161 protein-coding genes, 7 tRNA genes and 1 pseudogene (2 of these 169 running past the window's edge) are annotated in these 105,515 nt (G+C 62.9%); 120 read left to right on the forward strand and 49 right to left on the reverse strand.

Annotation, left to right across the window (positions count from 1 at the left end):
• A protein-coding gene (locus IEJ02_RS11315) for a hypothetical protein (RefSeq protein ID WP_191064665.1) crosses the window boundary here: on the forward strand, positions 1-230 show its 3' portion. 106 nt of this gene lie to the left of the window's left edge; the window shows 230 of its 336 coding nt (coding positions 107-336); its start codon lies beyond the left edge, outside the window; its stop codon occupies positions 228-230.
• Here IEJ02_RS11315 and IEJ02_RS48445 read toward each other — a convergent pair.
• The 3 genes from IEJ02_RS48445 to IEJ02_RS11330 form a co-directional block, all read right to left on the reverse strand.
• Positions 200-475 (reverse strand): hypothetical protein, encoded by a 276-nt coding sequence (locus IEJ02_RS48445; protein WP_223863692.1) that lies wholly within the window; start codon positions 473-475, stop codon positions 200-202. The genes IEJ02_RS11315 and IEJ02_RS48445 overlap by 31 nt on opposite strands.
• Before the next feature lie 279 nt (positions 476-754).
• Complete coding sequence (locus IEJ02_RS11325; RefSeq protein WP_191064667.1) at positions 755-976, reverse strand: hypothetical protein; 222 nt, start codon at positions 974-976, stop codon at positions 755-757.
• A gap of 48 nt (positions 977-1,024) precedes the next feature.
• Positions 1,025-1,360, reverse strand: coding sequence for a hypothetical protein (locus IEJ02_RS11330; RefSeq protein ID WP_191064668.1), 336 nt, complete (start codon positions 1,358-1,360; stop codon positions 1,025-1,027).
• 341 nt (positions 1,361-1,701) lie between these two features.
• Between IEJ02_RS11330 and IEJ02_RS11335 the strand changes: the two genes are divergently transcribed.
• Positions 1,702-1,911, forward strand: coding sequence for a hypothetical protein (locus IEJ02_RS11335; RefSeq protein ID WP_191064669.1), 210 nt, complete (start codon positions 1,702-1,704; stop codon positions 1,909-1,911).
• 132 nt (positions 1,912-2,043) lie between these two features.
• On the opposite strand, the gene IEJ02_RS11340 is transcribed toward IEJ02_RS11335, so the two are convergent.
• On the reverse strand, positions 2,044-2,433 hold the full coding sequence (locus IEJ02_RS11340) for a hypothetical protein (RefSeq protein ID WP_191064670.1): 390 nt from the start codon (positions 2,431-2,433) through the stop codon (positions 2,044-2,046).
• Positions 2,434-2,606: 173 nt separating this feature from the next.
• Between IEJ02_RS11340 and IEJ02_RS11345 the strand changes: the two genes are divergently transcribed.
• The gene (locus IEJ02_RS11345) at positions 2,607-3,674 is read left to right on the forward strand and encodes an AcrVA2 family anti-CRISPR protein (RefSeq protein WP_191064671.1); all 1,068 of its coding nucleotides are present in this window, start codon (positions 2,607-2,609) and stop codon (positions 3,672-3,674) included.
• A gap of 238 nt (positions 3,675-3,912) precedes the next feature.
• On the opposite strand, the gene IEJ02_RS11350 is transcribed toward IEJ02_RS11345, so the two are convergent.
• From IEJ02_RS11350 to IEJ02_RS11375, 6 genes are all read right to left on the reverse strand, one after another.
• A complete protein-coding gene (locus tag IEJ02_RS11350; protein WP_191064672.1) occupies positions 3,913-4,221 on the reverse strand; it encodes a hypothetical protein in 309 nt (102 codons plus the stop codon).
• Positions 4,222-4,645: 424 nt separating this feature from the next.
• A complete protein-coding gene (locus IEJ02_RS11355) occupies positions 4,646-5,593 on the reverse strand; it encodes a hypothetical protein (RefSeq protein ID WP_191064673.1) in 948 nt (315 codons plus the stop codon).
• A 98-nt stretch (positions 5,594-5,691) separates the two neighbouring features.
• A complete protein-coding gene (locus tag IEJ02_RS11360) occupies positions 5,692-6,906 on the reverse strand; it encodes a hypothetical protein (protein WP_191064674.1) in 1,215 nt (404 codons plus the stop codon).
• Complete coding sequence (locus IEJ02_RS11365) at positions 6,903-7,586, reverse strand: HNH endonuclease (RefSeq protein WP_191064675.1); 684 nt, start codon at positions 7,584-7,586, stop codon at positions 6,903-6,905. The genes IEJ02_RS11360 and IEJ02_RS11365 overlap by 4 nt, the downstream gene beginning before the upstream one ends.
• Before the next feature lie 145 nt (positions 7,587-7,731).
• Positions 7,732-8,286 (reverse strand): hypothetical protein, encoded by a 555-nt coding sequence (locus tag IEJ02_RS11370; protein WP_191064676.1) that lies wholly within the window; start codon positions 8,284-8,286, stop codon positions 7,732-7,734.
• A 52-nt stretch (positions 8,287-8,338) separates the two neighbouring features.
• Positions 8,339-8,701 carry a GntR family transcriptional regulator gene (locus IEJ02_RS11375; protein WP_191064677.1) on the reverse strand — a complete coding sequence of 121 codons (363 nt, stop codon included), beginning with the start codon at positions 8,699-8,701 and terminating at the stop codon, positions 8,339-8,341.
• Positions 8,702-8,813: 112 nt separating this feature from the next.
• Between IEJ02_RS11375 and IEJ02_RS11380 the strand changes: the two genes are divergently transcribed.
• The 24 genes from IEJ02_RS11380 (at position 8,814) to IEJ02_RS11495 (ending at position 25,166) form a co-directional block, all read left to right on the forward strand.
• The gene (locus tag IEJ02_RS11380; RefSeq protein ID WP_191064678.1) at positions 8,814-9,068 is read left to right on the forward strand and encodes a hypothetical protein; all 255 of its coding nucleotides are present in this window, start codon (positions 8,814-8,816) and stop codon (positions 9,066-9,068) included.
• A gap of 32 nt (positions 9,069-9,100) precedes the next feature.
• Entirely contained in the window at positions 9,101-9,538 is a 438-nt protein-coding gene (locus IEJ02_RS11385) for a hypothetical protein (protein ID WP_191064679.1), read from the forward strand.
• Positions 9,535-9,783 (forward strand): hypothetical protein, encoded by a 249-nt coding sequence (locus IEJ02_RS11390; protein WP_191064680.1) that lies wholly within the window; start codon positions 9,535-9,537, stop codon positions 9,781-9,783. The genes IEJ02_RS11385 and IEJ02_RS11390 overlap by 4 nt, the downstream gene beginning before the upstream one ends.
• Before the next feature lie 2 nt (positions 9,784-9,785).
• Positions 9,786-10,094, forward strand: a complete 309-nt coding sequence (locus tag IEJ02_RS11395) for a hypothetical protein (protein ID WP_191064681.1) — start codon at positions 9,786-9,788, stop codon at positions 10,092-10,094.
• Between the two features lie 66 nt (positions 10,095-10,160).
• The gene (locus tag IEJ02_RS48450; RefSeq protein ID WP_223863693.1) at positions 10,161-10,472 is read left to right on the forward strand and encodes a hypothetical protein; all 312 of its coding nucleotides are present in this window, start codon (positions 10,161-10,163) and stop codon (positions 10,470-10,472) included.
• A 45-nt stretch (positions 10,473-10,517) separates the two neighbouring features.
• A complete protein-coding gene (locus IEJ02_RS11405; protein WP_191064682.1) occupies positions 10,518-11,171 on the forward strand; it encodes a P-loop NTPase family protein in 654 nt (217 codons plus the stop codon).
• A gap of 105 nt (positions 11,172-11,276) precedes the next feature.
• On the forward strand, positions 11,277-11,588 hold the full coding sequence (locus IEJ02_RS11410) for a hypothetical protein (protein WP_191064683.1): 312 nt from the start codon (positions 11,277-11,279) through the stop codon (positions 11,586-11,588).
• 851 nt (positions 11,589-12,439) lie between these two features.
• Positions 12,440-13,003 carry a GNAT family N-acetyltransferase gene (locus IEJ02_RS11415; RefSeq protein WP_191064684.1) on the forward strand — a complete coding sequence of 188 codons (564 nt, stop codon included), beginning with the start codon at positions 12,440-12,442 and terminating at the stop codon, positions 13,001-13,003.
• A 58-nt stretch (positions 13,004-13,061) separates the two neighbouring features.
• A complete protein-coding gene (locus IEJ02_RS11420; protein ID WP_191064685.1) occupies positions 13,062-13,232 on the forward strand; it encodes a hypothetical protein in 171 nt (56 codons plus the stop codon).
• A gap of 61 nt (positions 13,233-13,293) precedes the next feature.
• Positions 13,294-13,815 carry an NUMOD4 domain-containing protein gene (locus IEJ02_RS11425; RefSeq protein WP_191064686.1) on the forward strand — a complete coding sequence of 174 codons (522 nt, stop codon included), beginning with the start codon at positions 13,294-13,296 and terminating at the stop codon, positions 13,813-13,815.
• Between the two features lie 131 nt (positions 13,816-13,946).
• Positions 13,947-14,111 (forward strand): hypothetical protein, encoded by a 165-nt coding sequence (locus tag IEJ02_RS11430; RefSeq protein ID WP_191064687.1) that lies wholly within the window; start codon positions 13,947-13,949, stop codon positions 14,109-14,111.
• On the forward strand, positions 14,108-14,527 hold the full coding sequence (locus IEJ02_RS11435; protein ID WP_191064688.1) for a hypothetical protein: 420 nt from the start codon (positions 14,108-14,110) through the stop codon (positions 14,525-14,527). The genes IEJ02_RS11430 and IEJ02_RS11435 overlap by 4 nt, the downstream gene beginning before the upstream one ends.
• A 33-nt stretch (positions 14,528-14,560) precedes the next feature.
• Positions 14,561-14,953 carry a hypothetical protein gene (locus tag IEJ02_RS11440; protein ID WP_191064689.1) on the forward strand — a complete coding sequence of 131 codons (393 nt, stop codon included), beginning with the start codon at positions 14,561-14,563 and terminating at the stop codon, positions 14,951-14,953.
• The gene (locus IEJ02_RS11445; protein ID WP_191064690.1) at positions 14,950-15,402 is read left to right on the forward strand and encodes a hypothetical protein; all 453 of its coding nucleotides are present in this window, start codon (positions 14,950-14,952) and stop codon (positions 15,400-15,402) included. Before IEJ02_RS11440 ends, IEJ02_RS11445 begins: the two co-directional genes overlap by 4 nt.
• A 59-nt stretch (positions 15,403-15,461) precedes the next feature.
• A complete protein-coding gene (locus IEJ02_RS11450; RefSeq protein WP_191064691.1) occupies positions 15,462-15,758 on the forward strand; it encodes a hypothetical protein in 297 nt (98 codons plus the stop codon).
• Positions 15,755-16,126 (forward strand): hypothetical protein, encoded by a 372-nt coding sequence (locus IEJ02_RS11455; RefSeq protein ID WP_191064692.1) that lies wholly within the window; start codon positions 15,755-15,757, stop codon positions 16,124-16,126. Before IEJ02_RS11450 ends, IEJ02_RS11455 begins: the two co-directional genes overlap by 4 nt.
• 12 nt (positions 16,127-16,138) lie before the next feature.
• Entirely contained in the window at positions 16,139-16,375 is a 237-nt protein-coding gene (locus tag IEJ02_RS11460) for a hypothetical protein (protein ID WP_191064693.1), read from the forward strand.
• Between the two features lie 23 nt (positions 16,376-16,398).
• On the forward strand, positions 16,399-16,818 hold the full coding sequence (locus tag IEJ02_RS11465; RefSeq protein ID WP_191064694.1) for a hypothetical protein: 420 nt from the start codon (positions 16,399-16,401) through the stop codon (positions 16,816-16,818).
• A 45-nt stretch (positions 16,819-16,863) separates the two neighbouring features.
• Positions 16,864-18,240 (forward strand): RNA-guided endonuclease InsQ/TnpB family protein, encoded by a 1,377-nt coding sequence (locus tag IEJ02_RS11470; RefSeq protein ID WP_191064695.1) that lies wholly within the window; start codon positions 16,864-16,866, stop codon positions 18,238-18,240.
• A gap of 2,110 nt (positions 18,241-20,350) precedes the next feature.
• A complete protein-coding gene (locus tag IEJ02_RS11475; RefSeq protein WP_191064696.1) occupies positions 20,351-20,902 on the forward strand; it encodes a hypothetical protein in 552 nt (183 codons plus the stop codon).
• 530 nt (positions 20,903-21,432) lie between these two features.
• On the forward strand, positions 21,433-21,900 hold the full coding sequence (locus IEJ02_RS11480) for a hypothetical protein (protein WP_191064697.1): 468 nt from the start codon (positions 21,433-21,435) through the stop codon (positions 21,898-21,900).
• A 136-nt stretch (positions 21,901-22,036) separates the two neighbouring features.
• The gene (locus tag IEJ02_RS11485) at positions 22,037-22,318 is read left to right on the forward strand and encodes a hypothetical protein (RefSeq protein ID WP_191064698.1); all 282 of its coding nucleotides are present in this window, start codon (positions 22,037-22,039) and stop codon (positions 22,316-22,318) included.
• Between the two features lie 218 nt (positions 22,319-22,536).
• Entirely contained in the window at positions 22,537-22,725 is a 189-nt protein-coding gene (locus IEJ02_RS11490; RefSeq protein ID WP_191064699.1) for a hypothetical protein, read from the forward strand.
• A gap of 395 nt (positions 22,726-23,120) precedes the next feature.
• Positions 23,121-25,166, forward strand: coding sequence for a hypothetical protein (locus IEJ02_RS11495; RefSeq protein ID WP_191064700.1), 2,046 nt, complete (start codon positions 23,121-23,123; stop codon positions 25,164-25,166).
• 56 nt (positions 25,167-25,222) lie between these two features.
• On the opposite strand, the gene IEJ02_RS11500 is transcribed toward IEJ02_RS11495, so the two are convergent.
• Genes IEJ02_RS11500 through IEJ02_RS11510 form a run of 3 tightly spaced genes read right to left on the reverse strand, consistent with a single transcriptional unit; the run spans position 25,223 to position 27,195 of the window.
• Positions 25,223-25,795, reverse strand: coding sequence for a hypothetical protein (locus tag IEJ02_RS11500; protein ID WP_191064701.1), 573 nt, complete (start codon positions 25,793-25,795; stop codon positions 25,223-25,225).
• Between the two features lie 3 nt (positions 25,796-25,798).
• Positions 25,799-26,401, reverse strand: a complete 603-nt coding sequence (locus tag IEJ02_RS11505; RefSeq protein ID WP_191064702.1) for a hypothetical protein — start codon at positions 26,399-26,401, stop codon at positions 25,799-25,801.
• Between the two features lie 11 nt (positions 26,402-26,412).
• Positions 26,413-27,195 carry a hypothetical protein gene (locus IEJ02_RS11510; protein ID WP_191064703.1) on the reverse strand — a complete coding sequence of 261 codons (783 nt, stop codon included), beginning with the start codon at positions 27,193-27,195 and terminating at the stop codon, positions 26,413-26,415.
• Between the two features lie 246 nt (positions 27,196-27,441).
• On the opposite strand from IEJ02_RS11510, the gene IEJ02_RS11515 reads away from it, so the two are divergent.
• The gene (locus IEJ02_RS11515; RefSeq protein ID WP_191064704.1) at positions 27,442-27,735 is read left to right on the forward strand and encodes a hypothetical protein; all 294 of its coding nucleotides are present in this window, start codon (positions 27,442-27,444) and stop codon (positions 27,733-27,735) included.
• Between the two features lie 20 nt (positions 27,736-27,755).
• Positions 27,756-28,097 (forward strand): thioredoxin family protein, encoded by a 342-nt coding sequence (locus tag IEJ02_RS11520; RefSeq protein ID WP_191064705.1) that lies wholly within the window; start codon positions 27,756-27,758, stop codon positions 28,095-28,097.
• A gap of 54 nt (positions 28,098-28,151) precedes the next feature.
• Here the strand turns inward: IEJ02_RS11520 and IEJ02_RS11525 are convergent, their stop codons facing one another.
• On the reverse strand, positions 28,152-28,712 hold the full coding sequence (locus tag IEJ02_RS11525; protein WP_191064706.1) for a hypothetical protein: 561 nt from the start codon (positions 28,710-28,712) through the stop codon (positions 28,152-28,154).
• Between the two features lie 84 nt (positions 28,713-28,796).
• On the opposite strand from IEJ02_RS11525, the gene IEJ02_RS11530 reads away from it, so the two are divergent.
• Positions 28,797-29,138, forward strand: coding sequence for a hypothetical protein (locus IEJ02_RS11530; protein WP_191064707.1), 342 nt, complete (start codon positions 28,797-28,799; stop codon positions 29,136-29,138).
• 514 nt (positions 29,139-29,652) lie between these two features.
• Here IEJ02_RS11530 and IEJ02_RS11535 read toward each other — a convergent pair.
• From IEJ02_RS11535 to IEJ02_RS11570, 8 genes are all read right to left on the reverse strand, one after another.
• The gene (locus IEJ02_RS11535) at positions 29,653-29,907 is read right to left on the reverse strand and encodes a hypothetical protein (RefSeq protein ID WP_191064708.1); all 255 of its coding nucleotides are present in this window, start codon (positions 29,905-29,907) and stop codon (positions 29,653-29,655) included.
• A 798-nt stretch (positions 29,908-30,705) separates the two neighbouring features.
• Positions 30,706-30,885 (reverse strand): hypothetical protein, encoded by a 180-nt coding sequence (locus IEJ02_RS11540; protein ID WP_191064709.1) that lies wholly within the window; start codon positions 30,883-30,885, stop codon positions 30,706-30,708.
• Between the two features lie 253 nt (positions 30,886-31,138).
• Entirely contained in the window at positions 31,139-31,372 is a 234-nt protein-coding gene (locus IEJ02_RS11545; RefSeq protein WP_191064710.1) for a hypothetical protein, read from the reverse strand.
• A gap of 186 nt (positions 31,373-31,558) precedes the next feature.
• Positions 31,559-32,509 (reverse strand): hypothetical protein, encoded by a 951-nt coding sequence (locus IEJ02_RS11550; protein ID WP_191064711.1) that lies wholly within the window; start codon positions 32,507-32,509, stop codon positions 31,559-31,561.
• Positions 32,502-33,110 (reverse strand): hypothetical protein, encoded by a 609-nt coding sequence (locus IEJ02_RS11555; protein WP_191064712.1) that lies wholly within the window; start codon positions 33,108-33,110, stop codon positions 32,502-32,504. The genes IEJ02_RS11550 and IEJ02_RS11555 overlap by 8 nt, the downstream gene beginning before the upstream one ends.
• 62 nt (positions 33,111-33,172) lie before the next feature.
• Positions 33,173-33,994, reverse strand: coding sequence for a hypothetical protein (locus tag IEJ02_RS11560; protein ID WP_191064713.1), 822 nt, complete (start codon positions 33,992-33,994; stop codon positions 33,173-33,175).
• 299 nt (positions 33,995-34,293) lie between these two features.
• Positions 34,294-35,979, reverse strand: a complete 1,686-nt coding sequence (locus IEJ02_RS11565; RefSeq protein WP_191064714.1) for a TROVE domain-containing protein — start codon at positions 35,977-35,979, stop codon at positions 34,294-34,296.
• 352 nt (positions 35,980-36,331) lie between these two features.
• A complete protein-coding gene (locus IEJ02_RS11570; RefSeq protein ID WP_191064715.1) occupies positions 36,332-36,580 on the reverse strand; it encodes a hypothetical protein in 249 nt (82 codons plus the stop codon).
• A 786-nt stretch (positions 36,581-37,366) separates the two neighbouring features.
• Here IEJ02_RS11570 and IEJ02_RS11575 point away from each other — a divergent pair.
• Complete coding sequence (locus tag IEJ02_RS11575; RefSeq protein WP_191064716.1) at positions 37,367-37,966, forward strand: hypothetical protein; 600 nt, start codon at positions 37,367-37,369, stop codon at positions 37,964-37,966.
• A gap of 1,083 nt (positions 37,967-39,049) precedes the next feature.
• Here IEJ02_RS11575 and IEJ02_RS11580 read toward each other — a convergent pair.
• From IEJ02_RS11580 to IEJ02_RS11685, 22 genes are all read right to left on the reverse strand, one after another.
• Positions 39,050-40,114, reverse strand: coding sequence for a vWA domain-containing protein (locus IEJ02_RS11580; RefSeq protein ID WP_191064717.1), 1,065 nt, complete (start codon positions 40,112-40,114; stop codon positions 39,050-39,052).
• Between the two features lie 873 nt (positions 40,115-40,987).
• Complete coding sequence (locus tag IEJ02_RS11585; protein WP_191064718.1) at positions 40,988-41,221, reverse strand: hypothetical protein; 234 nt, start codon at positions 41,219-41,221, stop codon at positions 40,988-40,990.
• 53 nt (positions 41,222-41,274) lie between these two features.
• Complete coding sequence (locus IEJ02_RS11590) at positions 41,275-41,514, reverse strand: type II toxin-antitoxin system HicB family antitoxin (RefSeq protein WP_191064719.1); 240 nt, start codon at positions 41,512-41,514, stop codon at positions 41,275-41,277.
• On the reverse strand, positions 41,514-42,005 hold the full coding sequence (locus tag IEJ02_RS11595) for a macro domain-containing protein (RefSeq protein ID WP_191064720.1): 492 nt from the start codon (positions 42,003-42,005) through the stop codon (positions 41,514-41,516). The genes IEJ02_RS11590 and IEJ02_RS11595 overlap by 1 nt, the downstream gene beginning before the upstream one ends.
• A 166-nt stretch (positions 42,006-42,171) precedes the next feature.
• The gene (locus tag IEJ02_RS11600) at positions 42,172-42,840 is read right to left on the reverse strand and encodes a nucleotidyltransferase domain-containing protein (protein ID WP_191064721.1); all 669 of its coding nucleotides are present in this window, start codon (positions 42,838-42,840) and stop codon (positions 42,172-42,174) included.
• Positions 42,837-43,202: a hypothetical protein gene (locus IEJ02_RS11605; RefSeq protein ID WP_191064722.1), complete on the reverse strand. Its 366-nt coding sequence runs from the start codon at positions 43,200-43,202 to the stop codon at positions 42,837-42,839. Before IEJ02_RS11605 ends, IEJ02_RS11600 begins: the two co-directional genes overlap by 4 nt.
• 14 nt (positions 43,203-43,216) lie before the next feature.
• Positions 43,217-43,480, reverse strand: a complete 264-nt coding sequence (locus IEJ02_RS11610; protein WP_191064723.1) for a hypothetical protein — start codon at positions 43,478-43,480, stop codon at positions 43,217-43,219.
• Between the two features lie 42 nt (positions 43,481-43,522).
• Positions 43,523-43,840, reverse strand: a complete 318-nt coding sequence (locus IEJ02_RS11615; protein ID WP_191064724.1) for a hypothetical protein — start codon at positions 43,838-43,840, stop codon at positions 43,523-43,525.
• 32 nt (positions 43,841-43,872) lie between these two features.
• Positions 43,873-44,223 (reverse strand): hypothetical protein, encoded by a 351-nt coding sequence (locus IEJ02_RS11620; protein ID WP_191064725.1) that lies wholly within the window; start codon positions 44,221-44,223, stop codon positions 43,873-43,875.
• A 241-nt stretch (positions 44,224-44,464) separates the two neighbouring features.
• On the reverse strand, positions 44,465-45,649 hold the full coding sequence (locus IEJ02_RS11625; protein WP_191064726.1) for an AcrVA2 family anti-CRISPR protein: 1,185 nt from the start codon (positions 45,647-45,649) through the stop codon (positions 44,465-44,467).
• Positions 45,650-45,702: 53 nt separating this feature from the next.
• A complete protein-coding gene (locus IEJ02_RS11630; protein ID WP_191064727.1) occupies positions 45,703-46,119 on the reverse strand; it encodes a hypothetical protein in 417 nt (138 codons plus the stop codon).
• A 66-nt stretch (positions 46,120-46,185) separates the two neighbouring features.
• The gene (locus IEJ02_RS11635; RefSeq protein WP_191064728.1) at positions 46,186-46,446 is read right to left on the reverse strand and encodes a hypothetical protein; all 261 of its coding nucleotides are present in this window, start codon (positions 46,444-46,446) and stop codon (positions 46,186-46,188) included.
• Positions 46,447-46,562: 116 nt separating this feature from the next.
• On the reverse strand, positions 46,563-46,904 hold the full coding sequence (locus IEJ02_RS11640) for a hypothetical protein (RefSeq protein WP_191064729.1): 342 nt from the start codon (positions 46,902-46,904) through the stop codon (positions 46,563-46,565).
• A 96-nt stretch (positions 46,905-47,000) separates the two neighbouring features.
• Positions 47,001-47,318, reverse strand: a complete 318-nt coding sequence (locus tag IEJ02_RS11645) for a hypothetical protein (protein ID WP_191064730.1) — start codon at positions 47,316-47,318, stop codon at positions 47,001-47,003.
• Positions 47,318-47,674 carry an AbrB/MazE/SpoVT family DNA-binding domain-containing protein gene (locus tag IEJ02_RS11650; RefSeq protein ID WP_191064731.1) on the reverse strand — a complete coding sequence of 119 codons (357 nt, stop codon included), beginning with the start codon at positions 47,672-47,674 and terminating at the stop codon, positions 47,318-47,320. The genes IEJ02_RS11645 and IEJ02_RS11650 overlap by 1 nt, the downstream gene beginning before the upstream one ends.
• A 77-nt stretch (positions 47,675-47,751) precedes the next feature.
• Complete coding sequence (locus IEJ02_RS11655) at positions 47,752-48,123, reverse strand: hypothetical protein (RefSeq protein ID WP_191064732.1); 372 nt, start codon at positions 48,121-48,123, stop codon at positions 47,752-47,754.
• Positions 48,124-48,165: 42 nt separating this feature from the next.
• Complete coding sequence (locus tag IEJ02_RS11660) at positions 48,166-48,399, reverse strand: hypothetical protein (protein WP_191064733.1); 234 nt, start codon at positions 48,397-48,399, stop codon at positions 48,166-48,168.
• A 9-nt stretch (positions 48,400-48,408) separates the two neighbouring features.
• On the reverse strand, positions 48,409-48,606 hold the full coding sequence (locus IEJ02_RS11665) for a hypothetical protein (protein ID WP_191064734.1): 198 nt from the start codon (positions 48,604-48,606) through the stop codon (positions 48,409-48,411).
• A gap of 214 nt (positions 48,607-48,820) precedes the next feature.
• On the reverse strand, positions 48,821-49,162 hold the full coding sequence (locus IEJ02_RS11670; protein WP_191064735.1) for a hypothetical protein: 342 nt from the start codon (positions 49,160-49,162) through the stop codon (positions 48,821-48,823).
• Between the two features lie 49 nt (positions 49,163-49,211).
• Positions 49,212-49,775 (reverse strand): hypothetical protein, encoded by a 564-nt coding sequence (locus IEJ02_RS11675; protein ID WP_191064736.1) that lies wholly within the window; start codon positions 49,773-49,775, stop codon positions 49,212-49,214.
• A gap of 38 nt (positions 49,776-49,813) precedes the next feature.
• On the reverse strand, positions 49,814-50,197 hold the full coding sequence (locus IEJ02_RS11680; RefSeq protein WP_191064737.1) for a hypothetical protein: 384 nt from the start codon (positions 50,195-50,197) through the stop codon (positions 49,814-49,816).
• Positions 50,198-50,233: 36 nt separating this feature from the next.
• Positions 50,234-50,572: a hypothetical protein gene (locus tag IEJ02_RS11685; RefSeq protein WP_191064738.1), complete on the reverse strand. Its 339-nt coding sequence runs from the start codon at positions 50,570-50,572 to the stop codon at positions 50,234-50,236.
• 204 nt (positions 50,573-50,776) lie between these two features.
• On the opposite strand from IEJ02_RS11685, the gene IEJ02_RS11690 reads away from it, so the two are divergent.
• From IEJ02_RS11690 to IEJ02_RS11795, 22 genes are all read left to right on the forward strand, one after another.
• On the forward strand, positions 50,777-51,070 hold the full coding sequence (locus tag IEJ02_RS11690; protein ID WP_191064739.1) for a helix-turn-helix domain-containing protein: 294 nt from the start codon (positions 50,777-50,779) through the stop codon (positions 51,068-51,070).
• A 283-nt stretch (positions 51,071-51,353) separates the two neighbouring features.
• The gene (locus IEJ02_RS11695; protein ID WP_191064740.1) at positions 51,354-51,791 is read left to right on the forward strand and encodes an HNH endonuclease; all 438 of its coding nucleotides are present in this window, start codon (positions 51,354-51,356) and stop codon (positions 51,789-51,791) included.
• Positions 51,788-53,023: a hypothetical protein gene (locus tag IEJ02_RS11700; protein WP_191064741.1), complete on the forward strand. Its 1,236-nt coding sequence runs from the start codon at positions 51,788-51,790 to the stop codon at positions 53,021-53,023. The genes IEJ02_RS11695 and IEJ02_RS11700 overlap by 4 nt, the downstream gene beginning before the upstream one ends.
• A 572-nt stretch (positions 53,024-53,595) precedes the next feature.
• A complete protein-coding gene (locus IEJ02_RS11705; protein ID WP_191064742.1) occupies positions 53,596-55,950 on the forward strand; it encodes a DnaB-like helicase C-terminal domain-containing protein in 2,355 nt (784 codons plus the stop codon).
• Between the two features lie 149 nt (positions 55,951-56,099).
• Positions 56,100-56,363, forward strand: a complete 264-nt coding sequence (locus IEJ02_RS11710; protein WP_191064743.1) for a hypothetical protein — start codon at positions 56,100-56,102, stop codon at positions 56,361-56,363.
• Positions 56,363-56,761: a hypothetical protein gene (locus IEJ02_RS11715; protein WP_191064744.1), complete on the forward strand. Its 399-nt coding sequence runs from the start codon at positions 56,363-56,365 to the stop codon at positions 56,759-56,761. The genes IEJ02_RS11710 and IEJ02_RS11715 overlap by 1 nt, the downstream gene beginning before the upstream one ends.
• 10 nt (positions 56,762-56,771) lie before the next feature.
• Positions 56,772-57,113 (forward strand): hypothetical protein, encoded by a 342-nt coding sequence (locus IEJ02_RS11720; protein WP_191064745.1) that lies wholly within the window; start codon positions 56,772-56,774, stop codon positions 57,111-57,113.
• Positions 57,114-57,173: 60 nt separating this feature from the next.
• Entirely contained in the window at positions 57,174-57,395 is a 222-nt protein-coding gene (locus IEJ02_RS11725) for a hypothetical protein (protein ID WP_191064746.1), read from the forward strand.
• Complete coding sequence (locus tag IEJ02_RS11730; RefSeq protein WP_191064747.1) at positions 57,392-57,628, forward strand: hypothetical protein; 237 nt, start codon at positions 57,392-57,394, stop codon at positions 57,626-57,628. Before IEJ02_RS11725 ends, IEJ02_RS11730 begins: the two co-directional genes overlap by 4 nt.
• Positions 57,625-58,257 carry a hypothetical protein gene (locus IEJ02_RS11735; protein WP_191064748.1) on the forward strand — a complete coding sequence of 211 codons (633 nt, stop codon included), beginning with the start codon at positions 57,625-57,627 and terminating at the stop codon, positions 58,255-58,257. Before IEJ02_RS11730 ends, IEJ02_RS11735 begins: the two co-directional genes overlap by 4 nt.
• A gap of 76 nt (positions 58,258-58,333) precedes the next feature.
• Complete coding sequence (locus tag IEJ02_RS11740) at positions 58,334-58,618, forward strand: hypothetical protein (RefSeq protein ID WP_191064749.1); 285 nt, start codon at positions 58,334-58,336, stop codon at positions 58,616-58,618.
• Positions 58,605-59,078, forward strand: a complete 474-nt coding sequence (locus tag IEJ02_RS11745) for a hypothetical protein (protein ID WP_191064751.1) — start codon at positions 58,605-58,607, stop codon at positions 59,076-59,078. Before IEJ02_RS11740 ends, IEJ02_RS11745 begins: the two co-directional genes overlap by 14 nt.
• A 184-nt stretch (positions 59,079-59,262) precedes the next feature.
• Positions 59,263-59,586, forward strand: coding sequence for a hypothetical protein (locus IEJ02_RS11750; protein WP_191064752.1), 324 nt, complete (start codon positions 59,263-59,265; stop codon positions 59,584-59,586).
• Positions 59,587-59,693: 107 nt separating this feature from the next.
• Entirely contained in the window at positions 59,694-60,161 is a 468-nt protein-coding gene (locus IEJ02_RS11755) for a hypothetical protein (RefSeq protein WP_191064754.1), read from the forward strand.
• Positions 60,149-60,469 carry a hypothetical protein gene (locus IEJ02_RS11760; RefSeq protein WP_191064756.1) on the forward strand — a complete coding sequence of 107 codons (321 nt, stop codon included), beginning with the start codon at positions 60,149-60,151 and terminating at the stop codon, positions 60,467-60,469. The genes IEJ02_RS11755 and IEJ02_RS11760 overlap by 13 nt, the downstream gene beginning before the upstream one ends.
• Before the next feature lie 457 nt (positions 60,470-60,926).
• The gene (locus IEJ02_RS11765; RefSeq protein ID WP_317985779.1) at positions 60,927-61,286 is read left to right on the forward strand and encodes an HU family DNA-binding protein; all 360 of its coding nucleotides are present in this window, start codon (positions 60,927-60,929) and stop codon (positions 61,284-61,286) included.
• Positions 61,283-61,501: a hypothetical protein gene (locus IEJ02_RS11770; RefSeq protein WP_191064759.1), complete on the forward strand. Its 219-nt coding sequence runs from the start codon at positions 61,283-61,285 to the stop codon at positions 61,499-61,501. The genes IEJ02_RS11765 and IEJ02_RS11770 overlap by 4 nt, the downstream gene beginning before the upstream one ends.
• Positions 61,502-61,548: 47 nt before the next feature.
• Positions 61,549-61,791, forward strand: coding sequence for a hypothetical protein (locus tag IEJ02_RS11775; RefSeq protein ID WP_191064760.1), 243 nt, complete (start codon positions 61,549-61,551; stop codon positions 61,789-61,791).
• Between the two features lie 90 nt (positions 61,792-61,881).
• Positions 61,882-62,493, forward strand: coding sequence for a TerD family protein (locus IEJ02_RS11780; protein ID WP_191064762.1), 612 nt, complete (start codon positions 61,882-61,884; stop codon positions 62,491-62,493).
• Between the two features lie 87 nt (positions 62,494-62,580).
• Complete coding sequence (locus tag IEJ02_RS11785; RefSeq protein WP_191064764.1) at positions 62,581-62,889, forward strand: hypothetical protein; 309 nt, start codon at positions 62,581-62,583, stop codon at positions 62,887-62,889.
• A 146-nt stretch (positions 62,890-63,035) separates the two neighbouring features.
• Entirely contained in the window at positions 63,036-64,067 is a 1,032-nt protein-coding gene (locus tag IEJ02_RS11790) for an ATP-grasp domain-containing protein (RefSeq protein WP_191064765.1), read from the forward strand.
• A 76-nt stretch (positions 64,068-64,143) separates the two neighbouring features.
• Positions 64,144-64,584 (forward strand): hypothetical protein, encoded by a 441-nt coding sequence (locus IEJ02_RS11795; protein WP_191064766.1) that lies wholly within the window; start codon positions 64,144-64,146, stop codon positions 64,582-64,584.
• 79 nt (positions 64,585-64,663) lie between these two features.
• Here IEJ02_RS11795 and IEJ02_RS49845 read toward each other — a convergent pair whose 3' ends face one another.
• Positions 64,664-64,795: a hypothetical protein gene (locus tag IEJ02_RS49845; RefSeq protein WP_263407936.1), complete on the reverse strand. Its 132-nt coding sequence runs from the start codon at positions 64,793-64,795 to the stop codon at positions 64,664-64,666.
• 199 nt (positions 64,796-64,994) lie between these two features.
• On the opposite strand from IEJ02_RS49845, the gene IEJ02_RS11800 reads away from it, so the two are divergent.
• The 50 genes from IEJ02_RS11800 to IEJ02_RS12045 all read left to right on the forward strand — a co-directional run bounded on the left by IEJ02_RS11800 (position 64,995) and on the right by IEJ02_RS12045 (position 90,319).
• Positions 64,995-65,348, forward strand: coding sequence for an HU family DNA-binding protein (locus IEJ02_RS11800; protein ID WP_191064767.1), 354 nt, complete (start codon positions 64,995-64,997; stop codon positions 65,346-65,348).
• An 82-nt stretch (positions 65,349-65,430) separates the two neighbouring features.
• The gene (locus tag IEJ02_RS11805) at positions 65,431-65,925 is read left to right on the forward strand and encodes a hypothetical protein (RefSeq protein ID WP_191064768.1); all 495 of its coding nucleotides are present in this window, start codon (positions 65,431-65,433) and stop codon (positions 65,923-65,925) included.
• Positions 65,922-66,467 carry a hypothetical protein gene (locus IEJ02_RS11810; protein WP_191064769.1) on the forward strand — a complete coding sequence of 182 codons (546 nt, stop codon included), beginning with the start codon at positions 65,922-65,924 and terminating at the stop codon, positions 66,465-66,467. The genes IEJ02_RS11805 and IEJ02_RS11810 overlap by 4 nt, the downstream gene beginning before the upstream one ends.
• A gap of 391 nt (positions 66,468-66,858) precedes the next feature.
• On the forward strand, positions 66,859-67,119 hold the full coding sequence (locus tag IEJ02_RS11815; RefSeq protein WP_191064770.1) for a hypothetical protein: 261 nt from the start codon (positions 66,859-66,861) through the stop codon (positions 67,117-67,119).
• Positions 67,120-67,187: 68 nt separating this feature from the next.
• Positions 67,188-68,303, forward strand: coding sequence for a hypothetical protein (locus IEJ02_RS11820; protein ID WP_191064771.1), 1,116 nt, complete (start codon positions 67,188-67,190; stop codon positions 68,301-68,303).
• A gap of 257 nt (positions 68,304-68,560) precedes the next feature.
• On the forward strand, positions 68,561-68,938 hold the full coding sequence (locus tag IEJ02_RS11825) for a hypothetical protein (RefSeq protein WP_191064772.1): 378 nt from the start codon (positions 68,561-68,563) through the stop codon (positions 68,936-68,938).
• 11 nt (positions 68,939-68,949) lie between these two features.
• A tRNA-Pro gene (locus IEJ02_RS11830) sits at positions 68,950-69,023 on the forward strand.
• Positions 69,024-69,093: 70 nt separating this feature from the next.
• Positions 69,094-69,170 (forward strand) — tRNA-OTHER (locus tag IEJ02_RS11835).
• An 83-nt stretch (positions 69,171-69,253) separates the two neighbouring features.
• Positions 69,254-69,327, forward strand: a tRNA-Asp gene (locus IEJ02_RS11840).
• Positions 69,328-69,474: 147 nt separating this feature from the next.
• Positions 69,475-69,548: transfer RNA gene (locus IEJ02_RS11845), tRNA-Phe, on the forward strand.
• 238 nt (positions 69,549-69,786) lie between these two features.
• Positions 69,787-69,859, forward strand: a tRNA-Lys gene (locus tag IEJ02_RS11850).
• A 143-nt stretch (positions 69,860-70,002) separates the two neighbouring features.
• A tRNA-OTHER gene (locus tag IEJ02_RS11855) sits at positions 70,003-70,079 on the forward strand.
• A 92-nt stretch (positions 70,080-70,171) separates the two neighbouring features.
• Positions 70,172-70,244 (forward strand) — tRNA-Arg (locus tag IEJ02_RS11860).
• Between the two features lie 182 nt (positions 70,245-70,426).
• Positions 70,427-70,597 (forward strand): hypothetical protein, encoded by a 171-nt coding sequence (locus IEJ02_RS11865; RefSeq protein ID WP_191064773.1) that lies wholly within the window; start codon positions 70,427-70,429, stop codon positions 70,595-70,597.
• Positions 70,594-71,274: a hypothetical protein gene (locus tag IEJ02_RS11870; protein WP_191064774.1), complete on the forward strand. Its 681-nt coding sequence runs from the start codon at positions 70,594-70,596 to the stop codon at positions 71,272-71,274. The genes IEJ02_RS11865 and IEJ02_RS11870 overlap by 4 nt, the downstream gene beginning before the upstream one ends.
• A gap of 126 nt (positions 71,275-71,400) precedes the next feature.
• On the forward strand, positions 71,401-71,721 hold the full coding sequence (locus tag IEJ02_RS11875; protein WP_191064775.1) for a hypothetical protein: 321 nt from the start codon (positions 71,401-71,403) through the stop codon (positions 71,719-71,721).
• Positions 71,722-71,740: 19 nt separating this feature from the next.
• Positions 71,741-71,959: a hypothetical protein gene (locus tag IEJ02_RS11880; protein ID WP_191064776.1), complete on the forward strand. Its 219-nt coding sequence runs from the start codon at positions 71,741-71,743 to the stop codon at positions 71,957-71,959.
• Positions 71,956-72,138 (forward strand): hypothetical protein, encoded by a 183-nt coding sequence (locus IEJ02_RS11885; protein WP_191064777.1) that lies wholly within the window; start codon positions 71,956-71,958, stop codon positions 72,136-72,138. The genes IEJ02_RS11880 and IEJ02_RS11885 overlap by 4 nt, the downstream gene beginning before the upstream one ends.
• Before the next feature lie 9 nt (positions 72,139-72,147).
• Entirely contained in the window at positions 72,148-72,474 is a 327-nt protein-coding gene (locus IEJ02_RS11890; protein ID WP_191064778.1) for a hypothetical protein, read from the forward strand.
• Positions 72,475-72,485: 11 nt separating this feature from the next.
• A complete protein-coding gene (locus IEJ02_RS11895) occupies positions 72,486-72,839 on the forward strand; it encodes a beta barrel domain-containing protein (RefSeq protein ID WP_191064779.1) in 354 nt (117 codons plus the stop codon).
• Positions 72,840-72,842: 3 nt separating this feature from the next.
• Complete coding sequence (locus IEJ02_RS11900) at positions 72,843-74,564, forward strand: SNF2-related protein (RefSeq protein ID WP_191064780.1); 1,722 nt, start codon at positions 72,843-72,845, stop codon at positions 74,562-74,564.
• A gap of 308 nt (positions 74,565-74,872) precedes the next feature.
• Positions 74,873-75,247 (forward strand): zinc finger domain-containing protein, encoded by a 375-nt coding sequence (locus IEJ02_RS11905; RefSeq protein WP_191064781.1) that lies wholly within the window; start codon positions 74,873-74,875, stop codon positions 75,245-75,247.
• A gap of 260 nt (positions 75,248-75,507) precedes the next feature.
• Positions 75,508-76,191, forward strand: a complete 684-nt coding sequence (locus tag IEJ02_RS11910; RefSeq protein WP_191064782.1) for a hypothetical protein — start codon at positions 75,508-75,510, stop codon at positions 76,189-76,191.
• The gene (locus IEJ02_RS11915) at positions 76,191-76,844 is read left to right on the forward strand and encodes a hypothetical protein (protein ID WP_191064783.1); all 654 of its coding nucleotides are present in this window, start codon (positions 76,191-76,193) and stop codon (positions 76,842-76,844) included. Before IEJ02_RS11910 ends, IEJ02_RS11915 begins: the two co-directional genes overlap by 1 nt.
• Positions 76,799-77,200 carry a DUF6205 family protein gene (locus IEJ02_RS48455; protein WP_223863696.1) on the forward strand — a complete coding sequence of 134 codons (402 nt, stop codon included), beginning with the start codon at positions 76,799-76,801 and terminating at the stop codon, positions 77,198-77,200. The genes IEJ02_RS11915 and IEJ02_RS48455 overlap by 46 nt, the downstream gene beginning before the upstream one ends.
• Positions 77,201-77,270: 70 nt before the next feature.
• Complete coding sequence (locus IEJ02_RS11925) at positions 77,271-77,492, forward strand: hypothetical protein (RefSeq protein WP_191064785.1); 222 nt, start codon at positions 77,271-77,273, stop codon at positions 77,490-77,492.
• A gap of 80 nt (positions 77,493-77,572) precedes the next feature.
• The gene (locus tag IEJ02_RS11930) at positions 77,573-77,782 is read left to right on the forward strand and encodes a hypothetical protein (RefSeq protein ID WP_191064786.1); all 210 of its coding nucleotides are present in this window, start codon (positions 77,573-77,575) and stop codon (positions 77,780-77,782) included.
• The gene (locus IEJ02_RS11935; RefSeq protein ID WP_191064787.1) at positions 77,779-77,949 is read left to right on the forward strand and encodes a hypothetical protein; all 171 of its coding nucleotides are present in this window, start codon (positions 77,779-77,781) and stop codon (positions 77,947-77,949) included. The genes IEJ02_RS11930 and IEJ02_RS11935 overlap by 4 nt, the downstream gene beginning before the upstream one ends.
• Positions 77,950-77,958: 9 nt before the next feature.
• Entirely contained in the window at positions 77,959-78,390 is a 432-nt protein-coding gene (locus IEJ02_RS11940; RefSeq protein WP_191064788.1) for a DUF4259 domain-containing protein, read from the forward strand.
• Positions 78,391-78,650: 260 nt separating this feature from the next.
• Positions 78,651-78,974: a DUF7701 domain-containing protein gene (locus tag IEJ02_RS11945; RefSeq protein WP_191064789.1), complete on the forward strand. Its 324-nt coding sequence runs from the start codon at positions 78,651-78,653 to the stop codon at positions 78,972-78,974.
• A gap of 10 nt (positions 78,975-78,984) precedes the next feature.
• Positions 78,985-79,521 (forward strand): hypothetical protein, encoded by a 537-nt coding sequence (locus IEJ02_RS11950; protein ID WP_191064790.1) that lies wholly within the window; start codon positions 78,985-78,987, stop codon positions 79,519-79,521.
• A 511-nt stretch (positions 79,522-80,032) separates the two neighbouring features.
• The gene (locus IEJ02_RS11955; protein ID WP_191064791.1) at positions 80,033-80,608 is read left to right on the forward strand and encodes a hypothetical protein; all 576 of its coding nucleotides are present in this window, start codon (positions 80,033-80,035) and stop codon (positions 80,606-80,608) included.
• Entirely contained in the window at positions 80,605-80,889 is a 285-nt protein-coding gene (locus tag IEJ02_RS11960; protein WP_191064792.1) for a hypothetical protein, read from the forward strand. Before IEJ02_RS11955 ends, IEJ02_RS11960 begins: the two co-directional genes overlap by 4 nt.
• An 82-nt stretch (positions 80,890-80,971) precedes the next feature.
• The gene (locus IEJ02_RS11965) at positions 80,972-81,217 is read left to right on the forward strand and encodes a hypothetical protein (RefSeq protein ID WP_191064793.1); all 246 of its coding nucleotides are present in this window, start codon (positions 80,972-80,974) and stop codon (positions 81,215-81,217) included.
• Positions 81,218-81,254: 37 nt separating this feature from the next.
• Positions 81,255-81,569, forward strand: coding sequence for a DUF4031 domain-containing protein (locus tag IEJ02_RS11970; RefSeq protein ID WP_317985775.1), 315 nt, complete (start codon positions 81,255-81,257; stop codon positions 81,567-81,569).
• A 4-nt stretch (positions 81,570-81,573) separates the two neighbouring features.
• On the forward strand, positions 81,574-81,954 hold the full coding sequence (locus IEJ02_RS11975) for a hypothetical protein (RefSeq protein ID WP_191064794.1): 381 nt from the start codon (positions 81,574-81,576) through the stop codon (positions 81,952-81,954).
• A gap of 19 nt (positions 81,955-81,973) precedes the next feature.
• Positions 81,974-82,309 (forward strand): hypothetical protein, encoded by a 336-nt coding sequence (locus IEJ02_RS11980; protein WP_191064795.1) that lies wholly within the window; start codon positions 81,974-81,976, stop codon positions 82,307-82,309.
• A gap of 652 nt (positions 82,310-82,961) precedes the next feature.
• Positions 82,962-83,423: a hypothetical protein gene (locus IEJ02_RS11985; protein WP_191064796.1), complete on the forward strand. Its 462-nt coding sequence runs from the start codon at positions 82,962-82,964 to the stop codon at positions 83,421-83,423.
• Positions 83,424-83,432: 9 nt separating this feature from the next.
• Positions 83,433-83,921: a hypothetical protein gene (locus IEJ02_RS11990; RefSeq protein ID WP_191064797.1), complete on the forward strand. Its 489-nt coding sequence runs from the start codon at positions 83,433-83,435 to the stop codon at positions 83,919-83,921.
• Between the two features lie 120 nt (positions 83,922-84,041).
• A complete protein-coding gene (locus tag IEJ02_RS11995; RefSeq protein ID WP_191064798.1) occupies positions 84,042-84,704 on the forward strand; it encodes a hypothetical protein in 663 nt (220 codons plus the stop codon).
• Entirely contained in the window at positions 84,688-84,888 is a 201-nt protein-coding gene (locus IEJ02_RS12000) for a hypothetical protein (RefSeq protein ID WP_191064799.1), read from the forward strand. The genes IEJ02_RS11995 and IEJ02_RS12000 overlap by 17 nt, the downstream gene beginning before the upstream one ends.
• An 81-nt stretch (positions 84,889-84,969) precedes the next feature.
• Positions 84,970-85,329, forward strand: coding sequence for a hypothetical protein (locus IEJ02_RS12005; RefSeq protein ID WP_191064800.1), 360 nt, complete (start codon positions 84,970-84,972; stop codon positions 85,327-85,329).
• Complete coding sequence (locus IEJ02_RS12010) at positions 85,326-85,739, forward strand: hypothetical protein (protein WP_191064801.1); 414 nt, start codon at positions 85,326-85,328, stop codon at positions 85,737-85,739. Before IEJ02_RS12005 ends, IEJ02_RS12010 begins: the two co-directional genes overlap by 4 nt.
• Complete coding sequence (locus IEJ02_RS12015) at positions 85,736-86,209, forward strand: hypothetical protein (protein ID WP_191064802.1); 474 nt, start codon at positions 85,736-85,738, stop codon at positions 86,207-86,209. The genes IEJ02_RS12010 and IEJ02_RS12015 overlap by 4 nt, the downstream gene beginning before the upstream one ends.
• Positions 86,209-86,640, forward strand: a complete 432-nt coding sequence (locus tag IEJ02_RS12020; protein ID WP_191064803.1) for a hypothetical protein — start codon at positions 86,209-86,211, stop codon at positions 86,638-86,640. The genes IEJ02_RS12015 and IEJ02_RS12020 overlap by 1 nt, the downstream gene beginning before the upstream one ends.
• A gap of 121 nt (positions 86,641-86,761) precedes the next feature.
• Positions 86,762-87,112, forward strand: a complete 351-nt coding sequence (locus tag IEJ02_RS12025) for a hypothetical protein (protein WP_191064804.1) — start codon at positions 86,762-86,764, stop codon at positions 87,110-87,112.
• A 10-nt stretch (positions 87,113-87,122) separates the two neighbouring features.
• On the forward strand, positions 87,123-87,788 hold the full coding sequence (locus IEJ02_RS12030) for a hypothetical protein (RefSeq protein WP_191064805.1): 666 nt from the start codon (positions 87,123-87,125) through the stop codon (positions 87,786-87,788).
• Positions 87,789-88,245: 457 nt separating this feature from the next.
• Entirely contained in the window at positions 88,246-88,419 is a 174-nt protein-coding gene (locus IEJ02_RS12035; RefSeq protein WP_191064806.1) for a hypothetical protein, read from the forward strand.
• Positions 88,420-88,577: 158 nt separating this feature from the next.
• Positions 88,578-89,339, forward strand: a complete 762-nt coding sequence (locus IEJ02_RS12040; protein WP_191064807.1) for a hypothetical protein — start codon at positions 88,578-88,580, stop codon at positions 89,337-89,339.
• 245 nt (positions 89,340-89,584) lie between these two features.
• Positions 89,585-90,319, forward strand: a complete 735-nt coding sequence (locus IEJ02_RS12045; RefSeq protein ID WP_191064808.1) for a helix-turn-helix domain-containing protein — start codon at positions 89,585-89,587, stop codon at positions 90,317-90,319.
• A gap of 283 nt (positions 90,320-90,602) precedes the next feature.
• On the opposite strand, the gene IEJ02_RS12050 is transcribed toward IEJ02_RS12045, so the two are convergent.
• Together IEJ02_RS12050 and IEJ02_RS12055 are read right to left on the reverse strand one after the other, a co-directional pair.
• A complete protein-coding gene (locus tag IEJ02_RS12050; protein ID WP_191064809.1) occupies positions 90,603-91,880 on the reverse strand; it encodes a hypothetical protein in 1,278 nt (425 codons plus the stop codon).
• A 64-nt stretch (positions 91,881-91,944) separates the two neighbouring features.
• Positions 91,945-92,154 (reverse strand): hypothetical protein, encoded by a 210-nt coding sequence (locus IEJ02_RS12055; protein ID WP_191064810.1) that lies wholly within the window; start codon positions 92,152-92,154, stop codon positions 91,945-91,947.
• Between the two features lie 96 nt (positions 92,155-92,250).
• On the opposite strand from IEJ02_RS12055, the gene IEJ02_RS12060 reads away from it, so the two are divergent.
• The 5 genes and pseudogenes from IEJ02_RS12060 (at position 92,251) to IEJ02_RS12080 (ending at position 94,902) form a co-directional block, all read left to right on the forward strand.
• Positions 92,251-92,751: a class I SAM-dependent methyltransferase gene (locus IEJ02_RS12060; protein WP_191064811.1), complete on the forward strand. Its 501-nt coding sequence runs from the start codon at positions 92,251-92,253 to the stop codon at positions 92,749-92,751.
• 26 nt (positions 92,752-92,777) lie between these two features.
• Positions 92,778-92,993 carry a hypothetical protein gene (locus IEJ02_RS12065; protein ID WP_191064812.1) on the forward strand — a complete coding sequence of 72 codons (216 nt, stop codon included), beginning with the start codon at positions 92,778-92,780 and terminating at the stop codon, positions 92,991-92,993.
• Positions 92,994-93,231: 238 nt separating this feature from the next.
• Positions 93,232-93,546: pseudogene (locus tag IEJ02_RS12070) on the forward strand (helix-turn-helix domain-containing protein); the annotation flags it as partial.
• A 24-nt stretch (positions 93,547-93,570) separates the two neighbouring features.
• Positions 93,571-94,056, forward strand: coding sequence for a hypothetical protein (locus IEJ02_RS12075; protein WP_223863697.1), 486 nt, complete (start codon positions 93,571-93,573; stop codon positions 94,054-94,056).
• Between the two features lie 345 nt (positions 94,057-94,401).
• Positions 94,402-94,902 (forward strand): UCP032817 domain-containing protein, encoded by a 501-nt coding sequence (locus IEJ02_RS12080; protein WP_191064813.1) that lies wholly within the window; start codon positions 94,402-94,404, stop codon positions 94,900-94,902.
• Between the two features lie 402 nt (positions 94,903-95,304).
• On the opposite strand, the gene IEJ02_RS12085 is transcribed toward IEJ02_RS12080, so the two are convergent.
• A complete protein-coding gene (locus IEJ02_RS12085) occupies positions 95,305-96,102 on the reverse strand; it encodes an alpha/beta hydrolase (RefSeq protein ID WP_191064814.1) in 798 nt (265 codons plus the stop codon).
• Between the two features lie 152 nt (positions 96,103-96,254).
• Here IEJ02_RS12085 and IEJ02_RS12090 point away from each other — a divergent pair, with 152 nt between their 5' ends.
• The 12 genes from IEJ02_RS12090 (at position 96,255) to IEJ02_RS12145 (ending at position 104,834) form a co-directional block, all read left to right on the forward strand.
• Entirely contained in the window at positions 96,255-97,142 is an 888-nt protein-coding gene (locus IEJ02_RS12090) for an NYN domain-containing protein (RefSeq protein ID WP_191064815.1), read from the forward strand.
• 150 nt (positions 97,143-97,292) lie between these two features.
• Positions 97,293-97,517: a hypothetical protein gene (locus IEJ02_RS12095; protein ID WP_191064816.1), complete on the forward strand. Its 225-nt coding sequence runs from the start codon at positions 97,293-97,295 to the stop codon at positions 97,515-97,517.
• 42 nt (positions 97,518-97,559) lie between these two features.
• Positions 97,560-97,985 (forward strand): hypothetical protein, encoded by a 426-nt coding sequence (locus IEJ02_RS12100; RefSeq protein WP_191064817.1) that lies wholly within the window; start codon positions 97,560-97,562, stop codon positions 97,983-97,985.
• 61 nt (positions 97,986-98,046) lie between these two features.
• Positions 98,047-98,847 carry a hypothetical protein gene (locus tag IEJ02_RS12105; RefSeq protein ID WP_191064818.1) on the forward strand — a complete coding sequence of 267 codons (801 nt, stop codon included), beginning with the start codon at positions 98,047-98,049 and terminating at the stop codon, positions 98,845-98,847.
• Positions 98,848-98,905: 58 nt separating this feature from the next.
• Complete coding sequence (locus tag IEJ02_RS12110) at positions 98,906-99,475, forward strand: NUDIX hydrolase (RefSeq protein WP_191064819.1); 570 nt, start codon at positions 98,906-98,908, stop codon at positions 99,473-99,475.
• Positions 99,476-99,477: 2 nt separating this feature from the next.
• Entirely contained in the window at positions 99,478-99,843 is a 366-nt protein-coding gene (locus tag IEJ02_RS12115; RefSeq protein ID WP_191064820.1) for a hypothetical protein, read from the forward strand.
• Positions 99,844-99,851: 8 nt separating this feature from the next.
• Positions 99,852-100,361, forward strand: a complete 510-nt coding sequence (locus IEJ02_RS50740) for an SLOG family protein (protein WP_191064821.1) — start codon at positions 99,852-99,854, stop codon at positions 100,359-100,361.
• 524 nt (positions 100,362-100,885) lie between these two features.
• Positions 100,886-101,239 (forward strand): hypothetical protein, encoded by a 354-nt coding sequence (locus IEJ02_RS12125; RefSeq protein ID WP_191064822.1) that lies wholly within the window; start codon positions 100,886-100,888, stop codon positions 101,237-101,239.
• 667 nt (positions 101,240-101,906) lie between these two features.
• Positions 101,907-102,224 carry a hypothetical protein gene (locus tag IEJ02_RS12130; RefSeq protein ID WP_191064823.1) on the forward strand — a complete coding sequence of 106 codons (318 nt, stop codon included), beginning with the start codon at positions 101,907-101,909 and terminating at the stop codon, positions 102,222-102,224.
• A gap of 145 nt (positions 102,225-102,369) precedes the next feature.
• The gene (locus IEJ02_RS12135) at positions 102,370-102,621 is read left to right on the forward strand and encodes a hypothetical protein (RefSeq protein ID WP_191064824.1); all 252 of its coding nucleotides are present in this window, start codon (positions 102,370-102,372) and stop codon (positions 102,619-102,621) included.
• Between the two features lie 201 nt (positions 102,622-102,822).
• Positions 102,823-103,755 carry a ParA family protein gene (locus tag IEJ02_RS12140; RefSeq protein WP_191064825.1) on the forward strand — a complete coding sequence of 311 codons (933 nt, stop codon included), beginning with the start codon at positions 102,823-102,825 and terminating at the stop codon, positions 103,753-103,755.
• Positions 103,755-104,834, forward strand: a complete 1,080-nt coding sequence (locus tag IEJ02_RS12145; protein WP_191064826.1) for a hypothetical protein — start codon at positions 103,755-103,757, stop codon at positions 104,832-104,834. The genes IEJ02_RS12140 and IEJ02_RS12145 overlap by 1 nt, the downstream gene beginning before the upstream one ends.
• Positions 104,835-105,106: 272 nt before the next feature.
• On the opposite strand, the gene IEJ02_RS12150 is transcribed toward IEJ02_RS12145, so the two are convergent.
• Positions 105,107-105,515 carry the 3' portion of a hypothetical protein gene (locus tag IEJ02_RS12150; RefSeq protein ID WP_191064827.1) on the reverse strand. 107 nt of this gene lie beyond the right edge of the window, so only the last 409 of its 516 coding nucleotides appear in the window; the start codon falls outside the window, past its right edge; its stop codon occupies positions 105,107-105,109.

The following is a 105,515-nucleotide window of genomic DNA, read 5'->3' on the forward strand; positions in this document are numbered from 1 at the left end:
GAGAACTCACCCCCAATTTGACCCGGACGGCCGGATTCGAGTTGAGCACCCACATTACCGAATACACGGATCCCCGGGCCCGCGTGCAGCGGTGGGTTGTGGAAGTCCACCGCTGGGCCGACTTCTGGATGTACGACTTCTCCACCCCCAAAGGGGCCGACGCCTACAGCCGGACCTTGTTTAACCGAGCCGGACTCACCTACACCGAGGAAGTTGGTGACCAGTCTTGAGAGACCCCGTCGCCAGTAACGCGGCCCTGATGGAAGCTCATCGCGTTGTGCACGAAGATCTTGTCACCATCGCCGCATGGGAAGCTGACCGGGTTCGCGACCTGATCGACAGCGCTGTGGCTCGACGGGATGCCGAAACCGTGCGCCGGGAAGGCCATCAGTGGTCCGGACGGATTGGCTTGGTCATCCTCGAACTGGCTGACCGTATCGAAGAGGTCCAGCGGGTCGACGAGTTCGTCACTCATCTGGCCAGTCAGGATCCGGAGCACCTGGAGGCCGACCGGGCTGAGGCGTGGGGAGGTGCGGGCCGCAGCGCCGTTGCGCGACGGGCCGCCAAACCCGCAGACGGCAGCACCTGACACCGTCTTCCGGGCTCACTCCTCAACGGCTGCGGATGTCGCTTCCGGTGCACCCCTCACAGGGCGACCCGGACGCCGCGTAAAGCCCGCACCGATCAGTCGGCGCGGGCTTTACGCGGCTGGATGCGCGCACCGTCATGGCGGCGCGAGACCGGTTGCGCTTTCTCAGTCGTCGGGGTTGGAGTTGCGACTGTGGTCGATGTCCTCGGGGTCGATCCAACGGCCACTGGGGTACTGGCCCCAGCGCCCGTTGGACACGGTGACGGTGGAGCCGACAATGTCACCACCGCACTGAATCCCGACCACGCTCCCGGGGGAGGCGTAGTTCACGACCGTTGCATCGGTCGTGTCGGTCGCGTCGGTGTTTTCGTTCTGGTTCTTCGCCATGAATATCTCCCGTTTCTATGATTGTGGGTTGGCCGCCCCTGGATTGGGTCAGCGGGATGGGCGCCGGGTGGGCCATGTCCTCGTGCCACCCAACCTGCGGTAACGCTGCTGTGCTGCCTGCCTGCTCGTTCGGCCGGTGGCCCGCCCGACCTCCTCCCAGGACAGGCCCGCGTCCATCAGGGCCTCGATCATGCGAACCTCAACGTGATCGCACTCCTCACGGACGGCGCCGAGCATTCGCAGCACGAGGACGGCCGTGCCGGGACGGACCGCGCCCTCGTCTTCCATCTGAGCCGCATAGAGGCGGGCCGCTTCAAATTTGTGGGCCAGTCCGTCGTCGCCGATTTTCAGTAGCTGGTCGAGCCGTTCTTCCTCAGCGCTCACTTTGTCAACGTATCCGTTGACGTCGAGATTGTCAATGGATACGTTGACGATCCACTTCGTCTTGCGGATATCAGCCGCCGAAAGATTTACTCATTCATTGCTTATTGAAGTGCGGGCGGACTTTCCGCCCCAGGTACACCGCAAAAGCATGCCCACGGCGCCCCGGAGACCTCCCGCCGGACCCATAGTCATACCCGGCAGCGCCACCGAGGTCTCCGCGCCCTCCGCACCCACCCTGACCTGCGTCATCAGCTCATTGCCCGCCATGTTGGGCACCGGATACTGTCCGGACATCGGGTTGGCCAACCCCTCCACACGGCACACGAGTTGAGGAACCCGACATGGCAGGCAAGAAGACTCACACCTTGACCGCGACGTTCATCATTGAACACAGCGACGGGCCCAAAGTGGGCACCTACGACGCGCTCGCCGAGTACCTTGCCACCGAATGGGAAGGCATGGAGGTCTACTTCCAGGGCGCGGGGGAGGATGACGAGACCTCGGTCAACCTGTTCGTCAGGAACATCGAGACCAGTACCGAGACCGCCTGACCCTGTGAAGCAATCCGGCCGTCAGGGCGACCTCCATGGTCCCGGCGGCCGGATGCGTCGGCAGAGAGCGAAAAAGCTGCCGAGATGACGGAGGCCCGCCGCCGAGAGCAGTTAAGAGGCAGCGTGGCCCTCTCAGCGGCGCTCCTCGACGTCCGGCAGCACCCGGCCATCGGCTGACCACACGACATACCGGCGGAATGTCGGGGCGACCTCCGCCAGGGCCCGGTGATCGGTGCCGCCATGCTCCTTCAGCCGGTTACAGAGCATGCCGAAGTCGGGGCCATGGCCGGGATAGGTGGACGAACACAGGTCGTCGTCCGGCGTGGCGGAACCCGGGGAATACCGCCACCGGTCCACCTCGCACCAGTGGTCGGCGATCTCACTGTCGCCGCATCGGTCGACGCATGCGTGGCAGAACGGCGAGCTGCCGTACCGGCGCCTGGAGCCGCTGAAGCGGGTGTCCGACGCGTCGAACGGTGTGTGGCACTTGACACACTTTTTCCGACCCTGGCCGATGGCCATCCTCTTCTCCCATCCGGTCCGCAGGCCGAGCGGCCTGAGATATGTTGGATACCCCGAAGTTTCTCGCACCCGCCGCCAACCCAACAGCACTCCCTGGCGCACGGATAGAGGTGCGAGTGAATTCCGGACCCATCCGGAACATCCGGGCCGTCATCTTTTTATGCGAGCGGAAAATGAACAGCGATCTCGAATTCCCTTTCACCCGCCCCGAAAACCTCACAGCCCTGGAACTGATCGACTGGATCGAACGCAGCAACAAAGCCCACAAACAAGTCCACCTGGAAACACTCGGAATGATGTGGCTGGCCGAAGACCTCGCCGAAGGGCGCCGCAGCAAATACGGCGTACAAGTCAGCGACCAGCGCGTCTATCAATCCGCTCTGCTCACCGCCGGGGATCTCGCCATCCACCTGAACTGGAAAAAGCACCGCGTCGTGTACGACGTGGAGCCAACCCTTCAGGAAAGCCTCGCGGACATGCAGACCGACAACGTCCTGCCCGGTGAGATCCTGCGCCAACTACCGCATCCCAACCCGCTGTTCACCTGGCCAGCCGGACACACCGTGACCGCCCAGGACGGGCGGCCCGCCGTTATGCGTGCCATGTACGTCAGCGCCCGCACGGCAGACGGAACCATGTGCAGCACCCACGTTCCGGAAGCGGCCACCTACCAGCTGACTTTCCTCTCCGACCTCCTCGACGAACAAGGCCGCGTCGCCACACCTGACAGCGTCCGCATGTCGTTCGAACTCAAATCGGCCGCCACCTCCATCGACGAAATCGTCAAAAGCGTCCTCAAAGACTTCGTCTGGGAACCACTGCTCCAGATCGACGGCACCCACGCCGACAAAGTGGCGTACATGAAATCCCTCGTACGGTTCGGTGTAGCCCACCTGCTGTACACCTGCTCCGAGAAAGCCGACATCGACAGGCCAGTGCCCAGCCGTACCATCGCCAAGGGCAAGAACGCAGGACAGCCCACCAAGGAAGCGGTCCTGACGCACCCCCTGGGCTACCGGATCGGCCCCGCCATCCGCAGCGCCCGGGAACGCTTCGAGAAGGACGGACGGGCACACGCAGGCACGGGACGGACCGTGGCCCCGCACATCCGCCGGGCACACCTGCACACCTTCAAGCACGGACCCGGCAGGACCCTGTCGAAGGTGAAGTGGCTGCCGCCGATTTTCGTGAGCGCCGACGGCCAGGAGTACGGGGGCACCATCATCCCGGTCACCCTGTAGGGCGCGATCACCGCGATCAAAGCTTCCGCCTTACCTCCGGACACACGGGGGCAAGGCGGCTTCTTCGGCACCCTCGCGGGAGCCGGTACCCCGGTCCGTCGAATGACGTGTGGTGCTTGACACACTTTTTCTCACCCACGCTGCTCGCTGGCGGACCGGGCCACCGACCCGGCCAGAACATGACGCGGCCCCCGGGCACCTTCCATCCGAGGGCCGCAGACGCTGACCGGGCCTCAGGTCAGCCGTCGCCGAAGACCTCGCTCGCGGCCCGGCCGACCTCCGCATCCCGGATCTGATCGGCAAACACCTCCCGGACCCGCTCCTTGACCTCCGGATCGGACTTGGCGTTCTCGCAGATACGCTCCCCGAAGAGCCGCCACACATCCTGAGCCGAGTACAGCTTCTTCGGGGGCCAGGCGCCCTTCCCGACGCCATACCCGCTCCGCTTGACCCCGGCCCGGCGCAGGGCCATGCGGACGCCATCGGTGGTGTCATGCCCGCTCAGATACTGAATCTGATCCAAAGTCAGCCCCTCGCGGCTGTTCATGAAACTCACTGCTCCTCTTCGTGTTCGGTAGCGAACAACCTATCAGCCGAGTTCGCTACCGAACAACCCGAAGCAAAGGGCGACCCGAGCACAATTCGTACATACATCCACGACACCCCAACATCCCCGAACACCCCAACATCCCCGAACACCCCAACCCAGGACGCCCTGAGCCATATGCTCCGAAACGCCAGTCACCCATCACCCGGAGACCGGTACGCGGAGCGCGGTGAATCCCCACGGAGCGAGGAGGAGCCGCGCTCCACGCCCTTGAACGGCCTCCCCCGTGGCCGCAGGCGGCCGTCAGAAGGACGCAGAGCCCTGACGGCCGCCGGAGGGACCCCGGCTCGCTGACGGGGGCTCAGGGGGCCATTCAGGGGAATCCTCGGGCCTTCCATGGGCGAGGGCACCCGCACTGCGCGGGTCAGCTCAACTTGCGCTGCCTCCACGCCCTGGCCGAACAGGATGCACACCGCGCACCATTCTGGGTGTTAGTCGGCCTCGGGCTGGACTCCCTGCCGCAAGTGGTGCACCGGCACCTCCAAGGCTTATTCATCCCACGCGGATACGGCTCCAGCGGCTCCCAGCCAGCATCCCGCATCATCCGGGCAACCTCTTCGCCCGACTTGGGACTCCCCATGCGCAGCCTGCACCGATCCCAAGACGGAACGGCCCCCTGCTTCAGATACGCCAGCCGGACATCACCGTCTTCCCCGCAGGCCAGACACAGAACATGCCAGGGCTCGCCAACCTTCCCGGGATAGTCCTCCAACGGGTCGTACCCGGCCTCCCACAGCACCGTCTCCGCGTCAGCAGCCACCTGGTCCAGCTTGCGGTCCCGATCAAACTGCCTCGACGCAAGCCGGACATCCTTCCTAACAGGCCAGACATCGCTCCTGACACCCCCTGCCTTCGGCACCGCCTTCCCGTGCTCAAGGAAGTGCCGCCCCTGACTCACAAGGTCGCGCACCCGTGAATCACTCAAGCCCGACCTGCGTGCCAGCTCCGCCTCAGCCCCGCGCCCCGAGTCAGCGGCCCGCGCAAAAGCAACCCACCGCCGCTCCCTGAGGACACCCTGATCGTCCCGCGTGACAGTCCCACGGAACGCCTCGTCGGCCCGGACCGCTTCCTGGATGCAGGCTTCCGCCTCCGGCGGGAAACCCTCCCCCTCCAGGACGGCCAGCGCCCCCAACGCCCCCGTCTCATCAGCCTCGACCGCACGGGCAATCCTCTCCTGCACGATCTCGACAGAAGAGGCCAGCTCCCGGGCAACCTCCCGAATCCGGCCGGGCCCGCGCCGCATGACCTCCTCAGCGAGGATCCGGTCAACCTCAGCAGGTGACCTCCCCACCATGTCCACCCGATAGTCCACTTTTCTCCCTATCTGTCACATCGTTCCCCTTTCCGTCAGCCAAGCAGGACCCCGGCGACTCCCCCCTGAACGGCCTCCCCCTCAGCCCCCGTCGGCCGTCAGGCAGCCAGCCGCCCCCCAGCGTCACGGCGAGGGACCGGCGACGCCTCATGACTGCAATGACCGCCACCGTTCAGCCGATACCCGCTCCCCTCGCAGTCCGGGCACTGCGCCAGGCGGGCATGATCACACCTGCCGACCTGATTCCCCTCGGCATCCTCGATCCAGCCCATCGTGTTCTGGCACTCCGGGCACTTGTTCACGTTCAAACGGGGCTTCACCTTGAACGGCTCCGAGAAATACCGGTCCACCTCCGACGCGACAAACCGCACCGGCTGCCCGATCCGCGCCCACCGCGCCTTCCCCAGATGCCTGCGAACCTCCTCCGCCGGATACCCGTTCACCAGAGCCCGGTCCACCTCGACGGCCACACCCCGCTCGACCGCGCCGAACACCTTCAGTCCGGTGATCCCCCGCACCACCCGGACAGCTTCCGGTGACGGGGTGGCCGACGACGGTGAGGACCCCTCGGGGGTTGAAGGCGTAGCCGCCTCCTCCTCCGGGGGGACCCCATTCACACCGGCAGCCTCACGCGCACGCGCCCGCGCGTCTTCTTGAGGAGGATTCTTAGATTCTTTCTTAGGGACGGAAACCCCGAGGTCACCCCCGGGGTGCCCGGCGGTGTGCCGCCGACCCCCTGCGGTGTGCCGCCGACCCCCTGCGGTGGTTCGCAGGGTGCGGTCTACCGCAGGGTGATTCGCCCCGTTTTCACCCGGCGTCTCGTCGCACCCTGCGGTAGACCGCACCCCAGAATGTCCGTTCTCACCCTGGGTGACACTTTTCCCCCAGTTGGCTCGCCAACCGTCGGTGTATTCGTCATCGACGTGCCAGGCGTTGCGCCACCCATTCCAGCCTTCGGGGGGCTCGTCGTGGATGAGGTACGCCGGGGGGTCGCTCGGGAGGCGGCCGGGCCGTACCTCGATGAGCCCGACTTTCTCCAGTTCGTTCCGGTAGTCGCGGACGGTGCGTTCACCGACGGGCTTCCCTAGGGCGTTGGAGGCAAGCCAGCACAGCCGGTCGATCGTCAGGACACGAGTTGGGGCGTGGACTTCGATGCGGGCCCCGTCGTCCTCCTTCTCGATGCACATGGATCGCAGGATCACGAACATGACCTTTGCCCCGTGGCTGGCGGGGGTGAACAGAGTCCAGTCGTGGACCTCAGTGTGTGTCAGTTTGACCTTGCGGCCCCGCTGGACAGTCAGGCTCTCGTTCATCGGTCCACCCCCGCCAGCTCGCCCGTCCCGCGACTGCTGTTGCAGGGTCGGCACAGCACCCGCAGGTTGTCGTCGGCATTACTGCCGCCCTTTGACCAATGCACGACGTGATCCAAGGTCAGATCATCGGCGGACTCGCAGGCCAAGCAGGCGTGACCGTCGCGCTCCAGAATTCGAGCACGCTTTCGCTGACTGATCGGCCTGCGCCTTCGAACCCTGGGTGCGTCAGTGGAGGGTGCAGGCGAGTGCATCGATGTCTTTGGGATCTCTGTGCAGCCGATCCCTCCGTCCCACCGTTCGGCGTCGAGCAGGTAATAGACGCTGGGGGGGTTCAGCTTCGGGTTGTTGGGATCGCGGCGACGCTCGACCTCCACGAGGCCGCCGTCTTCCAGCTCCTTGATCGCCCGATCCACCGTGTCCTTGGACTTGCCGATGCACTCGGCAAGGAACTTCCGGGTGGGCGCCAGGTCCGACTTGGTCGGAGTGCTCCGGTCATGGAGGTCGGCGAAGCGCCCGAGGGCGGCGTACAGGGCCTTGGCGTTGGGGCTGACGGATCCGTCCCACGCGAGGTCGCCGTCGAACTTGACCCAGTCGAGGGTGGCGTGGTGCTTGCGGGTGGCGTACGGGGTACTCACGATCTTCCTCTCGGTGATCACGAGGGAACCGACCGTGTCTGACATTGACTGACACCCTTGCGTGTCTTAGGGTGGCAACCACTCAATTGATGTGTCAGACGGGTCAGTTCCCGTTTCAGGTGCGTCAGTTCTCCCGAAAGACCCGGGCTTCCGACCCCGGGTCTTTCGGCTTTTCCGGACTAGTTTGCGATCAGACTGGGATCGCGGGCTCGAAGGAGGACCAGGTCCCTCCAGTGGCCCGGTGGGCACGAAGCTCACCGACTACGCTCCGGCCACGCTCGGTGAGCCGGAACTTGGCCCAGGGCATCAGCTGTATCTCGGCCCGGCCGGTGACAAACTTGGGACTGGGGTATTCCTCGCCGGTCAACGGCTGGCCGTTGGGCTTCAGGAAGTAGTCGCCGCTGTCGTCGGGCCGGGGCATCTGGATCTCGATCAGACCGGCGTCCATCAGGTCCATCAGCGCGTCGGCTTCGCAGTGGCCTGGCAGCGTCTTTCCGCCGCGCAGTCGGAGCGGGTACCGCTCGCCCGCGTCGTAACTGGTGTCCTGGTTGACCCAGGCCCTGGCGGCATACAGGCCGGGCCAGTTCTTGTGGGACAGGGTCAGGTGGTTCCAGTCGATGAGGCCGTGGTGGTCGACGGTGCGGGTTTCGATGTAGACGAGCAGGGACCAGTGGTCCGTGCCCCACTGATCGGATGGAACGGGGGTGCGGTTTAACCGGTTTCGCCATTGGATGGTGGTGTTCATGCAGTCTTCTCCTTTTCCGGTGTTTCGTGTTCGGTGAACCCGGTCGGCCGCCTCAGTCGCGGGTTGCGTGCCGACGGTCGCGGACCAGAGTTTCGAGGGCGGTGGTGAGCCATTCGGACCGCCGCATCCCGTCCTCCTTGGCCCTGACGTCAATCTGTGCAATGAGATCAGCAGGGAAGGAGATCTCGACCGGCCTCTTGGGGTCGTAGACCCGGGTGCCGTCGCCAGCTCGGGTCTCGATCAGTCCTTCCTCCTTGAGGACTCTGTAGGCGGCGAGAATGGTGTTCTTGTTGACCTCATAATCTCGCATCGCATCCCGCACGGACGGCAGGTAGTCGCCGGGGCTCAACTCGCCTGTCTGAATTTTTTCGCGGTACTCGGCAGCGATGACCTTGAACCTGGGAATTTTGCGCACATCACACCCTTTCACTTCCTCCCCTTGTGACGTCTCCGAATGTATCACTTTCTAAGGGCAGCTATGCAGACGTCACCGCCAATGGTATAGTCGATCCACGGAAAGGGGAAGCATGAACCGCATCAAGCAGGCTTGGCTGGCCCTCACCGGACGTCAGCAGGCACTCGACGTGACCCCCGAGGCGGCAAGCAAGCTGACCTCCGAGGCCGCCAAGTACGGCCTCGACGTCACCACCTTCCTCACGACCATCATCGACATCCACCATGTGATCTCCGATGACTACGAGCTGGAGGGAGCTGTGGAGGGGGCCCTGGAGAAGGCAGGTCGGTCGACCATCCCCACCTGCACGCCTGGAAGGCCCCCATAAGTGCTGGGTAACCCATGGAAAGGGGAAGCAAATTGACGCGTGACGAAGTCCTCGCCCACGCCTACAAGCTGTTCGAATCAGATATGGGACTGTGCGCTTGCGGCCAGCCTTGGGAGGGGTACGAACTCGTACGCCGCCTGTTGGATCTGGCGCCGTACTACGAGCACCCTGATCGGGTCACTGCGGCCATTGGGAATGACGGGTCGGCGCATCTGGTCCTGTCGATGCTGACTCGCGCGGAACTGATCGAGCACGGAGGGGCGGTCGGTGGGTCTTGGCTGACGCCCAAGGGTGCCTGGTACCGCGACGCCTTGCGGTTGATCGATTCCTGGGAGGAGTTCGACGACGGTCGGTTTACAGCTCCGTCGCCCCACGAGGGAACTCCCTGCGGTGATGCTTGCTGGAATGACCCGCCGGGAACCGATTCCCTGCGGATTTCCGAGATCGAAAAGCGGAAGGAACGCCCGTGAACCGCATCAAGCAAGCCTGGCTCGTGCTCATAGGGCGAGCTCAGGCGCTGGAGATCTCCAGCGGGACGGCCGAGAAGGCGAAGGACGTGACCCGCCGATGCGATGGAGTCCTCGACGACATCCTTGACGACGCCCTCGATGTCTACACCGAAGAGGTTGCTTCGGCGGTCGAGGTGATGGTCAACGAGCGGAACGTCCTCAGGGAAACCAAGTCCATCGTCACGAATGCCGCGAAGGGGATTTGATCTTGCAGACTTACAGGGGGCTCATCGAGAAGGTCTATAAAAGGCGCCCCGCCAACAACTCCTGGTACATCCGCTTCAAGCTCAACATGCAGTCCCCGGAACTGTTCTTCGCCTGGGAGGACGGGACAGATGGGTACGACGTGATCGAGCAGATCAAGCAGGGGGATGCCGTCGAAGTGGACGCCGAGTTAATCTCCGGAACCAACCAGGCCCGAGCTGACCGCATCCGCCTCGCCGACCGTGAGCTGGTGTGCGACAAAACGCTCGCCCAGCAAGCAATGGAAGACGCCGGACAGGACGGTCTGTTCTGAGCGACCCCATGGGGCCCGCGTTCAAGGTGAGCGCGGGCCCCAGGTTCTCCCGGAAAGGAGATACGTATGACGACTGACTGCATCAACAACGAAGACTTCACTCAGCGGCTCATCGGCGCACTGCGCTGGAAGGGCCGCATGGAGCAGGACCGAGCAGCCCAACATGAAGTGAGGATACAACCAATGGATCTAAATACCGTAGAGGAACGTCTTACCTGGATCCGTGCCGAGGAGGACAGTGCGCGGCAGCACGAAATGGAGGACGATCTGTACGAGGACGTCCTGAAGGCCATTGCCGAAGGCGCATCCAACGCCGCCGAGTTGGCCACTGCTTCCCTGAAGACGAAGGACATGGACTTCAAGCGGTGGTACGACTGATCCGAGCACCGTCACCCTCGCAGAAACCGGAAAAGGAAAGACGATATGCCCGAAACGAAAATGATCCGCACCGGAATCCGCGCACTGGACGAGACCGCTGGCGCTTTACTGCCGGGGCAGGTCATCCTGATCGGCTATCGGTCCGGCGCTGACGGCGACTCCGTCGCGCACGCCATCGCTCACCATGTCGGCCTGAAGCAGGGCGTGAAGACAATCCTGTTCGACGTCGAACTTCCCCACGAAGAGGCGATGAGGCGTCTCGCCGCCATGGAGCCCGGTCCGCTCCCGCCTTCGGGTGACGCGGCGGGGGCGGACCGGCCGACGGACACCCGTGCTCGCCTCCTCGGTGGCGCCCTCACGGTCGCGGAGGGTCGCTGGCACGAGATGAGTGACCTGCGTCCGGCGATCGAGCCTGACACTCAGGTGGTCGTCCTCAACGCCGCGCGTCTGCTGGAAGGTTTCGGTGGGGAGTCATTGCGGTGGCTGGCGAGTGAGTCGGGGGCCTGTGTGGTGGCTACGGTGCGGCTCAATCATCAGGCAGACGGAAGGGCGGCGACACTGATGGACCTGCCTGGCGGTTCTTCTCTGGCGCAGGGTGTCGACACCGTGATCCTGCCGGGTCGGCGTACCCGACACGGTGAGGTGAACTTCGAGCTGGCGAAGTCCCGAAGTAATTCCGTGACGCTTTCGCTTCACTGACGACTCGAACAGAAAACGCGGGACGCAGGTCACGAGACTGCGTCCCGCGTTTTCCCGATCAGTGAACATCGAGTGGAGAAAACAATTCTTTGGAGGAGGGCTGACGTGCCGGTAGCACTGAGCAATGGCCCCACCGCGTTCCTGTCGGTCATGGAGGCGGAGGATGAAGCAACCCCGGCCTCCTTGACCCTGACTGTGCAGGAAGGGGGTAGCACGCTCCTGGCGAAGTCGTTCGCGATGCGCCCCGATGACAGGGTCTGGTCCCTGTTCGGTTCCATTCCGGATACCGTCTTTGAGGAAGCTGACCGTGTACTGGGAAAGCATGGCTGGCAACGGCCGGAGGGGTGCCGCTGGGTGATCGGAGACATTGTTTACGGCGTCCAGTCTGAGGTGGAGCGTATTCCCGAGAAGGGTTGAACGGGTGGGTTGCGGAATACGGCAGCCAGAAGGCCCAGTGACAGGGAGAGATAGAGCACGTCATGACGGTGGAGCAGGTCGTATTCGGCGGAAGGCTGTTCGCCCGTCACCCCGATCTTGGGTGGCTGCGAATGGGATCCTGGGGATGGGAACGGGTGCCTGAAGGCGTGGTCGAACCTCAGAACCAGAAAGAAGAAGGGGGAAGTAGCTAATGGAGGGTAGTGCCATGTCTTTGGTCGAAGATGACTACTTTTGGACGGCGTGCGTGACAATATGGGAGGACGGGAGGGACCGTCATGTCGAGATGGTCGGCACCTTAAAGGGCAAGCCCTCCCTGAGGCGAAGTGAAATCTATCCGGACCTCCGAGAGAATATCCGTCAAATGCTTCAGGAAAAGTACGGCCGCCCAGTTGCGGGAGATGATTTCGTTGTTATTTCGTCAAGTTTCAACCGGGACGAGCTCTGAGCGTCATGCTTTCGGATACACGTGACGGACGCTACGAGGCGACCGAGGACGATGCGCTGTAGGCGCTCCGTACACGTGACCCGGATCCGTTCTGAAGCTGGACCGCCTGGGAGGGCTGCTGGAGTTGATGATGGAGCAGGGCGCACTGGTCGCCCGTACGGGGGCCGAGTGAGCATCCATGGGACGGTGCCCTCCATCCCGTTCTAAGCTGCCGCTGTACACGGCAAAGTGGCATGCCGATCAGTGGGCGAGGGGGGATTGCCGTGGGTGACGCGGAACCGACGAAGGGGATCCGCCCGATCGATGGGTACCGCGCGCAGCGCAAGGACGTCTTCGAGATTCCTGAGCCTCCTTCGCCGCAGCTCCAGCAGAGGGTGGGGACGAAGTGAAGGTGCGCTTGGCCAGGACCAGCGACAGCGAGGCGGTCGTCCGGCTGGGATCCCTGGCCCTGGCTGGCACTGCTCTGGCCACAGATGGCGACCTGGGGGCGATGGTCGGTGAGTCCGGTGGCCGGTTCGACGTTCCTTTCGGCCGGGCTTACGTTCTGATGGCGGTCCAGCCGGATGATGCTCCGTGCGGCATGCTGTACATGACGCCGCCGGTTCGTCTGGTCGAGGACTATGCGCATCTGGGTCCGCAGAAGCAGCGGGAGCTGGCCGGGAAGCTGGCCCTCATCGAGCTTCTGGCTGTCGACCCGGAGTTCAGGGAATCAGGTACGGGGAGTGCTTTGCTCGCTCATGCGGCAGCGGGTCTGGCAAATCGAGGGGGCCGGGCTCTTCTGACGAAGGTCCGGGATGGTGGCCACTCGGTGATTTCTTGGTATAAGCGCCGGGGTTTCCTGTTTCCTGAGGGTCAGGAACGGTTTATGGCTATACGAGTATCTGGGGTACTTCTGGGAACAGATGCAGTGGAAGAGGGCTTCAGGGTGGGAGTCAAGAAGCTTCAGTGAATTTTGTTGTGTAATCCCGAGGGAAATTTAATCGATCAACCGAAAGGCGAAAGACATCATGGCTGAGATTCCCCCTATCGTGGAAAAGCAAATAGTGAAGGCTTTGCACTGGCGGGACAGGGGCGGTTCGCCGGAGGAAGCCGCCAGGATCCTTGAGGGCTTTGTGGAGGCTGTGGAGGACACCATCGACTTTGCAAACCCGGTGCTCCTCATGCGTACGGACGACTGAAGCAGGAAGCCGACACCGAAGCCGTCACTCGTTCCGGTCGGCTCGCGGAGAAAGAAGAACTGTGCCCGGACAAGAAAAATGGCTCCCTGTTGAAGGGTTTTCGTACGAGGTCAGCAATTTAGGCCGCGTGCGGCGAGTCCAGGACGGAAAAACCGGCCGTCGCGAGAGAGTCCTCAGGCCCGCCGTCCGGAAGAGCGGTCGCAAGACGGTTCTTCTTCACCGGAACGGCGAAGTGCACACCCGTTACGTCGCACGGCTCGTATGCAGTGCGTTCCATGGGCCTCCGGAGGAGCTGGGCATCGAGAACGCCGAGGTGTACTTCCTCGACGGGAACCGGTCGAACGAGACACTGGACAACATGGTCTGGTGTGGCCGCCGGGAGCGTGCCACCGAGCACGCACGGAGTGGCGCGACTCGGGTCACGCGTCAGCAGGTGCTGGAGATCAGGGCGTCGTACCGGGCGGTGACGGCGGGGACCACTGTGGCTCCGAAGGGCTGGCGCAAGAAGGTGGCCCAGAAGTATGGAGTCACGGAGGGCTGGGTGAGTGCTGTCGCCCGTGGACGGGTGCGTACTTACGGCTGAGGGGCGTGCCCTCTGTACAGGGGGTGAGGAAAGGGGAAGTATTCCGACTCGGACCGTGCGCGGTTGCGCCCCGGCGGCGGCCCGCCTCCCTGGCGGTTGACCCGGATCACCACGGAAAGGAGAAGGGTCTCGTGAGCAAGGAACCGGTCACCCGATTCGGCACTTACGACAGCTTTGGTGATTTTCTGGACGAGTTCTTCCCGGATGATCCGATGGTCCGTGAGCGCGTCAAGCGCAATGTGGAATGCCTGGCCGCTGAGGAACGGAGCGCCGAAGTGAGGGGAGGCTTGCGGTGAATCCCATGCTTCAGGAGGGTTTCCTGTTCTGTTCAAGTAACTTCCAGATGCTGGTCCCTCATCTGGTGTCGGCGGCGGGCCTGCCTGACGTGCAGCGGGATTTCTCGTACGGAGAGGGCGGTCCTGGCGGATATCAGATCGGCATGGCCGTTCGGAGTTACGGAAGGAAGCCGGAAAGATACAGGGATATGGATGTATTCGTATTCTCTCGCATAAGCCTCATGGCGAGTACTGCTGAGAAGTTTCTTGCCTGGGCAGGTCTCGGCGAGATGGATCGGATCGTTTTCACGGCCCCGGATTTCGGCGAGGAGTTCATGACTGATCTTGTGTCTCGTCGCAAGGTTCCTGTGCATTTCCTGACGGCGCACGATGATGATCCTTGGTTCCGGCCGGTTGCCCCTGGATCCGACAAGTAGTGCGTTGACCAATCCCGGAAGGAGGAGAGGTTTGTGAGCGATGACATTTTCCGCTCTGCAATATCACGTGTCAGTTACCGGTTGACGTTTGGAAAGACTCCCGAGCCACGCAAGTTTCTAGAAGACGGGCTTCTCGGCCCTTTCGTTCCGGATGCGTTTCAGGATGGAAAGGTTCAGGCTGGCGAGTGGGATCAGAAACCTCCGTTTGAGGTCGACGATGCCCGGATCGCCGAAAGGGATTGGCTGGCTCATTTCCTGTCGATGGCGGTCAATGAGGCCGTTCATGAGGCCCTGGAGCACTTTCAGGTCGACGGAAAGCCTTACCTGAATCCTCACGGAAAAGAGGAAGAGTGGATCTACGTTCTGGTCAATGAGCTGGCCTCACAGCTCGCGGAAATCGCCGAGAAAGAAAGGAATAGGGCATGAAGAGCGCCTTCTTGTACCTGCATATCAATGGAGACTCGGCCACCACTGAGGATTTCGAAAAGATTCAGCGGCTCCGAGGCGCCGCTGAGGATGCCGGGATTTCCATCAAGGGACTCCATCTCGCTCCGGCCGGTCATGTCAATTTCTGGCAGCAGGCCAAGGCGGGACTGCGTGATGGAACGGTAGATTTCCTGTTTGTGTGGCAGAGCAAGGAGAATGTCATCGGGATCATCGACCGTGCCGATCTGAAAAAGATAGACGCCCTTGAGTGCGATGACCCTTTCGATATTCCTCGGCGTACCTCGTTCACCAAGCAAGAATCTCTTGAGTACAGCATCCTGTGCGCGATGGCGGACGAAAGCCTCCCCGCAGCCCCGACTGCCGATCAGGTCATGCGCCTCTTCAGCGTCACCGCCGAAGAGGCGCAGTCGGCCCTGAAGGGAATCTGATGGGGCAGTGCGTCACCAAAGCTGATCCAGACCACGACTTGTACATGAAGTGGTGCTCCGTGGTCGACAACGTCATCGCGGTGGGTACGCGACAGCAGATGCTGGCTTTGGGGGACGCGACCGAGGAGCAGTTGGAGCGCGCTGACCGGACGGGGACATCCGACAGGCTGGTCCGTCATGGCCGTTGGGGCGGTCCCGGCATGTTTGTTCTTCCTGACTTCCGTACGGATGCGGACGCATACCATCTTCCGCGTCAGCTTTTCCTGGAGTACGCACAGCTCGTCCTGGAGGGTCGCGATGAAGAAGCCGAGGCCCTGCTGGTGCCGGAAACTTACAGCGAAGGAAAGTTGCCATGACCAAATTGATCACTAGTCAGTCTTCGGCGATGGATTTCCCGGAGTACCTGGTCGCGCAGATCGCAGCCGCTTCGGATCTGGGTGATCCTGCTGCTCAGCAGTTGATTTCGTTCGCGGTTCAAGAATGCAGCCGTCTCCGGAATGAGGTCGACAATCCCCACATCTGGTCCCTTCTGTTCGGCGCCCAGAACCTGTACACGTCAGTCGGCCAGTTGATCACGAATTCGGTGACGGAGTCAGGAAGGGTCACCCCTCAGCGCCTCCTGGGGGTTCTGGGTGTGGCGGATGACCTGGTGGCCCGCGTGGGCTTCCGTATGTCCGTGGCGGAGATATGCAAGCACCTTACTGACCCCATTGCGGCAGTCTGAAGAGGACCAAACATGAAGCCCAGAAAGAGTGACACCTTCCTTGGCGCCTTTCCGGATACTGACGAAGGATACGAAGAGGGAAAGAGGGAGCTGGAGAAGATGGCCGAGAAGCTTGCCGAACAGGGGGTGGTTGGTAAATTCAGCGTATTTTTGACAAAGGCTAAAGGTGACTACAAGGCCGGAGTCAAGGGTGACCGCGACGAGCAGTGCTGGTCTCTTTTCCTCCGGGACCGCAGTAACTCCAGGTAAATGAGAAATGGGAGAGAATTTTGATGGGTACACCGAAGGACGACCCGGACGCGATCTGGAAGGATATCCCTGCTTCTTTCCGGCAACTGTGCTGGCCGGACTGGGCCTGGGAGCAGATGCCGCCGACCATTCGGAGGATAGCCGCCCGGGAACAGGGTGTCGATATTCCGGACGACAAGGCATACACGATCATTCACTATGCGGTCTCCATCCACCATCCGGTGAGTAAGACGGTTGACGACTTCTCCTTCTGCTCCGAACTGTTCATTGAGGGGGACGGAAGGGAGCCGCGTCACCTTACGGTCGGTGAGGAATTCACCCTGCACGGAGAACTCGTTGTTGCTCTGAATGTCAAGAAAGAAGGTGATGATCGGGACGATGAATCAGGTCTCCCGGTGACCCATTTCCAGGTGCGGATCGGCCTTCCGGGCGAAAGGGTCTGACGAACGTGAAAAGTTATCCGCGCATACAGAGAATGGTAAACCAGGATGTCTGAACAAGAAGAGACAACCGTTGTCGTCCGCCTGTCGCTCGATCCCACCAGGGAGCAGGAGGAGATCCTGTACCGGTACGCAGACTCGGCGCGGTGTGCCTACAACTTCGCTCTCGGGCTCAAGGTGGCCAGTCATCAGCGGTGGCAGTATGGCCGGGACAAGCTGGTGGCGGCGGGGATGAACAAGAAGGAGGCCAATAAGAAGGCCCCGAAGGTTCCGATCCCCGGCGCCTTCCAGATAAAGCCGATTTTCCTGGCCGTCCGCGACCGGCCTCTCATGGGCCCCTACCGGGAGGGGGAAGAGCTCCGTTACCGGTATCCGTGGTGGAAAGGCGTCAATGCCCGTACATGGGAGCAGGCGTTCGCCGACGCGGACAAGGCGTGGAGCAACTGGATGTCCTCCTCGTCCGGAAAGCGCAAGGGCGGGCCTGTCGGGTACCCGAAGTTCAAGAGGAAGGGCCGGTGCCGGGACTCTTTCCGGCTGATCGGCGTAAAGCCGGTCGGCGAACGCCACCTGCGGATCCCGGGGGAGAAGGGTGGCCAGAAGGCGTTCAATGTACGCCTCCACTGTTTTCTTCACCGACTGGAGAAGTGGATCCGCAAGGGCGGCGTCATCAAGACCTGCACGGTCTCCCGGGAAGGCCACCGTTGGTTCGCCTCCGTCAACGTACGGATTTCAAAGCTGCCCAACCCTCGCCCGGCACCGCATCAGGTATCACGCGGTGCGGTTGGCGTGGACTTGGGTGTGTCGGTGATGGCGGCGATGTCGAATTCGGTCACCATCAGCGGCGAGAATGTGCAGCTGTACAAGAATCCGAAGCACCTGGATGACACGCGACGGGTACTGACGCGGTGGCAGCGCCGCATGGCTCGCCGGTACGTGAAGGGCAAGCCTGCTCATGAGCAGTCAAAGGGCTGGCATGAGGCCAAAGCGCAGGTGTCCAGGCTCCACGCGTTGATTGCTGCTCGTCGCGCTTCCACCCAGCATCTTCTGACCAAGCGTCTTACGACTCAGTTTTCTTCGATCGCTCTAGAGGATCTGGATGTGAAGCAGCTGACGCAGTCGGCTAAGGGTGATCTGGAGAATCCGGGGAAGCACGTACGGGTGAAGGCGGGGTTCAACCGGATGGTGCTGGATGTCGGCTTCGGGGAGATCCGGCGTCAGGTGGAGTACAAGTCCACCCGCTATGGATCATCTGTGGCTCTGGTCAATCCTGCGTACACATCGCAGACCTGCAACGCATGCGGAAACGTGGATAAGCGGAACCGGAAGAGTCCATCGGTTTTTGTGTGCACCGCTTGCGGCAAAACCGGCCATTCGAAAATCATTGCGGCACGGAATATCCGGAGTCTTGCCGAGCGGGTCGAGTAGAAGCTAGGCTTCGTGGTCGAAGAGCGCCTGGTGCAACGGAGGTCATTCCGCGCCAGGCGCTCTTCAGATTGCCAGCCGATCTACTGTTCGGATTATGTCCGGATTTTCGATCACAGACTGTACTGTTCTAATGACAGGCCGTTGCCTTGCCGGAACCTCCGGGTGGCGGTACATTTGTACTTGTTCGCAAGAACTCGGCCCCCGGACGGGGGAGTAGAGCGTCCGGCTACTGCATGTGAGTCCACGAATCTTCGGATTTGAGGCAGGCAGGTTTGAAGCCGGAAAGGGTGGCGCAGTCAACAGCCGCCCAAGGGCGTGCGAAGCGCCCGCCATCCCACATCTCAACAGTGTGCGCGCACCCGATGAAAACCATCAGGTCTTGAGTGAATCGCCGCAGGTCGGCAAGGGTGCTTCCCGTGCGTGTGAAGGTGGTCCCTGCACTAGCTAGAAGATCTGAAGAGCGTCCGGGTGCTCCCCGTGCGTGCGAGGGTGGTCCCGTTGGGATGCGGACTGAGTGGGCCCTGTCCAGGTGCTTCCCGTATGTGCGAGGATGGTCCCCTAGTTCCCGTCGCGTACAACCTCTGGAACACGTGCTTCCCGTAGTGCGAGGGTGGTCCCTAGCCGACGAACTCGGATGCCTCCCCCTGGCTGTGCTCCCTGTGTGTGCGAGGGTGGTCCCCCCCAAACCGACGAGGAAGCCGCGCTCTCCGCGTGCTTCCCATGTGTGTGAGGGTGGTCCCGAAGTACTCCCACCCCGGCCGTGCAGCCGGTAGTGCTTCCCGATGTGCGGGGTGGCCCCTATCCACACTGCGCTGGGAGAACGGCGACGGCGTGCTTCCCATATATGTGGGGATGATCCCTTCTGCGAAGCAGTCATACCGAGAAGTCATTCGCGGTTCCCGTATGTGCGGGGGTGGTCCTCAACAGTTCCACCTTCTTTGCCATGACCGCATGTGTTTTTCGCGTGTGTGGGGATGGCCCCACGCATGGAGCATACGGGCGGATTTCGTGCCTGTGCTTCCTGTGTATGCAGGGATGGTCCCGGTGATTTCGTCCAGATCGATCGCGCCCCCGGGTGCTTCCCGGGCATGCGGGGATGGCCCCAGGTAGCTCGCGAGCGGGATCATGCCCACGAAATGCTTGCCCATCTCGTGTGTGTGGGTGGTCCCTGCTTGGGCCGGACGGTCGGGTCAGCAGTGATATGCCTTCCGTGTGCGCAGAGGTGGCCCTTCCTCGAAAACCTGACTAAGGATCTCTGGATCGTGCTTCCTGTACGCGTGGGGATGGCCCCGAGCCGTGCGGAGACGGTTGGGATAGGTCCCGGGTGGTCCCGTGATACCCAGGATCTGAAGCACCGCGAGAGGGTGCTTCTCACGCGTGCAGAGATGGTCCCCGCATGAAGAGGCGCATCGCGCGCTCCTCGCGGTACTTCCCGCGTGTGCGGAGGTGGTCCGATGCGTACATTCCGTAGCACATAGAGGCGAGCGCGCTTCCCGTGCAGGGATGGCCCCACCAGTTGCCCAACGTCCATGACTGTGGGCATGCGCTTCCCGTGCGTGCGAGGACGGCCTTGGGTGCGCGGGTGGTCCCTCCAATGCTGTAAAAGGGCATTAGGGGTCAACGGCTTGAATTGGGGAGGTCCATGCACTGCGGCATCGTCAGCCTGCACGGCGAGGTGCCTCCTGTGCGCGCTTCTTGCGCACCCGGGGTGGCCCCAAGGAGTCTTCGAAGGCAACTCGAACGCAACCCCGCTGGTCTCTCTATTGCTGCGCGCTTCCTGTGTGCGAGGGAATGACCCCACCCGGATCGTGTCGAGGGAGATTGACGGCGGGTGCGCAAGGTGGCCCCTGGCCGGACGCCAAAGGCATTCAGTGTGATGGTGCGCCCCACGTGTGAGGGTGGCCCCAGTCGATGCGGGCTTCTGGTGCCTCGACCTCCATGGCACCGTTTGCACATGTTTCGTGCACTCCAGTTCTTTCTCTGGAGTGCACTTTTTTATGGGATGGTCTCGTACAGCCGGTCGCACAATTTGCTTATTTCCGCTGACGCAGACGGGCTCGCGGATCATCCATGAGGCTACCGGAGAGATGCAAGGAAAGGCAGAAACGACATGAGTGACATCATTCCGTACACGCATTGGGCCTATTTTCCCGACAGAGGATCGGCTCAGGTCTGTGTATCCGATTTGCAAGATTACGTCACGCGCATCGACCCACCAATCGAAGGATCTCCTCAGTGGCTGCTGCGCGCTGGGCGCGATGTTTCGATCGATGGCCTCCTGAATCGCCACGACGAGGTGGAGGCCATTGTGTCCAGGTATGGCGGCCGGTATGACGGCGGTGAGGCTGCTCATCTCTCGGTCGACGACGGGCTGCAACCGATCGCCGATCCGGCGCTGAGTGACGCGTCGGACCCACGTGGCGACGGCGAGTTCACGATCACCTCCGGCCCCCGCGTCTTCCATCGTGTTGGCGGCTGGGTGCTGCCCGACTTCACCGACCTTGCGGACTGCGCCACCAACTTCCAGCGCCAGCAGGACGGCCGCCCGCTGTGCGCGGAGACCGCCGTCTGGAAGGTCGTCGAAGATCACGGTATGTATCTGACTATCCGCTTCTACTGCGACGTCGACCTGCCCAACGAGCACCGGCAGGCTGCCACGTGACCACCTGGACCGTAGTATCAACGGCCGAGAAGCGGAAGGCCCAGGACTGACATCGCTCGCGTTACCCACCCCGGACAATTCCGGTGACTGGATCGTGGTGACCTGGGGCATTTTACCCAGCATGACGACTCGATGGCCCAAACGTAACTGCCCTGTCTGCAAGCGGGACATTTCCACGCCATACGGTCGATTTGCTCGCCATGATCCTCCCGACCATGGCGGCATCAAGGGGTATTTAGTGTCCTGCACGGGGACGGGGAGGCAGGCTCCGGGCGGCGGTGACCAGAGCGTGATCTTCGACGTGGGCCGGGACGGCGAGGTTGTGCAGGGTGCCTTATGGGATGACCCGGACCAGGGGGTGATCGCCGCAAAGGATCATTTACCCGAAAGTGATCACCCTGAGTGATCATTGGAGGATGGCGTCACCACCCCAGCACAAACTCTGGATCATGCGACTCAGGGGCCAGTACCTCCGCCCCGACGGCACGCCCCATAGGGGGTTCGTCACCCTGACCCCCGAGCCGATCTCCGTGACCGCGATGACGGGCGGCACCCCGTTCACGATCACTTTGCAGACCGTCCGTCTGTGCATCAACGGCGAGGGATACGTCGAGGCTGACCTGCTCAACCCGAATGACCCCACCATCGAGCCGGGTCCGGCGACGGCCCGGCGGTGGGGATACTGCGTGCGGGAGACGTTCGAGCGCGGGCCGGTTCTGGGCTGGACGATGGACGTGCCGACGTCAGTGGGGGACGGCGAGGTGCTGGACATGGCGAAGGTCGTGCGCCGGGATGAGGCGGTATACCGGCCTGCGGACTGGTTCCCGCACCACCTGATGGACACGCCGGTTCAGGCTTCGCGGATTTCTCCCCGGGTGGGCCCGCTGATGCGGTGCATCGAGGAGAAGCCGGTGAGGGTTCCGGACGGCCCGAGGGAGGGGTCGGGGGATCCTGGCTGGGTGCCACCGTTCGGCCGATGCGGCTGTTGCTGTGGGTAACAAGCGTGATGCCGCCCTGCCATCTGGGGTGGTGCACGTCACGCGATAGCTGCCCAGCGGTGGGCAGCCCCTTGAGGGAAAACAGAGAAAACTGACCCCCACGCAAAACCGAAATCTCGGCGTGGAAGGGTCCGGCATGGCAAGGAAGCTCAGTTGCTCAAGTGTTGCTTACCGCGACGGCAAGGCAAAAGAGATATCTCCCGACAGGATTCTCGATTGCCTCTGGGGGGAGAACCTGAGCAAGAGGGCCATCTGGCTCTTGACCTGGCTGCACTTCAAGGCGGACGGCACCTATATGACCCGGCGTCAGCGCGGCGGAGTCTGCGCCGACGAGACTTATTTCCGTGAGCTGGAGTGTGCCTCGTTGGTCGAGATCGAGAACGCTCCGGACGGAGAAGTGCATGTCACGCTCCTTTGACAACACGGCCCCCTCGTATACGCCTGACGAGGGGGCCGTGTTGTTGCGTGAGTTACCAGCGCATCACCGAGCGTAGCGCACCATCGCTATCTGCGGCATATCCTTGGATCGTCGGATTTTCGGCCAGGGAGCGGGATGTGACTGTCTATCCCTCAGTGTGCGGAGGCCAGGGCCGCGACCGCTCACGCCAGCGCGTATGGCGCGGACTGTGGCAGCCCATGACCGCCTATGGACCCGAAGAGGTGGTGCATGCCATCGACGGTGACAGTGAATCGGAATCCGGCTCCCTGTATCTGAGTATCCAGACTCACCTGTCGACCAATGGGAACCGGCCCGGGTCGGGTGAGGACTGGCAGAAGATGTGGGAACTGTTCGCTCAGCCGGGGGATCCGATCCCTGTCCCCTGACGGTCAGCCTCGGGGGTGTGGGGCACCGTCGCCCCTGCCCGGCCAGTCATGATTGGGGCGATCGCCGCACCAGCATCGTTCCGTGCTCAGGACGGGGTGAATGGGTTCGTTCCGTGCCGTCCGGGCCTTGTGTGCGTCGCGCGCCCGCTGCCAGTTGAGCTTTGCTCCGGCCATCTCGTTCTCCTTGTCCGGTTTCCCCTTCTCTCTATATAGGGACGGGTGACGGCGGACATCCTTCATGTGACCTGCACCACAGACCCTTCGTGGTTTACCTCATCAGTGCTGATTACTTCACGTGACCTTTGATAACCCTCCGTGATCTACCCTTATTTCATACAAGGCGAGAGGGCGATCCACCCCGGGATGGTCCACCAAGCACCAGAGGAAACCGACATATGTGCAGCTCATGCGGAACATCTCCGTGCATCCCGACCGTTCCGGGCCCGCACGTCCCCCGGACCAAAGATGTCCACGGCATCCCGGACACGTCCAAGCTGGAGACCAAGACCGGCGCCCAGAAGAAAGCCGACCAGGCCGCCAACAAGGCTCTCACCGAGGCCAGGCAGTACGCCGATCAGAAGCTGAAGGACATTGACGCACCGGACATGTCTCAGTACGAGACCAAGTCCGGTGCTCAGGGCCGGGTGGATGAGCACGCCGGTAAGACGCGGGACGTCCACGGGATCCCCGACACCTCGAAGCTGATCACGGAGGACGAGGTCGGCCCCCTGGTCGACGCGGCCGTGGCGGACGCCGTCGCCGACCTGGACATCCCGTCCGGGGGCGGCGACGGCAAGACCTGGGAGACCCCAGAGGGCGCCCAGGCGAAGGTGGACGAGCACGCCGAGAAGACCAAGGACGTGCACGGGATTCCCGACACGGCCCAGTTGGTGACGAAGGATGAGCTGAAGGACGCGATCGACAAGATCCCGTCCGGCGGGGGCGGCACCCCGACCCCTGGGCCGGACCCGGAGCCGGGGGACTGGGAAACCCCGAAGGGCGCGCAGGACAAAGCCGACAAGGCGCTCGACGAGGCGAAGAAGTACACCGACGAGCACGCCGGGAAGACCAAGGATGTCCACGGCATCAAGGACACCGCCCAGCTGGTGACGAAGCCGGAGCTGAAGGCCGTCGAGGACAAGATCGGCGACGGCGGGGGCGGCAAGGGTGGCGTGACCAAGGAAGAGGTCACCAAGCTCATCGCGGACGAGCTGGCCAAGTTCCCCTCCGCCTACGCCGAGAACGACGACAACATCGACCTCGACAGCGCCGAGTGGACCTCCCTGGACCCGAAGGTCGAGGTCACGGTCGCCGTGCCGCCGTCTGGCAAGGTGGAGGCGACAACCTGCTTCACCGCCCGCAATGCGGCCACGCGGCCCGAGGGCAAGAAGATCCAGACGTACCAGGCGCTGGAGATCAAGCTCGGCGACAAGGTGCTTCTCAAGCCCTCCGACAGCCAGGCCGTGACGCTGTCCGCCGACTCGCCCGGTGACCCGTCTTCCGCCTGCCACAGCATGATCGTGGACCTGGTCAAACTGGGCGCCAAGGTCGGCGACAAGGTCACCGTCACAGCGGTCAACCGCAAGGGGGACACGCCAGAAGACCCCGCGAAGGGCGCGGTCTCCACCATCCTGGACCGGAACATCACGGTGCTGTCCCTGGTCGGCGGCGAGGGCGCCTCCGGCGGTGGTGGGGGCGAGCCGAAGCCGGAGCCCCAGCCGGGCGGCGGACTGACGGAGAAGCAGGTTCAGGAGATCGTCGACAAGGCTGTCAAGGACGCACTGGACAAGCACATCGAGAACTGCCACACCCTCGACATCATCGAGAAGGGCGTGACACCCGAGCAGGGCTGGAAGGTCGACGTCCAGGAGCTGCGGCAGATGGGCGGGGTGTCGACCGCCTTCATCCGGCTGGAGCGCACGGGTGACGATATCGCCTCGAAGGGCCCGGACTTCAAGTCCGAGGGCAAGCCGAGCCAGGGCAACATCGTCCCGGACCTGCTGATCGCGAAACTGGACCAGACGTGGTGCCCACCGCAGTCGCTGGTGGTGTCCTGCGGCACTTCCTATGGCTCGGGAACGGTCCGTGTCGAGAAGGGTGGCGGCGTCTACCTGCTCGACTGGACGTACAACAACCCGCTGCGGAAGGGCCACCTGCTGCGGACGTCGTATGAATTCATGGCGGAGTCGAAGTGCCAGGGCAAGGAGGGCGCCCCGGCCGGTGACGGCAAGCCGGGGCCGGGAGACGGCGGCCAGGGGGGCGGTGGCGGCACCCCTGAGCCGGGTGGCACCCCATCGGGCGGCAGCATCAAGGACGTCGACCTGGAGGCACCTGAGAGCCCCGAGGAGCCGGAGGTGAAGCCGCTGCTTCCGGCGTCGGAGACCCGCTCTTTGAAGGTGAGCCTGCCGCCTGCGACGAAGGAAAAGGGTGAGAAGCCCTAGTCGGCGGACACAGAAAAGGGCCCGGACAACCCGGGCCCTTTTCTGTGTGATTTGGGCTAGCTCTTGGCTTTCTTCTTTTTGTCTGGAGTCGCTTTAACATCCATGTCGGGGTAGCGCCTCTTCACGGCTGCGATCACCTTGGCCTGATTTTCCGGCGACTCGTACTGCTTCGCGTACTTGATCGCCACCCGCGCCCTTTCGGGGGTGTCCACTGGGTACCGTCTCCCGGGCAGCGCAAAGTCGGAATCGTCAAGCTGCTTCCGCCTTTTCGCGTCGAGCGCAGCTTCCCCGAGGCCGGGGTACTTGAGCCGGATGAGCGCCTTGAGCTTTTCCAGCCTGTCCGTCGACAGGCTCACTTTTCCCCGGTTCAGAGCGTCCCGGGCGTCATCCTCGGTGTCGATGCTGTACGACGGATCATCCGGGAAGACCGCTCCCCATACGCTCAGCGCGCTCATCTGCCGGGCATCCAGGGCGGCTTCTCCCACAGCCTCCGCGTCCGGGAGGTCGGGATCCACGCCGGGGGCTACCGTCTCGCGCGGCGGAACGAGACGCCAGCCGCCTTTGCAGCGGTTGTCCCGCTTGGCGAGCGCTTCCATGAACTGCTCGGTGTGGGAGATGTACCCGTTCAACGATCAAGGCTCCTTGCGTCCGCCGACGATATCGACGAGTGCGGTGACCTCTTCCCTGGTGGCGAACGCGATGCTGGCGGGGGTGGCCCACCACACGCTGCGCCGGGTCGGCCCCTTCTTGCCCTTGACCTCGCTGATGCCCTTGCCGTCAGCGGAGACCTCACAGGGCCCGGTCCAGGTGTCGACCATGTGGAACGGGGCCCGCAGCAGACTGTAGTGCTTGAGCTCCACCACGCTGCCGGGTGTCAGCTCGCTGTCGTCAGCGAGGGTGAACCCGAAGTGGCGGACGCGGCCGGGCCGGGTGCGGATGACGAGGGTCTTCCCGTCGCTCCGGTAGGTGACCTCGCCACCTTGGGGGATCTGTTTGACCAGGGCCCTCAGGTGGGCGGCCTCCTTGGATGCCTTGGCTTCACCGCGCACGAAGATGCTCATGGAGTACAAGGAGGCGAGGTAGATCGCGCCGATGGCGCCGAGGGCGAACCCGTTGGGGGTCTGGCCATCCGGCGTGAAGGCGGCGATGGCTCCTCCGTAGACAACGGAGGAGAAGATACTGAGGCCGAAGAGGGCCCGCACAGGGCGGGGCCCCTTCGAGTTCTGGTTAGGCATGCCCCATTTTCTTACTTCTTGGAGCTGGACGACTTCTTGCTACCGCCCGAGCTGGAACGGGAACCGCCGGACTTGCTGCCACCGCCGGACTTCGATCCGCCGGAGCGGGATCCGCCGAAGGGAGGCCGAGGGGACGCCGAGGATCCCGAGGACTTGCCGCCGAAGGGAGGGCCGCTGGAACGGCTGGCGCTGTCGCCGGAGTCGGACCCGCCGGACCCTCCGATGTCGGAGTAGGCATCGTTGACGGCCGACTTGACCTTGTCGAGGGCGGACTTGGCCTTGTCGACGGAGATGGTCTTGCCGCCACCGCCGCCCTTGTCGCCACCCCCCTTGCTGCCCATGTCTTCGTCGTCGGCTTCCTCGTAGTCGTCCGACTCGTCGTAGAAGTCCCAGTCGGACTCGTCCTGGCTGGAGGACGACTTCTTGCGGCGGCGCCGCTTCTTGCCGCCGCTGGAGCTGTCGTCGGCCTCCTCCCAGTCGTCGTCATCCGATTCGTCGTAGAAGTCCCAGTCGTCGGCCTCGGACTGCTTCCGGCGACGCTTCTTCCTGGACCCGCCTCCGGGCTTGGAGGCTTCGGTGAGGTTGAAGATGTCTCCGGCACCGCCCGCGCTGACCTCGGACAGGTTGGGCACGCTCGCAAAGGCGTCGGCGAACGCTTCCTGAACCTGGCCGGGGGTGACAACCGAAGGTGAGAGGCTTTCGCGTGGTGGGGCTGGTCGCCAGTCTCCTGTGGCCCGCCGCTTGCGCTGGTTGGTCAGCAGGCTGGCGGAGAGGGCGTCGAATCCGTTCGCCATGAATATCCCTATTTGGATCGGTTTCTTGGTTCAGGGCGATCACCCAAAGCGACCGTCCGTAACTTACGGTAGATGCCGGTGCACTCGGAGCGCCAACGACCAGGGGGCCCGAAGTGCCCGCATCCAGTTCCCGCCGGGCGCCTCGGACAGAAGGAATCCACCAGGCTGCGGTATAGGCTGCCGACAGACCCAGGGGTCACGGAGGTGGCCAACAGATGGGCATGCCGACGAAAACAAGGGGGAGCGGTGCCCGAGACGAAGAAGGCCGCCATTTACCTGCGCACGCAGCGGCAGCGTCCCGGTGATGAAGAACTGGACCGGCTCGGTGAGCTTCGGGATTTCGCCTTGCTGGCGGGCTACGAGATCACAGCCACCGAGACCGCCTGTGATCCGTACGGCACCGAAGAAGTCCAGCTGCCAGCCGAGTACGAGCGCGTCCGGCAATCCCTGATCGACGGGGAGATCGATGTCATTGTCCTGTGGCATGCGGACCGCGACATCCCGGACACCATCACGCGCGAAGACATCATGCGCCGATAACTCCACAGGTGCGCGATCATATGACCATGCGCACGATCCCTCAGCTCAAGGACGAGACCTTTCAGGCCAAGGTTCTCGACCGGCGCGGACGACCGGTAGCGATCCTGTTTACAAAGCCCGGATGCACCGCATGTGTTTCGGCCCGCGCGGCAGTGCGGGATTTCGCGGACGCTTACACCGGTCGTGTCGACGTGTTCACCGTGGACATCACGATGAACCCTCAGCTCCGTGTCACCTATCCCAGCCAGGGCGTCCCGCTGGTGGTCGTGTTCCATAACGGCCTGGAGGTCTGGCGGCGAGTCGGCGGGTCGGTGAAAGCGGGGATGATTTCGACCTGGGTGGATGACCTGCTGTCCGCCTGAAAGGGGAAGTGCGCCCAGGTATGCGGCGGTACACGTCGGCCGGTACCGGATCGCTCAGCGAGATGCGCGGTCGGGGTGATCGAGGACTTGCAGAAGTTCCCTCATCGCGGCCTGGTCGACCTTTTCGCGGATGGCTGCAAGCTTCAGTGCGAGGTCGACGGCAGCCAGGTCCCGTGACGCTTCCGGAACGTCGTCCCCGACCGCGCGAAGGAAATCCGCGATGTCGGCCCAGGAGTAGAGAGCGGTCCCGTCTGTGGCGGTGACAGGCGATGGGAAACCACCGGGGCCACGTTGCCCCTTCGAGAGCTGCACGAGATTCTGCCGACTGCGGGTGCAGCGGAGGGCGGCTTCGCCGAGGGTGACGGTGTCGTCATGGCGGACTGCTACAGGTTTGAGGTCGGGCACGATCCGGCGCAGCGCCTGGGTGGCGTAGGTGGCGGCCTTGATGGCGTTGTCGGCCTCGATGTCGCAGTCCAGCTCGGAGGTGCCGGGGCCTCCGGTGGTGTAGGAGATGGCGCCGGAGGCGAAGAGGGGTTCGTTGCTGGTGTCAAGCGCCTCCGCCTCGGCCGGGGCGATCTGCCGGTTGAGGACGAGCGTGAAGTCCCGTCTGGTCATGAGCTGTACGCTATCCCATTCCGTTGCGCATGCGCAACGGAATACGGCTCTGTCGACCTCTCCATCGGGGTGAGAATGGTCGACATGATCGAGGACATCGGGCGCTGCGTCATGCAACGGGTGACCTTTACGGGCCCCCACACTTTCACCCGGCATGGCGCCGGAATGCATGGCGAGAAGATCATCAGCGATGAGTCGGTGACACCGCGCGGCGTGTACGAGGCGGTGAACCGGATGGGGCTGAAGCCGGGTGAAGTGGTCGCCGTATGGAATGTACTCCCGGACGAGGACCGCGAGAATGTGCAGATCGAGCAGGATCTGCCGCCGGTTCCCACGATTCTCCTGGTACGCACGGCCGATAAGCGGCTCCTTGAGCTGAATCCTGCCTACCTGGCCATTCATGACCAGCCATCAGATTACGGATAGCCTTTGTATCCGTTTTGGTGAAGGGTGTTCATGATGTTCCGTCTTCTTCGATGGGTCGCTCTGACGGCCGTAGTGGGCTTCATGCTGATGGCCCGGTGGCTGGAGGATGAGCAGCCTTGTGACTCAGGGCTGGCCAAGCAAGTTCCGGCTACAGGCAGGCCGTTCGACTGAGCCACGATGTCCCCGCAATGAGCCTGCACTGGGCAGCGTGGGGTTCACGTATGTGCTCCCGTAGCTCCGGGCTGGCTCTGACCTCGCCTGTCTTGCCTAGGCTATGATGTCTCGCAAAACCTCAGGAAAGGGGAGACGTGAAATGCCCTGCAACGACTGCTCCCGCGCGGAGAACTGCCCGCCCTGCGTGAACGGAGAAGATGAGGATGACCGGCGCCAGTGCATCGACAACGTCGACTGCCGGTCCATGCAGTGCCTTCGCGGTTGCCGACGAGCGGCTGATGGGTCGTCGGCAACCGCAGCAGGACGAACGCCAGCGGATCTTCCGTAGCATCCGACCCGTCTAGAGCGGCGCTGTCACCGGGCTGAGGGTGGAGGACAGGTTCTGCGCCGGGCCCACGAGCTGGTCCGGGAACGGGACCGGAACGCCCGGCAGGACAGTGCGGTCGGAGCCGCCTGTGAGTCCACCAACCACCGGCAGGCCCTCATCGCCTCCGGTGACGCTTCCGGCGGTCGGCAGGGTCGCGGCGGATGCGGTGGTGGCTCCGACGCCGATGGTGCCCGCCGCGAGAACAAGTGCCGCTGCGATGCGCTTCATTGTCGATCCCTTCAGTCGTTTCCCTCGGACCGGAAAACATGGAGCGGATTTCCGACCCGAGGGCCTGACGTGCAGGTTAGCGCACGGCCTCTTCAGTCCGGGGGGCGGATGGTTTCGCTCCGGAAACCGCGCATCCCGCGTCAGGACGCGAAGGGGAGTACGTTCACCCACAGCCAGGCCGCAATCAGACCGACGAACGCCCCGAGAACCATGGGCCGTAGCTCGGACAGAAGTTCCGAAATCTTCCCCGGCCCGAAGGTGCGCCGTCTTTTGACCGGCGCACGGCGTCTTGCCGTGACAACACGCCCTCGTTTGCCGCTCACTTCGCCACCAGAGGGTTGTCGGCGGTGGTTCCGAATGCGCAGATTCGCTGCGGCCTTGCGTTCATGCGACCACCTCTTACTCAGGGCACCTTCCAGTCACCCACGGTAACAATTCATGTGCCATGAGTGAACCTTGGAGACCTTGTTGCGCATCACACAAAATCCGCATCGGAAAATTTGACGAACGTACCCTATTTCCGCCATCCTGTTTCTCAAGCCGCCTCGCGAAGCGACGGACCGTATCCCCCTACGGCAAACCCCCGCGAGGCGGCTTTCTCTATCCCAAGATCTAGTCGGCGATGGTTCGAGGGGCCGAAAAGATCAGTCCTGATAGGGCTGATGGAGCCCGGGGTCCAGGCATGGGCCACCGCAGCGGATGCAGTAATCGGCCACAGAGAAGTCCTTCCAGAAAGCATGAAGACCGCACTGTCACGGCAGTGCGGTCTTCGAGTCGTCTTCAGGGGTCAGTCCGGCGCTACCCGCCCGTCCCGCCGCCCTCCTGACGCCGCTTGATGGCGGCGTCCACCTCGGCGTTCAGCTCGACGCCGAGCTCGCTCTTCGGATTGGGGTCGATGAAGTCCTTCAGATCCTCCACCGTCCCCTGGTCGTTCAGGATGGAGCGCACGACTTCCCGTCCGTCCTGATTCATCGCCATGGAAAGTTCTCCAGATTCTCTTGAGTCGTCTACACGGTCTCCGGGAATGGATTGTCAGGCCAGACCCGCGTGATTTCCAGGCGTTGTCCGACAATCTGACCCCAGAACCACAAGCGCACGCCGGGTACACGCCCGAAGCAGATCCCCTCAGGACTGACCTGACCGGCGCACTGCTGGATGCTGTGCGCCTGCCGGGCCGGATTGGCGAAGAGTTCCGCCAGCCGGACCCGGACTGCATCCGCGAGGTGGACGCTCACCGCTTGCGTGCGCGAGGCGTGTGGGAATACGGAGCGGCCTCGCAGGCCCACTGCTCCTTGTTCTTCACGGCGCGGTCCATGCGCTTGATGAACTCCTGGTACCCACCCAGGGTGTTGTAGTTGTACTCGTCGGCGATCGAGTAGACGACGTCCGAGAACTCGATGAGGGTGGCGTAGGAGACGCCGGGCATACGGCGCTGGACGGAGCGGATGAGCGTTGCGGGTGCCATGAGTCTTCGGTCCTTTCCGGGGATCTCTGCTTGCCTAGGCAAGACTAGTGCCTCCTTGAAGAAGAGCGCAAGAACCCGGGAAGAGTGGGCGTACCTGTCCGAAAGTTGACCACAGTAGGCAGAGAACCCCCGCACTCCCATGCGAGAGTTCGAGGGTTCTGACTGTAGGAAGGTCTGCCGGATCTCTCAGGTCTCCGGTGGGCTGCTCGCCCCGTCGAGAGCGGAGCGGATGCGGGAAATGGCGTCCCGGCGCCCCGCGAGGGCAACGGGGGTGAGGCCCCGGACTTCCGTGCTGAGGGCATGGAGTTCATCCCGTACACGGGCAACAGCACCCTCGGCCTCCTCGACTCGACAGGCGTAACACCAGTCCGCGCACGGCAATTGCTCCACAGTGCCGTCCGGATGGATCACTCCGAACTGCATGTGCTGGGTCAGGCCGCGTTCGATGAAGGCCAGCCACTTCTTGACCTCGGCTTCACCTTTCTCCGCCCGGACGGTCAACTCCTCCATGCGCTGATAGTGCATCTCGAACCGATCCTGATCCACATCAAGCCCTGCGGTGCGGGCGATGGCGGCAAGGGAGTGCAGGGGTACGTACGTACCTCGATCGTCGACTTGCCATTCAGCCACGGCGCGCTCATAAGCGGCCAGCTTGCTCTCGGCTTCCTGGACGCGCCGGTTGAGACGCCGGGATGTTGCCCGCGCTCGATCTCGGTCAATCTCGGCGGTCTCGGCTCGGGTGGACAGCCGGTTCAGCTCCGGCTGCACGATAGCCATTGCTTCGTCGGCCGCCGCCTCGGAATCCTCGGGGTGCCCGTCGTTCTCGAACCGCAAGTAGTAGGCGCCGACGATCCGCTGCCACAGGTCATCGCGCAGGCCCTCGGGGAGCGGCCTCGGAGCAAGAAGACTCAGCGCCTTGACGACTTCGGCGGTGGGGATGGTTTCCGGCAGGGTCTGCGACCACACGTAAGCGGTCTGCTTGACCTGGAGGATGAGCTGCCGGATCGCGGAGGCGTACTGATCCCGCTCATGTTCCAGGTTCGCGATGCCCTCTGCCAGTGTGTCGTGCTCGGCGTCGGTGAGAGCTTCGCGCCGAGCCTCGTTGGCAAGACTGAGAAGTGATTGCGTATCACGCATCGGTTCGGCCTCCCTGGGTTCGATCGGGGGCGGACTGCTTTCCGGTCCCCTTGCACTTCGAGCAGGCGGCGCGCGTGTTCGGGTTGTGCATGTATACGTCCGGGTCCCAGTCGCCGGGGTCGTCCGGGTCCCCTCCCTCACCGTTGCAGTGGGTGCACAGCGTCCCGAGGATGTTCCGCGCCACAGTGAGGGCGTCCTGATCTACGCGCTCGGACAGCCAGGCGTTCCGATCGGCGGCGTCGGCGGGCCCTGGCCACACCTCACTGGCCGCCGTCTCTGCGGCGCGCTGGGACTTTATGACCGCCTCCAGCCAGCCGACAACGGCCAGGGCGACCGCCGGGGACGCGAAGGCGGCGAGGTATTCGTTGACTTGCTCACGGTCCTTCGCCCATGCCTCCAGCAGAACGGTTGGGCGCTCATGATTGTCCACGACAACCTGGGTCTTACTGCCGATCGTGTGCCCGACTTCCCACAGGACGCGGCCTTCGTGTGTGGCCGCTATGGCGAGTGCGCGCAGCTTGTCGGCGGCTTCCTGGAGTTCGGATGCGATGTCGACCGTGGCCCGGGTGGTCTCGTCGGCCGGGTGGTTCTGGCGGGTCATTCTGGTGTGCCCTTTCCGTGGATACAGATGGCGATCGTCGTGGGGTGCATGGGGGCCGCCGGTCACTCGCTTTCCAGGTCGTGGCCACTGACGACAAGTCGGAGGCGGGCCCGTTGCGGGACGGGCTCCTTGCCCGGGACGGGCCAGTCGTCGGCCCGCACTCCGTACACGGGCGGCTCCCAGCGTTCTCCCGTGTAATGCCGGTAGAACGCGACCCAGTCCGCGTCGAAATAACAGGGCAGCAGTCCGCCCGCATTCGGGATCGGCTCGGGTGCTGCGGCATTCTGCTCTTTGACCTGGTCCTGTACCCGGGAAGCGTGATCCCGGTGCCGGTCGCAGAACCAATGCCACCGGTACCAGCCGGTGTCGGGCAGCTTCTCCAGCACGCGGTGCTTTCCGGGGGCGCCGCAGATCTTCATGGTGTTGCGGTCGTCTTCGGCATCTCGTTTGTTCTGTGCGACCCGCTGCGAAGGCGTCATCTGGTGGGCGTTGTACGGCCGCCCCTTGAAAGCCCGTAGCCGGGGCCCGATGCACTGGCGTTTCCAGGGCTCGTGTCCGCCCGGCCACTCATTGGGTGCGATGTACCGGGGCACGTCGTGCTCAATGAGTTCACGGAAGGTATCCACATACCGGTCCCGGTCGTCACGTCCCAGGGCCTTGCGGATGCTCCTGTACAACTCTTTGGGCTCGCTGGTGGGTTGCATGGTGACGACGTAGGCGAATGCCAGAAGGAGGCGCCGGGATTTCGCGTCAGCGCGGTCGTCCTGGTAGATGCGCTGGGCGTATTCGACGAAACTTTGACCATCGCCGCCCCCTCCACCGTATTCGCCCTTCGGCTCAGGCGTTGCCTGTCCGGTGTGCGCCAGATGCAGCGCTGCCCCCATGCTCGGTCTCCCTTTCCAGACGGACAGGGCCGGGAGGACGGTCCTCCCGGCCCTGCTTCAGTAGGTACGCCTAGTCACCCAGGTATTTTTTCGTGACGCGACGCTTTTTGCCGATCTGGCGCTGAACCCGGAAAGGGTCCTTGTCACGGTTTTTGCCCCGGACTTTGCCGCTGGTCCAGGCACACATCAGGCAGTGCCCCTTCCAGCGACGGTGCGACGAATTGCCCATTGGAATCCTCCGGCTAGTCCCGGCCGGGGTCGGCCGGGTTTCTCCCGGGGGACGGATGACCGCTTCAGCTTCACCCCTTGGCCACCTTCTCCTGCTTGCTGTCCATCCACGGCCAGGTGACGCTGCGCCGCGACTCCAGGAGGGAGATCATCCGGAAGCTCGCGTCCGACAAGCCGCCGAAAGCATGCCTGTTCGGGGCGCTCGCCTCCAGGATCGACCCCTTGTATCCCGCCATGTTCCACAAGTACACCGGGGTGTTCCCCGGGATCAGATCGTCGATCTTCGTCTCCCGGGATCCGCCGTAGGGGCGCATGTTCGACGTCAGGTAGCCCGGCCGGGACTGCTCATCAGTGATGATGACCACCCGGTCATGCCCGGCGAAGTTCTCCTTCACCGCACGCGGGATGTCCGTGCCCGGGATGGGCTCACCGAACATCTCGACCACCTTCAAGGCGCTGGCGCCGCGCTGCACGCGGATCGCACGCGAACCCTTCCCGGTCAGGGCCCGGGTGTAGCGGTCGACCCCAGTGTCGCCACCGAACTCAACCAGGGTGGGGTTGCTGGCCTTGATCGCCAGCGCCGCCCCGAACACCGCAGCCTGGTCGGCCAGGGAGATGTCCGAGTCGTTCGGCGTCGATCCCGGCATGTCCGGGAACATGCTCGGCGACCGGTCCACGAGGATCAGTGTGCTGCCGCTGAGCGACGGCACGAGTTCCAGCGAAGCGTTCAGCCCCTTCTCCAGCGGATAGGCCCACCGCAGGTTCTGCGTGGCGCGCAGTGCGGCGAGGAACCGGAACGGGAATACCTTGGCGTTGCGGATGCGGTCCGGATCCGAGATCGCCGCACTGACGCGGGATGCCGCCTTGTCGGAGACATTCGCCTCGTCGAAGTTCCGGAGGTTGTCCAGCAGGGCCCTCACCCCCATGTTCGGGATGACCGCTTCCCAGACCTTCGCCTTGGGGACGTGGCTGCCCAGGGCGGACATCATGTCCTCCCACGTCAGACCCGCCTTCTTGATGATCGCGGGGTCCAGCAGCCGCTTGTCCTTCGGGTTGCTCCGCGCCGCCTGGTGCCAGGCCGTCGCTTCCCGGATCATCGGCAGGTTGGCCAGCGAAGAGGTCATGCGGTTGCGGCGGCGGTCCAGGATCAACTTGAACAGGTCGGACTGCGAGTCGTTAGCGGGTGACGGGTGGGTGATGTCGATGATGTCGGCGAGCCGGTATTCGCGCCTGGGGGAGTCCCACTTGCCGTAGCTGTACTCGGTGATGAGACGCTGCGCGGCCCGCTTCAGCCCCCGCTTGACCGGCTGGTAGCGCCTCGGCCATGCCTTACCCGCGATGGAGAACCAGTAGGCGATGAATTCACCGAGTTCGTCCGCCCGGGACAGGGTGCCGTCGATCATGTCTTCCACGCCGTCGTAGCGGTGCGCGTCGCACAGCACATGCGCCGCTTCGGCCGCCCCCATGACGGACGCCGAGCGCATGAACCCCTCGTTGCGTACCCACGGGAACATGCGGGTGATGAACTCGGGGTCTTCCAGGGCGACGGTGTGAACGAGGTCCACGTACCGCTCGTTGCGGCGGACCGGCTCGTGGAACGTCTTCTTGTTGATCATGTTGGACACGCTAAGCAGGTACAGGTCAGACTTGCTGCTGCGGGTGAATCCGGAGGCGCCGAGCGCGGTCTTGGTGGTGCCGGTGGTGGTGACCGGCGAGTTCACGCGAGGCTTGCTCCCCTTCGTGTTGAAGGTGGCCATGTCTCAGTTTTCCTTTCTGGCCGCTGATGCGGCTTCTGTGTATGGTTCTGGGTGTTTGGATAGGTGATAAGCCCCGCAGCCCTTTGGCACTTCGCACAGGTACCAGTGGCCGCCAAGTCTGCGTACGGCACATTCGGCTTCTTCTGGGGAGAAGTAGACGGTCTTGGGTTCCCATGCTCCGTCGATACGCACCCGGCACTGGCGCGGCCACTGATTGACGTTCTCCGGCCGCTCTGGCAGTCCGGCGCATTCCCGGGAGCAGTACAGCCGCAAGATCACTTCGAACCCGAAGGTGCACCGGCAGGTCCGGCACCGAGTCCGCTGCGGATACAGCAGCTCCAGAGTCATGCGCTTACTCGTTCGGCTCCACCCAGACGGTCGTCTGGATCCCTACTCCGCGCAGTGCGTTTTGCACGATCTCCGCGTCCCCCTTGGTGTCGGCTACCGCGAAGACCTTGCCGCTGCCAAGCACTACCCGCCACGTGTCGGGCTGCCCCTCGGCGGTGTACCCGGCCTCCTTCATGCACCAGGTGAGCGTCTTGACATCGGAGGTGACCACACTCAGTCCACCCTCGAAGTTGACCCGCCTCATCTGCTCCATCTTCCGGATTCCCTTCCTCTACTTGCTCAGGAGCCGCTGTGCTATGGGCAGCGGACCGTGCATTCCTTCAGGGCATCACCGGCCCTGTCCGGCCCCCACTCCAGAGCCATCGGCTTTCCTCCGTCTGCTCTTTTTTGAACACGCAAAAGCCCCCTTCTCCGAGCTGGAAAAGGGGGCGCACGCAGTATGCGGGCGGGACGTCCGGCCAACTAAAGTGGCGTCGGCCTTGTTTACCGATGCTCTGCCATTGAGCTACCCAGGCGATCGCACCCAGGGCAGGATTCGAACCCGCAGCCCTCGGTTCCGCGTGAAGTATCCGGCGCCTTCGCTCCGGACGTCTCGTCCGCACACTGCAACAGAAGATCCAGAGGAGTCACCGGCCAACAGGGTGGGCTCCGGTGTTTGCCCTTTGCCAGGTTTGGGCAGCGACGGATTCGAACCGCCTTTATCTTTTTTCCAGAAAGAAGTAACCGTTTCCTCAGCGCTCCGATGACTCTTCTGGATCTTCTGTTTTGCGCCTCCGGCCAACAAGTAGGCGTACGGTGAATTCTCCCAGTGAAGTAACCGTCCGTCAGCGCTCCGGGGGTGCACCGAGAACACTACGGTGTCGGACAATGGCTGTCAACTTCATTTTTCTTACAGGTCAGCCCAGTTGGACCTCAGTGGCTGCCGTGGCGCACGACAGGTGGCTCCTTCGTAGCCTGTGCCAGATCGCAGATTGATACTGTCCGTGAGGCCGCGAAGCTGAAGCGCCCCGCACCAGACACCCGGAAAGGTCATCACCGCATGCGCGAGAACGATCCCAAGTACGACGGAACAGCCACCAGTCCACCGGACGCGCCCGACTACTGGCGCCTTGTCGAGGTAACCGACATGACCGTTCAGTGGGACGTCCATGTCGACGGGGGTACGCGCACCGAGGTCAGCAAACGCTTCGACGTGGCCGTTGTCGACGAGATGGCAATGAAGCGAGCGGATGAGACGAAAGGACTCTGGTCAACCCCGAGCCCGCCATCCAATGAAATCTTCAAACAATTCATTCACGTATGGGCCGAAGGGCTGATGCACGGGATCGTCTTCCTGGAGCAGAGGAAGCAGACTTCCCTCTTCGGAAAACTGCCCGACCACAACCTTCTGGCTGCCGCTGACAGTATCATCGGGGGTCGCTGGGGGGAGGGTGACGAGCGCGGCGCGCAGTGGGCCAGTCGCATCGACGCACAGAGCATGGCGCATGTTGCCGTGATGCGCAGCATTCAGGCGATCCAGATCCTGAAACTGGATCATCCATCTCCCGAAACACTTCGCGCCGCGCAGGCTTCTCACTGGGAAGACGGGTTCATCGCAGGCTTCCTGTTCGCCGAGCTGGGCGGACACCGCGAAGAATGAGAACCCGAAAGACCCCCTCTCCTGGAGGGGGTCTTTCGGAACTACTGAATCACAGCATCAGCAGGAGTCGTGTCCCGGGCAGCAGCTTCCGGTTCACGCTGACAGGCAGATTTCGGTGGCTCGATCAATCAAGTCGATCATCTCTGCTCGGTTGATGAACTCCTCTGACACAGTCTCCTTCCACCCCGAAACCAAGCCAAACACTTCCTTCGGGACGGCGGGAGGGGCATTCAAGTCGTTACGCAAGAATCTGAGGATATACCGCTCTGCATCCAAAGCATGCTTACCGAGACAGAATGACCAATTCCCGAGGTAGCACCAATCCATCCTGCCAAGAATTGCCACCCTCTCGCTTCCTTTATTTGCAACGCCAATCTTGAACGCGCGGAAGTTAGAGTTGCGCAACAGATAGACAAAACCAGGCTCAGACGATCTGAAGCCTCCCGAGGCGCAGCCACTACATCCACTACCTCTGCGAACTGAATTAAGCGTTGGAGTGACTTCGAGTCGGCATTGGATACACCTTGAGCGCCACGGTGTCATCACCTTGTCGAACGGCTCAAGTGGTTCGAAGCCAGCCGCCCGCATATCGGAAATAGCATCCAACTCCGATACGCGGGCATTTGGTGCGCAGAAAGCGCAGACGCCCTGACCTGCTTTCACGTTGCCGAATCGCGGAGAAATGCCCTTGTCGCAAGTCAAGCAGACGGATGGCCAAGGCTTGCATGCACCGGGGTAGGGGGAAGTTGGGAGTGCATCCCTTTCGATCATTAACTTTTTGGCTTCGACTGGATCCTGTAGGCCCTTACCGCAGAATTTACACGGATTGGAACCTCTCTTGACGTTATTAAGTCTCGGCGAAATTCTGCGCCCACATGACAAGCAAAGCGAATCCCATGCAGCTCCACTGTTCACGTACGGGACCTGTGGATCAGCTCCGGCCTTCAGCATAATATCGCGCGCCTCTCCTTCCGAGATGCGATTAGATCCGCGAGTCAACTCCCCCACCTCCTCGATTTTTCTGAATTCGCCACACGAAAAAGGCCCCGAGGTGATGCGCTCGGGGCCTTGATCTTTACCCGGTCAGAACATCAGCAGCATGCGCTGGCCGACAACCGGCTTCCGGTTCGTGGAACGGCTCTCAACAAACACGGAGTACTTCTTGTTCGACTGCGGTGAGATCTTCACGTTGTCTCCACCGAGACCCAGCAGGGAGCGCACCTGATCCCGGGTTCCGCCGTACGCCCGATCTGTCTCATTGTCCACGATGACCAGGCTCTTCGTGCTCTGGACTTCGGTGGTCTTGACCAGCTCCTGATGGACCATGCCCGTCCGGAACGGGTGACCGACTCCCTCCTGGACCCACTCTCGGATCTTCGGCCACTTCTCCGGGTCCCCGGGTGCCACGCGGACGATCTGGTAGCTCGAAACCGGAAGCTCCTTCAGTCCTGCCGCTCGGACCGTGTCCTTGTTGACCGCAGAAGAGTCCATGGAGAACACCGACCGCGAGCCCCGGATGCCACTGGCGCGGTTGGTCATGAACGTTTCGGTGGCCCGGTGGATCGTCTGACCCGCCTCCTCCAGGCCCGTGGTGGACGTGGCATCCCAGATGGCGATGTTGTCCTTGGGGAATCCGAACTGCTGAGCCTCCCGCTTCCCCACCTGGTCCGGAACGAGAACCGCCACCGTGTAGTTGTCCGGCAGAGTCTGAAGCCGCTCGGACAGCATGCCCATCAGCTGGTTCGGGTACCGGCTGGGCGCATCCGGGCAGCGGTGGCTGGCGTTCTCCTGCCCGTCGGTGAGTACGAACGTCAGGAAGCTGTGGTCGCCGTACAGTTGGGCGGTCTGTGCCAGCTCACGCTGCGACTTGAGGGTGGCTGCCACCAGCGAGGTCATGCCGCCCGTGCGGTAGAGCTGCTTCAGGGACGGCATCCGCAGCACGTCCTTGTCGTAGATGACGCAGTCGACCTCGTCGGCGAACACGTACACGGTGACACGGGTTTCCTGGTCCAGTTCCTTCGATCGGCGGGCCAGGTAGGTGATTTGCTCGTCGGCCACCTCGATGACCTTGTGACTCAGGTGTCGCATGGATGCGCTGGCGTCCAGCACGAGTGCCACATGGTTGATCAGATTCTGCTTCAGCTTCACGATCTTTCACCCTCCCCATCTCTGTTTTCCAGTACTTGTATTCTCCCATCCACCACTGACAATCCCTGCCCCCGAGCAGCGCGAACGCCCCCTCCGGTGAGGGGGCGTTCGGCGTGCTCTCTGTCAGAAACTTCCGGCGTCACAGCCCCCGGAGGAGCTTCCCGAGTCGAACGAGCTGGAGCTGGACGAGGACCCGCAGTCGCTGGATGGCGACGACGAGCTGTCGTGCGTGCTTGTCATCGCGATGAAGGCGGCGCTGGACGTCATGGAGCTGGCGTCCTGCGGCTGCGATGTCTGTGTGGTGGTGGTCCTCTTCTTGTTCCTCTTGTTGAATGCCATACCGACAGCATGCCGTGATCTGGGTTGGATGTAACCGGATCTGAGGAAGATTTGCGGTTCACCGACAGCAGCAGCCATCCGAATTCGTCCTACTCGACGGTCCATCCCCTCCTTCGCCAGTCAGCCAGCCTGGCACAAGCCTCGGGGTCACCAGCGGCAGCTTTCTCCTTCAACTTCCCGGTCACGAAAAGCCTATCCCCTATCGAAAAGTCACTGAAGCCTTCGCGGAACTTCTCACGCCCACCCCGGGTCAACAAGTCCGCCGCCCAGGCAAGCGCGTCCACAACCTCGGACCCGTCAAGGCGATAGGAGCTGCCGTCATTGCCCACCCGGTAGGCCGATGGAGCCCCTTGTACACAGTCGTGACCCTTGCCCTGTCGCACCAGTTTCGTGCAGTCGGGGCAGACTGATGACTTCGGTCGCGTCACTCCTCTTCTCCTCTCCAATGCACAGAGGGCGGACTCATGTCCGCCCTCTGTGGGCTTGCACCCTCACGCGGGGTGCGTTGTTCAGGTATGTGCTGCCAGGGTCGCCTCAGGGGCGGATGTCCCACTGGTCCGTGGCAATGTCCGTGCAGTAGAGGGTGAGCTTCTGAAGGTAGTCCGAGCCCTCCGCCGTTCGATCGGCTTGCCGGATCGCCTCCAGGTCAACCGGTTCAAGCTGAGCCGCCAACCGGAAACGGTTGACCTCCTCGTGCATGGCCCGCAGTTCCTGCTCAAGCCAGTCCTCGCCCCGCTCTGGGCGCTTTCCCGTCTCCGCCAGCGCCACTCCCCATAGACGGTCTCGCACGATCTTTGCCTGTAGGCGCCCCTGAGGCCCGCTCACTTGCGGCCCACCCCCATCTCTGACTCCGGAGTCTCATCGAACTCGATGTCCATCTCGAAGGACCCCGGGTCGACCTCCAGCATGAGCGAGATCATGTCCCGAGCCATCACCCTGGCGTCTTCTTCGTCCCGCCCCTGAGTGACAAAGGCGGGGCCCAGGCTTTTGAAGGTGACCATCCACCAGTCGCCTGAGCGGGTGGCAACCCCCTTGTGTACGGTCGCGGGCGCTTTTTCCATCAGGCTCCTCCGTTGCCTTGCTCCAGCGCTTCCTTGGCGAACTGGATGTACCGGGCCTCCGTGTACAGCATTACGTGGCAGCTGTCCGACTTCAGGTGTCTGACCATCAGGGGAAAGACGTCTCGGAAATCGAGTCCGCCGAGGCCGCATCCGAGGGGTGGAACCGCGACAGACGGAACGCCCTCTTCCTCGATGTGCTGCGCCAAGGTCGTCAGTCCGTCGTCGATCCATTCCAGGCGGGACGGGCTGCGCCAGTACCCCTTGGTGGCCAGGTTGGCAATGTGCTGACCGTCTCCGTCGTCGAACATGATGGAGCCCGGAACGATGTTCCCGGCACGGCACAGCACCCGGTAGCGGGCGAACATACCCGGGTAGCGCTGTTTGAACTGGAGGGCGAGGCCAGCCCCCATGACGCCCTCGCAGTTGACTGGGTTGACGAGGGTGTGGGAACCGGACTTGAAGAGATCTCCTGTGCGAATCTCGATCGGCATTTCTAAGTCTCCCGCATGCTGATTGCCACTTCCATAACCTCGATCTCTGGGATATCCGGGTCGGCTTGACGCCATGTCGTGTAGCAGTCCAGGTACTGATTCCCAATGCAAGCCGGGTGACCCGGAATCCACTCCGAATCACCCGGCCGAGAACTGCACCACGTCATCAGGGCGTGTAGTAGTGGGCACGTACCTTCTGAAGCCACGCCTCAACCGTCTTCACGTCCGCCTGTTCAGGCAGGACCGTCTTGCCGTCGAAAGCCCGTCCCGTTGTCGCGATCAACTCCTCACCGCGAACTGGATGCTCGGCGATATCACTCCCCATCCGCCGGACGGCGTCCGGGTCGTCGAGGCGCACAGTGAGCTGGCCAGTGGAGTACAACTGAACGCCCTGCTGGAGCAGTCGCACCAGGTGCCTGGCGTGCTTCTCGGTCCGTTTCCTGGTGCCGGAGGAAAAGGATCCGTCACTTCGATCCCTGAGGCGCTTGAACTGGCTGGCGGCATACCCGAGGTAAGCATCCCGTACTCTCTGAGCGGACAGGAATGCCGTCCGGATGGACAGGAGTTCCCCGCCGAGCGGGGACAGCTTCTCGTGATGATCGAGCCACAGGAGTTCTGTCACCGTCGGGTTCCCCGAGAGCATCAGACGGGCCGCTTTGCGTGCTTCGTGGAACGTGGTATCCGGCTTACTGGTGACGTGTGATTCCTTGGGGGACACCAGCCCCAAGAGATTCCTGGTCGGCTCGGCAAAGATGCCAAGGCGATCGATGTCGGATTCCGGTGTGCCCAATCCATAGGCCCTGGATCCCACCACGCCGGACAGCAGTACGTTCACCTTTTCACCTCATCGGCCTGGAGGATGCCGTCTTCGGGCCCTTCGGTGTCATCGTCGTGGTGCGCCCAGGAGATCTTCACAAAGAGTCGATCCGCGCCAACGCCCTTGACTGTCACCTCGACGTCAACGTCATAGATCTTAAAGTGGGCGTATTTGCCTTCCAGGTCTGCCTCGCGGAGGTGCTGATTTCCGGCGATGGCGCTGACCAGTGGGCTACGCATCCCGTTTCCCTCAGGGAGCCACCCAGACAGCTGCATGCACGTGGCGTAGTTCCGAGGGTTACCCAACTCAGAAAGGCACCAGTCCTCCAGCATGAACGTAGCGCTCTCCAGGCCGACCAGCGCGGATTTCTGGATTGCCATCCCGGCACCCTCTCTCACGTGAAATCGAGGCCGCAGCCGGGGCAGACCAGGTTCTGGTCGTCGTTGATCCACTTACCGCGCGTGTTGGCCGCCACCAGACAGGCGTCCGGCTTGTACGGCCATGGCCCCTCGTGCTGTTCACGCCCCTTCATGTCCGCCGGGTCGTGACCCATTCCCATCATGGCCCGCAGGTCACGCGGCAGATCCTTGATAGGAACCTGCTCCGAGTTGTATTCGACGATCTCGTCCGGGTTGACCGGAGGGAGTTCCACGAGCATTACCTTCTCCTTTCCTTCAGGGTCAAATCTATTGAGGAACGCTCAGATCACTTCCCCGTTCACGGTTACGTCAGGGATATTGCAATCCCCTTCGCAGGAGGTACCGCACTTCTGGCAGTCGGCACCGGCCTGAGCGCAGGCCGCGATGATGAGGAAGTGCGGTACATTCGGACCGAACGGGATTTCATACCCGGGCTCGCCGAAGCTGCTCCGCCTGCTCAGGACGCTGGAGCCTTCATCGTTGATGATGCTCCACTTGGCCATGCGGCGTGTCCAGATGAGGTTCGGGTGCTCCGAATCCGGTATCCACCCCTCGGTTTCCTCCAGCTCCTCGGCGACCTTCTCGTGGGTCTCGTTCACACCTTCCCCTCCTTTTTCTTAGGGTTTTTCCTCTACATGAACAGGATTTCCTGATCTCGGTGCAGATCGAACGGAACCAGGCGCCATTTGGTATCGGAGAAATTCACATACACCGCATCGGGCCGGGTGTGTTGCGCGTGACTCCGGGCATCCTCCAGGGAGGGCTGTTCATCGAAGCCCCACAGGGCAAACATGATGCCGCTCCGGCTTGACGTCGAGATTCCGAACTTCTGGACGTACTCTTTCTCGAATGCCACCCGCTTGCTCTTGAAGAGATTCAGCGGGTCCACCGTGACAGACCCTCGTTCATCGAAAACGCGCAGGACACCCTTGTCGCTCGCGTGGAGGTCGACCAAGTAGTAATACGCGGCGGTGAGTTCCATTCCCACTTCCTTTCTGTGCGTCATCCCCTGACTCGGTCGGAACTTCATTTGGATCCCGCGTTCTTCGATCCACGCACGGGAAGCGTTAGCCGCGTTGCAGCACACATGGAGGTCGTATCCTCCTGGGTCAAATCCGTCACACATGTATGTGCCTGCGGATTCCCAGTGCGCGTGACATGTCACACAACAGTTTTCCGTCTCATGCCCCGCTGCCTGCTCGCAGGCGTTCGCCACTGGCAACTCAGTACCCCATCGGGTGCATGGTCGTGGTGTCGCCGTCATCCCGGTCAACGTTCACCGGGATCGGGTCGAGGAATTTCAGCTCCACGTCCTGCCTGCCGAGCCCCACTCGGTACAGATGCGGATGGGCGGCTCGAATGTGAGCAGGCATCCGGCGACCGGTCGACGCCCCCGGCTCCCCCTCGCGCGCCTTTCGCAGGGTGTCGGCGATGGCGGCGCCCGTGCGGTACCCCACTTGATGGACCTTGGCAGGTTTGGGCTGCTTCGGCCCGCCCTTCTTCTGCTTCACCGGAGGACGGTCATTCTTGCCTTCACTGACTTCCGAAGTCCGGGATACCGCATAGACCAAGTGAGAGACCACCGTGCGCGCCATGGTTTCCATGTACGGAAACTGCGCTTCCTCGCGGAACTGCCCCCTCATGTCTGGCGACCACGCGAAACCGGACCGGATGATCTCCTCGACGAGTCCATTCACGCTGAATTCACCCGTCATGGGGAGCGTCAGGTGACACCAGTCCAGGTCGGCAACTTCGGTTTGGTTCGCGTCGTGCACTTCGGACAGCACCATGGCGTGGAGGGCGTTGGGGGTCGCGTCATGGGTGTCATAGAGTACGGATTCGTTGGCGAGCGGAGCCCTCCCGATGATCTCCATCTGTTGCATCTTCGCCGTGGGTTCATAGCGAGGCGAGCAAGCGCCCGTTACATAGAAACCGATAATGCGCCCCGGCAGTCCGTCTGCATGGGTGACCGGCGTGGCGGCTGGAATGACAAAGAACGGGTTGGGGTGACGCAGACGCTCGAAGATCGACGCGGGAATCTTTGTGGTGGACCTCATGGACATCAGGGACCTCGTCATCTGCGGATGCACGTCATACACAACGCGATTCTTGTGCCAGAGCGCAAACGGGTAGGCATCCTGCGCGATGGTCAGGATCTGCCGCTTGGTCCCATCATCCACATTGAATGACCTGAGACAATCCTGGGCTTCCCGGGCATCACCTTTCCCGATGAGGCCACCCAGTCCGAACTCCTTGATTTTCTGGGTTCCGGCTTCAAGGTAATTGCGCGCCAGGTCGTTGATCCAGTACGAAGAAGGATTCGCGTGCAGTGGCTGCGGAAGCTCCGGAAGGCCGTATGCCTTTTTGGCCGCTTCTCCTGCTTTTCCTTGACCCATATACTCCCGCACTTCTCCTTTCCGGGACCGTGGGGCGGATGTCGATCCGCCCCACGGTCGGATGCTTACCAAAGGTCGTATTCGACCGTGCGCATACCCGGCTCCACAACGAACTCGGGATCGTAAGCGGCCCGGATCAGATCAGCTCGCTCTCGGGTCCGGACGCCTCGCTGCACCTTCTTGCTGTACCTCTTGGCCATCCCTTTGCGGTTTTGCACATTGTGCTCGCGGTACATGGCCAGCACGTGCCGCTTCTTCTGTGGCTGCGGCCGACGGCCTTCACGTTCGGCTGCACGGATTTCCCTGTCGGTGTACCGCAAGTCCCACAGGGTGGCCGACTCGCGGGGCAGATTCTTGTAGCGACGCATATAGCGAATCCACCCCTTCAGGAGCGAGGAGTGGCCGATCCGTTCGTAGTGCCCATCATCGTCATGGGCGCTGTCGCGGTGCCTGTAAGGGATATGGTGAACGGTGCGTGACATGGCTCCCTTGTCTGCACCAGGCATCTCCTGGTACCTACCGGAAACCGGATCGGTATTCCATTAAAGTCACCCCCTTCCGGCGACGCGCTGAAAGACCGCCAGGGTCTTCAGGATCTCCCAGTCCGGAGTGGATTCGGCGAACTGGACCATCCGCTCACGGACGATCTGGGCGGCCAGCCCCAGAACGTCCTCCACCGGGATGACCACACCGACCTTCCCCTGATTCAGCTCCAGGACATCAGACTGCTCGGCGTACGTGTGGAGCCCTCCGGAGTAGTCACCCTGATGAAGGTACTCGTTGCCCGATGGCATCCGCGAGGTGCGCATGGATTCGACTTCCCCCTTGTCTGTCCCTCTTGAGGGCCTGGGGTTCGCGCCGCCAGGCCCGGATGGTGTTCCCGTGATGCCGGTCGACGGCGCCGCTCAGGTCCCCGGCGGCGTCCTCAACAGCGGGAGGCGGTCCGGCCGGTATGCATCGACGCGGCCTGGACTTCGCGGTTCTCCTCCCCTTGGGCACCCGCCCATGACGGGCGACTCTCTCCCTCGTGCGGCTTCCACATCATTCCGGTGGATTTGAGGAAGTTGTCCATCATTTTTCCAGCAAAGGCTTTGGCGTCCCCACGGGCGACATGCTTTTCCTGGCCGAGGAGGACTGGCATACCCGGAAGGTTGCTGGATAGGCGCCAGGGAAGCGATGATCCTTCATGGAGCTGTACGGAGAACATCAGAATCTTGTTGGCATACCCATATGAGGTTTCTTCGTCCCTGTCCTCCCATAGCAGCATCTGTTTCTTCCTCCGTGTGTGACGAATGCTGCTTCCGAGTATGCCGAATACAGGCAAGCCCCGTCAGGGAACCCCCCAGATGGACGCCCCCTTCCCCTATCCTTTGGACTTGCCCTTCGGGAACAGATCGTCATGGGTTCCGATGCGACGCCAGACCACATGGACATGTTCGGGCTTGAGCTGTTCGCCGTAGTTCCAGGTTGCGCGCCCGTCTGCGGACCAGGTCATCTCGTACACGACCGTGACGCCCTGGAGTGACTTGATGCGCTTCACGCGCAGCCCCGGACGGAACTCCCCTTCGTTCAGGTCGGGAACGAACTGACCACGGATCACGGTTTCGAAGGTCTTACGCTGTTGCGCGGTGAGCTTCTTCAGGTCTCGCTGGAAAGACGGCTCCATTTCGAAGGTGGCCACTACCCCGCCTCTTCGTGGAGATAGTCGAGGAACTGGCCCTCGGTCATGGGCGGGTTCTTCCATCCGGCCTGATGGCGCCGGATGATGTCGACCTCGGTAGCCAGCCACTCCGGCTTCCAGAACCATGCCTGATCCTTGCGGATCTCCTTCGGGGCTTTCTGTCCGACCGAACCCATCAGGTTCCGCACCTTGGGCAGGGCCTTGGCGGTGATGGTGGCCAGGGGCACGACCGTGACGGTGCCGTCCTCGGCGATCTCGAATCCGATCTTGTCGCCCACTTCGAGACCACCGAGGGCTTCGAGCACTTCGCCCGGAACGGTGATCTGCTTCCTCTTCCGGATGGTGCGCTTGATCATGACTCCTCCTTCATGCTCATACAGTCAGGGGAGTGCACCCGCCTGGGATGCACTCGGAACTCACCGCACGAACAAGGTCAATCATCACGGCCCATCAGCTTCATGTAGTTGACGAGCGGCATCGGCGGGACCGCTTTCCGGGGCTTACCGTCCCGCGACGCCTCGTCCAGCCTGGCCAGCATGTGGTCGATCGCCTCGACGCTTCCCCGGACGTGCCACTCGGTGATGTCGCTGCGATCGGGGCCACCGACCCCGTAGGTGACACCGCACAGGTAGTCGTAGACCTCGACCGTTCCGCTCGGGGTACGTACGTCCCATGAGGTCGTCGACTTATCCTCGTCGCGAGGCGAGACGGTGCCGTCGTCACCGAAGGCGGCCACGAGCAGTTCGTAAGGGGCCTTCAGGTAGTGGACGTTGAATTTCCCTCGGGTGAAGGTGTAAATCTTCATGGTTCCCCCTTTTTTGATTTCCGGTGTCTTGTTGTTTACCGGTCAGGCGCTGGCGGCAGCTTCGATGAAGTGCAACGGGACACCCTTCCGGGTGGCGATCTCATCGACCTCGGCGCGGGTGATGCTGTAGTTGGCCGTGGCGCCCTGCACATAGATGGTGAGCGCCTTGGTGTTGTGCTCGGGAAGCTGTCCGCCGTTCTGCTCGATGAGCTCGGCGAAGGCAGCGAAGGCGGCATCGAGGACATCGAGGCCATACTTACGGTCAGTGTCAGTCATACTCTTTCCTCAGTCGGTTCGCGTGGTTCCGGGAGATCCGATGGTGCTGCCGTTCGAGTTGATGGCGATGCCGCCCCTGTCGCTGGCCACGTGAACGTTCGCCGCCTCGATGTCCCCACTGACGGTGGCGTGCACGAGTAACCCGGGGGTGTCGACTTTGACGGTGACAGGTCCGGACGCGTGGCGCGAGTAGATGCTTTCGGGCATGGCGCCTCATTCCTTCCCGATGGGGCAGTTGCCGCAAGGCACGTATCGGCAGCCGGAGCACGGATCGGGTCCGTCTCCGTCCGGTTCCTCCTCGCTGTCCTCACCCTTGACGGTCCGTCCATCAGCGAGAGGGAATAGGGCTTGAATCTTCCTGATGTCCTTCTCGGTGGGCCTGCGCCCTGGTCGCGAGTTTCGCGGGGCAATCGACATGTGGTCACTCCGTTCCATGCGGCCAGCCGTCCGGCGCGTGCTTCCGGACAAGGTCGACCACCCACTGAGGGGCGGACTCGAAGACCCCTTCGACGGTGGGCCCCTCGAAGACCTTCTTCGCCCTGACCTCGCCCTCCGGGGTATGCGTGGTCCCGTACAGCCGGGCCACCCACATCTCTGTCCGTCGGGACCACCGGTACTGAAACAAGGCGCCATCCGGCTCGACCGCCACCGTTGCGCCGTCCTTCGTCTGCGCGAGAATGCGCGGTGCGCCAGACAGCTTCACTGGGCGCGAGAGTTGCCAGCTGTCCTCGCCGTTCCGCTGGGACTCGATCGCTTCACTCACGGTCACTCCGTTCGGTGTGCCCGGCCTCATTACTCATCGGTAAGTCTTTTCAGCACAGGCGCATTCCGCCACGCTCGGGTACACGGCGCAGGAATGTGATCCAGTCGTCCCAGAAAGGGATCTCCTCCCGCGCCGCCTTCAGATTGGCCTCGGATGCCTTGTCGTAGCGCTTGAGCGCGCATCGGATCTCACGGGGCGTGATCAACCATGCGTAGTCCGAATCGAACTTGTAGACGGGGATGGGGCCGTGAGTAGCCTCCTGGGTGCGAACCGCTTCACGGGCTTGAAGGAATTCCTGCTCAGCGGCCGTGAACTTCTCGCCTTCCTGCAACTCATCCGGATCCAAGGGGTAGAAACCAAGACCGAAGTCCTCCAGTTGCGGCAGCTCGGGCGCCAAAGCCTCGCAGGTCATGCCGAACTTCCCCATGTGCTTGACGAGCGCCCACAGACCAAGGTGGTTGGTCCGGAAGTCAGTGGGGTCGGCGTGCTTGACCTTCTCCCAGGCGGCGTCCCATTTCTTCGACGCCTCGGCCGCCGCTTCTCCTTCCGAAGCAATCGGAGGCGTCAGGCTGGCGGCGTACCGTGTGAGGCGCTTGAGTTCTGCCTGCTCCACGGGGGTGAGTGGCCGTTCGGTGCGGAAGTTGCAGCCCATTACCTCACCCCCCGGCCGTCCTTGATGACCTCGGTGCCATCCTTGAGGGTGAGGTCGGTGATGAAGTGGCTCTTCACCGAGCCGTCCAGTTCCCGCCGGTCGAAATTGGCCCACCAGTCAGGACTGTGGTCCTTCTGCTCGATGGTGACTTTGTAGGCGGGTTCGAGCGCTGCCTTGACCTCCTCGGCCCGCTCCCTGGTGGGGACGATGATCGACCCACAGTCGGGGTTGATACCGATCAGGAACATGTCTTTGATCTTGAAACCCCGGACCTCCAGCACCGTCAGAATCGGTTCGGTGGATCCGTGCGTGACCAGTCCAGGCCAGTCCGGGTGGATCTTTATCCACCTGTTCGTCGCGTACTTGTGAGCCCACTCGCTCACGACTGCCCCCCTCCCTCGCGTAGTGGTCACACCTGACTAGCCGTCAAGCTCCCGCACGTTGATGTCCCGCCAGATACGGGTGCCGGTGAACTGGGGCGTTTCGACCTCTTCCGTGGACTCCTCGGCCCACATCACCCGCACCCGCACTCCATTCACGGAGATGACCGAACCTGCCTCGGGCAACGGATCCGGGTTGTATGAGCACTCGCACCCAAGCGAAGTATCGCCACGCTTCCCGCTCGGCAGCACCGTGGTGTACAAGTACTCCGTCACGTGCGGAGCCGCCGGGTCCCACGGGTCTGCCGGGTCCTCGTTGTCGAGGAGGCGCTGGATGGGCTCCGGCAACTGGCCCCACAGGGGGTGCCGTTCGCTCACGCCGACTCCTTTCCGAAGTTCTGACGGGACCCTACCACATGCCTAGGCATGGTGGTTACTATGACCAACACATGACTTGCAGTCAGTAGTGCTGCCCGACCTGGACGTTCACCCGACTCCGCCGAACCGCCAGGTCAGACTTGACACTCCAGCAACGCACTGACAGTGTTTCGGCTTGCATCGGAGAGACGGGAAGGAACGACCATGACGACAGCGGCGACCGACGACACCTATATCAAGCTGCCGTACTCGGCCATCACCGACCTGGAGCCCAGGACCCTGGGCCTCTTCGCAACCTTCCTCACTCTCGGGGAGGGCGCGAGCATGGCCGATCTTGCCAGCGCAAGGAATGTCAGCGACTGGATCGTCCGGAGAGCGGTCAGCGAACTGGAGGCCAAGGGGTACCTGATTCGTGGCTACAAGCACGAGGGGGGTCGCCTCCGGGGGACCACCTGGACGGTGAACCTCCACCCATCCCGCGAACAAGACGCCGCCTAACGGCAGAAGGCCCGACGGCTACGAGCTGCGAACTCTGACCGTCGGGCCTTTCAGCTAAGTCGAACACGGATCCCCATCCGCATTCAGGGATTCGAACTTTCACCTCAGGTGAAGGTCCGAATCACCGCGCCCCGTAGGGCGCCAACCGCATTCGACGCGCCTTGCGGGGCGCCAAACACATGTGAAAGGTACCGGAGTTGAGTACCCACGGCAAGCCCACCTGCCGACCATCACCGACAGTGTCGCCTGGTCAGCCCTACGTCACCTCGACGGAGGTGCGGTGATGCTGTGCGACGACATCGCCCCCTTCGGGGGTGGGAGGCGCCTCGGCGGGAACGATTGGCCGCGTGGCTGCCCCGTCAAGACCTGGATTACCGGAAACCTCGTCTGGGCCGAGAGCAAGTGCGAGTACTGCGGCCCGTTCTGCGGTGCCCCGGCCATCCCGTCTGACGGCGCGCCGGATGCTCGCGACGACTGCCCGGTTTACCCGTCTCGCGCCACCGGGCGCCCCAAGCCAAAGATCAGCAAGGCTAAGCGTGCCCGGATCTTCGAGCGTGACGGTCATGCCTGCCTGGCGTGTGGGTCCACCGAAGATCTCACCCTCGACCACATCGTGCACTGGTCCAAGGGCGGCGGCAACGAAGACACCAACCTGCGCACCCTCTGTCACTCCTGTAACAGCCGACGCGGCGACCGACACCTGAAGGAGGTGGACCTGTGACCGGGAACATCATCGATCCATCGGGCATGCCCACCTTCTACACCCCCAACCCGGTATGGATCACCCTGGCGCGCATCAAGCCCCAGGCGAAAATCGCCTGGACCTTCCTCGCCGAGCACGCCAACGTCGGCCGCCAGATGGGCGTCCAGAACCTTCCCTGCCCGAAGATGGACACCATCGCCGAGGCCATCGGCACTAGTAGAAAGCAGCTGAGGTTCTATCTCGATGACCTTGTCGATATCGGCGCCCTGGAGATCGAGGAGTACCGGTACGCAGGCGGCATGCGTCGTGGATACCGGTACAAGCCGATCTTCAACCCCCCGGCCGACTATGACGGCCCGACGTCTCTCAAACAGTTTTATGACGGCCGTGAAGGCAGCCAGTTCGAGTGGATGATGCACCGCCAAGAGGCCGCCAATACCGACGAAACCGCAGGTCAGCCCGGAGGTAGTCAAATGACCTCCTCCGGAGGGGGTCATCCGGCACCCGCCGACAGTAGTCACTCGGACACCGTCGAAGGAGGTCGGAAGAACCCCGCATATAGGAAAGCCCGTAGGTCAAAGCCTGTAGGAGCAAATCCTTCTCTCTCTCCCTCCTCTCCCACCGAGGGTGCGGGCAGCGGGGCGCCTTCGGCGGAGAGAGATGCGGCTGCGCCTTCAACAACCTCCGGGTCCTCGAAGCCGTCGGCTGCGGGTGGACCGCGATCGCGCCGGGGTGCTTCACCCCGGACGGCGGATGCCGGATCCGATCCGGAGGGGGGCTTCTCTTCGGAACGGTCTCTTCCGTCTGCGGAGGCTGCCCCTCAGGGTGAGACCGTTCAGAAGACCGTCACCAAGCCTTCGTCGTCGACCGCGACTCGCCGGGCGGCTGCGCAGCGTGCGGCGCGGGCGTGGGTGGAGGTGCGTGAATCGAAGGGGGCGGTGGTGCCGCCTGCGGCTCCGGGGGCGGTGGAGCGGAATGCTCTGCGGGCGCTGAGGGAGTACGACGAGGAGGTGGTGGTGGCGGCTTGTCGGGATATGGCGTTGCGGGATGGTCGTTTCAAGGATCCTTTGCGGCATTTGGAGCATTTTTCGCCGGGGGTCTTGTCGTCTCGTGGCGGCGTGTCGGCGGGCGGGGGCCGGAAGCTGTGCAAGGATCACAAGTGCCGTCGTTGTCTTGGGACGGGGTTTGTGGAGTCTGAGCCGTATCCGGGGAAGATTCCACCGCGCTGCTATGGGGAGGATTCTTCGTAGTGGTTCCGAACGTCCTGTCGGTTTCCGGGCTGGTCTTGTGGGTGATTGACCATCTGTTTTTGCTCGGGTAGTGTCGGGTTGACCGCACAGCGAATCTGGTTTTGACCTGGTGGTTGTGCGGTGGACGCGAGTTCGCCTGGGCGTCACGAGACGTGCAGGGCAGTGGCCGAGCTTCGGCAAGAGGCCCGCTTTCGTCCGGTTTGACCGGCAGGATCCAGTGGCACGAGTTCACCCGGGGCGCCCGATTCGTTCGGGGCATCGGTCGAAGGGTAGAGGCTGAGCCGCCTAGGCAAGATTGCCCACTTTTGTCGCTGGTGTCGGAGTGTCGTTTTCTGTGGCAGACCAGTTTCGATCTGGGTGCCATTCTTGGTGAAATTTTTGTGAAGTGGGCGCGGCGTGTCAGTCTCGACCTGAACGCTGCTTGCAGAGTGTGAAGTGAGCATGACCGTACGCATGGACGACCAGTCTCGATCTGGACATTGCGGACGGTGAGTCGGCAGACGTGGCGGACCAGTCTCGACCTGGGGGCCGCGACTTCGAACGGACGGGGCAGTAGGCAATTGAATACCGCAATGGGTGTCGCCGTAGAACGCTTCCTGGCGGCCGTGAACGCAGCCGGTGAGGCGGTCCGCCTGTCGGGCGGGACATACCGGACCCGGTGTCTGGCTCACGACGGAGTGGACTCGAATCTGGCGATTTCCCAAGGAGAAAAGGGTGTGGTGCTGACGTGTCATTCGCACCAGTGCCCCACCGAGGACATCGCTGCCGCGTACGGGCTGACCGTGCCGGACCTGTTCGACGACGCGGCCGATTCGCAGGTTCTGCGTCAGCGCAGGGCCGACTTGTGGATGCCGTGCCAGGGGTCCAAGAACAAGCAGCCATGCTCGGGCCACAAGGCCGCCGAGTACCGGTACACCGATGAGAACGGGGTGTTCCTGTTTGCTTCATGCCGTTGCTCTCGCAAGCGTGACGGCTGCAAGACGGCGTTCGCGCAGTGGCAGCCGGATCCTTCGAAGAAGTCCGGCAAAGTTTGGAATCTGAAAGGCGTCCGCCGGGTTCCGTACCGCCTGCCCGAGCTGATTGCTGCTGTGGCCGAGGGTCGCACGGTGTATGTCGTGGAGGGCGAGAAGGATGCCGACCGGCTGGTGTCGATGGGCTATGCGGCCACATCGTCTCCGATGGGTGCGGGGCACTGGCTGACCGAGTTCGCGGTGTTCTTCCGTGGCGCGAAGGTCGTGGTGATCGCGGACCGGGATGACAAGGGGTTCACTCACGCCGGGGATGTGTACCGTTCTCTGGCGGGCGTGGCCGAGTCGGTTTCGGTGATGATGGCCGCCGTCAACCGCAAGGGTGCGGACGTGTCGGATCATCTGGATGCCGGGTTCCGCATGGAGGATCTGGTGCGCGCGGTGCGCGAGAAGCCGGTGGAGCTGGTGGATCCGATTCCGGTGGTGGAGTCGGTGCTGGATCCCGAAGTGGAGGCTCTGTTCGCGCCGAACGGCTCGGTGGTGGAGGACATTTCGGACGGGTTCGAGGGCCTGGCTGCGGCGGATGTTCCGGTTCGGCGGACGCCGATGTCGGACGCGAATGTCGAGCGGACCGTTCTCGGATCCATGATCTTCCAGCCTGGGCTGGCCGCTCTGGCGATCGACAACCTGGATGCCTCGGACTTCACCGTCACCGCTCATCAGGCGGTGTTCTCCGCGCTGCTGGCGATGTATGCGGCCGGTACGGCTGTGGATGTGGACACGGTCACCGACGAGATGGCCCGTGCGGGAACGCTGAGGCTGATCGGCGGAAGCGATTACCTGTACACCCTTCAGGGTTTCCATGTCGACGATGAGCTGATGCAGGAGCACATCCGGATCCTGGGTGAGCGTTCCTCGAAGCGGAAGATCGAGGGTGTCCTGTCGCAGGCTTTGACCCGGAACGCCTCTGACCAGTGGTCTTCGAAGGATCTGGTGGAGGCCGTAACGGTCCGTCTCCAGAATGTGATCTCTTCGCGCGGGGATACGGAGAAGGTGTCCGTCGCCGATCGGTACGAGGAGTACCGGGAGAAGAAGCTGAACGGCGACACGGAGGCGATCCTCCCGTCGCCGTGGCCGGAGCTGAACCAGGTGCTGACGTTCCGCGCGGGCAACGTGGTCACGGTGGGCGCCGGTACGGGTGGAGGCAAGTCGCTGCTGGCTGCCCAGTGGGCGGAGTACGTGGCGTTCACGCTGAAACTTCCGGTGGCTATCTTCTCGATGGAGATGACCGCCGAGGAGGTGATGGACCGTTTCGTAGCGAACCAGGCGAACATCCATCTGGACCGGCTGTCGAATTCGGATCTGAGCGGCGCGAAATACCGTGAGACACTGCTGTCGAACGGTGATGATCCGGGGAACTTCGTCAAGGACTTCACCGAGAAGTTTCTTGAGGTGGGTGAAAACCTCAAGACTGCCGATCATGTGGTGATCCGCGACGAGGGCACGGTCACGATCTCCAAGATCCGTGCCGAGATCCGTCGGATGGACGCCCAGGGCATGAAGCCTGCCCTGGTGGTGGTGGACTACATCCAGCTCATGGAGTGCGAGGGGAAGCTTGCGCAGGATGCGAGCGCCATCGCCGAGGTGAGCCGGAACCTGAAGAAGATAGCTTCCGATTTCAAGGTGTGCCTGCTGTCGGTGGCGCAGTTCAATCGCGACGTCAAGGGGCGCAAGCCCACCGTGATGGACTTCAAGGGTTCCTCCTCGATCGAACAGGACTCGAACGGCATTCTGATCCTGTACAGCGAGCTGGACCCGGAGACGGGTCAGCTGGTTGACCCGTCGTCCTCGACTATGACGGTTGCCAAGAACCGGTCGGGCAAGAAGGAAGTGGAGATCGCGTTGACGAATCTGTACCACTACGCCCGCATTCATCAGGCGAGCGACAGGCAGTTCTGACCCGGACCCGGGTTCGGCTTGCTCTTCGGCCGGACCCGGGTTCTTTCTTGCCTAGGCTACGTCGTGCTAAGGTAACTCCCGTCCGAAACGGGATAGTTGGGGGAGATGTGGCGGAGTACCCGATCAGGGAACTGATAGGCGGAAGCTACGTGAACGCGAACTCGGAGTGGTGCACCACCACGGTCACCGACTGGCTCGCGAAGAACCCCATCGTCCGCGCGGCAGCCCGGCAGGTGTGCCAGCAGTGGAAGGATTCCGATCCTGAGTTCTGGCTGGCCAAGTTCCTGTGGGATGTTCTGTACGGGAACGGGCTGCCTTTCGGGGCCTGGACACGCTTCTCCTTGCAGGACGGCTACTTCTCCTGTGCGGACTTCACCAAGATCATGAACACCCTCACGGAAGAGGAGACCTGATGAGCCTGCCCAGGGGAGATGTTCCCACCGATGTGACCTCTCTCATCCCGTACATGACGGAACACCGCACCGACTGGATCGAGGTCTTCGACCGGCTCAAGGGGCAGGTCGGCGAAAACGAGGCGCTGGGGCTGACCGAGGAGGCCGAAAGGGAGATCGTGCACGGCGAGGAGATCGTGAACCTCCGAACCTCCCTGCATCGCCGGGTCGCCGAGTCTCTGGAGCTGACCCGCAAGGCGATCGCCGATCTGGACCGGCTAGCGTCCGGCCAGGTCTTCGACGTCGAATACGAGGGGTCGACCGCCGAGGATCTGGGATCCCTGCTGGCCAATGTGCGGCGTGATCTGAAGGCGGTCCTGGCGCTCATGCCCACCGACGCCAAGGGCGAGATGAAGTAAGGAGCACCAGGTGAAGCTCTTCAAGAACCGGAGGAAAGGGCCGGGTCCGGCACGCAGGCGCGCGGTGCGCACCTCGCAGGGCCGTCGGGAGCACGCGAGGATCTACTGGGACATCATCAGTAAGGCGACAGATCTCGCGGATTCGGAATCCGCAGTCGAGCAGGTGGACCTTCTGGCGTCCCTGGAGCTGGCCGTGATCCGCTCGACGGGATACTCCAACCCGGACCTGTACAACATGGCCTGCCGGGTTCTGCACGAGGGGCAGAAGCTCGTACTGAACAACAATGAGCCGCAGTCTCTGATCCAGGCACGCAAGGAATACAGCACCGCCGCGAGCCAGGCTCTGCGGTAGACATTTTCCAGGAGGGGAAACGAGTTGGATTCAAGTCCGGCGGAGGAGTCCGTCACGTCCGTGCTGGAGCGCGTGACGGGCGCGGCCCGAGCGCGTGAGATGGTCAACGGCCTGAAAGCCGAATGCCGCAAGGCCATGGTCCACGACGCGGTCCTCGCCATCGAGGAGCTGATGGCCACCGACTATAAGCGCGGCGGATGCAAGTCCGAGCAGGTCGCCCTGGGCAAGGCCATCCGGGTCCTGCATCAGCGGATGCCGTTGGACATCAAGGCGGCGGCATGACGGAGGAGGCCGGGCGGGCGTCCGCCGTACAACGGGCATGGGATGGGGTTCTGGACGCCCGCTGCACAGCGACCCGGCACGAGGCGCTGAAGGTGTACAGCCAGATCCTGCTGCGGTCTGCGGCCAGCCGCGTGCAGTCGGAAGTGGTGGTGCAGACGCGTTCGGAGTCCAGCGGCAAGAGGCTGGCGATGGACAAGCTGATGGAGATCGCCGACGTGGTGGGGCCTTCGTGACAACGACTGTGAAGTCCGGGTGGATTCACGGCCTGGTGTCCTTCTCCGGCACCGGGTCGTACCCGGTGCGCACTCAAGTGTCGCTTCCCCATGGAACGTACAACTCCGCCGATCTCGCGGGCATGGATGAAGAGCAGTCCTGGCTCGCGAGTGCCGCGCACGAGCTGGGTCATGCCGCAGCGCACCTCAGGTACGGCGTGCATGTGATGAGCGTCGATCTCTATCGCTCGGTAGATCTGTGGGACAGCGAGTCGCCCCGCGCCGAAGTCAGCACATGGATGACGAATGATCAGCTGACCTCCCGGGGAGCCCTGGTGGCCTCCGCTGCGGGTGAGCGTGCACAGGATCGCTGGCTGCGGGAGAAGGGGTTGTGGACCCCGGTCCGGTCGCTGGAAGTGGAGGTGGCGGCACGCACGGACCGGTTCAGTGTGGTGAGGATGGACCCCCGGGTCGGCTTCGGTGACACCGAGATCGACTACGCAGATCTGATGGCCGAGGCGGATGCTGTGCTGGCGGATTTCTGGACGCGCCTTGAGGCGTGTGTTCCAGCACTTCTGGCTGCCGGTTCGTGGTCGGGCGATGAGGTCGCGTCCCGTCTGGGCGTGGTGAATCCACCGGCTCCGAGCTGATCCGAGAGCCCCGGCCTGCCGTTGCGGACCGGGGCTGCTTTTGTTTCTGGATCAACGAAATGAGGTGTTTTGCGCAATGGGTACACGCGACAGGCTCGATGCCTACGTTGCCCGCGAATCCGATGCCGACCAGGCCGAGTTCAGGAATCTGCTGGACGACCTGTGTGGCGAGACGCTGCGTCACGCGGCATCGGAGCTGCTGAAGGCCACTCCGGAACTGTACGCCGAGGACGACTCGCTGGCGGTTGCGCACTGGACGCAGGCTGCCGCATTCGTGAATCAGATGATTCCGGATGACGTTGTCCTCCGCCTGGCGGACGCCGACCGAAGCGAAGCGGGGGGTTCGAGTGAGCCTGGATGAGCATGTGGAGGGTCAGTTCTACTGGTCTGCCGAAAGTGACCACTGCCCGCACGGGCCGGAGCCGGACGGCGACACGGAAGCCTGGGACGAATGGTCGGACCGGCATCCGATGTCAGACGAGGGACGTGTCTGCCTGGACGCTCCCGCCGGTACTGCCTGTGTGGAGTGCTCCACCGGTTTGATCGACATGGTTCCGTGGGGGGAGTGCAGGGAGCGCATCCACGTCCGGCCCAGGAACGGCATGGTTCCGAATCCTGATGCAGAACATCAGGAGGTGCCGGTGTGGACGGGCCCGCTGGACTGTCTGGATCGGGAGTGCGACGAGTATTTCACCGAGGCCGGGGATGATGATCCTGCGGTGAAGGTGTGTTCTCACATCCGCGAGGAGGTTTCATGCAGTTGCCGTCGCCTCGGGGATGGTGAGTACGGATTGGAGCCTTGTTCGATCAGGTCTTCCTGACCTGCGGGAATCTGTGCGATGAAGACAGCCTGGACCGGAAATCCGGTTCAGGCTGTATGTTTTTCAACTCGCGGTCCTGGCAGGAAACTTGGATCCTGTTGGAAAGTCTGATACGTTACTCTTGTTCCTGAGAGAAAATCACGGGAAGGCGTGAAAAATTGCCAGCTACCCCACAGGGGATCCGGTGAACGTAGCCGCAGGTCAACTGGACCTGACGAGCCTCCAGCCAGGCATCGAGTACACGGTGATCTGCACGGACGACCGGATCCGCATCGAAGGGGACAGCTCTGCCGGGGCAGTCGAAATGGGCTGCAAGACCCACGGCGGCCTGACTCGCGTCGACAACGGCTGGCTGGATCTGTTCACCCTCACCCCTGGAACCACGTACGGCCTCACCGGGGGAGAAAACTGGCAGATCCGCATCCTGGAGGAGGGGGACCGCCGGGCGACAGGGAAGCCCTCCCTGCTGCGGCGCATCGGCCGCCTGCGGTGGATCAAGCTTCCGTGATCGAGGACGCCAATCTCAGCTTCATCAGTCCCGAGATCGCGGTGACACAGATGTCAGAGGCCGTGTACGCACTGAGAAATGACGGCTGAGCAGAAATGGAGAAGAAGTTGAAGAATGCCGTGAAGGCTGCCGTCCCGGTCGTGGTGCTCGGCCTCGCGCTCACCGCATGCAACAACAAGGACAGTACCCCTGAGCACGACGTGAAGGGCAAGGTCGAGGCCAAGCAGATTGACGTGGACTGCCACGCAAAGCGCCACTCGATGAGCCTGTCCTCGTTCAGCCTCCCGTTGAAGCCCCCCGGCCGGGGGAGCAGCGGGAGTGGCGGCACCAAATCCGGGAAGTCCGACGGCGGGGTGAAGACCGGGAAGAAGCCGCAGGCGCCGAAGAAGGTCGACAAGCTGCCCTCCGTTCCGGATGGGCCGGACTACAAGCCGGGCAAGAAGCCCGGCAAGTCCTGCAAGCCCGAGTACGAGCTGTTCATCAAGAACAGCGAGGGCATTTTCGAGGAGGACGTGGAGGCCGACCACTACGACCAGTGCGACAAGGGCGAGAAGTTCCCGGAGTGCGTGAAGTGAAGATGGTGAAGCTGAAGACCGGGGCCGAGGTTTCGCAGTATGTTCTCGGAACGACGCTGACCGCCCTGAACCGGCTGTTCAGCCAGGAAGCCTCCATGGGTGAGGCGCTGGCAGCGATCGAGCTGGTCACTTTGGCGCGGGATCCCGGGCACGTACTGTTCGGCAGGACGTCTCAGACTTTGGCGGACCTTTCGCTGGTCGACCACGCGCATCGTATGCATGATGATGTGCGGCAGATCGTTCTGGCGGCGACGGAGGGCGACGACATGGGGTTGTACCTGGTGTCGCCGATCAAGTCAGGGGAGTGATGGTTCGTGGTCTACGGTCCCGCTGAGCTGCCGGAGTCCTGGAACGGGAACGTGACGGGCCTCCGGAGGAAGTCGTCCGGCGGTTCGAGGCGACGGCATGCGAAGCGGGATCTGACCCGGGCCATCGGGAATCTTGTGATCTTAAAGGAGAGGGAGGACGAGTTGAGCGGGTTTTACGACGGAGGCAATGGCCCTGCGGACGCGTCGGGGTGGCAGCGGCCTGTAGCGTCGAGCAAGGACGGGGAGCCGCATCCGGAGCCGAAGAGCTCGTACGCAACGGTACAGGAGACGAAGTTCGGTGAGCGGGAGGTGACGCCGGATCCGTACACATCTGGTGGCTCGCATGTGCATCGAAACTTCGGGCACACCTGAGGATTTTTTCCTCGGTGTAGCTTGCCTAGGCAACGCCATGTTAGGGTAACTCCAACGGAAAACAAGACAGTTGGACACCCGAAAGGTGGTCAGACACGTGGTCAAGGTGGAAATCGCCGGACCGTTGAACTTCGGCAGTCTCGGTGAGGCCGTCGCCGCCGATCTCGGCGTATCCCGCGAATACGGCAGGGACATCGTTCGTTCCGTCTTCGACAGCATCGCCAAGGCTGTCTCGAAGGGGCACCCGGTCGCCATCACCAACTTCGGTACGTTCCGGCCCTTCGTGCGCGCCGAGTACACGGCCCGGAACCCGCAGAGCGGGGAGAAGATCCTGATTCCGAAGCGGGATGACATCGGATTCCGGGTCTCGCCGCAGCTGAGGGAGATCGTCCGGGGTGAGCGTGCCGCGACCATCACCAAGAAGCCGAAGGGGCGTGCCGCGTGACTCCGGACCAGGAGGCTGACGCCGTCATCGAAGCCTTCCGGCAGCAGTTCCCTGGGCTGTCCACCAGGGACGCCACTCTGGCACTCGATCTGGCTCACGCCGTCATGTCCGATTACGCGGACCCGTTCGAGGCCGAGAAGGTCTTCTTCGAGCGGCTGGACATCCTGGCCGACGAGGGCCACGTGTGGGCGAAGAACGTGAAGGCCGCAGCCTGAACCGGGAAGCCATTCAGGGTTGCGGAAAATCATAGAGAGAAGGAGTAGTGGCCGATTTGATCAAGGACACCGAGGGACCCGGCGACCACAAGTACGCCCGGTTCACCGTGACCGGCGCGGACTCCAGGGGGAAGTTCTCCGATCCGGAGTTCTGGCAGGGTCTCATCATGATCGCACTGGCCGTCGGGCTGGGGCTGCTGGCGGTACACGTCGATGACAAGGGGTTTTCGGACTTCGCTTCGACGGGTTCCTGGCTTCTGGGTGTGATCGGCCTGCTTCGGATGCTCTGACCTGCTGGTCCCCTCGTCCGCACCTTCCGGGGTGCTGGCGGGGGAATTCGCAGACAGCGGAGAACGCAAGGGGAAGGAAGAAGGAAGAACATGGGCATTGCCCTCGACAAGAACAACTCCGGTGTCGGCGACGGCTCCAAGCTCGATGGTGTCCGCCGTCTGCGTGTCGGCCTCTCCTGGGACTCCACCGGTAACTTCATGGGCTCCGACCTCGACCTGTCTGCTGTTGTCATGCAGGGCAGCAAGCCGGTCCGTGTCGTCTCCGGCAAGAAGAATCTCATCGATTCCCTCAAGGACGGCTCGCTGGTCCACTCCGGCGACAACACCACGGGCGCCGGGGACGGCGACGACGAGACGATCGATGCCTATCTGGACCGCATCGAGATGAAGTACACCGGAGTGATCTTCATCGTCACCGCCGGGTTCAAGGCGGGCCTGAAGGAGAAGCTGCTGGGTCACAAGGACTTCAGCAGCGCCGACAACGTCGAGTTCCAGGTGTACGACATGGACCCCGGCGAGCTGGAGACCGTCTCCATCATGCCGTCGCTCCTCAGCAGCTACAACGCCTGCCTGATCGCGAAGGTGTCCCGCACCGACACGGTCAGTCAGTTCGCCCCGTGGCAGATCGAGGTCATGGAGGAGATGGTCAACGTCGTCCCGGGCGACATCAATTCGCTGATCCGTGCCTGCGTGAACCGCTGACCCTCTGCCGGTCCTCCGCCTCACGGGCTATCCCCGTGGGGCGGGGAATCCGCAGATCCGACGGAGAAGTCCACGCGAAGGAAGATCATGTACGAGAAGACCCAGAACATCCGCAGGCCGGTCGGCCGGGACCCGAAGAACATCCTGGACTCGATGACCGACGGCGACACCCCGGAGGCCCTGAAGGAGTTCATGGCCAAGCTGGACAAGATCCCCACGGAGGAGCTGGTCGAGATGGCGGCCAAGGTGGTCTTCCATCTCGGCGTCATCGGCCTGACCGCCACCGTTCGCAAGCACGAGAGGACGTCGGTCAACCTCGCACGGGCCGGTTTCGCCGCCCTGATCCAGGCCGGGTTCGAGATGAACACCTCCCGGTTCCGTAAGCGCCTCAGCTGATCCTGCGACGAAGCATCGCCCGTCAGGGGCACGATCGACGCCCCGCAGAAAGCGCCACAACTGGGCCTTAATCCATGCAGTGAAGGCCGGAGCATCCGACACCGGGTGCTCCGGCCTTCGCGTTCCCCGGAAAGGAAAAGACAACCGTGACCCGCATCTGGATCAACCGCGCCGGACCGTCCCGCGTCCACGCGATGAGGATGCTCCGCAACAACCCCGACGGACACCCGGTGATCATCCATGCCACGCGCACCAACTCCAGCAACCCGTCGCAGATGTTCTGCGACGTCCCGGGCTGGGAGCCGGGAGGCGAGGCCAGCGACGAGGAGTACGGCCAGTTTGTCGTGGACTATGTGCGCGACCATGGCATCCGGGTGATCATCCCGACGGCCAGGATGGCGGCTCTCTCCGCGCGCACCGAAGACCTCGCGGCCCTCGGCTGCACGGTGATGGCGTCCTCCTATGAGGTGTCCTCGACCGCCGACTCCAAGACCGAGACCTACGCCCTCGCTCGCGATCTCGGCATCCCCGTCCCTCCGCACCACCTGGTGTACGACTCGGTGCAGTTCCGCGACGCGGTGATGCAGCTGCGCAGTCAGGGATACATCGCGTGCGTGAAGCCGGACACCGGCTGGGCGGCTTCCTCGTTCCGGATCATCGAGGATGGCGCGACGGACCTGCGGGCGCTCCTCACATCGGCTCGTCCCGTGGTCGACATGGAGACCTACGCCACCGCGCTGGTCAAGGCGCGCCAGCAGGGGGAGCGCATTCCCGGGCTGATCGTGATGCCGTTCCTGGAGGAGCCGGAGGTGAGCGTGGATGTGCTCTCCACCCCGCAGGGCCAGCCCCTGGTGACGGTTCCGCGCGCCAAGTCCGGCTGGTACCGGGAGTTCCGCGAGGACCGCAAGGTCATCAACATCGCACACCGTCTGGTGAAGGGTTTCCCGCTCGGTTACCTGTCCAATGTGCAGATGCGTTACCTGCACGGCGAGCCCGTTCTGCTGGAGGTGAACCCCCGGGCTTCGGCAGGCACGTTCCACACCGAAGGCGCCGGGGTGAACCTGTACTGGGAGGCGGTCAAGGTGGCCCTGGGGATGGAGGTCTCGGTTCGCCCGCAGCTGGGTGGTCGCGTCTTCCTGACCGAGGAAGCCCGGATGGTTCCAGCGCTGCCCCGCTGAGGCGAGACCGGAGACCGGGCTCCTGCCTGAGATGCCTACGGCACGGAGTCGATTCGAAAAGAAGAAAGGGGGTCGCGTGAAGCGCGGCCTGAACGAAACGGAAACCCTCCCCATCGGGGTCGATTTCGATGGCGTCATGAAGGAGTACCTGAAGGGCTGGAACTACGGAGACCTCACCGGCAACGCCCCGGTCCCCGACGCCCTCTACTCGCTACGACTGCTGATGCGACAGCATCCGGTGTTCATCCATACCGCCCGCGATCCTCAGCAGGTGATCGCCTGGCTGTCCGATCACGGTTTCCTGTGTGTCACCGGATGGCCGGGCGATCGCATCTGGAACAAGTTCGGCATTCTGCTGGTCACCAACCACAAGCACAACGCAAGCGCCTACATCGACGACCGCGCCGTGCCGTTTACCGACTGGGACTCGGCGCTGGCCGAACTCGCAAGACGGGGCATCTTCGCGCCTGAGCTGGAGAGCGGGGAGGCCGACGAGGGCCTGGCTCGGGTCGAGTGAGGTACCCGCAGGGGACAATCTGTTCGAAATTCTGGCCTGCGCATGCGAAAGACCCCACCGAGTCGGTGGGGTCCCCGGGTCAGCTGGTGAAGTAGATCAGCAGTCCCATCACTCCGGCCCATCCGGAAAGACCGCCGACAATGGCGGATCCGATGAACACCGCCGTGGTGGAACGCCAGGTCGCGTGGCTGCATTCGATGTGTGGCGTCATGATTTCCCCTTGGAGTGAATCTAGGGTAATTATGCCATGTCAAGAGGTGTGTCCGTGGTCGAGTTGACCGGGTTTCGGAGGGTTGCGTGAATCACGGTTTCGCATAGATCGCCGCCCCGTTTTCCGGTAGCGAATCTTGCCTAGGCCATGCGGTTTCGTGGTAGGTTAATCCTGGTAATACGGAAGAAGGGTTGAGCCTATGACACGACTGGCCGAAATTACCGGCCCGCTCACCAAGACGACCCTTGGGAAAGCCGTGGCAACCGAGATGGGCGTCTCCCACAAGGAAGGCCACGCAGCAGTGCACGCGGTCCTGAGTGTCATCGCGCGTGCCGTGACCGCAGGTCACAACGTGAACGTGACCAATTTCGGCACCTGGGTCTCCTTCCGGAGGCCCGAACGGATCGCGCGGGACCTGTTCAACAGCAAGAACGTGACCATTCCCGAGCATCAGGCGGTGCACTTCAAGGCGGCGCCCAAGTTCAAAGAGATGGTCCGATCCGGCGACCCCGAGTCGGCATCGATCGACAAGCGGGGCGCACGGCTGAAGTAAACCCGACGCTGGCGGACGGTACGGAACCCGGGCACCGCCAGCGTCGAGAGCACGTAAGTGTAAAACGGAAACGGAGAAGACGATGAACCTCGACAACACCAACCTGTACAACGACGACACCAACGGCGCCTACCTGCGCGACCTGCGCGGCACCATCGCCGCCGAGCTGGCCGACAGCCACCCGGGTGCCACCGACGAGCAGCTGACCTACCTCGCGAATCTCCGCGTCGGCATGCTGTTCGCCTTCCCCGGCTCCACCATGGAGGAGATCGAGGCCGAGGCCGAGGCGCTGCACCGCTCCCGGGTCGAGGCGGGCAACCCTCTCGCGGTCGGAGTGGAGGACGCGCTGATCGACACCGTGTACCGCCCGGTCTACGACGCGGCCGTTCTGCTCAAGACCGACCCGGCCAAGGCTCTCCGCAGCAAGTTCGACCTGTCGCTGAAGGAGGCCCGCCGCATCGCCGCGCGGATCACCGAGTCCGGCAAGGACGGCCAGGAGGGCGCCACCTCCGAGCCGGACGAGGCGGCGGAGGGCGCCGCCTCGCTGGCCGCCGTCCCCGAGGACGAGGTCGCGTGAAGCACGTCGCAGCCCAGTTCAAGCGTGCCGTCGCCCTCTATCTGAGGGACGGCGAGTCGCTGCTGGTGTGCGGTCCGGGCCAGGTTCCGAACGTGGAGATCCGCGAGATGGCGGCCCGCTTCGGCGTCTACACCCTGATCGAGGAGTCCCGGGCGGGCTCTTTCGCGGAAATCGTTCAGGCTCTGGACAACGAGAATCTGGACACCGTGGCGCTGGAGGCCGGTTCGCTGCCGATGCGAAGCCTGGAGGCGGCGGTCCGGTACCTGAAGGGCATCAGCCGCCGCGTCATCATCGGCTGCCCGATGCCGCCGGTCAAGGGTGACGTCATCCAGGCCGTGAACGCGCACTTCCAGGAGGCCATGCCGTATCTGGATCGTGTCGTGTACGTGGACAGCGGCGTGACTCTCACGGTCAAGCCGATGAAGCCGGGCGTGCGGCAGTCGGTGGAGATCACCCCGGATGGAGATCTGAACATCACACAGAGGTTCAAGGACATCCCCAGGGGGACCGAGGTCGTCGGCCTTGAGGTCGGCGATCTCTGAGGGGGCAAACGCGGCCCGGGTGGGGCCTGTACAGAGAAAACAGACGGCGCGCAGTCGGCACAACCGACTGCGCGCCGTCTTGTTCCCACGGAAAGGGGAAGAGGAGCATGAACGATTACGAGAAGGCGAGGCGGCTCGCTGCCAAGAAGGGCGGCTCGTTCGAGTCCGCGTCAGCCAAGGCGGCCAGGAAGGCGGCTTCCAGGGCGTCCACTCCGAGTGCCGGTGAGGCTCCTGCGGTGACGGGGGGTCCCATGGATGCCGCGACGAGGGCGTATGAGGGAATCCGCGACTCCTCCGAGTCGCTGGGTCGGCGGCGGAGGAGTCAGCGGTCCATCGAGGATCACAGTGAGGGGTTCGCCGACCGGAGTGCCAGGTCCAATACGCGGTGGTCGTGGCGGAAGCGGTGACGGATGGCCTGCCCGTTCGGGTTGCTCAGTACGCGGATGCGCTTGACCATCGGCTTCCGGGCCTGTCGGAAAGCGCGTTGCTGAATATGGCCGCGATACTGTCCGGCTTGCAGGCATTTCATGGCGTGGATGGCCGGAAGCTGCTGGAGCGTCTTGTTTATTACGTTCATTTCATGGCGGAGAAGGGCGTCCCCTGGGCATCGGAAGCGCTTCCGCGTATAGAGGGAATCAGTAACACGGCGTGAGGTCCGAACGAGCAGGCGAAAAGCCCCCTTCTTAACGGAGGGGGCTTTTCTGTGCAAGGATTGAGAGCATGATGAAGATTATTCCAACAGAAGAGGAGGTACGTCTCCTCAAGTGCTTCAGTGGTGACTACTGGAACCAGCGTGCACGAAAGTACCGGATGAACGGTACGGAGGTTGTGTCCGCCTCCGTGACCGAGTCAGGCGTGGTGGCCGACATTTCCCTCAACGGGGAAACCACGCTGGATGAACTGAAGAAGCAGATCCCACGGATTCGCATCATTCTTGACGTATTGGACTCGGACTTGCTGGACGTCGTGTCCGGAGGCCGGGGGACCCGTGCGCAGATCGCGGTGCGGACCCGGCGCATCACCGACACCATGGACATGCTGTGGCATCCCGGGATCACCTCGCTCGGCGTGGACACGATCACGGGGGAGGAAATCGACGTCCCATGGGATCAGCGCATCCTGTTCTCCGGGTCGTCCGGATCAGGTAAGTCACGCAGTACTCGGCCGGTCATGGCGCGTGCGGTGGTCGACCCCCAGCACATGGTGTCGGCTTTTGTGGACGGCAAGGGTGAGGACGCCACGGAATGGCGCGGCGTGGTCCCGGTTGCCGTGGACGACGACGAGATCATTGACGCGATCGAGCTGGAATACGCCGAGATGATCCGACGTAAGAAGATCATGAGCCGCGAAGGTATCGGCTCGTGGGATCTTTCACTCGGCCCGCGCAGGCTGTTCGTTGTGGACGAGGGGCAGGTCGTTCTTGCGATCGTGAAAGCCGAGGACAAGCGGCGGGGGAGGGTTCAGGATGACGACGAGGAGTTCGACCCGGATGACGACGATGTTCCGGTCGAGCAGAAGCTGATCAGGTTGTCATCACAGGCCCGCACCCGTGAGCAGATCATGATCTGGTCCACGCAGTACGCCATCACGGGCGGCCCGGCTCCTGGTATCACCAACCTGATCCGGGCGAACTTCGACTACAGCTTCTGCCTGCGAGTGAACTCGCGGAAAAACACGGAAGTTGCCCTTGGCGAGGACTGTGGCGTCTTCCCGCACAAGCTCCCTCGCGAGACCTGGGTTCGCGGCCACGGCTACCTGAACACGCACAACGAGAACCTAATCCGCACATGGAATGTGCCTAAGGAGTCGATACGCTCTCTGGCAGATTTCCGGTAACAGGTTCCGGGTGTCCCGAACTTGGGTGACAGGAATCGAAGTTGATGGTACGCTAAAAGCGTCTGATGGAGACCCGGCAAGGCGGCAAGAACCCTTGCCGGGATTCCTGACAGTGCAACGGGATATGGCGCAGTCGCCTTGAAGGTGGGAGATTGGACAGGGAATTCAGGGTGGCTCGTGCGGCGGGGATCTTGGAGAGCGAAGGGTGCTTCATGATCAAAACTGGCACTAAAGCCTATCCTGTCATAACTTGCCAAATGACCGACCTGGACGTGATCAAAGAACTTGAGCATCTTTTTGGCGGTTCGTTCTACAGGAGAGAGCCAGGGAAGAAGCACTGGAAGGTTGTCTACTCCTGGACCGTTCGAGGCGAACTGGCCATCAAAGTGTTAGGTGAAATTCGTAAGTACATGTTCGCTCGACGTGGCTTCAAGATTGAGGAAATTCTGGAAGCTTGGGAAAGCGATGCCGAGGCAAGAGAAAAGCGTGAACGATTTTTGGATAATGTCACGCAGGCGGCAAAGGAGTATATTGCCGCACGAGGCGGAGTTTCGTGCAGGAGTGTGGCGCGGAAGTACGGCGTCAGTAACCATGCCGTGAAGAAGTATGCATCTTCGCCATCCCTGTGGGTATAGAATATTTTCTTCGGAGTGTGGAGCAGTCAGGTAGCTCTCCTGTTTTGGGAACAGGTGGTCGCCGGTTCGAATCCGGCCACTCCGACTGGTTTCCGGGGGTCCGCTCTGGTTCATTCCTGAGCCTGGACGGTGTACGGCCTCCGGAAGCCTGGATGAGAGGTGTGGCGAAATTGGCAAACGTTGGCGGTGGTGCTGCCAAACCACCTTGCGGGTTCAAGTCCCGTCACCTCTCCTGTCGCCATTGAGTTCGATTCCTCAATGTGCCGACACCCCTGGAGGGTAGCTCCGGCCAAGAGAAACGCCCCCCAGGGGCAAGCTCGTGTAGCTCAGCTGGTTAGAGTGCCGCCCTGTCAAGGCGGAGGTCGCCGGTTCAAGTCCGGTCACGAGCGCAGGCTTTGGGAAACGTCACCGATTGTACACATTCCCGGCGGCCTTTCGGTGGCGGTGAGAAAGTCTGGTGAGTACTTCTCCAACCCCATCCCAGGAGGAGATGCAACAGGGTGGGCCCCGCCTGAACCGAAATCAATGGGGCACATGGATCTGTAGCTCAGTCAGTAAGAGCGCCCGTCTGAAAAACGGGAGGCCGCAAGTGCGATTCTTGCCGGATCCACGGAAGTCCTGTTATGCAGTCGAGGGCGGCGTCGGGACTCCTTGACGGAACACAAGCCCCTGTAGCTCAGAGGAAGAGCGGCCGAAAAACGGAGCGGCGGCATGGTGGAAATGGGTTTACCGGATGCACCGAATGGCTCTCGCAGGGTCTGTAGGGAAGCGCGTTATCCCGCCACCTAACGGAGAAATCCGGGCGCAGGTTCGAATCCTGTCAGGGGCGCGAAACAATTAAACATCGAGCGCCTGTAGCTCAGTTGGCAGAGCGGTGGACTTTTAATCCTCTGGTCGCTGGTTCGAGTCCAGCCAGGCGCACGGCGGGCTCCCTCCGGAACCCTTACCCGGAGGCAGAGGAGGCCAACTTCCAGTGACACCCGCGTGGTGGGTTCTCCTGGATGCAAGATCCTCTGTGTCGTAGTAGCGACACCCGCGCTTACCTGGATGCAAGTGAGTTGCAAGGGCGTGTAACCCAACTGGAGAGAGGTATCGCTGAGATAAAGGCGAGTCAGTGCTGGTTCGAATCCAGCCACGCCCACGCGATGAGTATGACCTGCGGCAGACTTCCGTTTCAAACGACAAGATCCGCAGGCCCGGCTGAGCACCCGGGAAACCAACTGCTCACCAAAGAGGGGTGTAGCTCAGGGGATAGAGCAGCGCTTTCCTAAAGCGAGTGTCGCAGGTTCGAATCCTGTCACCTCTGCCGAACCGTACGGCAGATCCCTTCGCGGATCGTCACGGAATGCCGTACGGTTCTCATGCCACCCCGCCCTTCCGGGCGGGGTTTTTTCTTGTCGCACGGACCCGGTGTCGCCGACAGACTATGAGCGGTAGCTCAGAACCCACCAGGCAAGACTGCGGCGTTTCGATGGAAAGGGGACGAACATGGCAGAAATCTCCACAACAAAAACGTACGATCTGACAGGGTTGACCTGCGAAGAACTTGTCCTCCTGCGAGAATCTGTGCGGTACTACTCCGACATGAGGGATCCCGGATCATGGGATCTGGGTACGCTGCGCAGCCTGCTGGCCGCACTGGAAGGAGCGGACGAATGATGGACACGGTCAAGGTCGCCTCGGACCCGGCTTCGCTGACCCGTTCGGAAACCACGGGAACGTTCCGGGTCAAGTTCCAGGACGGGAAGCTGAAGTCCGCCGAGGCAGTTCATGTCACGCCGGAAGAGGCGGAGGAGCCACCTGAGGACCCATCGGGCCCTGCCGAGGATCCAGATGGGATCGGCGGCGTCAGTGAGGCTTCATCGACAGTCGCCGACTCCGAAACTGCGACACTGAAGACTCCGCAGAACGACGTGGAGACGGATGTGGTGGAAATTCAGGCACAGACCCCCGGCGGATACCGGGTTCAGTACACCGATGCGGCGCACCGGCAGATGGAGGGCCTGGACCCAGAACTGTGCAACCGAGTGGACGGGGCCATTCAGGCGGTTGCGGCCATCAGTCCCCGGAACCGCAGTTCACAGGTCGGAGACATGGCGGACCGGCGCCGGGTGAAGGCCGAGGGCATGCTGGTCACGTTCTGGCTGTCGGAGCCGATGTCCATGATGCGGATCCTGACGGTGATCGACGTGACGCACGAGGCAGAAACGCTGAACACCGCGAAGGAGGAGCCGACCCCGGTGGTGCCGCTGGCGAGCAAGTCGCTCCCGTATGTGCACTTCATCGACGACCCGGAGGAGTCGGGCCGACGACTGCAAACCCCGCTGGCTTCTTGATCTATCTGTTTTTGCGAAGCCCCCAACTGGTGTTGGGGGCTTCGCTGTTGGGTTCTTGCTAACCGAAAACCCTGTGCTAAAGTAGCACCAGAACCTGCGAAAAACTCGCAGGAGATGGGGAAAATCATGCAGACTCTGCGCAACACCCCGTACGTCGCCGCCTACCTGGGCGTCACGGCCACCACCATCAACAACTGGGTGAAGAGCCAGCCGGAGGGATTCATCCTCCCGTGTGCCGTCATCAAGTCGCTCGACGGCAAGGAGAGGCGGGTCTGGAGTGACGCTCAGCTCACCTCTCTGCGGACATGGGTTGCGGAGCGCCTGGGGTTCGACGAAGAGAAGGCCGCGCGACACTGGAAGTCCGTGGACGACGGCATCACCGAGAACCGGCGTGTCCACATGGATCAGGTGCACAGCGACCAGCTCCTGTTTGACATGTCAGCCTGACCATCGAAGGGGAAACTTCATGACCGACCGGGATCAGCACCTGGTCCAGCACGACTGCGCGATCCTTGGCGTAGCACTGGCCTTGGCCGTGATCAGCGTTGCAGCGACCGGCAACAAGTTCGTCTTCGCTGCCACCTTCTTCACGGTGGCCGCGTCCGGCATCGGACTCATGCGCATCGGTGCAACCCGGCGGCTCATCAACGACGGCGTATCGGCGATCAGCCGGAAGGGCGCTTGATGGAGACCGTCCTACAGCCTGGCGTGCCCCTCGGCGTTGTTGCCGGGATCGGCGCCTACCTCGGCTGGTGGGCCTTCTTCGGGGTGGCAGCCGCGCCTGCTTGCGTGGCTGCCCTTTCTGTTCTGTCTGTTTTCGTTCTGACCATGTCCGGCATCACAGTCCTCGTCTTCGGTATCTGAAAGGCAATCATGAGCAACGTTCCGCACGAGGAAGCAGCGAAGAAGACCCACCCCCGGGCCAGGCAGTTCACTCCAGTGAGGAGCGCGTTCTCGCGTGTCCTCGGTTGGACGTTCGAGATCCCGCAGGAGGGCAGCCATGCCATCCGGCACGGATGGGTGACGCTGGACTGCGTTGTCTCCAGTGACAGCCTGTCGAGCCGTTTGTATGCGCAGCGCAACTTGAAGGCGTTCCTCAAGTCCCGCAAGGGGTCATCCGGTTCGATTCACGCACAGAACACCGGCAGCGCCACGGCGACCGGTGACGGGGATGCCGACACCGGCATCAGCAGCCAGTAGAGGGGCTGGGCGTGACTCGACTTGAAGGAATCAGGAAGGGTGACCCGCTCATCCTGGTCGGCTGCAATCGACTTCGCGGCAACCAGCCGGTCACTGTGTCCCGTGTCGGCCGTTCGTACATCTATGTCAACGACACAGATGGTTCCGAGATGCGGCGGAAGTTCGACCGTGAAACGGGCGCTGAGGTGGACGCGTGCGGCTCCCCCTGCCGACTCTATACGCAGGTGCAGTACGACGAGCGGAAGCAGCGACAGGAACTTCTGGACGGACTCCTGGCTGCCGGAATCAAGATCGACGCCAATCGACGCTCGGACATCTCCACGGACAAGCTCCGTGCCCTCCTGGACGTAATGAAGGCCGACTGACATATGAAGAAACTGCGCGCATACCAAGAGGAGTCGTTGAGCATTCTGGCTCGCGACTCCTCTGGTCTTTTGGCTTCCGGACTCGGTTCCGGCAAGACGCTCCAGGGAGTGGAAAGGGTCCGCCAACTGAAACTGGGCCGCGTCCCCCGCGTACTGGTCGTCGCGCCCGTGAACACCCTCGGGCAGTGGAGAGATACGTTCGCCGAACAGTTTCCGAGCCTGAAGAATTCGCCTTACCTGCGAATCGCCGGAACTCACAAGTCCGATCCTGAATCCTGGAAGATCCTCGTCGCGAAGAAGCCGGGGGTCACGCTGATCGGATGGGAGGCGATGCGAGGCCGGGTAGACATCGAGACGAAGGCCGCGCACAGCCGTGCTGCCACCAAGGAGCCGAAGCTGACGGTGGCTGCCATCCGGCAGGCCATGAAGGACGGCACCGTTCCCCCATGGGGCCGGGTAGGGGTATTCGATCTGGTGATCGGGGATGAGATCCACCGTATCGCGAACCGAAACTCCGCGCAGACTAAAATCCTGAAACTCATTAAAGCTGATCACAAGTTGGCAATTTCTGCCACATTCAGCGGGAACAAGGAAGAAGGAGCCTGGTCGATCCTCAACTGGCTCTGGAAAGAGAAGTACCCAAGGTTCTGGGACTGGGCTGAGGAATATTTGCACATCGAACCCGAGAAAGTGTCCCACACCAAGACGATCAATAAGATCGGGGGGGAGCTGAATCCCGGCGCGATCTGGGATGCGATCCCCTGTGGGGTCCGGCATCGGACGGAGGACATCGGCATCGAATTGCCGGAGGTGATCCAACGGATCGTCAAGGTCCCCATGGGCAAGGTGCAGCGACAGCAGTACGACGACTTCGAGCAACAGGCGTTTGCCTGGCTGGACGACCACCCGGTAGGCACCCCACTGCCGATTACGCAGAGGATCCGTCTCCGGCAGGCGGCCCTCGGGCAGTTGAAGGTAAGCGAAGTGATCAAACGCGTCTACTACAATCTGTCGGCTCCGGAAAAGCAGATTGCCCGAGCCTGGCTGCACTACCGGACCGAGCATGCTGGAGCCGGACAGCAGGAATTCCTGGAGGTGTATAACGACAGCCTCGCAGAGGATCGTCAGCCTCTGGATTCTGCGCGTCTCTTCAAGGTGGTGGAGAAGCTTCAGAAGTACGACGAGGGTATCGAGTTCGAAGACTTCCATGAGCGGGATGAGATCGACTTCAACGAAAAGGGTGACCAGTCGAAGCTCGCGGCGGTGAAGGAGATCATCGCGGACCTCCCGGACGGGGAGCGCGTACTTGTGTGGGCACCCTTCGCAAAGTGGGCGCGCATGGCCGTGTCCAGCCTGAACAGGGATCGGTCCATCTCTGGCGTCGCCAAGTACTGGGGCGATGTGCCGACTGGTTCTCAACGTGACTCGTTGAAGGCGGAGTTCATCCGGGGGGATGTTCGTATCCTGGTCGCCCACCCGGCATCCATGTCGGAGGGGACCGACGGTATGCAGTATGCGTGCCGATGCGAGATCATCGCCGCGCCCAGCGAGAGCGCGTTGATCAACGAGCAGGCCGAGGGGCGGCTGTACCGGCCGGGGCAGAAGTCCCCGGTGCAACGGTGGATCCTCCAGTCCGAGGACAGTATCGACACCGACATTGCGGAGACCCTGGAGGGTCGGCGGTCCCGTATGCGAACGCTCTACAAGGACGACTTGGCGGCATAGTGAGCCAGTGAACTGAAGAGCGAAGGAGTTAAGGCATGGATGGTTTTTCGCGTCATGTAGACCGGAGTTTCGAAGGTCAGCTTGGTGGTGACTCCGTGGCGACAAGGACAGCAACTGTGCTGCGACGTAACGGAATCACCACTCTGTCGCAACTTGCGTCGATTCTGAACAACGGCGGACCCGATCGGCTCAAAGCTGATCTCATGGGCATGAGGGGCATGGGTCACGGACTTGCGGACCGTGTCCTGCGGACCCTTGGAGTCCAGACCGGACCCAGGGAGTGCAGGCCAGTCAAGGTGAGGGACCGGGTGGACTATCCCGAGGAGATCCGAAGGCGTTCCTGTCCGACATGCAAGGCGGATTCCGGAGAGGCTTGTCGGAGCAAGAGCGGGATCCCTCTCTCGGCGGCGCCCCATGCGGCGCGCCGGGATGCGGCGTTTCCTGTCCTGACGGAGCTGGGGTCCGGGTACATCGGGTCGCACACCAGGAGTGTGCTGCTTCGTCACAACATTGGCGCGTTGAAGGATCTTGAGCCGGTTCTCCGCGAAGAAGGCGTCAAGGGGCTCAGGTATTTCCTGCTCGACATGAGGGGGATGGGCGAGCGGTTCGCCGAGCACGTCATCCAGACGCTCGTCGCACAGGGTGAGGTTTCGCGGTCGGAACTCATGGATGCGGACGCCTGATGTCGAAACGAAAAGAGGGGCTTCGCGATCTGATTGCGGCAATGTGTTTTTGTGTGACCTGCGTTGCTCTCTACGCGTGTGGCTGCTTCCTGATGTATGGCCAGTGGCCGCGATGGAAGTGAAGAGGCGCGTTTCCACATTGCTCCGACCTGGGGCAAAACGTACCAACTCTCCTTGACCGGGCATGAGTTGGTGTCATACAATGTCAGACAACGGCATCGGTTGAAGTTCTTCGGCCGATGCCCCCGGAAGGAGGAGACGTGCCCACACGCACGTTCAAGGCGACGTGGCTCAACGACAACAGGATCTCGCCCGGACGCGGGAACAAGTTCGTCGTTCACTGGGAACACGTCGAAGACCGGCGATGGCACTCCGTCTGGGATGTGATTTTCCGGCATGAAGGCCAGTTCTGGAAGGTCTCCTACCAGGAGCCGTCAACCGAAACTCAGGAAGGACACGACCCCTGGGGTGAGGAAGACGAGGTCGAAGCTGTTCAGGTCGAACCGGTTATGGCGCCCGCCATACTGTGGAGCCCTGTCGGTCAGTCGGCTCCGAACCATCCCAGTGCCGCAGCGCTCAATGCCGCAATGAAGGCCATTTCCGACGAGAACGCCAAGCTCCGCAAAGACGTTGACGACCTGCACTTCGGGATCGGTCAGGCCGCGCGGGAGGCGTTCGCTCAGCGCAAGAAGCACAAGGAAGAGATGCTGCGGCTTCATCCCGCATCGGTGGAGCGGGCCCTCGTTCACCTGATCGCCACTCTGGACTGCGACCTCCATAAGAACATCAAGTGCAGTGAAGAGACCGGCGAGAACCATTACCCGAAGATCGCCGAGAAGTTCCTGGAAGATCTCGCGTCCATCGCCAAGGAGTCGTACGCCCTGAAGAGGGGTGGCCGCACCGAACGCACAGGGCGGCCAGCCGAAACAAGCGAGGTGATCTGATGGGCTGGGCAAGCGGAAACGAGGTCTTTGACCCGGTAGCCCAGGCCCTCATCGACGGCGGGGCGGATGACGCGCTCAAGAGGGCCGTCTGTTCGGCGCTGATCGGGTCCCTCGTGGACCGGGGGTGGGACACCGAGGGCGAGTCTCTGGGTATGTTCCAGGATGACGCCGCTATCGTCGCAGCGTTCCGGGAGCACGGTGTGGTGATCCCCTGTCATGCAGAGCACCATGACCACCCTTGGCCCTGCGAGAAGGAACGCGGACACTTCGACAGCCATCGAGCCTATGTCGGCAACACGTGGACGGACCTTGATCTCCTCGATGGCCTCATTGGGGCGTACGTCGACATCACAGATCCCAACGGAAAGGGAATGGCGGGCGTTGTGGTGTCCGTCTACCCGAACGGCCGGGAGGTGCTGAACGGAGTGCCTGGCCGTCTGATCGTCGTCGACTACGGCTACGAATGGTTCGTCACCGAGAACACAGTCGTACGCGTGACGGAAAACCCGGAAGACACAGGCGGCCTCGACGTCGAATGCACCACCTGCCCCGCCTGCGGTTGCCCCGGTAGTAACTTAGCCGACAACAAACCCGAAGGGGGAATGAGATGGGGACATATATCTCGGGTGAGATCCGTATCGATCCACCACTGAACTGGAGCGAGATCCAGGAGCTTCCGGGTCGCCTGAATTCAGGGAGGGGTATCACGAGGGACCCCGACGTCAAGCTGCGGGTCACGGAGCAGTCGATGGACACCAAGGATGGTGAACTGATCAAGCGCACGGCGAGCGAGATCATCCCATCCTGGTCCGACGCGTACAAGGCGTACCACATCGAAGAGCATCTTCAGCAGATCGTCGACCTCTACCCCGGTCGCACCTTTACCGGATACCTCGAAGGGGTCGGCGAGTACACGGGCTACGAGCCTGACCTGTGGCGGCTGGCTGTCGTGAACGGCAAGGCGGTGAAGTTCAAGCCGGAGATTCTGTGGCCCGAGGAGGTGCGGTGAACTACTGGGATCACGCACAGTCTTCGGCTCGATCGAGTTCTGCAACATCAACTGAAAAGGGGTAAATACTGTGAAGCTCTGGCTGGTCAAGCGCACCGACAGCGACCAAATGGACTACGAGGAGTACAAGACCGTCCTGGTTCGCGCCGCGAATGCCGATGAGGCTCTGCGTATCGTCTGCGAAGAGAAGAAGATGAGCGGGTTCCGTGCGGACCGATCGAACGCGGTAGCCGAAAGGCTCACCGTCGATGGCGCACGCGGAGTCATTCTCGCCGACTTCACTGGCGCCTGAACGACCTGCCCCAGTCGTCGCCTTGCCGTACACCCGCGTGTGCGGTTTGGGGTCAACTCGGGTCAAGGAAAGGAAGACAGATGAACATCAAGGAGCTGGAGCCTTTCAAGGCCGAAATCGTCGCCCTCGGCGGGGCGGCCGTCGCCGCCGTCGGGATGCTCACCGACCACGAAATGCTCTCCATCATCGCGAGCACCCCGGGCATCTTCGCCATGTACGGGTCGTACATCAAGGGCGCCGCCAACGCGGAAGACCTGGCCAAGGCCATCGCGAAGGAGATCAAGGAGTGAACGTACCTGCCGTCCGGAAGAACCTCATGCTGGGGGTGGCGACCTTCGGAACGGCTTCCCTGACCGCAGGCATCCTGTTGGGGCACGCCCCCCTGATAGTGGTCGGCCTGATGACCCTCATCACTTTCTTTTTGTGGCTGTACGGACAGAGTCTCGCAAAAGACTGAAAGGTACTTATGGGAACGTTCGGAGTGGGTCCACTTCATAACGACACCGGGCTGGACTTCAAGGACAATCTCGCGATGATGTCCAGCCCGGCGAAACGCCTCAAGTTCATCGCATCTGCTCTGGCGGGTCTCGCTTCATGCGACCCCGTTGAGGATTCGGACGCAGAGCACACCCTCCAGGAAGGCTTGGGAGCGTGTGCGGTCGTTGCTGACAAGATCCGTAACACCTACTACTACCTCCGCGAGCCAGACGACGCAGAGGATCTGAGCCTGGACATGATCCCGGAAATCGATGAGCGGATGCGAGATTTGGCGATCCAGTCCACCCGCAAGGCCCTCGGTCTGGCCAGGCATCCGGCGATGCTGGCATGGCCCACGGTCCATGACGAGCAGGCGTACATCGATGAGCTGGGCCAGTTGATACGCAAGCTGGCCCGGTAGGCAGATCTTTGGAGGAGGGAGGGGTGATGGGGCGTCACGCGAGGAAGGCGCAACGACTTCCGGCATGGCGGGGTTTTCTGTTGAGCCTTGCGGGTCTGACGGATCTGCTGACGGTCGGTACTTCACGGCCGGAGATCTGGCGCTGAGGGCGGTGTTTCCAGGTGACGGAAACACGGGGACGGCGATGAGGGCGCGACGGCATACACCGTTTCCATCGCCGTCCCTGGCCTATGGAAACGCACGGAAAAGGGAAGAATGCGATGGAAATTGGCAACGGCAAGAACTACGTCGACAGCGTCCGCGAAGCACTGTCACAGAAGATTCCGGACGCGAATGGGGAGTTGCTGGACCTGTACACCCTGCTGGCCTTCGTCAGGGGAAGCGCGGTGACTCTGGAGGACGTGCACGACGCGTGGTCCGTATGGCGCTCCCGCACGAACCCGCACCACAAGAGCTTGATTCCTTTCGGTGGGCTGGCCCCTGAAGTGCAGCAGCTCGACCAGAAGTATGCCGACGCCATCACCGAGGTTGCCCACGCCGTCCAGGGTGCCATGCCGCCCGGGGAGGCATCCTGTGCGAGGTGAGAAGAGGGAAATGCTGCTCGCGGAGGCCCGTGCCATCGCTGAGGAGATTGCTACGGACCCCGACAGCCCGCGCATTCAGGGGTTCGAAAATCTGAAGAAGAACTTCTCCGATCTGGAAAGCAAGTACGGAAAGGACGGCGTGGCCGCTCTTTTCTCCGCGTTGGCTCGCGCGATCTGCGACCACTGCCCTAACGGTTCACGTGACGAAGCGGGCGTGCCCGACGTCCTGGGACTCACGGACGGCACGATGTCCATTCGTCAGGCTCATCTGACCTACCTGGTCCCCGACAGTTCGCTGGCGAAGGCCCATCAGGAGCTGGTCGGTGGCCCGAAAGCTGGCGCCCTGGACTCTTCGCTGCGTTCGGCGGTGCGCAGCGCGCAGGCCGCACTGGATTTCCAGCTCGCCGTGACGGCAGCGCATGCCGGGGACGCCGCCATGGAGGCGAGGGCTGTCGCCGAGTATGCGCAGCAATCCGGCAAAGTCACCGGCTATGACCGTATCCGGGTCGCAGTCCTCGCCACCATCATGACCCGCTACGGCCGCTGAACAACAAGCAAAGGACGGGGAGAGTTGAACCGGAAATACTGCGCCAAGACCACGGACGCACCGTTCGGGGTCACTGAAGTATGTGACGAGGTTGCCACCTGGCACGTCGCCACCAAGGGGGCCGACGGGGGGCGCTGTTGGGCTGCCCACTGCGATGAGCACGCCTTCGCCGCGATACGGGCGGAGGACGCCGACGTTCTGGAGATGCACCGTGTCGGCGGCGGATGCGCCGAAGGGCACCTCAAGGACATCGCGGCACTGCTCCAGCCATGCCCGCCCCCTGATGTGGCAAGCGGCTACGATCTGTGCCCCGTTCACCCTGGGTCCGCCTGGCCGTGCAGTGTCACCAAGGCCGCCTGGCTGGCGAGGGGCATGAACATTAATGAGCGGGTCCGTGAGGCCATGAGGGAGGCCATGTCCCGCATGGGCGACGGCCGCGAATGCTAAACCCGCAGCCCGGCCATCAGACGATCTACTCGCGCAGACATTCAGAAGGGGGTGGCTTGACTTGATGGTTACCGACGAGGCGCCGGGCTGGCCCGAACTCCTCCATCAGGACGAGATCTGGATCAACGCCGGACGGCAGACTCTGCGCCTGGACGACATGGATGCCCCGTACTGCGCCAACGTCCACTCGTTCCTCCTGCGTCAGGCGCGACCGCATCTGACGCAGTGCCTGTGGGACATGACTCTCGGGCCCTCGCCGTCGGGAGACGTAGCCTGTGACGCGTTCGAGGCCGAGTATGCAGAGCTGGAGCGCGCCAACGAGGACCCGATCGGGTGGATGACCGGCCAGCCGCTGCTCATCGCCCTCGCCCGGCGGATGGAAGGAAAACCCGCCCGCCCTGAGGAAGCGGAAACAGACATGGTGACCCCCGTCGATTGGGATGACATGGAGACAGATGCGGGGCCTGACTGGCGTGCCGCTCCTCATGAAGGCCCCCGGCAGTATGGCGCGTTGCTCGACTTCGCTCGCTGGGTGATCTCCCTTGATGACGTCGAAGGCCCCGGCGCCGAGGAGCGCCGCACGGTCACCCTCACGAAGATCATCCAGCGGGCCCGGGAAGCCCTCGGTGAGGCCACGTGAACGTCCTGTACTCGTGGTGCCTCGACCACGGCCGCCTGCATGCCTACCGCGCCGAAGAAGACGCAGAGGTATGCACGGCGAGGCGTATCTACCTGGATGCTGTCAGTCGTGAAGCGGTGATGAACCTCAAGGAGACCTGCCTTCCCGGCGTGACGTTCTTCAGTGATCTAGAGCCGATCGTCCAGTGCATCCTGATCGACGACCCGGAGCAGAGGGTGATGATCAGCGCTGGCGGAGGGCTCGTCCCCATCGATACCCCGGACGGCGAACGCGGTAGATAAACGCGGTACGGCTTGCAAAAGGGACCCGTGGAGGAACCGAAAGACGGAAAATCCTCGACGGAGACGAGCGAAGGAAGTGGGAATGAATATTCCTTACGAGGAAATCAGGATCCGGCGTCTGGCGAGAGATGCGATCACGAGGAAGTTCCCCAATGGCGACATCAACCTCATGCTGAGGGATGTCACCCCTCTGGAGAATTCGGTGGTCGTGGGGGTCAACGCCCGGCCAACCGCAAATGCGGTGAAGTCGGCTTTCGTTTCCATCGCCTACCAAGCCGAAATTCTCAACGAAGAAGCGGATGGCGTACAGGTGAGGATTTCCCGCTAGATGCCGAACACGGCGGCTTTCATGAAAGGTGGGGGGCGTGGCTGTATACGTCGACAAGATTCAGGATTGGACATACGTGGCATGGCGGAAAGGGCTCTATTACACGCGCTGGTGTCACCTCACATCCGACACGCGTGAAGAGCTGCACGCTTTCGCCGGTCAGCTCGGCCTGAAACGGTCCTGGTTCCAGGATCACGAAATCCGGTGGCATTACGACCTCACCCCGGGCAAGCGGGCTCAGGCGGTCCGGCTCGGGGCCACCGAGATTGACCATTACAAGATGGCGAAGCTCATGAAAGACCGGCGAGCGGCGCTCCAGAAGGAACTGCCCGGTCCGCAAAAGGGAGGATAGGGGAATGACGGAATCAGCTAATGATTCGCCGCACACGCACTGCTGTCGTCGCCCGGCCGATCCAGTCCGGAAGGCCGGGGAGACCGCGAATGAGGCGCCCGGTGTCCGGTTCGCTCGCATCGCCACCCTCGACCGCCGTCACGCCTTCTACTGCGCTGTGCGTCCAGGCGACTGGGACCGGTTCATCAGCGCCTACGCACGCACGTCCGATCTGACTGTGGAGCCATTCGAGTTCGGCAGCGCAGCGATCCTGGATGCGACCGCAGGTTGGATCGCCGACAAGTCCCGCGAATCCGACCGCCCCCCGATGGTGATGATCGGATCGACCGAAAACGGACGCTGGGTCAACTGGAACCTCCCGGTTCGCCCTCCGACTGTCAGCTGAAGAGGAAAGGAGAAGAGGAATGTACAGCGGAGACTACCGCGAATACATGCAACTGAGGGCCTTCGCCAAGCGCCTGACCAGCTACACACCCGAAGAGCGCAGCCGACTGACAGTCGAGGGGATCGTGGTCTTCGCGCAGAGCGCCCTCACGGCAAGCGACCGCTACTACGAGCGGTACGTGAAGGACGCGGAAGGCTACAGCAACTGCTCGACCAGTGTCGGCAGTATCTACCGGGAAGCCCGCGATGACGGCGCCCCGGAGCGCATCCTGAAGCGCATCGACAAGATAGGCAAGGAGGCCGCCCGACGCGAGGGCTTCGATCCTGTGGTCTTCAACGGGGAGCCTCCTTTCTAGTGAGCGAGAAGGCGATGGAAAGCTTCGTACACAGATGCGGCCAGGTTTACCAGTCCTGCGATCCGTACAGGCGAGCGCATCTGTACTTGATCATAGATGCACTCGACCGCGACAAGGGGATCGCGAGGGTCAGCGCCCCGGGATGCCGGGGTGGCCGGGACCGGAATCGCCGCCTTCGGACCATCAAGCTGTCCTCACTTCACCCCACGGGGATCACGCGTACCGGTGCCCAGCGGGTCACCGGGTGGCGGCTGATCCGTGAAGCACCGAAGCCCGGTCAGGTCATGTGCGTGGGGTGCTTCTACCACTTCGACAGGTCGGAGCTGGATACATGGAATTGCTGCCAGGCGTGCGCCAAGGGGCTGGAGGAGCAGTTCCCCGGCGTCCTTCCTGGCGACGAACGGCGAGCAGGAGGATTGTCATGAATATCCGGAAGCAGGCCAAAGCTCTACAGGCAGGGATCAGGTCCCAGTCGGCGAACGTCCGCCCTGCCGAAAGCCCCGGGGACGACCTCGGTCATGTCTTGTCGCAGCCGGGGTGCTGGTGCGGACAGGAAGAGGGTCACGACTGGCCCGGCAAGGACAATGGGGCACCACACCCTCATTGATCGAGAAGCTGACGGCACATAAGGGTGCGACGGAAGGAGAAAGGCGTGCCGGGCAGATGGAAAGGCTTCGGTCACAAGAGGGCCGGAGGCTCTTCGCGCTACGACAAGAACGGCGCAACCCACGCGCATTACCGGAAGAACGGCGTCGGCACGCGGGTCCACCATGAAGGCCGGGTCGAGGACTGCCCCGATCGAATCTGTCGGCAGATCGCCGAACGGAACGACGAACGGCCATGGGGCGTGATATGCCGACACGGTCGTCAGATCGTTGAAGCAACCCCAACGGAGCACACCTGCAACCGTCCCGTCGATGACCCGCCGGACCTCTTCGAGATTCACAGCACCGGCTTCCGGGTCTGCCCGGCTTGCTACCCAACAGGCCGGATGGTCACCCCGTGGCCGTGCGGGAAGTGCACCCCCGAGGAGTTCGAGGCGGCAGAGCGGGCGCAGGAAGAGGAGTACTACGCCTCCCTCTGGGACGAGTACTACTCCTCGCTGAGCTGCTGAGGAGCAAAGATGTACGTGTTGCCGAAACTGCGCTTGAAGCAGCCGGATCTGATCGAACGGTGGACGGAGCTGGCCGGGTACGCCCGCCAGGTGCCGCCGAGGCCCGGGGTCATCCGGTTTCAGAGCACCCTCATTCCCGAATGGGAGCTCGGGGCCAAGCGGAGCAGGGGAGACGCTTCGATGGTCTTCTTCACCCGGCTCAACGAGGAAGACATGGGGGTCGTCGAGAACGCGGGGCCCGGACAGGATGTCCGGCCGGTGCACACCGAGTACAAGGTCAGCGAGAGGGTTCCATTCATCATCCGGCACATCGGTGTCACGCACATGGTGGCGACCGAAGACGGCGGGCTGGAGCTGGCATCCAAGGACCGCCTCGGCCTGCGGGGAACGTTCCGCCTCATCCGCACGGCCTGGACCACGGACGCGCTTATTCCCAGCGCGCAGGAGCTGGATGAACTGCTGGAATACCTGAGGAATGCCACCGGGAAAACGGAGTAAGCGCGAGCGGCCGTAAGTCACCTTGGGGGCCTGTCGTACGGACGGCACAAAGTGGCAGATCCCCAATCGAAGGCCAGGCGGCGAATACTCCGAGAAGAACCGAACCGGAAAGGGGAAAAGATGACCCACCCGATGCTTGAAGAAGGCTTCAGTTTCACTTCCTACAACCTTGACGGCGCCGTCAAGGAGGCTGCGAAGATTGCGGGTCTCCCCGACGTCTACCGGGGCTACCCCTTGTATACCGAAGGGGGCCCTGATGCTTATCAGATGGGCTACGACACCTCGCGCGGGCAGGAAACCTTCGTTTTCGACCTGGCCGGGATGTCCCTGGAGGGGACGGCAGACCGCTTCCTGCTGTGGTCCGGGGCGGAGGCTGACAGGGACCGCCTTGTCTACATCGCGCCATCGTTCACCCGGAGTTTCATGGACGACCTCCGGAAGCGACGCGGCAAAAACCCCGTGCACTTTCTGCGCATCCCTGAAAACTCCACCGGGTTCGAGGTGTTCGACGAGGCGATGGCCGCACCAGATCAGCCTGAGGATGACTCGGGCCTGGAGCAGGCACTCGCGGCCCAGCGGCGGCCCGAAAAGCCACGCACTCTCGAAGAGGCCCGCGAGATGGTCGAAAACTACGTGGCGAAGGCTCTGGAGCGGGACATGAGTCCGCCGGAGGCCAGTATCGAGGCGATGCGTGTCTGTGCCTGGCTGGAGTGCTTCGCAAAAGAGGATGGTTACGCCAAAGTCACGGGCGAAGGAAGGGGGAAAAATGACCGTCATAACTGAAGTGGACGAATGGTTCATCGAAGCCGGATCCGACGGGAAGTGGGTTCCGGTCACCACGAAAATGCGCAGCCGTGAAGAGGCCGTAGAGCACCTTGAGTGGTACCGCATGACCGCTCTCCCGTCCACGTCACACCGGTTGGTCAGGGAAACAACAGTGGTCACTCGCACCGTGGAAGACGCATGAGGGGGAAATGTGTGCACACCGCAGTCCGTTCAGGCTGCCGCTGATCTGATAGGGCGCATGCTGTCCTGCGTCGATGATGGTATGTACACCGTCACCGCGCTCGCCCGGACCGGCGAGAAGGGCGGACACTACGGCACCTTCACCGCTCTGTTCGATGGTGAGGAAACCTATGGGACTGGCTCAGAACTGGCCTGCGCTGAAGCGGCATCCGTCGCCCTGCATGCCACGGACGGAGGAAACCTGCTGCTGTCCCGTGGGGACACGCCGGACGGTGTATTCAGGGTGCTGGCCTGGCGCCTTCTGGCGGGCGAGGCGATTCCGATGAGCGCCGAGGAGACCCACGAGCTGCACTCGAAGGAGCTCGGCGGCACTCCGGTCATGCCGATGGAGCACGTGGGCTGTTTGGACGCTTACCCGATCCCTGAAGGGAATGAAACGTGAATCTGAACGAAATCCAGAGCGAAATCCAGAATGGAATGCGGATCTATCCCGTGATCTGCTCGTTCTATGTCCGTACACCATCCGAAGATGGCAAGTATCACTACGACCGGCTATCGGTGAAGGGTCGCCACGGAGACGGCAACCTGCACACCTTTCACCCGCCTCACACTGGCGAGTCAATCAGTCTGCGTGACGAGTTCGGGAATTTCAACACAACCGGATTCCGGGTTATCCATCGGGATTGGCTCCATTCGAGTTATGGGTCGGTGAATTGGCCGTACATGTATGAGGGGCCGAAGGAGGGCCCCAGGTTGAACGTGATCGTAGAACCCTTCGAGGGTCCGTTTGAGAATGAGTCGGAACTGAAGTCCCCGATCCAGCTCAAGCAGGAAGAGGAAGACGGGGAATGACCCGGATCATCGAGAACACTCAGCATGAGGCCCGGCACCCCTGGCCCGAACGTATCGAAATCCAGGGCGGAGACCATGGCGTGGTCTTCTCCGGCGAAGGCAACTACCGCACCGCCTTCTTCGAAGCATTCCCCCCGGGCACCTTTCTGCGGGGAGAAGGCAAGACCATCCAGGAGGCGGAAGATAACTGCTGGACCCAGTTTCAGCGCTATCTCAACTGCGACGGCAGCCGCTCCCTGCCCGGCCAGCACGGACCCTATGAGCGCCGTCAGTACCGCAACGGCTCCGGCTTCTGCACCCGATGCGGAATCTGGATGAACCGCGTCCTGCCGGAGCTGCCCAAAGAACCTGACGACCGGCCGCGCACCCTCGCTGAGCGCATCTTCGTCGACAAGGACAAGAACGCCATCATGCAGGCTCTGGAGACTTGGGCCTGTGTGGACGAGCTACCCGAGAAGCCCGGAAACTGATGACCAAGGAGGGGGAAGTGGTGAACAAGGCCCTCCGTGACCATGTCGCGGAAGTCCTCGCCGAGAAGTACGCCCAGCCATGGCCCGATGACCAGCCCGTCAGCGAACGCGTGGACCAAGGCATGGTGCGGCACTTCACGGCCGCCGACGGCAGCCGGGCGATGGCTCCGGTGACTCCCGTGGAGGCGGCCACCGTGGCGGTTGACGCACTCGCCGCCGGACTGGATAGCCGCATCGGCGAGATGCTGCGGCAGGCAGCGGAAGAACGGATCATCGCCGAATGGATCTGCTGTGACCCGATCGACCCGCATCATCAGCTGTGCGTGCAGGGGGCTGCCGCCTTGCGGATGATCACAAGCCTGACGGTCGGTGAGAGCGCTCCGCTGACGGCTGCCGTCATGTCCGCCCTGGCCCCGGAACGGGGTGCGTGATCGGCGAGGAAGTCCGAGGTCGCGCCGAGAGGGGACGTCCACGGCATGACAGCACAAGAGCCTGAGCGGACAGGGCGGTGAGTCCGGCGCGAACGGTACTCAAGGAGAGGGGAAGGCAGCAGTGGGGATCAGTCGCTCCGCCTATGCGGCATACGGAATCCGGGTCGCCGACGACGTCTACGAGGAGATCGACTGGGACCGGCGGGAGAAGATTGAATCGGATCTCACCCCGGGAACTGTCGTGTTCTTGACGGCCGGAGCCTACGACCAGGATATGGCCTTCCTGGTGATCCGGGAGAGCCTGGAGGACCAGGAACCCGGCCGGGTCAAGTACGTGGAGCCGTACAACGCGACCGACACCAGCGCGTATCCATATCCAGACTGGGACTGGGCGTTGGTAAGTGTGGCGGAAAAGTTCGGCCTTCCGGTGCTGTCGCCACCGGCATGGATGTTCGTACTAGATGAGAGCTGAAGAAGGAGGTATGCAGATTTCCAGGGTTCAGGCGGCGGCTGCCTCTCGGACGATGATCGTCACCGGGGAAGCGTTCGCCATGCGAAAGGAGGACATCACCAGGAAGGTGCTCGCCGCCCAGAAGGTCAAGCTTGTTCCCGGAGAGAAGCCCAGGATCTGGGAGATCCCTGACAAGGTGGACAGCTTTCTGCCGACAACATGCCCTGACGTAGATTCCGTTCATTTCGGTCACCCGGCACTGTTGCTGACGAGCCTCGGTTCAACGCCTGTACCCGATCCGGCGATTACAGCGATCTCTGTTTCGAGTGAGGACCGGGACGAGGACCGGGACATCGTGAACGAAATCCTGGCAACGTACCAGCCGGAGGGTCTACGCAAGCCGATCTTCCTGACCCGGGTGATAACAGGGGTCAAGTCGGACGAGGTCCACACTGTCGCCACTGCTGCGGTGCAGGAAGCCATGCGCTGCATGGAGCGGAGGACGTACCTGCCGTCGACTCATCCGGCGGACGTTCGATGGGTTCCGCGCATCGGAAGGAAGCGGTGCAAGTCCCTCCTGGCGGCAACCGAGGGAGGGTCTTACGCCCAGGCCACGATGCTGGGGTCGGAGATGCACGTCATTGCGTGCAGTACGGCCCGGCGAAACTCGCCCGAGCTGGCGCGAGTCGAGATCTAATCCGCCGCGCGGATCTGAAACGGGGTTCATCGAAGCGGCCGGTCTGACTATCCTGAACGTGCTGTTCCGGGTCTTGTCGTCGTTCTTCCGGTGCGCGGAGCGAGCCGTCCGTACGACGGAGAGCGTGACCTGCATCCTGGTGGTGGCCGCTGTCATGGTCCGGTTTGCGGTCTCGGGCAGGAGATGAATGGGCGTTGATGAATCTTCCCTGTCCGGGATTCGCCGTGAGCTGCACCGCCTGGCACCCCTTGCCGACGGACGCCGGAGTCGCCGGTTCTGTGACTGAAGGACCGGCGGGGCGACTGATTTCTTTAGCTCCCCTAACGTTTCCACTCCTCCAGGGATGAAGGAAACGTTGCTTACGGCAACCTTTTGACCTGCGGAAACACCACGGAAACGTATCCGGAAACAGAAATGCACCCGGAAACGCCCAGCTTGGCCTAGGCAAGGACAGGAAATGGACGAAATCGTCACGATAAGCCCGCACGGGTGCGACTGGGTGCAAGACGGACATGAGGAGGAGTCCTGGACGCCCGATCCGCCATGGATGACCGCCGCCTACACGGCCGTCTTCACGGTCCTGACGTACCTGACAGGGATGACAGTTGCAAGGATCCTGTTGTCTTTCTGAGCACTGAAACTTTGCCGAAGCAAATGGTCGAAGTGGAAACGGTGACTATCACCGCCGCCCATCACCCGCCCGCACGAACCAATGCGAAAACTGATCTCCGAAAGCACGGCCAGCCCGCCGGAAACCACGCACATGAAACCCTGAAGGACGGATGAAAAATGGAAATGCTCCCTAACCAGACCCTCAACACCGCAGACAACCGCACCGACACCCTCAAGCGCTCCACGAACTGGATGGGAACAGGCGCCCGCAGGTCCATCGAAGGCGTCAACATGTGGGTGAAAGAGCCCGACGACAAGAAGAAGAGCCGGGCCCGGCTCGGATGGCTCGGAGCAGGTGTCGTGGGCGTCGTCCTGTACGTAATCGACCAGCCTCTCCAGGCGATTCTCGTCATCCCGGCAGGCGCTCTGATCTTGTTCGCGGTGATGGCCATGTTCGGAGACGTCCTGCTGAAAACCAAGGCCAGCGAACCGGAGAAGTCACCAGCGGAGACCAGGATGACGGACCCGGATCCAGTGCCCGAGCCGTCAGAAACCGAGGCCCCCGGGCAGCCGTCCCCGGGGCCCGTGGTGGACCTGGAGAAGCATCCCGAGGACCCCATGCCGGAGTTCCTGGAGGAAGTCCTGGAGGAGGCTTCGGAGGAGCCTCAGGAGCCCCCCCAGGAGCTGCCTGAGGCCGAGACGGCGGAGGAGTCCGAGGAGCCGGTCACCGCACCCCCTGCGGAGCCCCTGGAGGAGGGGCCCGCCGTCCGCCTGGAGGACACTCCGACAGTCCGCCTGAGGGTCCCTGAGGAGCGGGCCGTGGTGAGCCTGGAGAAGGCGGAGCAGCCGCAGCTGTGGCCGGAGGCGACGGCGCCGCTGGGCGGCCAGATCCGCCTGGCGGGCGAGCGCCAGTGGGCCGCCACGGAAGAAGGCTGCTGATCGCCCGCGTTTTCGCAGGTCAGAGCGTTGGGGTTCTCGGCGCCCCGGTGTCCGGACACTCACATTTGGTGCAAATTATAGCAACCTGAAGGCGCCAACTCTGAGTGTCCGGACACGCCCATTCATGCACAAAGAGTGACCAATCGGGCGCTGTCCGGACACTCGCAAAAAGGATCTTCACTAACAAGACGGACACCGTCCGGACACACACATACAGGACAAAAAACACCCGGGGAAAGGAAGCCATGGAAGAACAGATCGTCATCCAGCGCACAGCAGAACAGCGATGGAGGGACTACCAAGACCTCGCGGCCATGTGGAACCGGCAGGGACGGACCGTGCGGCAGATCGCCGCCGAACTCGGAGTGTCCAAGACGACCGCATCCCACATGGTCCAACTGGGACTCGCCCGAGCCGAAGGCAGGACGTTCAAGGCCGCCGACATCCAGGAACAGGAGGAGCGCCCGGCCGAAGCCGACACCCCAGACGAAGACCCCTTGGAGGGCGTGGAAAGTGAACAGCCGGTCGACCCCTTCGAGGCAGTCCGAATCCCACAGGAAGCCCCGCCCGAGCCGGTAACCGAACCGGTACCGGAGGCCCGGGAAGCAGTCACAGAAGAAGGCTCGGCCGAGGCCGCCTGGCCCATGAGTCAGGACGAGATGAAGCACCTGGCCAAGATGCACAAAGCCAGTCACTACGAGCCGGAAACCTGGCCGCACTGGGCGAAGAAACTGGAGCTCAGCATCGACAACCGGGCATGCCTGGCCATGGAACAGCTCTTTCCGGACCAGGCACACCGGGAGAGGGTCGTCTACGAAGACATCAAGACGGCGATCCACACAGGACGAAACAGCCTCTGGAAGTGGACAGGGCTGAACCTCAGCCTCGTACTGCCGCAGCACAAACTGTTCATCTGGTGCCAGATGAACGGCGACGGGAAAACCATGGAGATTAAGTTCGTCAAGCACGACAAACGGTGACGGAAATACGGACAGGCTCGGGTTGGCAAACACTTCCGTTGGCCACTGCAAATCTGGTGCAAACGGATCCTGGATACGCCAACTCGAACCCGGAACCAGACAGCGGAACACGCCCGGAAACACCAGAAGCCCCGACGTAGATCACGTCGGGGCTTCTCTGTGACACGAACCGGTCAAGCCGCCGTCACGGAAGACCGCCCAACCGGCACCGGAAACCAGGCAGCACAAACAGCCCCCAGCACATCCCGCACTGGGGGCTTCGCCATGCCCGATGAAACCCCGGTCAAGCCGCCCGGCGACGCCCGAGCGGCGAACACACCGGACAGGGCCTCAGGAAACCAGGACCCACCATCCGCAAACCCATAGCCGTCCTCGGGTGATAGTTGGCGTGCATCACATCCGGATCACCGCACTCACCACACCACGGCCGGACCTTCACCTCCCGAGGCACCCTGATCTTGCCCAGATGCTTCCCCAGATCCGTCCAGCCGTTCTCGCCCATCTCCACCACAGCTTCCGCCAGGAAATCCCTGTACGGCTCCCAGGGCGCCTGAGACAGCTCCCCGGCCACCTGACGCCGCACCTTCTCCACAGAGGCCGCAGAGAGCCGCCTGGACGCCCTCCTGGCCGCCTCCGTGTACGCCTGCACCACCGGCTCCGGCGACGGGATGGAGGAACCGTTCACAGGAGGAGCAGCCACACCGGCTCGTTCATCCGGAACGGTCTCCCCTACGCCCCCGGCCCGAGGCGACCCACCGGCCTCGGCCCCGGCAGGGTTGTCTGGCGTAGCCGAATCTCTCTCCTCGCGGCCCCCGGCCGCCGCCTCAGGCGAGGTCTTGCCGGTGGTCGGCTCCCCACCTGAGCCCTCGCGCGCACGCGCGTTCTTGAGAGAGAGATTCTTTTGGAGATTCTTCTTCTTAAAGCTGTTCTTAGAGACCGGCCGCCCCAGGTCAGACCCCACGGGCGGCGCAGATTCCTGGCACCCCCCTCCAGATTCCTGGCACCCGGGTGCCAGATTTTCAGCACCCCCCTCCAGATTCCTGGCACCCTCCGGAGTATGGGTGCCAGGAATCTGGCACCCCCTCTCGCAGCCGGTCCGGCCCAGGCGATGACGGTTTTTGTCGTAACCCGACAGCCAGCCTTCATAGCCCTTCGGCGGCTCGTTACTGAACCGGTACCGAGGGGTGGCATGGGTCTGCTCGGGGTTCGTGCGGGTGAGGGCACCGTGCACCTGAAGAGCCGTCATCGCCTCACGGACAGTAGAGGCCCCGATCAGCTTCTTCTTTCCCTTCACGGTCCGACGCGGCATCTGCTCGCACATCTCGGCGACCGTCATGGCCGAGGTGCGGGCTTCGGCCGACCTCTCGTTGACGACTGAACGGAGCACGAGGTACAGCTCCTTGGCCGTCCATGGAAGCTCCTCGTGGTAGAGGACCCAGTCCGGCAGCTTTGTGAAGGGGAGTTCGTTGATCTCGAACTCGGCGCCATCGGGTGGTCGCCACGTCGCATCGGATCGTGGATTCGACTTGTTTTTGGTACCGGAAACGCTAGAGTTGGTCACGATGAGTCCTTGCCTTAGGTAGGGAGAACGAGGCCCCGGTGTCGTGACCGGGGCCTCGTCGCGTTTAGAGGGTGCTGGTGGTCTGATCCGTGGAGGGTCGTCGTTGATGCAGGGCGCTGCTCAGCTCGGGATGTGAGTACAGCAGCCGCCGCACGGTCGAGTTGAGCGTCACACCCTCCTTGCCTGCGATGCCCTTGAGGGCACCCAGGAGGTCATCGGGAAATCGGAACTCCTGTCGACTTCCGATGCGTGGGCGGCCAATCTTCTTGGTCATTTCTTCCCCTTTCCACCGGTTGAAACTATCACCCTCTGTACACTGGTGCTACCGAATCCGTGAGCGACGTACATCTCACCTCGTAGGCTCGCCCCCATGACCATTGCGCCGATCGCAGCCGTCACCGCCGTGCCGAACTCCCTCCTCGCCACCCTCGGCAGCCCGCCCGGCCTCCTCGCTGACATCGGCGGCGCCCTCACCCCCATCGCGGACAATCTGCAACGGCAGGGCTGGATCGTGCATATGACATCCATGGACCACGAAGCGATCCGTTCCGCCGCCCGCGCCGGGGTGCGCACCGCCCTGCGGGCCCATCCGCAGCAGACTCTCCTGACCAGCCGTCACTACGACGGAGTGGTGCTCTCCATCCCGGACTTCGTCGAAGCCGGACCGGCTGTCGCCGAGGCGGCGCGGATCGCCCGGCCCGGCGCCACAGTGCTGGTGTCGGTGATGTCCTGCGGGACGGCGGACAGGCTGACCGGGGTTCTCTCGGAGTGCGGCATGAGCCAGGTGGTACTGCACACCGCCGACGGGGCCTCGCTGGCACACACCGCACCCGCCGGTACACCCTTGGTAGCGGTCGCCAAATGCGGCTGAAGGTCCGCGATACCGAAGGAGAACGGATGGAATCCACTGACGCCCCGTACGCCATGGCAGTCCAGTCGGCACTGGAGGAGGCAGCCGGGCACACCGAGCGCACCTTGAGGGACGTTGTGCGTGAGCTGCTGAACAAGTCGGGTGTGGAGGAGATCACCGGTCAGGTGGACAAGGCCCTGGAGGGCCATGCCGCCGAGGAGAGGGCATTTCTGCGGTCGGTGGCAGAGAATCCGGGTGCCTGACTGTACGGAAACGTATCCGGAAACGTTTCCAAGAGCGTTTCCGGATACGTTTCCGTCTCACTCTGACCTGCGGAAACGCATTGAAATCGAAAGTCTGGCGGGCATGTGCGGCAGTGATGGGCCGGTCACCGTCCGGCATTGACGGGCGGGCTTGTCCGCTGTCATCGTGAACCCATACCAAAGGGGGGAATCGGTGCCCATCGACACCAAAGCCGCAAACGCTCAGGAATTCGGAGAACTGACCGAAGCAATGGCCTGGGCACTGGAATGCCCGCACGGGGAAGTCAGCATCATGGATCTGGCCGCCCGTTCCTACATGAGCCGCCGTAACTTCAACCGGCGCTTCCGTGAGCTGACCGGGACCGCGCCTCTGCAATGGCTGCTCGGCCAGCGGGTGGAGTGGGCCCGGAAGCTGCTGGAAACCACCGACTGCCCTGTGGCGGAGGTGGCGGAGCGCTGCGGGTTCCGTTCGCCGGTCATGCTGCGTCTGACCTTCCGGAAGCAGCTGGGGGTCACCCCGACGGAGTACCGGGCGTCACACCGGCCTCAGGGCTAACCGTTTGTCGAAGGCGAGGAATTGAAGGAGCTCGAAGAGCGTGGCCGCCTGGATCATCTGACCCTCGGAGAGATCCGGCAGGTGCTGGCCGAGCTGACAGCGCTCGCCTTTCCAGGAGAGCGCCCTGCGCCGGTTCCTGTCGAATCACCCGAGAGCACGTGCACCGCCCCTGCCACCATCGTCAATCTGACTCCGCATCCGGTGCGGATCTTCAACGGGGCGGGAGTTGTTGTGCGGGAAATCCTCGCGTCAGGGATGGTCGCGCGACTGAAGATGGACCGTGCGGACGCAGGCAGCCTGGACGGACTCCTTGCGTCCCGTGTCACCTATGGGGGCGTGGAGGGCCTGCCCGCACCGGAGGAGGGCACGTTCTTCCTGGTGTCTCTGCCGACGGCCCTCGCTCTCGTCGGTCAGCGTGACGACCTCCTTGTCATCGACCGGGAGGTCCGCGAGGACGGCACCATCGTGGGCTGTCGGGGTCTGGCTCGACCTTGCATCGGCCGGTAGGCCGTTTCCGTGCGTTTCCTTGGCCCTGACCTGCGGAAACGAGGAAACTTGCGGATTCAATGAAACGTCTTGGAAAGGGGAAGAAATGCCCGGTGCCCAGGTGCCACAGCTCTTCGCGGAGACTGACACGGGCGATGCCCGCGATACCCATGACTGCGACGGCTGCTGCCGGTCCAGGGGCATCCGCGAGGATCCGCCGTCCAGGGCGGATAAGGAATTTGTCGCACGGGAGTACGACAAATGCTTCGGTACCACCCCCCGCGCGGATGAAGCAGGCCGATAGGTACTGCTGACACTTCGTCGGGAATCTGCTGAACTGGGACTCCTAGGGAAGGAGTTCCAGGAGTGGAAACTCTCATTTGCGAGCGGAAGGCTTCCGCCCGCGACCTGCTGTTACCCGACCAGTTCGGGCGGGTCGCAGCACTCGTTCAGCGCGACAACGACGGCATCGACCAGGCGCTGGCGGAGTGCATCACGGACGAGGCACTGAAGTTCCTCGTCGCCGCCTCACAGAACACCAGCCGACTCCGGCTGCGGCCGTCGAAGGTCGTTGACCTGGGATGGCATGCGCTGATCCTGCACACCGAGATCTACGCGATGCTCGCCGGTCGGCTTGGCCGGTTCATCCATCACCGGCCCGAGGGCCCGGAGACGCTGACCCGGGTCGCCGCCACGGCCGCTGTGACGATGGACGCGATCCGGGACGCCGGGTACGAGCCGGACGTGTACCTGTGGGGGCCGGTCGCCGACATCGAGGTCAAGGCGGGCGACTGCATGCACAGCGAGTGCACCGAAGGCGGGTCCGGGTGTTCGGCTCCGGAGCCGAACCCACCGGACACGATGTGAGGGGGCAGGTGTGATCCAGTGGACTGACCCCCGGTACGAAACCGCGATCAAAGCCGTGGAGGCACTGCGGGCCTCGGCCCCCTCTCGCCCCCAGAGGCGGAAGCCGTGCGGAAACTGCAAAGGGGTGTCCGGTCTTGTCTTTCAGAGCGCGGAGCGAGTGTGGGTAGGCCACTGCTTCGCCTGTGACGGCCAGGGATATCGCTGACTTTCCCGAAACGGCGGCGTTTCCTGCAACGAGTGGGAAGCGCCGCCGTTTCCCGTTTCCATCCGGAAAACTTCGGCAGGCGGATCTGGCTGGGCAACCGTGGATCAGGCCGGGGATGATCCGGCGTTTCCGAAGCCCTTCAGCGTTTCTGGAAACGCCGGACTATCATTTCCATGCCTGCTGACCTGCGGAAACCCCTACTGCGGGGAACCTGTAGCCCCTGCGAGGAACCCCTTCACCGCCCGTTGCACGCGCGGCGTTTCCATCAGTGACATGGCGTGACCCGATCCGGAAACAGTCTCGACGGAAACGTTTCCTGTTTCCGTTCCGGTCTTCGTCAGATGCTCCATCAAATCTACCGAGTGCGCGGGCGGGATCAGATCGTCCTCGAAATGAGCCAGCCACAACGGTGGTTCTCCGCCCGTCGCATGCTGGTACACCGTCATGTCGACCCACACATCCCACTCGGGCGTGCCTTTGACGGGCTTGCTCCCGGCCATCTTCTCGGCCTCCCGCCGCAGACGCGCCCGGTGCTCCCTCCAGGTCCCGGTCGGCTTCTCGCCGTCCCTCCATGCCCGGTATGGCGACATCGGGGGAGACAGGGCCACCACGCCTTTCAGTCCGGCATGTGTGACGGCGAGCATTCCGGCCAGGTGGCCTCCGGCGGACGATCCGAAGGCGGCGATCCGTTCAGGGTCGAGAATCCATTGCGCGGCGCCACGCCGGGCGTAGTCCAGGGCGGCCCGGACGTCGTCCCGCTGTGCGGGCCAGGCGGCGTCGGAGTTGAGGCGGTACTGGGCTTCGATGACGACGTACCCGGCTTCCGCGAATTTCTTCGGCCAGTCCCCCATGCCGGACCGGGTGGCCCAGTAGCCGCCGTGGATCATAAGCAGTCCGGCGCGGGGCTGATGGTCGGGGTGGTCGGCCCGGCAATGAATGGTGAGCTGCTGGCGTTCATGGGACCCATAGGACCGACGGTCAGATGTGATTTTCACTTATGGAGGGTAAGCCGTCTCTCGATGGCAGACATTGACAGCCGATGACTGACGGCGTCAGACTGAAGTTCAACTCTTCGGCCCGTCCGGAAAATACGGAACCGGCAGCCCCTCGGAAAGGACGAATCTTGCAAGCCCTGAGGGGTGAACCAGTGTTCAAGAGGCCACCGGTCAACCGGACCATCGAAGCCGGTCACGACGCGACCGGGTATTTGCGCAAGGACCCCGGAAAGGTCTACGCGGTCGGTCCGGATACGGAAACGGTGACGCTGCGAGGGCCTTTCAATCCTTCTGCCTGCTTTCCGGCAGTGAAAGCGGCGGTGTTCATCGACTTCGAGAACATGGGTGGATGCTTCCGCCCCCATCGGGGAGTTCCGGCTCCCGCGCCTCTGCTGGAATGGCTTGACCCCCGAGCCGCGTACGCTCGCACCGCGCTCTGCCGGGTGTACGCACACCAGAAGTCGCACTCCTGTAACGCATACCGGAGTACAGGGGGAATCCTCGCGGGCGCCGAGGTCGTGAACGTGACACCCCCCGCCCCGGGGAAGAACAGCGTCGACCTGCGCATCGCGGTCGACGTGATGGAAGTGGCCTACACGCGACCCGACATCTCCCTGTTCGTGCTGGTGTCATCCGATGCCGACTTCATCCCGGTTGCCGACAAGCTCCGGTCCCTGGGGAAGGTGGTGGTCGGCGTGGGTGCGGAAACCGCGCAACCCGCCCTGAAGAAGGCGTTCTCACGCTGGAACGTACCGGAGGATCCCGCAACGTGGGCCGCACGCCGAAGGGACGCGGCCCAGCAGGATGGGGCGGACCGGGACCTTTTGGTCCGTGCGGTGCGGTCACTGGGTGAGGCTCCCGGGGTGAGTGAGGTACGCCTCCAGATGGCAGAGCTGGACCACACGTTCGGGAAGGACCGCTACCAGGCGAAGAGTTTCACCGGATTCCTCAAGCGTCATGCGGATCTGGTCCGGTTGGTGGGTGCGGGGAATGACGCCCAGGTGAAGCCGGTCGAGGGGGCCGGTCAGGTCGCCGCCTGACTGGCTGACTCTGGCAGACATTGACAGCCAATGGCGGACACGGCATGCTGGCGGTCAACTCCCCGGAGCTGAGTCGGAGTTGAGTGCCCCTATCTGCTCGGCGCCACTGGCCTCCGGGAAGGCCGAGAACCCCGGAAAGGACCGGAGCCAATGCAGATCGAAGCCCTCGCTCTCGGAGCAGAAACCCTTGGTCAGGCAGGACTCCGCGTCGTCCTCAACCGCGAACCCGCCCTGACGTACGGGATTGGCGCCGGTCTTGCCGGATTGACCTTTTTCGTCCTCCCGATCGACGTGAAGACCGGGATGCTGTCCCTGGTCACGAACATCGGAGCCTCCCGGGTCGTCGGCGAAGCCATCAAGGAGAAAGTTCTGTGACCGTCAAGACGTCAACCCGGAACTGACAGAAGAGAGATCGAGATGTTCGGCAAGTTCACCATCGACGACGGCCTCCATCTGCCTCAGATCGTCATCGACGAGGACGCCTCCACCATCGCCGGTACGGCCCAATACCGGGCAACCTGCTCCTGCGACCAGATGCCCCGGCATCCCGCAGGTACTCACGACCAGGCCCTCGCCGCTCACATCGCCCACATCAGCACCCGGCTCGGCCCGTCCAAGGGGCCGGAATGGCTCCCGGTCGGAGCACGTCTGGTCATCCTGATGGTGGCCATGTCGATCGTCTGGGGTGTCTTCTACATCACTGGCCAGGCCGTCATCCACCAGCACCATCTCGCCGGGGCCACGGCCAAGGCGCTCATCGCGGGCTTCCATCTGACCGGCCTCGCTTCGGCTTTCGGCCTCATGGTCGCCGCCCGCCGGTACATCGCACCCACCCGCGACTGAGACTTCCAGAGTTCCAGGAAGTACATCGCTGAACACCAATCCACGGAAAGGGAAGATCCGCATGCCCGCGAAGAACAAGCACTACACCAGCCCCAAGAACCCCGTCTACGTCACCGGGGCCGAGCGCTACCGGCTCCCGCTCGTCGGCTACCTCACGCCCAAGGAGCCGAAGTTCGACACGATGGTCAAGTGGCTCAACCTCGGCGACAAGAACTTACACACCCGTCCCGAGGGGTACGGGCTGATTTTCCTCGAATCCGAGGAGCACAGCGCCACATACTTCGGACCGATCGAGCAGGTCCAGCAGTACCAGCGCGAGAACACCAACGGCACCGCAACCTTCGACCAGTCCCAGGGTGTAACAGTCGCCCTGTGGCCGCACGGGGACGGCTGGGACGACCTCATTCCCGACACCACCTGGACCCCCGACGGCAAGGGCGTCGTCACCTCCTTCCCGCATCCCGTGGTCAAGGAGGCCGAGGTTATCGTCTACGAGTTCCACGGCTCCTGGCTCCCCGACGGCCCCACCGAGAAGCTCATCACCTACCACTGCACGGCCTGCCATCAGGACATGCGGCACAGCGGCGGCGACACGCACGAGAACAAGGGTCCGCACGACCGGCGCTGGGTCGCGCAGCTCGCCCGCAAGCATGTCCGGTCTGCCGAGCTGTACGGCATGAACCGTGACGGCAAGTCCGCCTGCTGCCCGCACGACCCGGACATGATCCGCGTTGTCACCGAGGTCGCGAACGAGAAGTTCGGCACCAACAATCCAGTACTGTCCGAGGATTCCTGGTGTGCCGTCAACGGCCAGTGCGCGATGATCCGTGAGGTCCGCGCCGCGCAGGCCGTGTCCCGGTAAGGAAGCGGACATCATGCGCCCTCTTTCTGCTGCAACGGCAGGGGGAGGGCGCGTATTCGTGACCCCCGGAGAGATTGACGGCATGGCGGAACCCTGTAGCAAGACCAGTGTCGGCGTGCTCATTCCACACCCCGAGCACCCCGACCAGTTTTTGATGTTCGACCGCAACACTCCGCCTGTCGGCACTGCACCGCCGTGTGGGCACGGCGACGGGGATGATCCCGTGTACGCGGCCTGCAAGGAATCCCGCGAAGAGACCGGACTGATCGTCACCGAGGTTACCGAGATCCTGTCTCTCTGGCTGCCGAACCGCTGCCGCAGGGAACCCGGATCACGTCCACACGGGCATCACTGGACCGTGGTCATGGCGAGCGGCTTCACTGGGGAGATCAAGCCCTCGGTGCGAGAGACCCGGAACATGCGCTGGATGGCCCTCGACGACATCCGCAAGGGTGTTGACCGAACCATCGACCGAGCCCAGGGCCGCATCACCGAAGCCGAGCTCTTCTATCTGCCCGGCATCGAGCCAGTGTGGTGCCACCTGCTTCATGAGGCCGGGATCATCCAGTCCGGCACATCCCGTCTGGACGCCTTCCGGTGGCTGTACACCCAGGACCCAAGGAGCTGACCATGGCCGATGTCCCTAACCTCGCCGACTCCCAAGTGGACGCCCTGCTGGCGCGAGCCCTCAAGGATCCGCGCGCAGAGGCGGACGGATTCCGCGCGCCGGGATCCGACGGCTTCTACTGGTTCACCAAGACCTCCGGCGATGGCCATCATTCAGCCGGTGATGGAGTATCCCGACGCGGATTCCGCCTTGCCGTGGAGAACATCATCACCAGTCGGGGGAACCTTGGCGACGAGGACCGGCGGTTCGCCGACGCCTACTGGGACATGATCCGCAACGCCCCCGAGGACTGGAGCAGCGCCACCGCTCTGTCCGTGGCGTACATCGCTCCCCCGCTGGAAGCGCTTGATGTCATGAAGGACTGGTGACAAAAGGGATGGAAAATGAAGAGTTCCGGCTATTGTTCTGCGGCAGTCGCCACTACCCCTGGCCTCGCGTGGTCCATCAAGCGCTCGATCGGTTCCACTACAGGTACGGGAACCGGCTCGTTGTCATCGAAGGGAAAGCCCGTGGTGCGGATATAGCCGCACACAACTGGTGCGAAAAGCACGGACTCCCGCTCGGCGAACGGCACTTGTGTTTCCCAGTGAACTGGGGCGAAGCCCGCAGGACGCGCCCCGACTGGAGGCGGGCGGGGAATGAGCGCAATACCGAGATGCTGAAGCGGAGCCCCCATCAAGTGGTCGGATTCCATAACGCTTTCGAGTACGAGCGGGGCGGTACCTCGGACATGATGCTGAAGTCGCTGCTTTGCGGCGTGCCGACCTGGCTGATCCCGGGGAACCAGCTCGCGGACAGGTACGCACCAGACTTGGCAAGGTATCCGGCGTGGCGTCTCCAGCAGGCTCGCGCTGAGCTTCAGAAAGCCGGTCTTGCTGTTGCCTGAATACCGCGATGGAGTGAAAGACTGTTCCGGCTGAACCGAATGTGGCCGGACCCGTATCCCTGGATGGGGTACGGGTCCGTCTTGCATGCCTTGGCTCGCGTCTGACCTTGCTATGACCGCCAGCCGGACAGTGTCGCGAGCACCCCGCTGCTGGTGGATACGGGTCGGCCAGACTCAAGTGTCCGGCGTGCCAGAAACTTCTGCACAGGTACCCGTGCAGAAGTTGCGCTCCGCTAAGAGAGGGCCGCGAGGGCCTGCTGCTTAGAGGAAAGCCAGCAGCGGCACGAGAAGCAGCGTCAGTGGCAGTACTGGCGCGAGCGCCAGTGCAACGCCTGGGAGAACCATGAGGGTGCTCTTTTCCTGTGGTGTGCGCCCCGGGGGGCCTTGCCGGTGAAACCCCCGTACGGGAGCTTCACCGGCATTGATCGTATCGGTGATGGTTACTCTCGGTGTCTGGAGATGACTCGCCGTTACCCTGATGTGGCCTGTCGCACTCTCCAGTCGAATGAAAGGACTGCATCACGATGCGGGCCAAGATCTGCACCCTGACCGCCCTCGCCGCAGCCGCAGCCATCCCTGTCCTTACCGGAATCGCCAGCGCCCAGGAAATGCCCACCGGCACCATCTCGCCAGCCGGTGCCAGCGCGGACATCAAGCCGCCCGCCGGGACCGGTGCCATGCTGGACCAGGCCCAGGAGGCGGCTAAGGGCCTCCTTGCCAATCCCGCACAGGCCGGATATGAGTCCGGCCTGACGAACTCCCCTATGGAGGTCGGCGGCAATCCCGACGCCGGACTGGGTGGACTTCCCCTCATCGGGAGGTTCGCCCAAGGTGGCGGCGACGGCGGGAGTGGTCTCCTCGGAGGTCTCAAGGGTTGATGGCGGATATCTGGGACTTCATCACCGCTCTCATCGAGTGGCTGACCTCACTGGAAGCGCAAGCCCTTCAAGTGATGACGGAAGTACTGGCCAGGCTGGAGGAGTGGGGCCTGTGAAGAGCTGGAAGGCAGTCGCAGTCGCCCTGGCGGGGCTGGCCGGTCTTGGTGTGAGCGCGATTCCCGCGCACGCCGACACCGTCCCTGGTTCGATACGGCTCAACGACGGCACTACGGCCTACCCGCACGACGACGGGTCTCTCCGCACGGCGGACGGTGACTTGATCGGACGATGGAACGGCCCCAATCTCGGGGAGAACCAAGAGCCCAGAGGGGGGCTTCCGGTGGATGACCTGCTGGGGGATCTTCCGGTTGGTCAGCTGTCCCAGCTGGGCTGAGAGGGCTTGATGCCGCCCTGGTACTGCGGATGCTTCACCTTCGACAGGAATCCCCTGTACCAGGCCCGGACCAGGGGGTTCGACCAGTCCATACGCACAGTGAATTCGACTGGCCGCCGCATGTCGTTGCTGTTCTCTTCTTGGCTCATGCAGCCATCAAACCAGCCGGTTTCTCGATAACGGGAAAAACCCTGCGGCGAACTCGTGTAAGCGGACGTGACCGGAGAGTAATCTGACTGAAGTCGCCGGGTGGAGCTGTGAGGAGATCGTGCGATGCGACACAGGGTCAGATTCACCAAGCTGGCCACGGACGGGATCAAGAAGATCAAGAAGAGCGGGAACCAAGGGAAGATCAGGCAGCTCGACAAGGCGCTGACCTTACTGAAATCCGATCCACGGCACACCTCTCTCCAGTCGCACCGAGCAAGGAAAGCCCCCCCGATTGTCGCCCGGTTCGGGAATCGCGATGACCTGTGGATCTCGTATGTACGCACCGGGTCCGGCGGGGAGCGGATCGTGTGGACGATCAGAGACGCAGCTGATGGAGGCCAGGTGCTCAACGTCGAGTATGTGGGGCCGCATATAGATTGACAGCCGACCCGGGCAGGCTGACGCAGCGCGCCGAACAGTGACCCCCGCCATGAGCTATGGCGGGGGTCACTGCCGTTGTGTCCAGCCCTGGACCCCCCTTGCGACCGGCCCCTGAAACCCTGGAAGCAACGGAAAGGAAGGGGAGATGATGGAAATCGACCTGCGCAGGGTCACGTTCCTCAACGAAGGAACGCCCCAGGAGTCTCTGGAGCGGCTGCACCGAGCCGCCTCGGCGAGCGGGGTGAGCGACGGAGCCATCAGGGCGCTGGTGCTCATCACCGCCGTCGCGCACCATGGCGGAAAGCTGCCGGACATCCATCACGGCCACCTGTCGGAACTCCAGAAACTGGGGCTGGTGCACCTGCCAGCCCCGGGCACCGAGATCCGGCTGGCCTGACATCCGGCTGCACAGCACGCAATGGCCCGCCTTGCCAAGAGGCGGGCCATTGCGTTTCCGGTCATTCCGCTGACGGCGCAACTCATGTCGGGGATGCGGTGGTTCGGCACCTGGGGATTCACGTTAGGCTTCGGCAGACAAAGTCGGCGCCCCGTCCCGCATGACGGAGCGCCGCAGGGCCGTCAAGGAATACGAGAGACCATGGTGACGACCAAAGAGAAGATTATCGCAGCCCTCAAGAACAGAGAGCCGAGTGATCAACCTGAATCGCTTGCCGACGCATCCGAGAAGGGTGGGGTCGGGAAAACCTCAGTAACCTCCGGACTCATCGCGGTAGCAGCCGAGATGGGGCTCGAAGTCGTAGGGGGTGACCTGGATCCGCGAGCAACACTGACGAAGGAACTGGGCGTCACGGACCCGGAGTTCAGCATCAACGACGTCATGTACGTCGACCCGGAAGAACCCCCCACCGACCCGGCAGAGCTGGTGCACGACGCTCTCGTTCCCGCCGGTCCCGGCTGGCCTTCGAATGTGCGTGTTCTGGCCAGTGAGAGGGCCCTCGGCCGTCGCGAACTGGATCCCACGCCGGGAATGGAACTCCGTCTGCGCAGGGCCTTGCAGGGACTCAAAGGCGACGTTGACCTGGTCATCCTTGACGCTCCTCCCCGGCCGGGCGGAAAGCTGATGGGCGCCATACTCATTGCCGCGAACAGAGTCCTCATCCCCGCAACACTGACCGAAGACGGCTACGACGGGGCCGTTGAGCTGATGCGCAGCATCTCGCACATCGCGGCACCCGGCGGACTGAATCCCAACCTGGTTGTAGCCGGAGTGGTCTTCTCGATCGTCCCCAAGAGGGGCGAGATGCGAGACGTGCACTTCCATCACGAGAAGGCGATCAGGGAAGAGTTCGGCGACTTGGTCATGGGAGATCCCGAGGACGTCTACTGGAGTGGAGAGGGCGGCGTTCTCCGCCCGGACGGCCCCGTGATCCGGAACTACGCAATCCGCGAGGAGTGCAGGACCGCCTGCATCCCGATCACTGCCGCACCGGGCCGCGAAGCCAAGCGGCTCGTGTCGTCCTACGAGCAGGTACTGCTTCGCTCGCTCGCGGCGAAGGGAGGAGTCGCCTGATGGCATCGAGGGTGCTGCGACAGGCCGAACAGCGAAAAAAGCTCAGGAAGGCGGCGGATGCCAACCGTGATCCGGCCGAGCTGGATGTCGACAACCCTCCGGCCTGGGGGGGTGGCAAACCCAATGAGCCCGGCCCGCAGCCGCAGGACTCCGAGCCGGGTGGCGACCAGAAGGCCCCCGATCCGGCGGATGCAGAAGCAAGTGCCGATCAGGAAGACGCCTCGCAGGATGACAAGCCCAAGCAGCCCGCAGTAAGGACAAAGAAGCAGGTCGCACCGGTACCGCCGGAGGTGCCCGCCCTCCCTTCCGAAGATGCTCCCCCTGCCGAGATCATCACCATCGCCTCCAGGGTGATCTACAAGGCGATCGTCCGGTACGAGGAAGGTCAGCGGAGGCTGACGGATCAGCTCTTCCAGGAAGCGGGGCCTGCCGTGCGCCTCGTTCATGCGACGAAGGCGTTCAGGGAGATCCAGGACCCGGCGACCAACAGGACGTACCGGTCGTTCCGCAAGTGGGCGGCGGACAACGGGATCTCGAAAACGCATGCCTACCGCATGATCAACGAGGTCCCTGTCGTTGCCGCACTGAAGCCCTTCGGCGTCAAGTCCCTCCCGTCCGGTCATGTCGACGTCCTCGCTCCGGTGCTTCGGCAGCACGGGGAAGAGGTGCTGCAAAGGATGTGGGAGGTGGCGAAGCTGGTTGCGGAGGCCAACAGGGAGGACGGCCGCCCCACGGTGGAAGACCTGAAGCGCGCCCGCCTGGAACTCGGCCTCAGCGTCAACCCTGAAGATGACGAGCCCCCCGCCCCTCTTGATCCGGCGAAAACCTTCAAGGCGGTACAGAGGGCGCTGAACCTGCTCGCCAACACCGACGCCTTGCGCCTGGCCATGCAGCATGACCCGCACGCCGTGAGGGAGCTTGTCCGGCAGGTCTTTTCCACCACGGACGGCCTCAACTCGAACGTGCCCGCCCAGCCGGAGGGCAGGTCTCAGCCCCTCCCGGAACCGTCCCAAGTTGGGACAGTTCCGGGAGGGGCCCCGGGTGAGCAAAAGGAAGAGGGGGCGGATGGCGCCTCGTAGCTGGCCCGTCGGATCATTCCGGCACCCGGACGGCGTGACGCAGGTCCGGGACCGGCACGGGCAGTTATGGCGTCGAGGGGTCACCCGGTGGAGCATGGATGAGCGGCGCTGGATCCGTTGGTACCAGCTGTCGAGCGAGTACGGCCCCTTGACGGAAGTTGCGGCTGGTCAGGAATGACCGGCCAGGGAAGTGTCCCAAGTTGGGACACTTCCTGAACGCCGAAGGCCCGCACCCGGAGAAGGGTGCGGGCCTTCGGCGATTGCGTGGATCGTCAACCGGTCAGCGGCTCTGGTGACTTCGCGTCCTGTGCAAGCAGGCACTGGTCGGCGACCCACGATTTGGACCACCCAGTGATGCGCGCGATGGTCCGCTGCGGGATGCCTTCGACCCGGCAGCGCGCCACGACGTCTTTGGCGGTCTCCGCGTTCATGCGGCCATCGCCGTACTCGCCGATGCCGATGCGGCGCGCCAGGCGGTCCTCTGCGGCCTTTCCGGCATCCAGGGTCCACTGGGCCAGGGCCTTGGCCTCCTCGTACTCCTGTGGGCGTGCGGTGCCGGTCTCCAGGCGCGCCAGCACATGGCCGAGGCAGGCGAGTCCCTGCTGGAGGTCATGCAGCTCGGCGGAGGAGGCCGACGGCAGGAACGCGGTGATACTGGGCGGGTTACTCGATGGGGCGCGC

The sequence above is a fragment of the Streptomyces sp. 5-10 genome (assembly GCF_014712245.1).
Classification (GTDB): Bacteria; Actinomycetota; Actinomycetes; order Streptomycetales; family Streptomycetaceae; genus Streptomyces; species Streptomyces violaceusniger.

Bases quoted from the DNA above. Each gene is read 5' to 3' on its own strand.
- IEJ02_RS48450 (WP_223863693.1), top strand. From the start codon at position 10,161: ATGACGACTGACTGCATCAACAACGAAGACTTCACTCAGCGGCTCATC.
- IEJ02_RS11485 (WP_191064698.1), top strand. From the start codon at position 22,037: ATGGCAAGGAAGCTCAGTTGCTCAAGTGTTGCTTACCGCGACGGCAAG.
- IEJ02_RS11730 (WP_191064747.1), top strand. From the start codon at position 57,392: ATGACGGAGGAGGCCGGGCGGGCGTCCGCCGTACAACGGGCATGGGAT.
- IEJ02_RS11870 (WP_191064774.1), top strand. From the start codon at position 70,594: ATGATGGACACGGTCAAGGTCGCCTCGGACCCGGCTTCGCTGACCCGT.
- IEJ02_RS11565 (WP_191064714.1), bottom strand. From the start codon at position 35,979: ATGGCCACCTTCAACACGAAGGGGAGCAAGCCTCGCGTGAACTCGCCG.
- IEJ02_RS12145 (WP_191064826.1), top strand. From the start codon at position 103,755: ATGGCATCGAGGGTGCTGCGACAGGCCGAACAGCGAAAAAAGCTCAGG.
- IEJ02_RS11345 (WP_191064671.1), top strand. From the start codon at position 2,607: ATGAACAGCGATCTCGAATTCCCTTTCACCCGCCCCGAAAACCTCACA.
- IEJ02_RS11940 (WP_191064788.1), top strand. From the start codon at position 77,959: ATGGGAACGTTCGGAGTGGGTCCACTTCATAACGACACCGGGCTGGAC.
- IEJ02_RS11350 (WP_191064672.1), bottom strand. From the start codon at position 4,221: ATGAACAGCCGCGAGGGGCTGACTTTGGATCAGATTCAGTATCTGAGC.
- IEJ02_RS11800 (WP_191064767.1), top strand. From the start codon at position 64,995: ATGACACGACTGGCCGAAATTACCGGCCCGCTCACCAAGACGACCCTT.
- IEJ02_RS12125 (WP_191064822.1), top strand. From the start codon at position 100,886: ATGCGGGCCAAGATCTGCACCCTGACCGCCCTCGCCGCAGCCGCAGCC.
- IEJ02_RS11520 (WP_191064705.1), top strand. From the start codon at position 27,756: ATGACCATGCGCACGATCCCTCAGCTCAAGGACGAGACCTTTCAGGCC.
- IEJ02_RS11605 (WP_191064722.1), bottom strand. From the start codon at position 43,202: ATGGCAATCCAGAAATCCGCGCTGGTCGGCCTGGAGAGCGCTACGTTC.
- IEJ02_RS12055 (WP_191064810.1), bottom strand. From the start codon at position 92,154: ATGACCAAGAAGATTGGCCGCCCACGCATCGGAAGTCGACAGGAGTTC.
- IEJ02_RS11980 (WP_191064795.1), top strand. From the start codon at position 81,974: ATGTACAGCGGAGACTACCGCGAATACATGCAACTGAGGGCCTTCGCC.
- IEJ02_RS11590 (WP_191064719.1), bottom strand. From the start codon at position 41,514: ATGGAAAAAGCGCCCGCGACCGTACACAAGGGGGTTGCCACCCGCTCA.
- IEJ02_RS12060 (WP_191064811.1), top strand. From the start codon at position 92,251: ATGACCATTGCGCCGATCGCAGCCGTCACCGCCGTGCCGAACTCCCTC.
- IEJ02_RS11420 (WP_191064685.1), top strand. From the start codon at position 13,062: ATGGCTGAGATTCCCCCTATCGTGGAAAAGCAAATAGTGAAGGCTTTG.
- IEJ02_RS11660 (WP_191064733.1), bottom strand. From the start codon at position 48,399: ATGACTGACACTGACCGTAAGTATGGCCTCGATGTCCTCGATGCCGCC.
- IEJ02_RS11365 (WP_191064675.1), bottom strand. From the start codon at position 7,586: ATGTCAGACACGGTCGGTTCCCTCGTGATCACCGAGAGGAAGATCGTG.
- IEJ02_RS11505 (WP_191064702.1), bottom strand. From the start codon at position 26,401: ATGCCTAACCAGAACTCGAAGGGGCCCCGCCCTGTGCGGGCCCTCTTC.
- IEJ02_RS11340 (WP_191064670.1), bottom strand. From the start codon at position 2,433: ATGGCCATCGGCCAGGGTCGGAAAAAGTGTGTCAAGTGCCACACACCG.
- IEJ02_RS11475 (WP_191064696.1), top strand. From the start codon at position 20,351: ATGAGTGACATCATTCCGTACACGCATTGGGCCTATTTTCCCGACAGA.
- IEJ02_RS11825 (WP_191064772.1), top strand. From the start codon at position 68,561: ATGACCGACCTGGACGTGATCAAAGAACTTGAGCATCTTTTTGGCGGT.
- IEJ02_RS12115 (WP_191064820.1), top strand. From the start codon at position 99,478: ATGGCCGATGTCCCTAACCTCGCCGACTCCCAAGTGGACGCCCTGCTG.
- IEJ02_RS11890 (WP_191064778.1), top strand. From the start codon at position 72,148: ATGAGCAACGTTCCGCACGAGGAAGCAGCGAAGAAGACCCACCCCCGG.
- IEJ02_RS11875 (WP_191064775.1), top strand. From the start codon at position 71,401: ATGCAGACTCTGCGCAACACCCCGTACGTCGCCGCCTACCTGGGCGTC.
- IEJ02_RS11780 (WP_191064762.1), top strand. From the start codon at position 61,882: ATGGGCATTGCCCTCGACAAGAACAACTCCGGTGTCGGCGACGGCTCC.
- IEJ02_RS11880 (WP_191064776.1), top strand. From the start codon at position 71,741: ATGACCGACCGGGATCAGCACCTGGTCCAGCACGACTGCGCGATCCTT.
- IEJ02_RS11930 (WP_191064786.1), top strand. From the start codon at position 77,573: ATGAACATCAAGGAGCTGGAGCCTTTCAAGGCCGAAATCGTCGCCCTC.
- IEJ02_RS11555 (WP_191064712.1), bottom strand. From the start codon at position 33,110: ATGACCCGCCAGAACCACCCGGCCGACGAGACCACCCGGGCCACGGTC.
- IEJ02_RS11490 (WP_191064699.1), top strand. From the start codon at position 22,537: ATGACCGCCTATGGACCCGAAGAGGTGGTGCATGCCATCGACGGTGAC.
- IEJ02_RS12005 (WP_191064800.1), top strand. From the start codon at position 84,970: ATGTACACCGTCACCGCGCTCGCCCGGACCGGCGAGAAGGGCGGACAC.
- IEJ02_RS11965 (WP_191064793.1), top strand. From the start codon at position 80,972: ATGAATATTCCTTACGAGGAAATCAGGATCCGGCGTCTGGCGAGAGAT.
- IEJ02_RS11975 (WP_191064794.1), top strand. From the start codon at position 81,574: ATGACGGAATCAGCTAATGATTCGCCGCACACGCACTGCTGTCGTCGC.
- IEJ02_RS11525 (WP_191064706.1), bottom strand. From the start codon at position 28,712: ATGACCAGACGGGACTTCACGCTCGTCCTCAACCGGCAGATCGCCCCG.
- IEJ02_RS49845 (WP_263407936.1), bottom strand. From the start codon at position 64,795: ATGACGCCACACATCGAATGCAGCCACGCGACCTGGCGTTCCACCACG.
- IEJ02_RS11865 (WP_191064773.1), top strand. From the start codon at position 70,427: ATGGCAGAAATCTCCACAACAAAAACGTACGATCTGACAGGGTTGACC.
- IEJ02_RS11530 (WP_191064707.1), top strand. From the start codon at position 28,797: ATGATCGAGGACATCGGGCGCTGCGTCATGCAACGGGTGACCTTTACG.
- IEJ02_RS12140 (WP_191064825.1), top strand. From the start codon at position 102,823: ATGGTGACGACCAAAGAGAAGATTATCGCAGCCCTCAAGAACAGAGAG.
- IEJ02_RS11540 (WP_191064709.1), bottom strand. From the start codon at position 30,885: ATGGCGATGAATCAGGACGGACGGGAAGTCGTGCGCTCCATCCTGAAC.
- IEJ02_RS12000 (WP_191064799.1), top strand. From the start codon at position 84,688: ATGACCGTCATAACTGAAGTGGACGAATGGTTCATCGAAGCCGGATCC.
- IEJ02_RS12040 (WP_191064807.1), top strand. From the start codon at position 88,578: ATGGAAATGCTCCCTAACCAGACCCTCAACACCGCAGACAACCGCACC.
- IEJ02_RS12100 (WP_191064817.1), top strand. From the start codon at position 97,560: ATGTTCGGCAAGTTCACCATCGACGACGGCCTCCATCTGCCTCAGATC.
- IEJ02_RS11470 (WP_191064695.1), top strand. From the start codon at position 16,864: ATGTCTGAACAAGAAGAGACAACCGTTGTCGTCCGCCTGTCGCTCGAT.
- IEJ02_RS11705 (WP_191064742.1), top strand. From the start codon at position 53,596: ATGGGTGTCGCCGTAGAACGCTTCCTGGCGGCCGTGAACGCAGCCGGT.
- IEJ02_RS12045 (WP_191064808.1), top strand. From the start codon at position 89,585: ATGGAAGAACAGATCGTCATCCAGCGCACAGCAGAACAGCGATGGAGG.
- IEJ02_RS11570 (WP_191064715.1), bottom strand. From the start codon at position 36,580: ATGGAGCAGATGAGGCGGGTCAACTTCGAGGGTGGACTGAGTGTGGTC.
- IEJ02_RS11715 (WP_191064744.1), top strand. From the start codon at position 56,363: ATGAGCCTGCCCAGGGGAGATGTTCCCACCGATGTGACCTCTCTCATC.
- IEJ02_RS11535 (WP_191064708.1), bottom strand. From the start codon at position 29,907: ATGAAGCGCATCGCAGCGGCACTTGTTCTCGCGGCGGGCACCATCGGC.
- IEJ02_RS11915 (WP_191064783.1), top strand. From the start codon at position 76,191: ATGGGCTGGGCAAGCGGAAACGAGGTCTTTGACCCGGTAGCCCAGGCC.
- IEJ02_RS12095 (WP_191064816.1), top strand. From the start codon at position 97,293: ATGCAGATCGAAGCCCTCGCTCTCGGAGCAGAAACCCTTGGTCAGGCA.
- IEJ02_RS11550 (WP_191064711.1), bottom strand. From the start codon at position 32,509: ATGCGTGATACGCAATCACTTCTCAGTCTTGCCAACGAGGCTCGGCGC.
- IEJ02_RS11655 (WP_191064732.1), bottom strand. From the start codon at position 48,123: ATGAAGATTTACACCTTCACCCGAGGGAAATTCAACGTCCACTACCTG.
- IEJ02_RS50740 (WP_191064821.1), top strand. From the start codon at position 99,852: ATGGAAAATGAAGAGTTCCGGCTATTGTTCTGCGGCAGTCGCCACTAC.
- IEJ02_RS12130 (WP_191064823.1), top strand. From the start codon at position 101,907: ATGCGACACAGGGTCAGATTCACCAAGCTGGCCACGGACGGGATCAAG.
- IEJ02_RS11510 (WP_191064703.1), bottom strand. From the start codon at position 27,195: ATGGCGAACGGATTCGACGCCCTCTCCGCCAGCCTGCTGACCAACCAG.
- IEJ02_RS11360 (WP_191064674.1), bottom strand. From the start codon at position 6,906: ATGAACGAGAGCCTGACTGTCCAGCGGGGCCGCAAGGTCAAACTGACA.
- IEJ02_RS11595 (WP_191064720.1), bottom strand. From the start codon at position 42,005: ATGCCGATCGAGATTCGCACAGGAGATCTCTTCAAGTCCGGTTCCCAC.
- IEJ02_RS11955 (WP_191064791.1), top strand. From the start codon at position 80,033: ATGGTTACCGACGAGGCGCCGGGCTGGCCCGAACTCCTCCATCAGGAC.
- IEJ02_RS12105 (WP_191064818.1), top strand. From the start codon at position 98,047: ATGCCCGCGAAGAACAAGCACTACACCAGCCCCAAGAACCCCGTCTAC.
- IEJ02_RS11945 (WP_191064789.1), top strand. From the start codon at position 78,651: ATGGAAATTGGCAACGGCAAGAACTACGTCGACAGCGTCCGCGAAGCA.
- IEJ02_RS11690 (WP_191064739.1), top strand. From the start codon at position 50,777: ATGACGACAGCGGCGACCGACGACACCTATATCAAGCTGCCGTACTCG.
- IEJ02_RS11465 (WP_191064694.1), top strand. From the start codon at position 16,399: ATGGGTACACCGAAGGACGACCCGGACGCGATCTGGAAGGATATCCCT.
- IEJ02_RS48445 (WP_223863692.1), bottom strand. From the start codon at position 475: ATGAGTGACGAACTCGTCGACCCGCTGGACCTCTTCGATACGGTCAGC.
- IEJ02_RS11995 (WP_191064798.1), top strand. From the start codon at position 84,042: ATGACCCACCCGATGCTTGAAGAAGGCTTCAGTTTCACTTCCTACAAC.
- IEJ02_RS11405 (WP_191064682.1), top strand. From the start codon at position 10,518: ATGCCCGAAACGAAAATGATCCGCACCGGAATCCGCGCACTGGACGAG.
- IEJ02_RS11785 (WP_191064764.1), top strand. From the start codon at position 62,581: ATGTACGAGAAGACCCAGAACATCCGCAGGCCGGTCGGCCGGGACCCG.
- IEJ02_RS11370 (WP_191064676.1), bottom strand. From the start codon at position 8,286: ATGAACACCACCATCCAATGGCGAAACCGGTTAAACCGCACCCCCGTT.
- IEJ02_RS11335 (WP_191064669.1), top strand. From the start codon at position 1,702: ATGGCAGGCAAGAAGACTCACACCTTGACCGCGACGTTCATCATTGAA.
- IEJ02_RS12015 (WP_191064802.1), top strand. From the start codon at position 85,736: ATGACCCGGATCATCGAGAACACTCAGCATGAGGCCCGGCACCCCTGG.
- IEJ02_RS11650 (WP_191064731.1), bottom strand. From the start codon at position 47,674: ATGATCAAGCGCACCATCCGGAAGAGGAAGCAGATCACCGTTCCGGGC.
- IEJ02_RS11630 (WP_191064727.1), bottom strand. From the start codon at position 46,119: ATGTCACGCACCGTTCACCATATCCCTTACAGGCACCGCGACAGCGCC.
- IEJ02_RS11635 (WP_191064728.1), bottom strand. From the start codon at position 46,446: ATGCGCACCTCGCGGATGCCATCGGGCAACGAGTACCTTCATCAGGGT.
- IEJ02_RS11665 (WP_191064734.1), bottom strand. From the start codon at position 48,606: ATGCCCGAAAGCATCTACTCGCGCCACGCGTCCGGACCTGTCACCGTC.
- IEJ02_RS12020 (WP_191064803.1), top strand. From the start codon at position 86,209: ATGACCAAGGAGGGGGAAGTGGTGAACAAGGCCCTCCGTGACCATGTC.
- IEJ02_RS12035 (WP_191064806.1), top strand. From the start codon at position 88,246: ATGGACGAAATCGTCACGATAAGCCCGCACGGGTGCGACTGGGTGCAA.
- IEJ02_RS11545 (WP_191064710.1), bottom strand. From the start codon at position 31,372: ATGGCACCCGCAACGCTCATCCGCTCCGTCCAGCGCCGTATGCCCGGC.
- IEJ02_RS11325 (WP_191064667.1), bottom strand. From the start codon at position 976: ATGGCGAAGAACCAGAACGAAAACACCGACGCGACCGACACGACCGAT.
- IEJ02_RS11610 (WP_191064723.1), bottom strand. From the start codon at position 43,480: ATGCTCGTGGAACTCCCTCCGGTCAACCCGGACGAGATCGTCGAATAC.
- IEJ02_RS11560 (WP_191064713.1), bottom strand. From the start codon at position 33,994: ATGGGGGCAGCGCTGCATCTGGCGCACACCGGACAGGCAACGCCTGAG.
- IEJ02_RS11575 (WP_191064716.1), top strand. From the start codon at position 37,367: ATGCGCGAGAACGATCCCAAGTACGACGGAACAGCCACCAGTCCACCG.
- IEJ02_RS12030 (WP_191064805.1), top strand. From the start codon at position 87,123: ATGCAGATTTCCAGGGTTCAGGCGGCGGCTGCCTCTCGGACGATGATC.
- IEJ02_RS11495 (WP_191064700.1), top strand. From the start codon at position 23,121: ATGTGCAGCTCATGCGGAACATCTCCGTGCATCCCGACCGTTCCGGGC.
- IEJ02_RS12135 (WP_191064824.1), top strand. From the start codon at position 102,370: ATGATGGAAATCGACCTGCGCAGGGTCACGTTCCTCAACGAAGGAACG.
- IEJ02_RS11820 (WP_191064771.1), top strand. From the start codon at position 67,188: ATGATGAAGATTATTCCAACAGAAGAGGAGGTACGTCTCCTCAAGTGC.
- IEJ02_RS11380 (WP_191064678.1), top strand. From the start codon at position 8,814: ATGAACCGCATCAAGCAGGCTTGGCTGGCCCTCACCGGACGTCAGCAG.
- IEJ02_RS11740 (WP_191064749.1), top strand. From the start codon at position 58,334: ATGGGTACACGCGACAGGCTCGATGCCTACGTTGCCCGCGAATCCGAT.
- IEJ02_RS11695 (WP_191064740.1), top strand. From the start codon at position 51,354: ATGCTGTGCGACGACATCGCCCCCTTCGGGGGTGGGAGGCGCCTCGGC.
- IEJ02_RS11640 (WP_191064729.1), bottom strand. From the start codon at position 46,904: ATGCTGCTATGGGAGGACAGGGACGAAGAAACCTCATATGGGTATGCC.
- IEJ02_RS11460 (WP_191064693.1), top strand. From the start codon at position 16,139: ATGAAGCCCAGAAAGAGTGACACCTTCCTTGGCGCCTTTCCGGATACT.
- IEJ02_RS12065 (WP_191064812.1), top strand. From the start codon at position 92,778: ATGGAATCCACTGACGCCCCGTACGCCATGGCAGTCCAGTCGGCACTG.
- IEJ02_RS11990 (WP_191064797.1), top strand. From the start codon at position 83,433: ATGTACGTGTTGCCGAAACTGCGCTTGAAGCAGCCGGATCTGATCGAA.
- IEJ02_RS11445 (WP_191064690.1), top strand. From the start codon at position 14,950: ATGAAGAGCGCCTTCTTGTACCTGCATATCAATGGAGACTCGGCCACC.
- IEJ02_RS11950 (WP_191064790.1), top strand. From the start codon at position 78,985: ATGCTGCTCGCGGAGGCCCGTGCCATCGCTGAGGAGATTGCTACGGAC.
- IEJ02_RS11620 (WP_191064725.1), bottom strand. From the start codon at position 44,223: ATGGAACTCACCGCCGCGTATTACTACTTGGTCGACCTCCACGCGAGC.
- IEJ02_RS11805 (WP_191064768.1), top strand. From the start codon at position 65,431: ATGAACCTCGACAACACCAACCTGTACAACGACGACACCAACGGCGCC.
- IEJ02_RS11455 (WP_191064692.1), top strand. From the start codon at position 15,755: ATGACCAAATTGATCACTAGTCAGTCTTCGGCGATGGATTTCCCGGAG.
- IEJ02_RS11900 (WP_191064780.1), top strand. From the start codon at position 72,843: ATGAAGAAACTGCGCGCATACCAAGAGGAGTCGTTGAGCATTCTGGCT.
- IEJ02_RS48455 (WP_223863696.1), top strand. From the start codon at position 76,799: ATGGGGACATATATCTCGGGTGAGATCCGTATCGATCCACCACTGAAC.